The sequence below is a fragment of the Hoeflea algicola genome, from assembly GCF_026619415.1.
GTDB lineage: Bacteria > Pseudomonadota > Alphaproteobacteria > Rhizobiales > Rhizobiaceae > Hoeflea > Hoeflea algicola.
The window spans coordinates 3,163,315-3,278,657 of the sequence record NZ_JAOVZR010000001.1 but is presented as its reverse complement, the minus strand read 5'-3'; the positions used below and the strand labels follow the sequence as shown (position 1 = coordinate 3,278,657).

The 115,343-nt window shown below is 61.7% G+C and carries 94 protein-coding genes and 3 pseudogenes (2 of these 97 only partly in view); 31 read left to right on the top strand and 66 right to left on the bottom strand.

The features are described 5' to 3' along the window. The 8 genes and pseudogenes from OEG84_RS16040 to OEG84_RS16005 all read right to left on the bottom strand — a co-directional run. Positions 1 to 16: pseudogene (locus tag OEG84_RS16040) on the bottom strand (glycoside hydrolase family 43 protein); it reaches 1,597 nt to the left of the window's first position. Continuing rightward, entirely contained in the window at positions 13 to 1,056 is a 1,044-nt protein-coding gene (mgrA, locus tag OEG84_RS16035) for an L-glyceraldehyde 3-phosphate reductase (protein ID WP_267654679.1), read from the bottom strand. The pseudogene OEG84_RS16040 and the gene mgrA overlap by 4 nt, the downstream one beginning before the upstream one ends. 17 nt (positions 1,057 to 1,073) lie before the next feature. Further along, positions 1,074 to 2,219, bottom strand: a complete 1,146-nt coding sequence (locus tag OEG84_RS16030) for a Gfo/Idh/MocA family protein (RefSeq protein WP_267654678.1) — start codon at positions 2,217 to 2,219, stop codon at positions 1,074 to 1,076. Between the two features lie 5 nt (positions 2,220 to 2,224). After that, positions 2,225 to 2,977: a sugar phosphate isomerase/epimerase family protein gene (locus tag OEG84_RS16025; RefSeq protein ID WP_267654677.1), complete on the bottom strand. Its 753-nt coding sequence runs from the start codon at positions 2,975 to 2,977 to the stop codon at positions 2,225 to 2,227. A 61-nt stretch (positions 2,978 to 3,038) separates the two neighbouring features. After that, the gene (locus tag OEG84_RS16020) at positions 3,039 to 4,121 is read right to left on the bottom strand and encodes an ABC transporter ATP-binding protein (RefSeq protein WP_267654676.1); all 1,083 of its coding nucleotides are present in this window, start codon (positions 4,119 to 4,121) and stop codon (positions 3,039 to 3,041) included. A gap of 4 nt (positions 4,122 to 4,125) precedes the next feature. Next, a complete protein-coding gene (locus OEG84_RS16015) occupies positions 4,126 to 5,046 on the bottom strand; it encodes a carbohydrate ABC transporter permease (RefSeq protein ID WP_267654675.1) in 921 nt (306 codons plus the stop codon). Between the two features lie 13 nt (positions 5,047 to 5,059). Then, positions 5,060 to 5,956 (bottom strand): carbohydrate ABC transporter permease, encoded by an 897-nt coding sequence (locus OEG84_RS16010; protein ID WP_425602859.1) that lies wholly within the window; start codon positions 5,954 to 5,956, stop codon positions 5,060 to 5,062. Between the two features lie 110 nt (positions 5,957 to 6,066). Continuing rightward, positions 6,067 to 7,299: an ABC transporter substrate-binding protein gene (locus OEG84_RS16005; RefSeq protein WP_267654674.1), complete on the bottom strand. Its 1,233-nt coding sequence runs from the start codon at positions 7,297 to 7,299 to the stop codon at positions 6,067 to 6,069. Between the two features lie 220 nt (positions 7,300 to 7,519). On the opposite strand from OEG84_RS16005, the gene OEG84_RS16000 reads away from it, so the two are divergent. From OEG84_RS16000 to OEG84_RS15980, 5 genes and pseudogenes are all read left to right on the top strand, one after another. Then, on the top strand, positions 7,520 to 8,545 hold the full coding sequence (locus OEG84_RS16000; RefSeq protein ID WP_267654673.1) for a LacI family DNA-binding transcriptional regulator: 1,026 nt from the start codon (positions 7,520 to 7,522) through the stop codon (positions 8,543 to 8,545). 61 nt (positions 8,546 to 8,606) lie between these two features. Then, on the top strand, positions 8,607 to 8,933 hold the full coding sequence (locus tag OEG84_RS15995; RefSeq protein ID WP_267654672.1) for an ArsR/SmtB family transcription factor: 327 nt from the start codon (positions 8,607 to 8,609) through the stop codon (positions 8,931 to 8,933). A gap of 309 nt (positions 8,934 to 9,242) precedes the next feature. Then, positions 9,243 to 12,062, top strand: a pseudogene (locus OEG84_RS15990) (molybdopterin oxidoreductase family protein); the annotation flags it as partial. 16 nt (positions 12,063 to 12,078) lie between these two features. After that, on the top strand, positions 12,079 to 12,825 hold the full coding sequence (locus OEG84_RS15985; RefSeq protein WP_324288214.1) for a 4Fe-4S dicluster domain-containing protein: 747 nt from the start codon (positions 12,079 to 12,081) through the stop codon (positions 12,823 to 12,825). Positions 12,826 to 12,829: 4 nt separating this feature from the next. After that, a complete protein-coding gene (locus tag OEG84_RS15980; RefSeq protein WP_267654670.1) occupies positions 12,830 to 13,741 on the top strand; it encodes a dimethyl sulfoxide reductase anchor subunit family protein in 912 nt (303 codons plus the stop codon). A 13-nt stretch (positions 13,742 to 13,754) separates the two neighbouring features. Here OEG84_RS15980 and OEG84_RS15975 read toward each other — a convergent pair whose 3' ends face one another. The 5 genes from OEG84_RS15975 to OEG84_RS15955 all read right to left on the bottom strand — a co-directional run bounded on the left by OEG84_RS15975 (position 13,755) and on the right by OEG84_RS15955 (position 20,502). Continuing rightward, complete coding sequence (locus tag OEG84_RS15975; RefSeq protein WP_267654669.1) at positions 13,755 to 15,794, bottom strand: TRAP transporter permease; 2,040 nt, start codon at positions 15,792 to 15,794, stop codon at positions 13,755 to 13,757. Positions 15,795 to 15,987: 193 nt separating this feature from the next. Continuing rightward, positions 15,988 to 17,010, bottom strand: coding sequence for a TAXI family TRAP transporter solute-binding subunit (locus OEG84_RS15970; protein WP_267654668.1), 1,023 nt, complete (start codon positions 17,008 to 17,010; stop codon positions 15,988 to 15,990). Positions 17,011 to 17,283: 273 nt separating this feature from the next. Further along, positions 17,284 to 18,348, bottom strand: a complete 1,065-nt coding sequence (locus OEG84_RS15965) for a M14 family metallopeptidase (protein ID WP_267654667.1) — start codon at positions 18,346 to 18,348, stop codon at positions 17,284 to 17,286. Between the two features lie 79 nt (positions 18,349 to 18,427). Then, complete coding sequence (locus OEG84_RS15960; RefSeq protein WP_267654666.1) at positions 18,428 to 20,035, bottom strand: phytoene desaturase family protein; 1,608 nt, start codon at positions 20,033 to 20,035, stop codon at positions 18,428 to 18,430. 83 nt (positions 20,036 to 20,118) lie between these two features. Further along, complete coding sequence (locus tag OEG84_RS15955) at positions 20,119 to 20,502, bottom strand: PilZ domain-containing protein (protein WP_267654665.1); 384 nt, start codon at positions 20,500 to 20,502, stop codon at positions 20,119 to 20,121. Positions 20,503 to 20,679: 177 nt separating this feature from the next. On the opposite strand from OEG84_RS15955, the gene xseA reads away from it, so the two are divergent. Then, a complete protein-coding gene (xseA, locus tag OEG84_RS15950) occupies positions 20,680 to 22,263 on the top strand; it encodes an exodeoxyribonuclease VII large subunit (protein ID WP_267654664.1) in 1,584 nt (527 codons plus the stop codon). A gap of 97 nt (positions 22,264 to 22,360) precedes the next feature. Here xseA and OEG84_RS15945 read toward each other — a convergent pair whose 3' ends face one another. From OEG84_RS15945 to OEG84_RS15850, 20 genes are all read right to left on the bottom strand, one after another. Further along, entirely contained in the window at positions 22,361 to 23,614 is a 1,254-nt protein-coding gene (locus OEG84_RS15945) for an aminopeptidase (protein ID WP_267654663.1), read from the bottom strand. A gap of 90 nt (positions 23,615 to 23,704) precedes the next feature. Continuing rightward, entirely contained in the window at positions 23,705 to 24,178 is a 474-nt protein-coding gene (ybaK, locus tag OEG84_RS15940) for a Cys-tRNA(Pro) deacylase (protein ID WP_267654662.1), read from the bottom strand. 11 nt (positions 24,179 to 24,189) lie between these two features. Continuing rightward, a complete protein-coding gene (locus tag OEG84_RS15935; RefSeq protein WP_267654661.1) occupies positions 24,190 to 24,537 on the bottom strand; it encodes an ArsC family reductase in 348 nt (115 codons plus the stop codon). Positions 24,538 to 24,547: 10 nt separating this feature from the next. Next, on the bottom strand, positions 24,548 to 25,591 hold the full coding sequence (locus OEG84_RS15930; protein ID WP_267654660.1) for an NAD-dependent epimerase/dehydratase family protein: 1,044 nt from the start codon (positions 25,589 to 25,591) through the stop codon (positions 24,548 to 24,550). Positions 25,592 to 25,619: 28 nt separating this feature from the next. Next, positions 25,620 to 27,182: a glutamine-hydrolyzing GMP synthase gene (gene guaA / locus OEG84_RS15925; protein WP_473413765.1), complete on the bottom strand. Its 1,563-nt coding sequence runs from the start codon at positions 27,180 to 27,182 to the stop codon at positions 25,620 to 25,622. A gap of 18 nt (positions 27,183 to 27,200) precedes the next feature. After that, positions 27,201 to 27,833 (bottom strand): 5'-methylthioadenosine/S-adenosylhomocysteine nucleosidase, encoded by a 633-nt coding sequence (locus tag OEG84_RS15920; protein WP_267654658.1) that lies wholly within the window; start codon positions 27,831 to 27,833, stop codon positions 27,201 to 27,203. Continuing rightward, positions 27,830 to 28,279 (bottom strand): PaaI family thioesterase, encoded by a 450-nt coding sequence (locus OEG84_RS15915; protein ID WP_267654657.1) that lies wholly within the window; start codon positions 28,277 to 28,279, stop codon positions 27,830 to 27,832. The genes OEG84_RS15920 and OEG84_RS15915 overlap by 4 nt, the downstream gene beginning before the upstream one ends. 76 nt (positions 28,280 to 28,355) lie before the next feature. After that, positions 28,356 to 28,820, bottom strand: coding sequence for a TspO/MBR family protein (locus tag OEG84_RS15910; RefSeq protein WP_267654656.1), 465 nt, complete (start codon positions 28,818 to 28,820; stop codon positions 28,356 to 28,358). Positions 28,821 to 28,890: 70 nt separating this feature from the next. Next, complete coding sequence (locus tag OEG84_RS15905) at positions 28,891 to 30,183, bottom strand: RsmB/NOP family class I SAM-dependent RNA methyltransferase (protein WP_267654655.1); 1,293 nt, start codon at positions 30,181 to 30,183, stop codon at positions 28,891 to 28,893. Between the two features lie 71 nt (positions 30,184 to 30,254). Then, positions 30,255 to 31,001 carry an SDR family oxidoreductase gene (locus OEG84_RS15900; protein ID WP_267654654.1) on the bottom strand — a complete coding sequence of 249 codons (747 nt, stop codon included), beginning with the start codon at positions 30,999 to 31,001 and terminating at the stop codon, positions 30,255 to 30,257. A 19-nt stretch (positions 31,002 to 31,020) separates the two neighbouring features. Next, positions 31,021 to 32,487 carry an aldehyde dehydrogenase family protein gene (locus OEG84_RS15895; protein WP_267654653.1) on the bottom strand — a complete coding sequence of 489 codons (1,467 nt, stop codon included), beginning with the start codon at positions 32,485 to 32,487 and terminating at the stop codon, positions 31,021 to 31,023. A 38-nt stretch (positions 32,488 to 32,525) separates the two neighbouring features. Further along, positions 32,526 to 34,136: an ABC transporter ATP-binding protein gene (locus OEG84_RS15890; protein WP_267654652.1), complete on the bottom strand. Its 1,611-nt coding sequence runs from the start codon at positions 34,134 to 34,136 to the stop codon at positions 32,526 to 32,528. Beyond that, positions 34,133 to 34,993 (bottom strand): ABC transporter permease, encoded by an 861-nt coding sequence (locus OEG84_RS15885; protein WP_267654651.1) that lies wholly within the window; start codon positions 34,991 to 34,993, stop codon positions 34,133 to 34,135. Before OEG84_RS15885 ends, OEG84_RS15890 begins: the two co-directional genes overlap by 4 nt. Continuing rightward, complete coding sequence (locus OEG84_RS15880; RefSeq protein WP_267654650.1) at positions 34,990 to 35,940, bottom strand: ABC transporter permease; 951 nt, start codon at positions 35,938 to 35,940, stop codon at positions 34,990 to 34,992. The genes OEG84_RS15885 and OEG84_RS15880 overlap by 4 nt, the downstream gene beginning before the upstream one ends. Before the next feature lie 70 nt (positions 35,941 to 36,010). Next, complete coding sequence (locus OEG84_RS15875) at positions 36,011 to 37,501, bottom strand: ABC transporter substrate-binding protein (protein WP_267654649.1); 1,491 nt, start codon at positions 37,499 to 37,501, stop codon at positions 36,011 to 36,013. A 35-nt stretch (positions 37,502 to 37,536) separates the two neighbouring features. Beyond that, entirely contained in the window at positions 37,537 to 38,805 is a 1,269-nt protein-coding gene (locus tag OEG84_RS15870; protein WP_267654648.1) for an acetylornithine deacetylase/succinyl-diaminopimelate desuccinylase family protein, read from the bottom strand. A gap of 181 nt (positions 38,806 to 38,986) precedes the next feature. Beyond that, entirely contained in the window at positions 38,987 to 39,334 is a 348-nt protein-coding gene (locus tag OEG84_RS15865) for a septal ring lytic transglycosylase RlpA family protein (RefSeq protein ID WP_267656214.1), read from the bottom strand. A gap of 244 nt (positions 39,335 to 39,578) precedes the next feature. Then, positions 39,579 to 40,451, bottom strand: a complete 873-nt coding sequence (locus OEG84_RS15860) for an SDR family oxidoreductase (protein ID WP_267654647.1) — start codon at positions 40,449 to 40,451, stop codon at positions 39,579 to 39,581. Between the two features lie 19 nt (positions 40,452 to 40,470). Further along, positions 40,471 to 41,664: a tRNA epoxyqueuosine(34) reductase QueG gene (gene queG / locus OEG84_RS15855; RefSeq protein ID WP_425602858.1), complete on the bottom strand. Its 1,194-nt coding sequence runs from the start codon at positions 41,662 to 41,664 to the stop codon at positions 40,471 to 40,473. A 4-nt stretch (positions 41,665 to 41,668) separates the two neighbouring features. After that, positions 41,669 to 42,361: a glutathione S-transferase family protein gene (locus OEG84_RS15850; protein WP_267654646.1), complete on the bottom strand. Its 693-nt coding sequence runs from the start codon at positions 42,359 to 42,361 to the stop codon at positions 41,669 to 41,671. Positions 42,362 to 42,549: 188 nt separating this feature from the next. Here OEG84_RS15850 and OEG84_RS15845 point away from each other — a divergent pair, with 188 nt between their 5' ends. After that, a complete protein-coding gene (locus OEG84_RS15845; RefSeq protein ID WP_267654645.1) occupies positions 42,550 to 43,353 on the top strand; it encodes an undecaprenyl-diphosphate phosphatase in 804 nt (267 codons plus the stop codon). 71 nt (positions 43,354 to 43,424) lie between these two features. On the opposite strand, the gene OEG84_RS15840 is transcribed toward OEG84_RS15845, so the two are convergent. From OEG84_RS15840 to OEG84_RS15775, 14 genes are all read right to left on the bottom strand, one after another. Next, positions 43,425 to 43,571 (bottom strand): hypothetical protein, encoded by a 147-nt coding sequence (locus tag OEG84_RS15840; RefSeq protein ID WP_267654644.1) that lies wholly within the window; start codon positions 43,569 to 43,571, stop codon positions 43,425 to 43,427. A 232-nt stretch (positions 43,572 to 43,803) separates the two neighbouring features. Further along, complete coding sequence (locus OEG84_RS15835; RefSeq protein ID WP_267654643.1) at positions 43,804 to 44,514, bottom strand: sulfite exporter TauE/SafE family protein; 711 nt, start codon at positions 44,512 to 44,514, stop codon at positions 43,804 to 43,806. 71 nt (positions 44,515 to 44,585) lie between these two features. Next, complete coding sequence (locus tag OEG84_RS15830) at positions 44,586 to 45,566, bottom strand: complex I NDUFA9 subunit family protein (RefSeq protein WP_267654642.1); 981 nt, start codon at positions 45,564 to 45,566, stop codon at positions 44,586 to 44,588. Positions 45,567 to 45,777: 211 nt separating this feature from the next. Further along, positions 45,778 to 46,071 (bottom strand): DUF1330 domain-containing protein, encoded by a 294-nt coding sequence (locus OEG84_RS15825; RefSeq protein ID WP_267654641.1) that lies wholly within the window; start codon positions 46,069 to 46,071, stop codon positions 45,778 to 45,780. Positions 46,072 to 46,106: 35 nt separating this feature from the next. Next, positions 46,107 to 46,835, bottom strand: a complete 729-nt coding sequence (pyrF, locus tag OEG84_RS15820; RefSeq protein ID WP_267654640.1) for an orotidine-5'-phosphate decarboxylase — start codon at positions 46,833 to 46,835, stop codon at positions 46,107 to 46,109. Between the two features lie 203 nt (positions 46,836 to 47,038). After that, positions 47,039 to 47,620, bottom strand: coding sequence for an NADPH-dependent FMN reductase (locus tag OEG84_RS15815; protein WP_267654639.1), 582 nt, complete (start codon positions 47,618 to 47,620; stop codon positions 47,039 to 47,041). Between the two features lie 80 nt (positions 47,621 to 47,700). Beyond that, the gene (gene pmtA, locus OEG84_RS15810) at positions 47,701 to 48,237 is read right to left on the bottom strand and encodes a phospholipid N-methyltransferase PmtA (protein WP_267654638.1); all 537 of its coding nucleotides are present in this window, start codon (positions 48,235 to 48,237) and stop codon (positions 47,701 to 47,703) included. A 172-nt stretch (positions 48,238 to 48,409) separates the two neighbouring features. Beyond that, complete coding sequence (gene dnaJ, locus OEG84_RS15805) at positions 48,410 to 49,552, bottom strand: molecular chaperone DnaJ (protein WP_267654637.1); 1,143 nt, start codon at positions 49,550 to 49,552, stop codon at positions 48,410 to 48,412. Positions 49,553 to 49,648: 96 nt separating this feature from the next. Further along, positions 49,649 to 51,568 carry a molecular chaperone DnaK gene (gene dnaK / locus OEG84_RS15800; protein WP_267654636.1) on the bottom strand — a complete coding sequence of 640 codons (1,920 nt, stop codon included), beginning with the start codon at positions 51,566 to 51,568 and terminating at the stop codon, positions 49,649 to 49,651. A gap of 256 nt (positions 51,569 to 51,824) precedes the next feature. Then, a complete protein-coding gene (locus OEG84_RS15795) occupies positions 51,825 to 54,005 on the bottom strand; it encodes a transglycosylase domain-containing protein (protein WP_267654635.1) in 2,181 nt (726 codons plus the stop codon). Between the two features lie 236 nt (positions 54,006 to 54,241). Next, entirely contained in the window at positions 54,242 to 55,633 is a 1,392-nt protein-coding gene (locus OEG84_RS15790; RefSeq protein ID WP_267654634.1) for a dipeptidase, read from the bottom strand. Positions 55,634 to 55,873: 240 nt separating this feature from the next. Then, entirely contained in the window at positions 55,874 to 56,329 is a 456-nt protein-coding gene (locus tag OEG84_RS15785; protein ID WP_267654633.1) for a hypothetical protein, read from the bottom strand. Between the two features lie 15 nt (positions 56,330 to 56,344). Then, complete coding sequence (locus tag OEG84_RS15780; RefSeq protein WP_267656212.1) at positions 56,345 to 56,749, bottom strand: DUF1398 domain-containing protein; 405 nt, start codon at positions 56,747 to 56,749, stop codon at positions 56,345 to 56,347. A gap of 41 nt (positions 56,750 to 56,790) precedes the next feature. After that, a complete protein-coding gene (locus OEG84_RS15775; protein WP_267654632.1) occupies positions 56,791 to 57,252 on the bottom strand; it encodes a MarR family winged helix-turn-helix transcriptional regulator in 462 nt (153 codons plus the stop codon). Positions 57,253 to 57,601: 349 nt separating this feature from the next. Here OEG84_RS15775 and polA point away from each other — a divergent pair, with 349 nt between their 5' ends. The 7 genes from polA to OEG84_RS15740 all read left to right on the top strand — a co-directional run bounded on the left by polA (position 57,602) and on the right by OEG84_RS15740 (position 68,840). Further along, on the top strand, positions 57,602 to 60,544 hold the full coding sequence (gene polA / locus OEG84_RS15770) for a DNA polymerase I (protein WP_267654631.1): 2,943 nt from the start codon (positions 57,602 to 57,604) through the stop codon (positions 60,542 to 60,544). A 166-nt stretch (positions 60,545 to 60,710) separates the two neighbouring features. Further along, positions 60,711 to 61,943 (top strand): ABC transporter substrate-binding protein, encoded by a 1,233-nt coding sequence (locus OEG84_RS15765; protein WP_267654630.1) that lies wholly within the window; start codon positions 60,711 to 60,713, stop codon positions 61,941 to 61,943. Positions 61,944 to 61,980: 37 nt separating this feature from the next. After that, positions 61,981 to 63,669 (top strand): ABC transporter permease, encoded by a 1,689-nt coding sequence (locus tag OEG84_RS15760; RefSeq protein ID WP_267654629.1) that lies wholly within the window; start codon positions 61,981 to 61,983, stop codon positions 63,667 to 63,669. Positions 63,670 to 63,680: 11 nt separating this feature from the next. After that, positions 63,681 to 64,328, top strand: coding sequence for an ATP-binding cassette domain-containing protein (locus OEG84_RS15755; protein WP_267654628.1), 648 nt, complete (start codon positions 63,681 to 63,683; stop codon positions 64,326 to 64,328). After that, positions 64,325 to 66,790 carry an ATP-dependent helicase HrpB gene (gene hrpB / locus OEG84_RS15750; RefSeq protein WP_267654627.1) on the top strand — a complete coding sequence of 822 codons (2,466 nt, stop codon included), beginning with the start codon at positions 64,325 to 64,327 and terminating at the stop codon, positions 66,788 to 66,790. The genes OEG84_RS15755 and hrpB overlap by 4 nt, the downstream gene beginning before the upstream one ends. Before the next feature lie 58 nt (positions 66,791 to 66,848). Further along, positions 66,849 to 68,189 (top strand): ActS/PrrB/RegB family redox-sensitive histidine kinase, encoded by a 1,341-nt coding sequence (locus OEG84_RS15745; RefSeq protein WP_267656211.1) that lies wholly within the window; start codon positions 66,849 to 66,851, stop codon positions 68,187 to 68,189. Positions 68,190 to 68,270: 81 nt separating this feature from the next. Then, positions 68,271 to 68,840, top strand: coding sequence for an ActR/PrrA/RegA family redox response regulator transcription factor (locus OEG84_RS15740; protein ID WP_267654626.1), 570 nt, complete (start codon positions 68,271 to 68,273; stop codon positions 68,838 to 68,840). Here OEG84_RS15740 and OEG84_RS15735 read toward each other — a convergent pair. Further along, positions 68,837 to 69,307: an MmcB family DNA repair protein gene (locus OEG84_RS15735; protein ID WP_267654625.1), complete on the bottom strand. Its 471-nt coding sequence runs from the start codon at positions 69,305 to 69,307 to the stop codon at positions 68,837 to 68,839. The genes OEG84_RS15740 and OEG84_RS15735 overlap by 4 nt on opposite strands. Before the next feature lie 209 nt (positions 69,308 to 69,516). On the opposite strand from OEG84_RS15735, the pseudogene OEG84_RS15730 reads away from it, so the two are divergent. Then, a pseudogene (locus tag OEG84_RS15730) lies at positions 69,517 to 70,169 on the top strand (L,D-transpeptidase). 128 nt (positions 70,170 to 70,297) lie between these two features. Here the strand turns inward: OEG84_RS15730 and OEG84_RS15725 are convergent. From OEG84_RS15725 to OEG84_RS15715, 3 genes are all read right to left on the bottom strand, one after another. Then, a complete protein-coding gene (locus OEG84_RS15725; protein ID WP_267654624.1) occupies positions 70,298 to 72,448 on the bottom strand; it encodes a malate synthase G in 2,151 nt (716 codons plus the stop codon). A gap of 118 nt (positions 72,449 to 72,566) precedes the next feature. Beyond that, positions 72,567 to 74,570, bottom strand: a complete 2,004-nt coding sequence (locus OEG84_RS15720) for a hydantoinase/oxoprolinase family protein (protein WP_267654623.1) — start codon at positions 74,568 to 74,570, stop codon at positions 72,567 to 72,569. Positions 74,571 to 74,683: 113 nt separating this feature from the next. Next, complete coding sequence (locus OEG84_RS15715; protein ID WP_267654622.1) at positions 74,684 to 76,078, bottom strand: cytochrome P450; 1,395 nt, start codon at positions 76,076 to 76,078, stop codon at positions 74,684 to 74,686. 203 nt (positions 76,079 to 76,281) lie between these two features. Between OEG84_RS15715 and gyrB the strand changes: the two genes are divergently transcribed. Then, on the top strand, positions 76,282 to 78,717 hold the full coding sequence (gene gyrB / locus OEG84_RS15710) for a DNA topoisomerase (ATP-hydrolyzing) subunit B (RefSeq protein ID WP_267656210.1): 2,436 nt from the start codon (positions 76,282 to 76,284) through the stop codon (positions 78,715 to 78,717). Positions 78,718 to 78,804: 87 nt separating this feature from the next. Here gyrB and OEG84_RS15705 read toward each other — a convergent pair whose 3' ends face one another. Then, the gene (locus OEG84_RS15705) at positions 78,805 to 78,984 is read right to left on the bottom strand and encodes a hypothetical protein (RefSeq protein ID WP_267654621.1); all 180 of its coding nucleotides are present in this window, start codon (positions 78,982 to 78,984) and stop codon (positions 78,805 to 78,807) included. A 184-nt stretch (positions 78,985 to 79,168) separates the two neighbouring features. Here OEG84_RS15705 and OEG84_RS15700 point away from each other — a divergent pair, with 184 nt between their 5' ends. Both OEG84_RS15700 and pdxR read left to right on the top strand, forming a co-directional pair. Then, the gene (locus tag OEG84_RS15700) at positions 79,169 to 80,551 is read left to right on the top strand and encodes an aminotransferase family protein (RefSeq protein ID WP_267654620.1); all 1,383 of its coding nucleotides are present in this window, start codon (positions 79,169 to 79,171) and stop codon (positions 80,549 to 80,551) included. 104 nt (positions 80,552 to 80,655) lie between these two features. After that, a complete protein-coding gene (gene pdxR, locus OEG84_RS15695) occupies positions 80,656 to 82,128 on the top strand; it encodes a MocR-like pyridoxine biosynthesis transcription factor PdxR (protein WP_267654619.1) in 1,473 nt (490 codons plus the stop codon). A 35-nt stretch (positions 82,129 to 82,163) separates the two neighbouring features. On the opposite strand, the gene xsc is transcribed toward pdxR, so the two are convergent. Then, positions 82,164 to 83,948, bottom strand: a complete 1,785-nt coding sequence (xsc, locus tag OEG84_RS15690) for a sulfoacetaldehyde acetyltransferase (protein WP_267654618.1) — start codon at positions 83,946 to 83,948, stop codon at positions 82,164 to 82,166. Positions 83,949 to 84,392: 444 nt separating this feature from the next. On the opposite strand from xsc, the gene OEG84_RS15685 reads away from it, so the two are divergent. The 10 genes from OEG84_RS15685 (at position 84,393) to OEG84_RS15640 (ending at position 94,407) form a co-directional block, all read left to right on the top strand. Further along, complete coding sequence (locus OEG84_RS15685) at positions 84,393 to 85,154, top strand: IclR family transcriptional regulator (RefSeq protein ID WP_267654617.1); 762 nt, start codon at positions 84,393 to 84,395, stop codon at positions 85,152 to 85,154. Between the two features lie 547 nt (positions 85,155 to 85,701). After that, on the top strand, positions 85,702 to 86,985 hold the full coding sequence (locus OEG84_RS15680) for a polyhydroxyalkanoate depolymerase (protein WP_267656209.1): 1,284 nt from the start codon (positions 85,702 to 85,704) through the stop codon (positions 86,983 to 86,985). 161 nt (positions 86,986 to 87,146) lie between these two features. Continuing rightward, positions 87,147 to 87,578, top strand: coding sequence for a DUF2852 domain-containing protein (locus OEG84_RS15675; RefSeq protein WP_267654616.1), 432 nt, complete (start codon positions 87,147 to 87,149; stop codon positions 87,576 to 87,578). A gap of 166 nt (positions 87,579 to 87,744) precedes the next feature. Then, complete coding sequence (locus tag OEG84_RS15670) at positions 87,745 to 88,491, top strand: M48 family metallopeptidase (RefSeq protein WP_267654615.1); 747 nt, start codon at positions 87,745 to 87,747, stop codon at positions 88,489 to 88,491. A 110-nt stretch (positions 88,492 to 88,601) separates the two neighbouring features. Then, positions 88,602 to 89,276, top strand: coding sequence for a phosphoribosylanthranilate isomerase (locus tag OEG84_RS15665; protein WP_267654614.1), 675 nt, complete (start codon positions 88,602 to 88,604; stop codon positions 89,274 to 89,276). After that, complete coding sequence (gene trpB, locus OEG84_RS15660) at positions 89,273 to 90,493, top strand: tryptophan synthase subunit beta (protein WP_267654613.1); 1,221 nt, start codon at positions 89,273 to 89,275, stop codon at positions 90,491 to 90,493. Before OEG84_RS15665 ends, trpB begins: the two co-directional genes overlap by 4 nt. Positions 90,494 to 90,495: 2 nt before the next feature. Beyond that, complete coding sequence (locus OEG84_RS15655) at positions 90,496 to 91,206, top strand: flavodoxin family protein (protein ID WP_267654612.1); 711 nt, start codon at positions 90,496 to 90,498, stop codon at positions 91,204 to 91,206. Continuing rightward, the gene (gene trpA / locus OEG84_RS15650) at positions 91,203 to 92,042 is read left to right on the top strand and encodes a tryptophan synthase subunit alpha (RefSeq protein ID WP_267654611.1); all 840 of its coding nucleotides are present in this window, start codon (positions 91,203 to 91,205) and stop codon (positions 92,040 to 92,042) included. The genes OEG84_RS15655 and trpA overlap by 4 nt, the downstream gene beginning before the upstream one ends. Positions 92,043 to 92,078: 36 nt before the next feature. Then, positions 92,079 to 93,020 carry an acetyl-CoA carboxylase, carboxyltransferase subunit beta gene (gene accD / locus OEG84_RS15645; RefSeq protein ID WP_267654610.1) on the top strand — a complete coding sequence of 314 codons (942 nt, stop codon included), beginning with the start codon at positions 92,079 to 92,081 and terminating at the stop codon, positions 93,018 to 93,020. 40 nt (positions 93,021 to 93,060) lie between these two features. After that, the gene (locus tag OEG84_RS15640; protein ID WP_267654609.1) at positions 93,061 to 94,407 is read left to right on the top strand and encodes a bifunctional folylpolyglutamate synthase/dihydrofolate synthase; all 1,347 of its coding nucleotides are present in this window, start codon (positions 93,061 to 93,063) and stop codon (positions 94,405 to 94,407) included. An 82-nt stretch (positions 94,408 to 94,489) separates the two neighbouring features. Here OEG84_RS15640 and trxA read toward each other — a convergent pair whose 3' ends face one another. The 13 genes from trxA to OEG84_RS15575 form a co-directional block, all read right to left on the bottom strand. Then, positions 94,490 to 94,813, bottom strand: a complete 324-nt coding sequence (trxA, locus tag OEG84_RS15635) for a thioredoxin (protein ID WP_267654608.1) — start codon at positions 94,811 to 94,813, stop codon at positions 94,490 to 94,492. Between the two features lie 271 nt (positions 94,814 to 95,084). Next, positions 95,085 to 95,696 carry a PD-(D/E)XK nuclease family protein gene (locus OEG84_RS15630; protein WP_267654607.1) on the bottom strand — a complete coding sequence of 204 codons (612 nt, stop codon included), beginning with the start codon at positions 95,694 to 95,696 and terminating at the stop codon, positions 95,085 to 95,087. After that, positions 95,611 to 98,658, bottom strand: a complete 3,048-nt coding sequence (gene addA, locus OEG84_RS15625) for a double-strand break repair helicase AddA (protein ID WP_267654606.1) — start codon at positions 98,656 to 98,658, stop codon at positions 95,611 to 95,613. Before addA ends, OEG84_RS15630 begins: the two co-directional genes overlap by 86 nt. Further along, positions 98,651 to 101,848 (bottom strand): double-strand break repair protein AddB, encoded by a 3,198-nt coding sequence (addB, locus tag OEG84_RS15620; RefSeq protein WP_267654605.1) that lies wholly within the window; start codon positions 101,846 to 101,848, stop codon positions 98,651 to 98,653. Before addB ends, addA begins: the two co-directional genes overlap by 8 nt. Next, positions 101,845 to 102,579, bottom strand: a complete 735-nt coding sequence (locus OEG84_RS15615; protein WP_267654604.1) for a nucleotidyltransferase family protein — start codon at positions 102,577 to 102,579, stop codon at positions 101,845 to 101,847. Before OEG84_RS15615 ends, addB begins: the two co-directional genes overlap by 4 nt. 18 nt (positions 102,580 to 102,597) lie before the next feature. Continuing rightward, positions 102,598 to 104,103 carry a tRNA (adenosine(37)-N6)-threonylcarbamoyltransferase complex ATPase subunit type 1 TsaE gene (gene tsaE / locus OEG84_RS15610; RefSeq protein WP_267654603.1) on the bottom strand — a complete coding sequence of 502 codons (1,506 nt, stop codon included), beginning with the start codon at positions 104,101 to 104,103 and terminating at the stop codon, positions 102,598 to 102,600. A 12-nt stretch (positions 104,104 to 104,115) separates the two neighbouring features. Continuing rightward, a complete protein-coding gene (locus OEG84_RS15605; protein ID WP_267656208.1) occupies positions 104,116 to 106,587 on the bottom strand; it encodes a PAS domain-containing sensor histidine kinase in 2,472 nt (823 codons plus the stop codon). 249 nt (positions 106,588 to 106,836) lie between these two features. Beyond that, entirely contained in the window at positions 106,837 to 108,231 is a 1,395-nt protein-coding gene (gene ahcY / locus OEG84_RS15600) for an adenosylhomocysteinase (protein WP_267654602.1), read from the bottom strand. Positions 108,232 to 108,350: 119 nt separating this feature from the next. Continuing rightward, positions 108,351 to 108,638 (bottom strand): HPr family phosphocarrier protein, encoded by a 288-nt coding sequence (locus tag OEG84_RS15595; RefSeq protein WP_267654601.1) that lies wholly within the window; start codon positions 108,636 to 108,638, stop codon positions 108,351 to 108,353. Continuing rightward, on the bottom strand, positions 108,635 to 109,036 hold the full coding sequence (locus OEG84_RS15590) for a PTS sugar transporter subunit IIA (RefSeq protein WP_267654600.1): 402 nt from the start codon (positions 109,034 to 109,036) through the stop codon (positions 108,635 to 108,637). Before OEG84_RS15590 ends, OEG84_RS15595 begins: the two co-directional genes overlap by 4 nt. Positions 109,037 to 109,174: 138 nt before the next feature. After that, the gene (locus OEG84_RS15585; protein ID WP_267654599.1) at positions 109,175 to 109,660 is read right to left on the bottom strand and encodes an HPr kinase/phosphorylase; all 486 of its coding nucleotides are present in this window, start codon (positions 109,658 to 109,660) and stop codon (positions 109,175 to 109,177) included. Further along, complete coding sequence (locus OEG84_RS15580) at positions 109,657 to 111,441, bottom strand: sensor histidine kinase (protein ID WP_267654598.1); 1,785 nt, start codon at positions 111,439 to 111,441, stop codon at positions 109,657 to 109,659. Before OEG84_RS15580 ends, OEG84_RS15585 begins: the two co-directional genes overlap by 4 nt. A gap of 45 nt (positions 111,442 to 111,486) precedes the next feature. After that, entirely contained in the window at positions 111,487 to 112,203 is a 717-nt protein-coding gene (locus tag OEG84_RS15575; RefSeq protein ID WP_267656207.1) for a response regulator transcription factor, read from the bottom strand. A 350-nt stretch (positions 112,204 to 112,553) separates the two neighbouring features. Here OEG84_RS15575 and OEG84_RS15570 point away from each other — a divergent pair, with 350 nt between their 5' ends. The 3 genes from OEG84_RS15570 to arfB form a co-directional block, all read left to right on the top strand. After that, positions 112,554 to 114,164, top strand: a complete 1,611-nt coding sequence (locus OEG84_RS15570) for a phosphoenolpyruvate carboxykinase (protein ID WP_267656206.1) — start codon at positions 112,554 to 112,556, stop codon at positions 114,162 to 114,164. Positions 114,165 to 114,266: 102 nt separating this feature from the next. Further along, entirely contained in the window at positions 114,267 to 114,944 is a 678-nt protein-coding gene (locus OEG84_RS15565; RefSeq protein WP_267654597.1) for a nitroreductase family protein, read from the top strand. Next, positions 114,941 to 115,343: the 5' portion of an alternative ribosome rescue aminoacyl-tRNA hydrolase ArfB gene (arfB, locus tag OEG84_RS15560; RefSeq protein WP_267654596.1), read on the top strand. 32 nt of this gene lie beyond the right edge of the window; the window shows 403 of its 435 coding nt (coding positions 1-403); the start codon lies at positions 114,941 to 114,943; its stop codon lies beyond the right edge, outside the window. Before OEG84_RS15565 ends, arfB begins: the two co-directional genes overlap by 4 nt.

Below are 115,343 nucleotides of genomic sequence, written 5' to 3'. Positions count from 1 at the left end.
TCGGGTTGACGATCATTTCCGTGCGGGCCCGTCACGTTCAGCTGAGGCTGCCCACAGATTGATGTCGGCGTCACGCGCATATTGATCGATCTCGGCCAATTCGGCATCGCTGAAATCGGGTTTGTCGAGCGCACCGACGCAATCGATGATCTGCTGCGGACGGCTGGCGCCGATCAACGCCGTTGTCACCCGGCCACCACGCAACACCCAGGCAATCGCCATTTGCGCCAAGGTCTGACCCCGGCGTTCGGCGATGGCGTTGAGCGCGCGGATATTGTCGAGATTGCGCTCGTTGAGGAAACCGGCATTGAGCGACGAATTCTGCGCGGCGCGGCTGTCGTCCGGAATACCGTTGAGATATTTGCCGGTCAGCATGCCCTGCGCCAGCGGCGAAAAGACGATCGAGCCAATGCCCTCGTCATCGAGCGTATCGAGCAAACCGTCATCCTCGACCCAGCGGTTGATCATCGAATAGCTCGGCTGATGGATCAGGCAGGGCGTGCCGAGCTGCCTGAGAATATCGGCGGCTTCGCGGGTACGCTTGGAATTATAACTGGAAATCCCGGCATAGAGCGCACGGCCGGAGCGGACGATGTAATCGAGCGCCTGCATGGTCTCCTCAAGCGGCGTATCGGGATCGAAACGATGCGAATAGAAGATGTCGACATAATCGAGCCCCATGCGCTTGAGGCTCTGATCGCAGCTGGAAATGAGGTATTTGCGGCTTCCCCATTCGCCATAGGGACCAGGCCACATTCCATAGCCGGCTTTCGATGATATGATCATCTCGTCCCGGAGACCGTGAAAGTCGGTTTTCAGGATTTCACCAAAGGCGGTCTCGGCGGAGCCGGGAGGCGGGCCATAATTGTTGGCGAGGTCGAAATGGGTGATGCCCAGATCGAACGCGGTATGGCACAGTTCGCGCTTGAGATCGTGCGGCGTGTCGCCGCCAAAATTGTGCCACAGGCCAAGCGAAAGCGCCGGCAGCATCAGGCCGGACCGGCCGGTGCGCCGGTAACTCATCTTGCTGTAGCGGTCAGGTGCAGGTGTCCACATGGTGCTCTGCCTTTCTGTTATTGAGCGGTGGCGCAAAGCAGTGCGGCCGCCTGACTGGCGTCAAGCGGGGCGGGCTGCTCGCAGCTGGTGGTCAGCGTGACGAATGCGCCAGTCTCTCCGGAGTGGAGGATCGCTGTCATCACGTCAACCACGTGCAGCGCAAATTCCAGTGAACAGCGGTGCGGACGGCCCTCGGTAATGGCAACCGCCATCTCGGCAAGCCCGACGGCCCGGTAATTGGCCATCATGCCCTGTTCGTGCTGCTGATTGGGGACGCCCAGCGGATGCTCCCAGGTTGGTTTATCGGCTGCCGCGCCACCACCCTTGAGCAGTTCAACCTCGCCGCCGAAGAAATTCGGATCCGGAACGATCAGGCTGGCCTCTGTGCCGTAGAGTTCCATCGGGCGGTGACCGTGGGCCTTGACGTCCCAGCTGGCGCCGAGCGTGACCAGTGCGCCATTGGCAAATTCGAGCACCGCGTGCACCGTAGTCGGGGTTTCGACCTTGATCATTTCACCGTAGCGCGGCTTGGAGGTGATCTTGCGCTCGGGCGTGGGGACCGACGACATGGCGGTTACCCGCCGTACCGGCCCGATCAGTTGCACCAGATTGGAAATATAGTAGGGCCCGAGATCGAGCACCGGACCGCCGCCTGCCTGGAAGAAGAAGTCGGGGTTCGGGTGCCAGTGCTCCATGCCGGGGCTCAGCACATGGCAGGTGCCGCCGGTGACGCGGCCGATCTTGCCGGTATCGATCAGGTTGCGGGCAAGCTGATGCGCGCCGCCCAGAAAAGTGTCGGGCGCCGATCCCACTCTCAGGTTGCCCTTCTCGGCACGGGCGGCAAGGTCGCGCCCTTGCTCTACGGACAGCACAAAGGGTTTTTCCGAATAGACGTGCTTGCCCGCGTCAAGCACCTGAGCGGAAACCTCGTAATGGACGGCCGGGACCGTCAAATTGACGACAATATCGATGTCGTCGGCAGCCAGCAGCCCATCCACGGTTTCGGCGCGGATGTCATACTCCTTGGCGCGCGCCCTGGCCGCATCGGCGTTGATGTCGGCACAGGCCCGAATTTCAATGCCGTTGAACATCGGCGCGAGGCCGAGATAGGAAGTCGAGATATTGCCGCAGCCGATGAGGCCGACGCCTAAGGTCTTGCTCATAGTCATTACTCCGTGTTGCCGCGCGTCCATTCGATTGAGCGGGTTGCGAACCGCTTGGCATCGGACGGGTTGTCATGTTCCATGATGAAGAGCTTTGCCGGTGAGTGCGCCGCCAGTTGCTTGAACAACCCGAGCCAGTCGACCGTACCATGGCCGACATCGGCCCAGCCATCTTCATCCTCGGCTTCACCGTCAGGAGCGATGTCCTTGACGTGGACAGCGGTAATGCGGTCGCCATGACGGGAGATCCAGTCAATCGGGTCGGAGCCGCCACGAATGATCCAGGCGATATCGGCTTCCCATTCGATGTCGGGCGCGGCATCGAGCAGGATCTGCATCGGCAGAGTGCCGTCTGCGAGCGATGCAAATTCGAAATCGTGGTTGTGCCAACCGAATTTGAGGCCGGCGGCGCGGATTTTTGTACCCACGGCGCTCAGCCGTCGGGCGAAGGCTTCCCAGCCGGGGCGATCAGCGGGACGGTGTTCCGCAGCCAGATGGGGGCAGTAAATCCGTTTCATGCCAAGTGCGGCGGCTATGGCGAGCACCGATTCGGTATCGGACTCCAGCGCGTCCATGGAAAAGTGACCCGACGGCATGATCAGGCCGTGTTGGTCCAGTGCGCGGCGAAAGCCGGCGGGGTCTTCATAGACACCGCCAAAACCCTCTACCTGAGTGTAACCAACGGCGGCGATCATCGCCAGAACATCAGACCATGGCTGGAAATTGCGGGCGCTGTAGAGTTGGAATGAGAAATCCATCGTTTCGACCTTCCTGAGTATAGGCCGGCCTGAGGATAAGGCGGCCTGAGTGGACAAACAGCTAGAGCCTGAGCTCGGTTGATGCATCAAAGATTGAAGCGCGCGCCGGATCGAAGCCAACACGGACCTTGTCGCCGCTGCGATATTCGCTCTGACCATCAACCCGGAAGCGGAATTCGCATCCATCCAGCACGCCCCAGACAAGCGTGTCGGCGCCCATCGGCTCAACTACATCGACCTCGACTTCGGCCGAATAGCGCTCGGACGAAGCCGCATCGCCTGTAACAATGTGCTCGGGGCGGATACCGAATATGCCAGGGCCTGGTTTGGCCGGACCGGAGAACGGATAGCTCGCCAGATCAATGGTCTGCCCAGCGAAGCGGAACACGGGGCTGGCGCCAGCGTCGATATCACCCGGGATAAAATTCATCCCGGGCGATCCCATGAAACCGGCAACATAAAGATTGACTGGGCGATTGTAGATCTCGTGCGGGTTGCCGAGTTGCTGAATGGTGCCCGCGCGCATCACCGCGATGCGGTCGGCCAGCGTCAACGCCTCGATCTGGTCATGGGTGACATAGATCATCGTGTTCTGGAGCTTCTGGTGCAGTCGCTTGATCTCGACACGCAGTTCGGCACGCAATTTGGCGTCGAGGTTGGACAGCGGCTCGTCAAACAGGAACACCTCGACATCGCGCACCAAAGCGCGACCGATAGCGACGCGCTGGCGCTGACCACCGGAGAGTTGGGCCGGTTTGCGTTTGAGCAAAGGCTCGATCTGCAGCACTTCGGCAGCGCGGGTTATGCGGCTGACGATCTCGTCCTTGGGCATGCGGGCATTCTTCAGACCGAAGCCGAGATTGCCCTCCACCGTCATCTGCGGGTAGAGCGCGTAAGACTGGAACACCATGCCGATGCCGCGATTGCTCGGCTCTTCCCAGGTCACATTGCGTCCGGAAATGATGATCTGGCCGTCAGACACATCGAGTAGGCCGGCGATGCAGTTGAGCAAGGTCGACTTGCCGCAGCCCGACGGGCCAAGCAGCACCAGGAACTCGCCCTCGTCGATGTCGATGCTCAAGGACTTGAGAACTTCGAGGGCGCCGAACTTCAGGGTCAGGTCGCGGACCGATACACTAGTCATGTTGTCATCCCTTCACCGCACCGGCCGCGATGCCGCGCACAAACAGTTTTCCGGAAACGAAATAGACGAAAAGTGGCACAATACCGGTGAGGATCGTTGCCGCCATATTGACATTGTATTCCTTCACGCCCTGGGTCGAATTGACGATGTTGTTGAGTTGCACCGTCATTGGATAGAGGTCGGGCTTGGTGTAGATGACGCCGAACAGGAAGTCGTTCCAGATGCCCGTGACCTGCAGGATCATCGCAACCACGAAGATCGGCAGGCTCATCGGCAACATGATGCGGAAATAGATCGACCAGAAACCGGCGCCGTCAATGCGCGCAGCCCGGAACAATTCTTCGGGGATCGATGAGAAATAATTCCGGAACAGCAGCGTCAGGATCGGCATGCCGAAGACGGTGTGCACCAGCACCAGACCCGTGAGGCCACCATAGAGGCCCATCTCACGCAGGATAATGACGATCGGGTAAATCATCACTTGATAGGGAATGAAGGCCCCGACGATGAGGATGGCAAAGAAGGTCTCGGCGCCCTTGAAGCGCCAGTTGGCCATGGCATAGCCGTTCACCGAAGCAATGATGATCGACAGGATCACCGAGGGTATGAGAATGCGCACCGAGTTCCAGAAGCCGCGCGAGAGGCCTTCGCAATTGAGCCCCGTGCAGGCCTCCGACCAGGCCTTGACCCATGGCTGGAAGGTGATTTCCACCGGTGGTGAGAAGATATTTCCGAGCCGGATCTCCGGCATGCCCTTGAGTGAGGTGATGACCATCACGTAGAGCGGCAGCAAATAATACAGCGCCACCACGATCAGGGTGCTGTAGAGCATGATGTTGCGGCGCGTGAAGCGCTTGCGCGGCTTGCGGCCACGCGGCCCCTCGAGCGGAATCACTGATGGGCTGACGGGTTTGCCGGATGGCATGGTAAGGCTTGTTTCAGACACGACGTCCCTTGCCTCCGAATTCGAGATAAGCCCAGGGCACGACAACGATGACCACGGTGAGCAGCATCATGGTGGAGGCGGCAAAGCCCTGGCCGAGATTCTGCGACAGGAACATGGTGTCGTAGACATATTTGGCCGGCACTTCCGAGGCGATGCCGGGGCCGCCACCGGTCTGGGCGACGATCAGATCGTAGACCTTGATGATACCGGACGTGACCAGCACTAGCGCTGTGATGAAGATGCCGCGCATCATCGGAATGACCACGAAGAGGTAGGTTTTCCAGGTCGGAATGCCGTCGATGCGGCAAGCCTTCCAGATATCCTCATCAATGCCGCGCAGGCCGGCCAGCATCAGGCACATGATCAACCCCGTCTCATGCCAGAGCCCGGCAATCAGAACGCCGTAGATGACGATGTCGGAATTGTAGAGCGGGTCGAAGGCGAAACTGGTCCAGCCCAAAGACCGAACCACATTCTGGACGCCAAAATCAGGGTTGAGAATCCACTGCCAGGCAAGGCCGGTAACGATGAAGCTCAATGCGAAGGGATAGAGAAAGATGGTGCGAAAAGTGTTTTCAAAGCGGATCTTCTGATCCAGCAGCGCCGCCAGCAGAAAGCCGCCGATCATCACGAAGATCAGCGAAAGCACGCCGTAAATTGCCAGATTCTCGATCGAGATCAGCCATTTGCTGCTCGACCACAGCCGCTCGTACTGATCGAAGCCGACGAATTTTTCGCGTGGCAGCAATTTCGAATTGGTGAATGAATAAAGCACGGTCCAAAGCGTGCCGCCGACGAAAACCACCAAAACCGTCAAGACCATCGGGATTGCAGCGATCTTGGCATTGGCGTTGCGGAACCAGTTCGAAGGGCGTTTGTTTCGCGCCATCGCGTCCACTCTCCTGCTCATCAATGGGCCTGCTGATCAACGGAAACAGTATCGAGAAGCGCTGGTCCCGCCGAAACGGGACCAGACCTCAAGAAGGATCCGGTTATGGATCAGTCCGCTGAAGCGACGAGTTCGGCAAAGGTCTTCTGCGCGCCCTCGGCCGTGATGGACTTGTCGTTGAAGAACTGCACGAACAGATCATTGATCTGCTGCAGCGAATCCGGCGACATCAGCTGGTCAGGAGCCTGGATGATGTTGCCCTTGGCCAGGATATCAAGACCCTTCTTCATGCAGTCATTGGCAGCGGCCAGATCGACATCGCCGCGAACCGGCAGCGAGCCTTTCTTGAGATTGAAGGCGACCTGGGTTTCCGGCGACAACATCACCGAGGCGAGCACGGCCTGGGCTTCTGTCTGGGCTGCATCCTTGAGCTTGGGAAAGTAGAATGCATCACCACCGGTCTGGATCACTTCGTTGACGCCAAGGCCGGGCAGGCAGGTGTAGTCCTTGCCCGCTACCTGACCTGCAACCTGGAATTCACCCTGGGCCCAATCGCCCATGATCTGGCCGGCAGCCTTGCCGGTGATCACCAGATTGGTGGCCTGGTTCCAATCCTGCACATTCGAACCGGCCGACATGGCGCGGGCCTTGTCAGCAGCCTGGAATACCTTTGCCAGCTCAGGGCCTGCAGCCAGTTCGGCATCCTTTTCACCGAAGATTTTTGTGTAGGCGTCGGGACCGGCGAGGGCTACCAGCAGAACCTGGAAAGCCAGCGTTGTCTGCCAGGGTTGCTGGCCGACGGCGAGCGGAATGATGCCGGCAGCTTCCAGCTGCGGCGCAGCAGCGGCATATTCGTCCCAATTGGTGGGCACTGGCACGCCAGCCTTTTCAAAGGCGGCGTTGGACAACCACAGCCACTGTTGCGAGTGAATGTTGACCGGGACGCAATAGATACGGCCATCAAGGGTGCAGCTGTCGAGAAGGCTGGATGGGCGAATGACATCCTTCCAGTGTTCCTTTTCGGCCAGATCTGTGAGGTCGAGCATCAGGCCGGCTTCGACCAGTTCTTCGGCCTGGCGACCGTGGTTGAACTGGGTGGCACCCATCGGGTCGCCGCCGGTAATCCGGCTGATCATGATCGGCCGGGCGGTGCCGCCGGAACCGGCGATGGCGCCATCGACCCATTTGTTGCCGGTGGCATCAAACGCCTTGGCGAATTCGGCAACGGCCGCAGCTTCGCCGCCGGACGTCCACCAATGGGTGACTTCGAGGTCGGTCGCATTGACCGAGGTTGCCAACGCCAGCACGGACGCGCCAGCCAGAAAATGCTTGAATGCGCTCATCGATCTTCCTCCCAGAATTGATCTCCCTGCCGGCCAGGATGCGGATCGCAGCCACGCGGCAGTGTCGGTAACCCGACACTTTTTAAATCGATTACATCGCATCCTCCAATGCTCCACTGCAATCGATTACATCAAGGTTGACCGCGTTCAGAAAAAGAGTCAAGTGTAATTTAAATTGGACTTTTGACGCAGACTGGCAATACCGGAAATACCGCATTTCATGGAAAAACGAGCACCGAAAATCATCGATGTCGCGCGGCTTGCCGGCGTCTCCACCGCAACCGTGAGCCGGGCGCTCAGCAAGCCGGAAACAGTCGCTGAATCAACGCGCAATGCGGTGCTGGCCGCAGCAGAGGAGAGTGGCTACAGGGTCAATCTCTCGGCCCGCAACCTCAGGCGCCAGCGCACCGGCGCGATCGTTGTGCTGGTGCCCAACCTGGGCAATCCGTTTTTTTCCGAAATCCTCGCCGGGATCGAGTTGGCGCTGGCGAAAGCCGACTTCAACATGCTGGTGGTCGACACACGGCAGGTGCAAACCAAGCCGCAGTTGGTGTCGGAATATCTGCACGCCAGCCGCGCCGACGGCATCATTGCGCTTGACGGATCGCTGCCCGATGAAGTGCTGTCGGCGGCGCGGTCGGGCATCGGCGCGCCGCCGATCATTTTCGCCTGCGAATGGACCACGTCGGATCGTTTTCCATCCGTGCGCGCCGACAATGTGCATGGCGCCCGGCTGGCGATCGCGCATCTGCTCGATCTAGGCCACAGCCGGATCGGCATGGTTCTCGGGCCCGATGAAAATGTGCTGACAATGACCCGCAGCGAGGGTGCTGATCAGGAACTCAAGGCGCGCGGCCTGGCGTTTTCTGCGGCTCATCTGTTTGCAGGCGATTTCTCGATCGAAGCCGGGGTGCGCGCGGCCTCCGCCTGGCTCAGCCTTTCCGACCGCCCCAGCGCCGTATTCTGCCAGTCGGACCTGATGGCGTTCGGCTTCATCTCGGAACTGGCGCACAACGGGATTTCGACCCCGGCAGATGTCTCGGTGGTCGGCTTTGACGACATCGACATCGCCTGCCGCTTCATCCCGGCGCTGACCACCGTGCGGCAGCCACGCACCGCACTTGGCGTTTCGTCCGCAGAAATGCTGATCCGGCATGTCAAAGTACCATCGGCGCTGATGCTGGAAAAGACCGTCATGGATGTCGAACTGATCGCCCGTGACAGCACCCGCCGAGTGGGCGGTTGAAACCTCAATCCGGGCTGTTTATATAAGAGAAAATAAATGTTCACGGAACGGACTTTCGCCGATGCTGGATTCCCATGACATGCTGGAATTGGAACCGCGCCTGAGCGAAGCAGCGAAGCTGATGGAGATGCTGTCGCAACCGGTACGGTTGCGGATTCTGTGTATCCTGCTGGACGGCGAACAAAGCGTTCTCAGGCTCGCCGACATGGCGGGACTGTCACAACCGGCGATGTCGCATCATCTCCGCAAGCTCCGCGATGCCGATCTGGTCGCCACCCGGCGTGACGCGCAAACCATCTATTATTCGCTCAAGGGCGAGGAAGTTTCCGCCGTGCTTGAAGTGTTGCACGGGCTCTATTGCGCGCGCCGGAATGCGCTCGCGGGCTAGATCCGCATGAAACCTGAAAACTTTCCGCCGCAGACCCAGGGTGTCGATTGCCACCTGCCCGCTCGATTTCGGGCCGTCCGACCCTGATCCACGCCCGCGGGCTGAACGGCCTATCCTGCTGTTCGGCCCCTTTCAGCGCCAATCTGATCATACCGAAAGGCATTCTGGCTTTACCGCCCAGCCTTGACAATTGACTGGCCGCAATGCCCATTTGCGGTGCGGCGCCGATGCGCACGCTTGCAAGCCAGCGATGGCAGAAAAATGCCGTGCCGCCCCCGGGAGACGGGTTGCACGAAGGCGGGGGAGCGCATGAACCAGACCAGCCGGCCAGCCAAAGCCGCCGATGGCCAGAGCGAAATTCGCAAGACCACTTGCTACATGTGCGCCTGCCGCTGCGGCATCAATGTGCATATCAAGGGCAACAAGGTTCACTACATCGAAGGCAACCGTGACCACCCGATCAACAAGGGTGTGCTGTGCGCCAAGGGCTCGGCGGGGATCATGCAGCACTATTCGCCGGCGCGGCTGAAGAAGCCGCTGCTGAGGACCGGTGAACGCGGTGAGGGCAAATTCAAGGAAATCGAGTGGGACGAGGCGCTGACGCTAGCCACAGAATGGCTTGGCGAAGTGCGGCGGACCGATCCGCGCAAGCTGGCGTTTTTCACCGGGCGCGACCAGAGCCAGTCGATGACCGGCTGGTGGGCGCAGGCCTATGGCACGCCGAATTATGCAGCCCATGGCGGGTTCTGTTCGGTCAACATGGCGGCCGCCGGCATCTACACGATGGGCGGCGCTTTCTGGGAGTTCGGTGCGCCGGACTGGGAGAAAACGGAACTGTTCATGATTTTCGGCGTCGCCGAGGACCATGATTCCAACCCGATCAAGATGGGGCTGGGCAAGCTCAAGGAGCGCGGCGTCAAGGTGATCGGGGTCAACCCGGTGCGTACCGGCTACAACGCCATCGCCGACGAATGGCTGGGCATAACACCCGGCACCGACGGGCTGCTGATCCTGGCGCTGGTGCATGAATTGCTCCGCGCCGGCAAGATCGATGTCGACTATCTGTTGCGCTACACCAATGCTCCGTGGCTGGTGATTGACGATCCAGACGGCGCCGGGCACGGCCTGTTCGCGCGGACCGAGGATGGCACGCCGCTGGTGGCGAGCCGTGACAGCGGCGAGATCGCGGCATCGTCGGCGCCCGGCATCAAGGCAGCACTAAAAGGCCGGTTCACGCTGGCCGACGGGCGGTCGGCAACACCGGTGTTCGAGCTGCTGGCCGGCAAATACCTTGATCCGGACTATGCCCCGGCGGCGGTGGCGGAGCGCACCGGGATTTCGGTTGCAACCATTGCCCGCATCGCCGATGAAATCGCCGAGGCGGCATTCGAGCGCGAAGTCATCATCGACCAGCCCTGGACCGACATGAAGGGCAAACGCCACGAACAGATGATCGGGCGTCCGGTGGCGTTTCACGCCATGCGCGGGATTTCTGCCCATTCCAACGGATTCCAGACCTGCCGTGCGCTGCACCTGCTGCAGATCCTGGTCGGGTCGATCGACCGCCCCGGCGGGTTCCGCTTCAAGCCGCCCTATCCGCGCCCGGTCGCCGGTCAGCCGCGGCCGCATGGCGGAGCTTGTGCCGACACGCCACTCGCCGGTCCGCATCTGGGCTATCCGCGCGGGCCGGAAGATCTGCTGCTTGAAGCCGACGGCGAAACCGCCGAGCGGATCGACAAGGCATTTTCCTGGGATGCACCGCTGTCAGCCCACGGGATGATGCACATGGTGATTTCCAACGCCCATGCGCGCGATCCCTACGGCATTGATGTCTTGTTCATGTACATGGCCAACATGGCCTGGAATTCGTCGATGAACTCATCTTCGGTCATGGATATGCTGACCGACAAGGACGAGAATGGCGACTATGTGATCCCCAAGATCATCTATTCGGACGCCTATTCCTCGGAAATGGTGGCATTCGCCGATCTGATCCTCCCCGACACCACCTATCTCGAACGGCATGACTGCATTTCGCTGCTCGACAGGCCGATCAGCGAGCCTGAGGCGCTGTGCGATTCGATCCGCTGGCCGGTGGTCGGACCGGACCGGGATGTGCGCGGCTTCCAGAGCGTGCTGCTCGATCTCGGCGCTCGGCTGAAGCTGCCGGGCATGGTCGATGAACAGGGCACAGCCATTTACAAGGACTATGCCGATTATATCGTCCATCACCAGCGCAAGCCCGGCGTCGGTCCGCTGTCGGGCTGGCGCGGGGCGGACGGAACCAAGACCGGCCGCGGTGAACCCAATCCCGATCAACTCCAGCGCTACATCGACAATGGCGGTTTCTCGCAGGTGCATCTGCCGGCCGAAGCGCTCTACTTCAAACACGCCAACCGAGCCTGGAGCGACTGGGCGATCGAACATGGCCTGCAGGAAGGGCCGGTGGAGAACATTTTTCAGCTCTATCTCGAACCGCTGCGCAAGTTTCAGCTTTCTGCCGAGGGCAAGGCCAAGCCAGTTCCGCCGGAACATCACCGCGAGCGGATCCAGCGCTGCTTTGATCCGTTGCCGTGCTGGTATCCACCATTTGCCGACGACGGCTCTGAGGCAGACGGCTATCCGCTGCACGCCATCACCCAGCGGCCGGCGGCAATGTATCATTCCTGGGGCTCGCAGAATGCCTGGCTGCGGCAGATCCACGGCGAGAACGCGCTCTATGTGCCGGGCGCGGTGTGCGACCAGCAGGGTCTTGCCGACGATGACTGGGCGCTGGTCAGTTCGCCCTCGGGCGAGATCCGGGTTCGCATCCGGCGCATGGAGGCGGTCAACGGGTTAACCTTGTGGACCTGGAACGCCATTGGCAAGCGCGCCGGCGCCTGGGCGCTCGACAAAGACGCGCCGGAGGCAACCCGCGGGTTTCTGCTCAATCACCTGATCGACGAGCTGTTGCCACCAAAAGGCGACGGACGCCGCTGGGCCAATTCCGATCCGATCACCGGTCAGGCGGCCTGGTTTGACCTGCGCGTGGCGATCCGGCGCGATCCGGACCAGTCGGGCGAACGCAGCCTGCCGGCAACCGCAGCACAGACAAGCCCGGTTGGGCCTGCGCCGGACACGGTGGCTTTTAGCGGGGGAAAAAGCCATGACCAGTCTGCCGTCAACCACCAACAAGCGGCTCGGGCTGGTGATCGATCTCGATACCTGCGTGGGCTGTCATGCCTGTGCGGTCAGTTGCAAGGAATGGAACACAAGCGCCGGTGCTTCGCCCCTGAGCGATGTCGACGCCTATGGCGCCGATCCCTCCGGCGCCTGGCTCAACCGGATCCACACCTTCGAGGTCACGCCTGACGATGCCCCGGCGCAGATCGTGCATTTCCCGAAATCCTGTCTGCACTGCGATGATGCGCCATGCGTGACCGTGTGTCCGACCGGCGCCAGCTACAAGCGCAGCGAAGACGGCATCGTGCTGGTGGATGAAGACATGTGCATCGGCTGCGGCCTGTGCGCCTGGGCCTGCCCCTATGGCGCACGCGAGATGGACCCGGTCGAAAACGTGATGAAGAAATGCACCCTGTGTGTCGACCGAATCTACAGCGACACATTGGCTGAAGAAGACCGGATTCCGGCTTGCGTGCGCACCTGCCCCTCCAGCGCGCGGCACTTTGGCGATTTCAACGATCCGGATTCTCATGTGTCGCAGCTTGTGGCCGAACGTGGCGGCATCGAATTGATGCCGGAGATGGGCACACGCCCAGTCAACCGGTACCTGCCTCCACGGCCGAAAACCCGCCCGACGCCGGATGCAAAGCCAATGGCGGCCACCGCACCGATGCCGAAGGTCGACGGCTTCCTCGGCTGGCTCGACGCCGCGCTCGACAAACTCGGATAATCCCATGCACCCCGCTGTTTCCGTCATTTTCTTTACCGTCACGTCAGGCGCCGGGCTTGGCATGATCTTTCTCATCGGCCTCGGGTTTCCGGTCGAAGCCTCTGCTGAATGGGTGTTTTTCATCTCAGTTGTCGGTGGCGGGCTTGCGGTCGCGGGACTGCTGGCATCCACGTTCCATCTCGGCCATCCCGAGCGGGCCTGGCGGGCGCTGAGCCAATGGCGCTCGAGCTGGCTATCGCGCGAAGGCATCGCCGCAATCGCAACGCTGATCCTGTTCGGTATCTACGTGCTGATCTGGATGGCGACCGGATTGCGCTACCAGCTTCTGGGACTGTTGGCAGCATTTGGCGCGGCTGCAACGGTGTTCACCACCTCGATGATCTATGCCCAGCTCAAGACCGTGCCGCAATGGAACAGCCAGCTCACGCCTGTGGTCTATTGCGGTTTCGCGCTCGGCTCCGGCTGGCTGCTGGCTTCCGCCCTTGGCACACATGAAGCCCCCGAACTCTGGGGCATCGTGCTGGTGGTGCTGGCCTGGGGGGCGAAATGGCTGTGGTGGGCGCGGGCCAGCCGGTCGCGGCTGAGCGATACCGGCTCCTCGCCTGAAACGGCGACCGGACTCGGGTTCATCGGCAGAGTGCGGCTTCTGGAAACACCCCATACAGGCGACAATTACCTGACCCGGGAGATGGTCCACCGGATCGGCCGCAAACATGCGCGCAGCTTGCGCCGGCTGGCGCTCTTGCTCGGCTGCGTGGTGCCGGTGGCCATCTTGGCGCTGGTCTGGTTGAGCGACGCACCGGCGCTGGTCAACCTGATTGCCGTCCTGTCGATGCTGGCTGGACTGCTTGCCGAACGCTGGCTGTTCTTCGCCGAAGCTGAACACGTCGTGTCGCTCTATTACGGCAACCGCTGAACAGCAGCCACGCCTATCCCGCTCTGGCCTCGCGCCGGTGCTTGAGCCAGATGGCGCCCTGGCGCAGGAACACCGGCAGCGCCAGTACCACACCAATCACCATGGTGGTCAGCCCCGGCGCCACGAACAACAGCGCCACCAGCCCGAGCCAGATCCGCTCGATCCGGCTTAACGGTGCGACCACGAAGCCGGTGAAGGCGCCGGCCAGCATAACAATCCCTAGGGTGGCGCCGGTGAGCGTGATGAAGAACGCTTCCCAGGTGAAACCCTGGGCGACGATCAGCAGCGACGGCGAATAGACGAACACGAAAGGCACCAGCGCCTTGGCGATGCCGAGTCGGAAGGCCGTGTTGCCGGTCTGGAACGGGTTGGAACCGGCGATGCCGGCAGCCGCATAGGCCGCGAGCGCCACCGGTGGCGTGATATCGGCCAGCACACCGTAGTAGAACACGAAGAAATGCGACACCAGCGGCTCGACACCGAGCAGCGCCAGTGCCGGTGCTGCCACTGAAACCAGGATGATGTAGGTGGCCGTGGTGGGGATGCCTGCGCCCATCAGGATGCAGGCAAAGGCCGTAAACAGCAGGGTGAAGAACAGCGCCAGCGCATTCACGGTCACCAACCCCGCCGGCAACAGCGCGGTCAGCACGGTGCCGATATTGGCGGCGGTCTGGGTGATGATGAAGGACAGCCGGAAGGCCGTGCCGGTGAGCGTGACCACGCCCACGACAATACCGACAACGGCTGCCGCCGCGCCAACAGCAAGCGCGTATTTGGCGCCCAGTGTCAGAGCTTCGATCAGGTCCTTCACCGTCAGCCGGTTGTGCGGGGTGATGAAGCCAACAACGACGCAGGCGGTAATCCCCCACACAGCGGCGAAATCGGGGGTCTTGCCGGTCAGGATCAGCGCCATCAATACCAATAGCGGGATCACCGCCAGCCAGTTGTCGGTAAACACCTTGAGGATCTGCGGCATCTCGTCGGGGCGCAGGCCGCGCAGGCCCAGGCGCTTGGCTTCGAAATGAACCATGGCGAAAATGCCGACATAATGAAGCAGTGCCGGGAACATCGCCGCATAGACGATGTCACGGTAGGGAATTTCGAGAAACTCGACCATGATGAAGGCGGCAGCACCCATGATCGGCGGGGTGATCTGGCCTCCGGTCGAGGCCGTGGCCTCAACTGCTGCGGCGAAATGCGGGCGGTAGCCAACCTTTTTCATCGCCGGAATGGTGAGCGAACCGGTGGTCACCGTGTTGGCAATCGAGGAGCCGGATATGGTGCCGAGCAGCGCAGAGGAAAAGATCGCCACCTTGGCCGGACCGCCGGCATAGCGCCCGGCGATCGACGAGGCGGTATCGATGAACAGTTTGCCGAGCCCGATGCGCGTTGCCAGAACCCCGAACAGCACGAACAGGAAGACATATTTGGCAACCGCGCCGACGGCGATGCCGTAGATGCCCTGGTCGGTCATGTAGAGGTGATTGACGAGCGCGCTCCAGGACGCACCGGGGTGCCTGAACACGCCGGGCATGTATTGCCCGAACAGGCCGTAGCCCATGAAGGCCACGGCAATGGCGGTCAGCGTCCAGCCGATCGAGCGCCGCGACGCTTCCAGTGTCAAAAGGATCAGCGCTGTGCCCATGAACACGTCGAAGGCTGAGGGATTGCCGACCCGGACAGAGACCGCGCTGGCAGGCAACAGCGGCAGATAGAGCGCGGCAACGACGGCCAAGCCGCTGAACGCCCAATCCCAAAGGCCGATGCCGCCGGGACGCAGCAGGCTGGACGGATAGAGCGTGTCGTTTTCGCGGCGAGTTGCGCCAAATACGATGAAGATCAGGCCAAGCACGAAGGACACGTGGATGCCGCGATGAACCAGTTCGCGCACAAGACCGAAGCCAGCTGCATAATAATGATAGAGCGACATGGCGACCAGTGCGACGGTCACCAGCAGCGCCACGGCCTTGCCGGTGGGCCGGAAAGCCATCTCCGGATCATATTTGCGCTCGAGTTCGGCAAGGTCGATAACTGGATCGTCGGTCTGGCTCATGGAGTGTTCCCGGCTCTGGCACGTTTTACGGTCGGATTGATTGAATTCTGCATTTTCGCTGCCAGAGCGGGCGTCGGCTGGGCGGGAGCCCTAAGGCTCAACCGGCATGGCTCAGTCTGCCCATGCAGCGCTCTAGACAAATGTGGCCGCCCGGTTACCCGGACGGCCCTTGTTCAGTGGTGGCCGCTCGCCGCTATTTGATCAGGCCGGCTTCACGGTAGAACTTTTCGGCGCCGGCGTGCAGCGGGATGCCGATACCTTCGAGCGCGGTTTCGAGATTGACCGACTTGCCCTTGGCGTGGCCGACATCGAGCAGCTTGCGGGTGCTGTCGTTCCACAATGCCTTGGTGATCTCGTAGATCAGCTCATCCTTCTGTGTGGCGCTGGTTAGCCACTGGGCGCCCACGGCAACCGTGTCTGCTCCGGCAACGCCCTGATAGACGCCATCCGGAATCGGGTCCTTGGAGAAGAACGAGTAGGTTTCCAGCATCGAATCCACTTCCGGGCCGGAAATCGGAACCAACGTCACATCGGCGCTGGAGGCGAGTTCGACAAGCGTGCCTGCCGGATAGCCACCAACGAAGAACAGCGCATCAAGCTGGCCGTTGCGGATGGCGTCGGAGGCCGGGCCCGGCTTGAGGTTTTCGACCGTGATGTCGGCTTCTCTCAGGCCGAAGGCTTCGAGAATCAGCTGCGCATCGACATAGGTGCCCGAACCAGGCTCATCGAGCGAGACACGCTTGCCTTTGAGATCAGCCACGGACGTGATGCCCGATGCCTTGGAGGCGACCAGGTGAATATGCTCGGGATAAAGCGCTGCAATGGCGCGCAGGTCCTCCATCGGCTCCTGGCCTTCGAAAGTGCCGGTGCCGGAATAGGCCCAGAACGCAACATCGGACTGGGAAAAGCCGGAGCTGATGATGCCCGACTTGATGCCGTTGACATTGGCCACCGAGCCGCGCGAGGACTGTGCCACCGCGACCAGGCCGGGAACTCCACAGGAACCGCCTTCATCGCAGCCGCGTGAACCGGGCGGGTTGGAAATCGAGTTGGCGATGGCGCCACCAAGCGGGAAATAGGTACCGCCGGTACCGCCGGTGCCGATCGTGAAGAAATTCATTTCCTGGGCCTGAACACCGGCTGCCCCGACCACCAAGGTCGCGGCAAACAGCGCTGCGGTCGCTGCGCGCGACACCACTGAAGCTAGAACTCGCATAAGTCTCTCCCTGCTTTGGCGGCCGCCTTGCTGCGGCCTTCCTACAGCGCCGTGCATTCAACTGAATACGCAACGAACGCTGAATGTTTGAATCAACGCATGCACGTAATCGCTCAAAATAATCCATTTGAACACGGCATGCATTCGTGAACTCATTCTGCCTGGAACGGGTCCAGTTGCAGAAAGCCAGCGCACACCTATGCCGGTTTGAACGAGAAAGTCAAAGCCGGTTTTTGCTTGTTCTGCCCTTGACGGCGGAGTTGTTCACAGACCTCAGTCTTCGAGCGCACCTGTGCGCGACGCTACCGCCTGATTGTCGCCGATGATCTTGAGAAGATTGTCACCCATGCGAACGAAACGGCGGATGCGCCGGGTCAGGACATAGCCTGCCTGCGGTGCCGTGACCGCCACCGCGCCGCCGCTGCAACCCGGGTCAACGATGATTTCGGCGACCATCTGCCCGGCTTGAACCCGCTCGCCGGGGGCCACGTGAAACAGGATGGTACCGCCTGCCGGCGCTTCCACCATCTCGACATGGCGAATTTGCCTGGCGACAAAATCCGCGCGCAGATCAGGGGTGGCCGAATCATCGGCGGCGACAACGCCGCGCCCCTGCAAGAAGCGGTAGAGCCCTTCAGCATCCTTTCGGGCCAGGCCGGCGTCGACATCATTCTGGCCCCGCAGTTCGACCGTGGTGACGCAATGGCCCGATAGATTGCCGCCGCTTTCGCGGGCGCGTGCTGTCATCTGCTCAAATACCGCTTCCTCGAAAGCGCAATCCGACCCCGAATCCCACAACAGCGCGGCCTCGGCATCGAGACATGCGGCAAGATCGGCCATCTCCGGCCACAGCGGTTCGGGAACATAGAGATATTGCACGCTTTCATCATCGCAATGCAGGTCGAGCACGATCGGGCAATCGTCGGCGAGTTCCAGCAGGCGGCTCTTGAGCCGGCGCTCGGCAAACACCGGGGCAGTCGCTGTATCGAGAGCCCGGACCCCATCCTTGCCGGGCACGGGGAAATCACGGTTGAAATTGACCCGCGTACCCATCGAAAAACGGCCCATGTGATCGCCAAACAGATGCTGCGCCGCGCCGATCGGGTTGGCATGCGGCACCAGCGTGATCGAGCCGAGCAGGCGGCCTTCGGCCTCGGCCTGCTCGAGCATCGGGATGAGATAGTGCAGCGCCGCCACGCCGGGGCGTTCATCGGCATGGAGCCCGGCCTGGATATAGGTCCGGGGAGCGCCGGCATCTGAGCCGGTGAGCCGGTGGACGGTCAGCTGATAGGCGACACCGGGTGTTTCGCCGGCAATGGTTTCGATTTCTGTTTTCATTGTCTCTCACCTTGAACATGCAGGCCAAAGGGGGAAATTAGCCGGCGCGATTGCGAACGCGCCCATCTTGCAGCGACGATTACACCCGGCGGGCGCGGATGTCGTTGAGTATTTCCCGCGCCGCATTGTGCCCGGGAATGCCGGTGACCCCGCCACCCGGATGGGTTGACGAGCCGCACATGTAAAGCCCCGGTAGCGGCGCACGGTAGGCGCCGTGGCCGAGCACCGGCCGCGCCGAAAACAGCTGGTTGAGGCTGAGCTCGCCATGGAAGATATCGCCGCCAACAAGCGACAGCTTGCGCTCCAGATCCAGCGGTGAGAGCACCTGTCGGCCGAGCACGCTTTGGGCAAAGCCGGGGGCATGGCGGTCGATTGTGGCGATCATCAGATCAGCGACGGCCTCGCGGTGATCATCCCAGGAAGAGCCGCCGGGAAAATCGTCAGGCAGTTTCGGTGCCACATGCTGGCAAAACAGGCTGGCGACATGCTTGCCCTCGGGCGCCAGCATCGGGTCCAGTGTCGAGGGAATCAGCATCTCGATAATTGGCTGGCGCGACCAGCCATGATCGCGCGAATCGCGATAGGCACGGTCCATGTAGTCGAGCGAAGGGGCGATGACGATGCCCGAAGTCAGGTGGTCGCCGGGTTCAGGTCGCGCCGTGAACTCGGGCAGTCTGTCGAGCGCCAGATTCATCCGGAACGTGCCCGAGCCACTTTGCCAGTAACCGATGCGGCGGCGAAAATCGCCAGGCAGCGGCGCATCCGCAAGCAGCGTGCCGACCAGCAATTGCGGGTGAATGTTGGAGGCCACAAGATCTGCTTCGATACGCGTGCCATCCTCGGTGACAACCGCGCTGACGCGGCCGTCGCGGGTATCTATGCGGGCAACCGGTGCGCTGGTGCGGATGGTCACGCCCTTTTCCTCGCAAGCCTTCTGCATCGCCTGAGTGATGGCGCCCATGCCCCCGATGGCGTGGCCCCAGATGCCGCGCTTGCCGTTAACCTCGCCAAAATGATGGTGCAGCAGCACATAGGCGGTGCCGGGCGCTTCCGGGCTGGTCCAGTTGCCGACGATGCCATCAAAACCGAACAGCGCCTTGACCGGATCGCTCTCGAACCAGCGGTCAAGGATTTCGGAAGCGGAACAGGTAAAGAGATCCAGCACATCGCGGCGTGCTTCCAGCGATAACTCGGCAAACTGGCGGCCCAGCGATGCAGCCTTGAGAAGTTCGGGAACCGCTGAAATCCAGTTGCCCTTGGTGACATTGGGTGGCGTGCGCAGCAACAGATCCCGCAACACATTGGCGGCAGCGGCGAGCATCGCATCAAAGCCATCAAGCGCCTCGGCGTCGCGGGGTGAAAACTGCGCAACGGACGCCTTGGTCAGGCCGGGCCCGGCTTCGAGTGCGCTGCCATCATCCAGCGGAAAGAAATTGTTCATGCGCCGCTCGACAATCTCAAGCCCGTGACGGCCGAGCTCGAGATCGTTGATCACCTTGGGATTGAGCAGCGAGACGGTGTAGGAAGCCACCGAATTGCGAAAACCGGGATGAAACTCCTCGGTGATCGCCGCGCCACCGACAATTTCACGTTTTTCCAGAACGGTTACCTTGTGGCCAGCTTCAGCCAGATACCACGCACATACCAGCCCGTTATGGCCGCCGCCGATCACAACTGCATGCTTCATGTTGATCCACCTCGCGATTTCCGGCGCATCCTGCACCGGGATTTATCGCCGGTGCAACGGTGCTGACAAGCACGATGACAAACTCAGGAATCGCTGGTGGTTTTTCTTGGGGAGAATTTGGCGCGGGCAATCCGGTCGACGACTTCGGTTGTCATCTCGGCACTGAACTTGATGTGCAATCTGGATTCCGACCGGGCAATAACGGCGCAGGAAATTTTCGCGGGCAACCCGTCAAGCACCAGGTAAAGGTGTTCCGGCACCTGATCGCTCAACCCGACGGAGACCAGGCAGCCGCTTTCGGACAGATCGAGCATTTTGCACGGCTGCGACGTGTAGCCCCGCACACCGCGGCGCAGGTAATACACCTTGCCCGGCACGTTGGTCGCACGCCGGTGATGGGCGCGGCGCTCGGTGCCCCCCACGCGTGTGAGATAGTGTCCGTCCTTGCTCACTTCGGCCTCGATCATACCCCTTTAACACCCCATATCAGAGCGCGGTTAAGTCCCGGTATATTTATGGGTAGCCACAATCAGGGTGCAGTGCAGATGGACCAGCGGTGCGAATCAGCGCCACCTGCGCGATCTTCTTTCAGCAGAACCTGCCACCCAGCTTGACGCCGGGCGCGTGGACGTGCCGAATTGGCCATGGCTTCGCTTCTTGATGATTCGCCCACAAATGCCGCCGAATTTACGGTCAGTGAACTGTCGGGGTCGATCCGCCGCACCGTCGAAGACGCGTTCGGCCATGTGCGTGTGCGCGGCGAGATTTCCGGGTATCGCGGCCCGCATTCCTCCGGTCACGCCTATTTTTCACTGAAGGATGATCGCGCCCGCATCGAGGCGGTGATCTGGAAGGGCACGTTTTCCAAGCTCAAGCACCGCCCCGAAGAGGGGCTGGAGGTGATCGCCACCGGCAAGATCACCACCTATGCCGGCTCGTCCAAATACCAGATCGTGATCGACTCGATCGAACCGGCCGGCGCCGGCGCGCTGATGGCGCTGATCGAGGAGCGGCGGCGCAAGCTTGCCGCCGAGGGTCTGTTCGAGGACGCACGCAAGCAGCTGCTACCGTTCATGCCGAGGGTGATCGGCGTTGTCACCTCGCCCACCGGGGCGGTGATCCGCGATATCCTGCACCGGATCGAGGACCGTTTTCCAGTACACGTCATTGTCTGGCCGGTGCGGGTGCAGGGCGACACCTCGGGCGACGAGGTGGCGCGGGCAATCAACGGTTTCAATGCACTCGACCCGAATGGACCAATCAAGCGGCCGGACCTGATCATCGTCGCCCGTGGTGGCGGCAGCCTCGAAGATCTGTGGGGCTTCAACGACGAGGCGGTGGTGCGCGCGGCAGCCGCATCGGGGATCCCGCTGATATCGGCGGTCGGACACGAAACCGACTGGACCCTGATCGACCACGCCAGCGACCGCCGCGCACCGACACCAACCGGGGCAGCAGAGATGGCGGTTCCGGTGAAAGCCGATCTCGAGGCACAACTGGCCGCACTCGCAGCAAGGCTCAAATCCGCGCAATCGCGGATGCTCGACCGGCGTCGCGAGGCACTGCGCGGGCTGGCGCGGGCATTGCCGACGCTCGACAGCGTGCTGGCGCTGCCCCGGCAAAGGCTGGACCGCTCGGGCCAGGCGCTGGGCCGTGCGCTCGAACTCAACACCGCCAATCGCCGGCAGGGATTTGAACGGCAAGCCGCACGGGTGACGCCCTTTGCGCTGGTTTCGGCATTGCGCGAAAAGCGGCAACTGGTGGGCGAGAAGAGCGGCCGCGGCGACCGGGCGATGGACCGACGCCTGGAGGTGCTGCGCACCCGGCTGGACCGGCACGCGCTGGTGCTCTCAGCGGTACCGCGACGGATCGGCGAAGCGCAGGTACACGGTCGCGAACGGCTGACCGAACTCACCCGTCGCATTGATGCAGCACTCACGCAGATGCTCAGCCAGCATCGCCGCGGGCTGGCGGCGCAGACGCGGATGCTGCAGTCGCTGTCCTACCAGAGCGTGCTCGGGCGCGGCTTTGCGGTGATCCGCGATCAGGACCGGCAATTGCTGTCACGTGCGGCGCAGGTAAAAGCAGGCGCGGCGATTGCCATCGAGTTTGCCGATGGCGAGATTTCGGCACTGGTCAGCGGAACCGACCGGCCGGCCGCCAAAGCCGCAAAGCCGGCAAGGGCAAAGCCAGTCAAAACCAAGACCGACCAAGGGTCCTTGTTCTAGATCGTTTCGTATCCGGACTGAAATGGCCGATGCATAAACCTGCGATCCCGCAACAAAGCACAGGACGCAGTTTCCTTCGGATGCCTGGGTGTCTTGATCAGGCCCATTCGCCCTTGCGCATCACCGGCACCTTCTCGCCATCGGCGCGAATGCCGTCGATGTCGATCTGGTCGGAGCCGATCATCCAGTCGATGTGGATCAGGCTGGAATTGCCACCCTTGGCGGCAATCTGCTCGGGCGTCAGCGACGCACCATCGACAAAGCACTTGGAATAGCACTGGCCGAGCGCGATATGGCAGGAGGCATTCTCGTCAAACAGGGTGTTGTAGAACAGCACGCCGCTGGCCGAAATCGGCGAGGAATGCGGCACCAGCGCGACTTCGCCGATGCGGCGCGAGCCTTCGTCGGTGTCGAGCACCTTGAGCAACACATCTTCGCCCCTGGAGGCGCTGGCCTCGACAATCCGGCCTGCTTCAAACCGGACCTGGATCTCATCAATCAAGGTACCCTGGTAGGACAGCGGCTTGGTGCTGGAGACGGTGCCTTCGACCCGGTGCGCATGCGGCGTGGTGAAAACTTCCTCGGTGGGAATGTTGGGGTTGCAGGTCACTCCGTTCTTGGCGACGGAAGCGCCGCCATGCCATTCGTGATCATCGGCCAGGCCAATGGTGAGATCGGTGCCGGGACCGCTGTAGTGCAGCGCCGAAAAACGCTGGCCGTTGAGCCAGGCCGAGCGTTCGGCGAGCACGGCGTTGTGGCTGCGCCAGGCTTCGATCGGATCTTCGAGATTGACCCGCGAAGCGGCAAAGATCGCCTCTGCCAGCTTGCGCACGGCCTGGTCGATCGGCAGGTCGGGGAACACCTGCGCGGCCCAGGACGGGCTCGGATAGGCACAGATGTTCCAGTTGATGTCGAAGTTGGAGATATGCTCGAGCGCCGGTTTGTAGGCGATGGAATTGGCGGTGTTGGCGCGCGACACGCGGGCCGGGTCCTGGCTGGCAAGTAGCAGCGGGTTGTCGCCAGCGATGGCAAGCCGTGCGGCGCCATTCTCATAGGCCTTGGCCATGCCATCATAGAGCCAGCTCGGCGCCCGGTCGAAACTTGCGTCGGGCGCATGGCTGTAACGCGCCAGCGTCGCCTCCTCGTCGGAATAGAATGTGGTGACAAGACCGGCACCGGCCGCATAGGCGTGTTTGGTGATCAGCCGCGCCAGCGGCAAGGCGGCGATCGGCGCCGTCATCACCAGATCCTGCCCCACCTGCAATTGCAGACCGGTGTGGACGGCGACCTGTGCAAGTTTATCAAGCTGGACGGGATCTACGGGTTCGGCGGAAACGGAGAGATTGGTCATGAGGCGCCTGTCTGCAATGGAGTGGATGACCGAGACTTAATACCCCCGGCCGCGAATATGAAGGCCCAAGCGGGTTTTTGCCGCAGCGGTTCAGGCAACGATGGCCGCGGCGGTCGCCTGCAATGCTGCCTGCGCATCCTTGGGATCGAGCCGGAGCTGCAGCCCGCGCTGGCCGGCATTGATGAAGACATAGGGTTGATCGAGCGCTGCGGCTTCGATCACGGTCGGCACGTGTTTTTTCTGACCGAACGGGCTGATGCCGCCGACATGGTAACCGGTAAGGCGTTCGGCATCGGCAGGCTTCATCATCGCCGCCGATTTGCCGCCAAGGGCTGCCGCAAGTTTTTTCATGCTGACTTCCCGGTCCGACGGCAACACGGCGCAGACCGGCTTGCCGTCGAGTTCCGCCATCAGCGTCTTGAGCACCCGGGCCGGGTCCTCGCCCAGCGCATCGGCAGCCTGCAAGCCGATGCTGTGGGCGTCGGCATGATAGGCGTAGTCGTGAACCGTAAAGCCGATGCCGAGTTTGGCGAGCGCCTGGGTGGCGCGGGTGGTTTTGGCCATTTCAACCCTCCTTAAGCGAAGAACTGCTCATAGAGGTCAGGCTTGAAACCGATGATGATCCGGCTATCAGCCTCAAGCACCGGCCGTTTGATCATTGATGGCTGAGCCAGCATCAGGGCGATCGCCTTGTCGGTGTCGAGATCCTGCTTGTCGGCGTCATCGAGCTTGCGGAAAGTGGTTCCGGCGCGGTTGAGAACGGTTTCCCAGCCAGCTTCCTTGCACCAGCGCTCCAGATGGGTGCGGTCAACACCCATCTTCTTGTAATCATGAAACGCGGCCTCGACACCATGATCAGCGAGCCAGGCCCGAGCCTTCTTCATGGTGTCGCAGTTCTTGATGCCATAGATGATGACGGACATGCCTAACCTTTCAATTCCAGTATAATTTGGAATTCAGAAGCTTTTTCTCGATCAGATCGTTCAGCACCGACAATCGCACATATCCCGAATCACGAAAATTTTGCGGAATACCGGAGATTTGAGCAATCCCATCGACCAATTCCTTGACCGTATCCTCCAGTGAGCACTGCGGCTGGTGATGTGGGGCATGCTTCTTGTAGGATGTGAAATCAACCTTGTAGGATCGCTTGTCGGGCTGACCGGCGCTGTTGATTTTCACATTCACGTCCGGAATGATCTCGCCCACAGCCCTTGCGAGCTGCTTAATCTGATAGGTCCATTCGTCCGATCCGACGTTGACCGCCAGATAATGGCCGCCATTATCGGCCTTTCTCAGCAACGCCCATTCTATCGCCCGCGCCATGTCCTTGACCGCAATCAGTGGCCGCCAGGGCGTACCGTCGCTCAAGACTTCGATCTCGCCCTTGAGCATGGCAGAGGCTACGAAATCATTGAGAACCAGATCAAGACGCAGCCGATCGCTCATTCCGCACGCGGTCGAAAACCTCAGCGAGGTAATCACCGGCTTGTGGGCCGCCATATTCTCAAGTGCCTGTTCGACATCAACCTTGGACCGCGCATAGGCCGTCAGCGGGTTCAGCGTGTCGGTCTCTTTCCTTGGCTCATCGCCACCTGCGCCATACATGCTACAGCTTGAGGCAAACACGATGGTTTTTGACGACAGATCATCAATCTTCTCGATGACGTTGAGGCAGCCCTTGTGATTGATTTCATCGGTGACCTCGGCAAACTTCTCGCCCATCGGGTCATTGGAAATCGCCGCCAGCAGGACAATGCCATCGAACTGGGAAACAAATTCCCTAGTTATGTCGCGCAAATCTCCAAACACCTGTTGATCGCACATTGTGTCCGCCAGCCGATCGCTGGTGGTCAGGCAGTGGGAAAAATAGCCCGTGTCGTAGCCGACGATATAGGCATCCTTGATGGTTTCCCTGAGGTGACGGACCACGACTGGCCCCAGATAACCAAGATTGCCAGTAATCAGTATCTTCATTTTTCCCTGCCTTCAGCCGCCTAAAAACCTACTCCCACTCGATGGTGCCGGGCGGCTTGGAGGTGACATCGTAGACGACGCGGTTGATGCCCTTGACCTCGTTGATGATCCGGGTCGCGGTCTTGCCGAGGAAATCCATGTCGTAGGGGAAGAAATCCGCAGTCATGCCATCAACCGAGGTGACGGCGCGCAGCGCGCAGACGAACTCGTAAGTCCGTCCATCGCCCATCACGCCAACGGTCTGCACCGGCAGCAGCACGGCAAAAGCCTGCCAGATGGTGTCATACAGGCCGGCCTTGCGGATTTCGTCGAGATAGATCGCATCGGCCTGGCGCAGGATGTCGAGCTTTTCGCGGGAGATGCCGCCGGGGCAGCGGATTGCCAGGCCCGGTCCGGGGAACGGATGACGGCCGATAAAGCTGTCAGGCAGGCCGAGTTCGCGGCCCAGTGCCCGGACCTCGTCCTTGAACAATTCGCGCAAGGGTTCAACCAGTTGCATGTTCATGCGTTCAGGCAGGCCGCCGACATTGTGGTGCGACTTGATCGTCACCGAAGGACCGCCGGAGAACGAGACGCTTTCGATGACGTCGGGATAGAGCGTGCCTTGAGCAAGGAAATCGGCGCCGCCGATCTTCCTGGCTTCTTCCTCGAAGACCTCGATGAACAGCCGGCCAATGGTTTTGCGCTTGGTTTCGGGATCGGCTTCGCCCTCAAGCTGCGAAATGAACCGGTCAGACGCATCCACCATTTTCAGGTTGAGATTGTAGTGTTCGTGGAACATGGCAACGACATCGGCAGCCTCATTCATCCGCATCAGGCCGTGATCGACCAGGATGCAGCTCAGTTGGTCGCCGATGGCTTCATGGATCAAAAGCGCTGCAACGGAAGAATCCACGCCGCCGGACAATGCGCAGATGACCTTGCCGGAACCAACCTGGTCTCGGATCTTCTGAACCATCTCGGCGCGGTAGGCAGCCATCGACCAATCGGCTTTCAGGCCAACGATTTTGTGCACGAAATTGGATAGCAGCTTTGCGCCATCGGGCGTGTGCACCACTTCGGGATGGAACATGGTGGTGTAATAACGCTTGTCTTCATTGACCGAGATGGCAAACGGCGCGTTCGGTGAGGTGCCGATAACCTCGAAACCGTCCGGGAGCCGGGTGACGCGGTCGCCATGACTCATCCAGACCGGGTATTTCTTGCCGACTTCCCAGAAACCTTCAAACAGCGGCGAGGCTTTGAGTATCTCGACGTCGGCGCGGCCGAATTCGCGGTGATGACCGCCTTCGACGCTGCCGCCGATCTGTGTGCACAAGGTCTGCTGACCGTAGCAGATGGCAAGGATCGGAACGCCTGAATCAAACACCGCCTGCGGCGCGCGCGGTGAGCCTTCGCGGGTGACAGAATCGGGACCGCCCGAGAAGATCACGCCTTTCGGCTGCATCCGCTCAAAGCCTTCATCGGCGAGCTGGAACGGGACGATTTCGCAATACACGCCGGCTTCGCGCACCCGGCGGGCAATGAGCTGCGTCACCTGACTACCGAAATCGATAATCAGAATGGAATCGGGATGGGTGGTGTGGAGGATATCGTTCATGGCGAGCGATTAAGCCAAAGCCGCGCCGGATGCAATCGCCTGCTCTATGCGATCCACCGCTTGCGCCAGTTTTTCGTCAATCACATGCAGATATTCGGTCCAGTCGTCGACATGTGTGAGGTCTGCCTTTCCATCGGATATGCCGCGCAGGCCGATGACGGGGATATCAAACAGGCTTGCCGCCCGCAGCACCGCAAAAGTTTCCATGTCAACCATGTCGGCATCAATCAGGTCGTAGCCTGCGCCGGACACGATGTTGGCCCCGGTCGATAGCCGCGCTGTGGGGATCTCCTGTGCAAGCACCGGCAGGGCGAGCGTGGCGGGCAGATCCAGAAACGGGGTGCGACCCTTCTCAAAGCCGAGCGGGCTTGCATCCATGTCGCGGTAGCTCACCGAGGAAGCCTGGTAGATCGCGGTCTGCTCGAGCGTGCGGGAACCGGCGGAGCCCAGGCAGATCAGCCCGTCGACCGGCTCGCCGGCAAGACCCGCCAGACGTGCAGCCACTCTCATTGCCGCCTCGACCGGGCCAACGCCGGTCAAAAGCGGTTGAAAACGGGCCTTGAGATGCGGGCCATATTCGGGCGCGGCCGCCATCACATAGAGAATGCGGCGGTCTCCGACCTGCTTGATTTCGCCCTTCATCCAGCAATTCCCTCACGTCCACGCACCACCATCATGGTGCCGGTCATCGAGGCTATCAGCTTGGCCGGTCCGTCGCCGATGGCATAGGCGCGTCCGTCGCTGACAATGATGGTGCTGCCCGGCTTGGTGACCTCGCCGCGAAACAGAAAGCGCTCGCCCCTGCCCGGCGACATGAGGTTGATCTTGAATTCGATGGTCAGAACCGCGGCTTCCTCGGGCATCACCGAAAGTGCCGCGTAGCCGCAGGCCGAATCGAGCGCAGCCGACAGAATGCCAGCATGAAGAAAGCCATGTTGCTGGGTCAGGTCGTCGCGAAACGGCATTTCGATCTCGACAACGCCATATTCAACGCTGGTCAGCGCTGCGCCGATGGTGCGCATGGCGTTCTGACGGGCAAAGCTGTCGGTCACGCGTTGGCGGAAATTCTCGTCTGGCCTCTCATTCATGCGGCAATTCCTTTCGCAGGTGCGAAGGTGCCAAGCAGGCGGTCAAACGGCAAGCGAATTTTCGATGATGACCAGCTTAGAGCGGGTTTAGCCACCAGATTGCGCCGTTGAGCAGGCCGGCGAAGCTTACCCAAGCCGCATAGGGCAGAAACAGCAGTGCTGAAGGACGGTCGCGGGACCAGGCCATTGCGATAAAGGTCAGGATCGCCAGCAGCATGGCAACCAGTACCGCCAGCGCCAGATCCGGCCTGTGCAACGTAAAGAAAATCGGTGACCAGACGAGGTTCAGCGCCATCTGCAGGAACCAGATTTTGGGCAGCCAATTGCCGCGTTCGCGGATATAGACCCGCGCACCGGCGATGCCAATGAGTACGTAGAGTGCGGTCCAGACGGGTCCAAAGATCCAGTTCGGCGGATTGAAGGCCGGCTTTTGCAGGTCTTGGTACCAAGGGCCCGGAATTGATGAATATCCGACCAGGCTACCGGCGGCGACGGTCAGGACGACAAACAGGATCAGCGTCAGCGCATGCGATTTGGTCATAATTCCACCTTTTGTCGGTCAAGATCCATCATCTAGTGCGCTGCGCAGACCTCACCACCCCTGAAGGCTGTCAGATCTTGCGTCTGAAGCCGGCGAAATAAAATCCGTCTGTGCCGGTACGCCGTGGCGACAGCAACAGCCCCAGATTCTGGTCCGCATAGGGAACCGGCGCATCGGGATCCGCCGCCACGCTGCCCCAACGCTGCTTGAGGCTGATGGTTTCAAATTCGGGATGACGCTGCAAGAACGCCTTGACCCGATCGGTGTTTTCCTCAGGTAACAGCGAGCAGGTGACATAGGCCAGTTCTCCGCCGGGACGCACATAAACGGCGGCGGCATCAAGCACCTTGTCCTGATCGGCCATGCGATCAGCGATGTTCTTGTCGGAAATCCGCCACTTGGCATCGGGACGACGGCGCCAGGTGCCGGTTCCTGTGCAGGGCGCGTCAATCAGCACCCGGTCCATCTGCAACTCGAGCCCGGCCAGGTTTGACGGACGTTCCCGGATCTGGATGATCTCTGCACCGGCGCGGCGCATGCGCTCGACAATCGGCGCCAGCCGGCGGCGGTCGGCATCATAGGCGTTGATCTGCCCCTGGTTCTGCATGGCCGCGGCAAAGGCCAACGACTTGCCGCCACCGCCTGCGCAGTAATCAAGAATATCTTCGCCGGGTTCCGCGCCCACCAGCGCGGCCGCCAGTTGCGAGCCCTCGTCCTGAATTTCGAACCATCCGCGGGCAAAGCTGACTTCGCTGGTGGCAGCGATCTGGCGTTCGGGTCCTTTGCCGGATTCAATGCGCACGCCATGAGGTGCCAGACGGGTCGGGATCGCGCCCTGATCGGCAAAGGCTTCAAGCACCTGTTCGCGGCTCGTGCACAGGGTGTTGGCCCTCAGATCGAGCGGTGGACGGGCGGTCAGCGCCTGCGCCTCGGCGATCCAGTCTTCGCCAAAGGCGTTCTCGAACGAGGCTGCCAGCCATTCAGGAATATCGGCCTGCACATGCGCAGGCGCCGCCGAAAGATCCCGCGCCAGGCAGGCGTCGAGATGCTCCACACTCGGAATTTCGGGCGCGAAACGGTCACCATCAAGACTTGCGGCGAGCGCTTCCGGGGTGAGGTCCCATTGCCGCAGCAGGGTGGCGATGGCGAGATCAGCAGGCTGGTCGCCATCCATGATGAAACCATGCGAAAGCTTCATGCGAAGCGCGTCGTGGACCAGGTTGGAGATCGCCCCGCGGTCACCGGAACCGGCAAACCGGTGCGACAGTCCCCAATCCTTGAGGGCCTCAGGGACCGGTCGGTGCCGGGTGTCGATCTCCGACAGGACTTCAATGGCTGCTTGCAGGCGTCCGCCTAGGCGCATGGTCTGATCTCCAGGGTTGGCCCGTGCTAGCTTGTCAGGTGGCGCATAGCAAGCGATTCACCCGCAGTCGGCTAGACGCAACGGCCGCCATCAACCTCCATGGCAACCCCGGTTATCATCGCGGCCTCGTCTGAGCAGAGGAAACAGGCAGCGTTGCCCATGTCCTCGGGCGTCGAAAACCGGCCCAGCGGAATGGTCGAGAGGAACTTGGCGCGGATCTCGGGGGTGTCCTCGCCCATGAATGATTTGAGCAACGGCGTCTCGCCGGCCACCGGGTTGATGGCATTGACCCTGACGCCCGAGGGCGCGAGTTCGACGGCCATCGACTTGGTGGCGGTAATCATCCAGCCCTTGGAGCTGTTGTACCAGCTTAGCCGCGGCCGCGGGCTGACGCCGGCGGTGGAGGCGACGTTGAGAATGGCGCCCGCCCCCTTTTGTTTCATGGCCGGAACAAAGTGACGTGCGGTAAGGTATACCGACTTTACATTGACAGCCAACACGCGGTCGAAGTCATCCTCGGTGATGTCTTCCATGGCAGCGGGCAGATGGGTGATGCCGGCATTGTTGACCAGGATATCGAGGCCGCCGAAACGATCAAGAACGGTCTTTGCCATCGCCGCAACGCTGTCATTGCGGGATACGTCAACGGTGACGGCAAAGGCATTGTCGCCGAGGTCGGAGGCGAGTTGAGCAGCCGCGTCGGGATTGATATCGGCGATGGCGACGCGCGCGCCTTCACTGATGAATTTGCGGGTAATGCCCGCGCCGAACCCGGATGCGCCGCCGGTCACCAGCGCGGTCTTGCCTTCAAGTCTCATCGAATTCTCCCAAATTGTTTTATTGGCCATGCCAGACGGCGACGGTCTTCAGCACTGAAAATCCATACAGCGCCTCGAAACCCTTCTCGCGACCGTGACCGGACTTGCCGACGCCGCCAAAAGGCAATTCGACGCCGCCGCCGGCGCCGTAATTATTGACGAACACCTGGCCGGAGCGAATTGACCGGGCCAGCCGCATCTGGCGTCCGCCATCGCGGGTCCAGACCCCGGCGACGAGGCCGTAATCGGTGCCATTGGCGATAGCAACAGCCTCTTCCTCGTCGCGGAACGGGATGATCACCTGAACCGGGCCGAAGATCTCGTCACGCGCCAGGGCGTGGCTCGGATCGACGTCACCATACAGCGTCGGGCGCACGTAATGGCCGCCCATCGGCGCCGATTTCGGCATCTGGCCCTCGGCCACCGGCGCCAGGCCGTCCTCGTCGGCCTCGGCCAGAAAGCCCTGAACGATGTTCTTCTGCTTCTCCGAGATCAGCGGGCCAACAGACTTGTCCTCGATCGCCGCGCCAACCGTGAGCTCCTTGTAGCGTTCGCTCATCAGCCGAACCACATCCTTGTGGATCGAGGCTTCGACCAGGATACGCGAGGAGGCCGAGCAGGTCTGCCCGGCATTCTGAATGCCGGCATTGACCAGGAACGGCAAGGCCCGGTCGAGATCGGCGTCAGCAAAAACGATCTGTGGTGATTTTCCACCCAGTTCCAGCGTCACCGGGATCACGTTATAGGCAGCGGCCTGCTGGATCTTGCGGCCGGTCTCGAGCGAACCGGTAAAGGAAATATGGTTGACGCCGGGATGGGCGCAGAGCGCGGCGCCGGCTTCTTCACCAAGGCCGGGAACGACATTGAGCGCGCCATCGGGCAATCCGCAATCAGCGGCGATGCGGGCAAAGGCAAGTGCAGTCAGTGATGCTTCTTCAGCCGGCTTCAAAACCGCGGCGTTGCCCATGGTCAAGGCCGCGCCGACCGAACGCCCGAGGATCTGCATCGGGTAGTTCCAGGGAATGATGTGTCCGGTCACGCCATGCGGCTCGCGCAGGGTAAATACCGTGTAATCATTGAGATAGGGGATGGTTTCGCCGTGCAGCTTGTCGGCGGCGCCGCCATAGAATTCGAGATAGCGCGCCAGTGCCTTGGCGTCGGCACGGGCCTGGCTCAACGGCTTGCCGACATCGTGGGCCTCGAGCTTGGCCAGCCACTCGATGTTTTCTTCCACGGCGCGGCCGATCTTGGCGAGCAACCGGCCGTGTTCGGCAGCGGTCATGCGTCCCCATTCGCCGACAAGCGCTGCCTGGGCGGCGGTCACCGCGGCATCGATCTCGCTACGGCCGCCACGGGCGATGCGGCCGATCTCCAGACCGGTCGATGGGTCTTCGACAGTCAGGGTCTTGCCACCGCTGGCGCCAATCCAGCGGCCGCCAATCAGGCATTGGCTGGTGTCAAAGCCGGCGTCCAATTTGTCGCTCATGGCGAAATCCTTCTTCAATTCTCACTTGCCCGTGGTTTTCAGCTTGCGCGCGCCGCCAGCGCGGCCTGCAGCGATGGCGTCGAGGCCACCAGTTTTTGTGTATAGGGATGCTGCGGATTGCGAAAGACGGTTTCGGTCTCGCCCTGCTCGACAATCCGACCATCCTTCATCACCAGCACCCGATCGGTAATGGCGCGCACGACCGACAGATCATGCGAGATGAACAGGTAGGACAGGTCAAGCCGATCCGACAATGCCGCCAGCAGATCGAGGATCTGCGCCCGAATTGACACATCAAGCGCAGAGACGGCCTCGTCCAGCACGATCAACGCCGGCTCGATGATCAGCGCCCTGGCGATGGCAATACGCTGGCGCTGGCCGCCGGAAAATTCATGGATATATTTGTCAGCGTCCGATGATTTGAGACCCACCTCGGTCAGCGCCCGGTCGATCCGGCGCTCCAGCTCGGCGCCTTGTGGCGGCGATTTGACGAGATGGAACGGCTCCGTAACAAGCCGTCGGACTCGGTGACGCGGGTTGAAGGAATCATAGGGATCCTGAAACACCACCTGCATCCGCGCCCGCAGTTCGGGATGCGGGCCTTCGCCGGCACTTGAAAACGCATGGCCATTGAGGCGGATCTCGCCATCCTGCAGCGGATCCAGCGCCAGGATGGCGCGGGCCAGCGTCGATTTTCCACAGCCCGATTCGCCAACCAATCCAACATTTTCGCCATGCGAAATCTCGAAGCCGACATGATCGACGGCGCGAAACGGCGGCTGGCGAACGAACAGGTTGCGGCGCGGCTGTTCATAGTCGCGCACCACCTGCTTGACCGACAGCACCGGCGTGGCGGAGGGCTCCGGCTTGCGGCCACGATCGGGCACATGCGCTGAGGCCGAAAACAGCGCTCTTGTGTAGGGATGGCGCATGGCACGGAAGACCTCGCCGGTCGGCCCGGCCTCGACCACCGCGCCTTCCCTGAGAATGGCGATGCTATCGGCCAGACCCGCCACCACTGCCAGATCGTGGGTGATCAGCATCAGGCCCATATCCTCTTCCCGCACCAGTTGTTTGAGCAGGTCGAGGATCTGGGCCTGGGTGGTCACGTCCAGTGCCGTGGTCGGCTCGTCGGCAATCAGCAGCTTGGGCCTCAGCGCAATCGCCTGGGCGATCACCACCCGCTGGCGCTGGCCACCAGAGAGATCATGCGGAAACCGGTCGAGTGGAAACCGGTCTTCGGGCAAGCCGACGCGGTTGAGCATTTCACGGGCAATCACCAAGGCCCCGCGGCGGCTGGCGCCGGTATGGATCCGCACGGTTTCTGCGACCTGGTCACCGATGGTGCGGACCGGGTTGAGCGCGGTCATCGGCTCCTGGAAGATCATGCCGACATCGCGGCCGCGCATCTGGCACAGCGCCCGCTCGTCCATCGCCGCCAGATCGTTGCCGGCGACGTTGATGGCGCCCGACCAGTGGCTGCCGCGCGGAAGAAGCTGCATCACCGACAGCGCCGTCATTGATTTGCCGGAACCGGATTCGCCGACAACACCGAGGATCTGGCCGGGATCGAGCGTCAGATCGATGTCGTGCAGCACGGTAGAGCCGTGAATATCGACCTTCAGATCGGAAATCGAGAGCACACTCATGAGCGGCCATGCCTGAGCTTGGGATCGAACAGGTCGCGCAGCCCGTCGCCCATCAGGTTGAGGCCAAGCACGGTGATGATAATCGCAAAGCCTGGAAACAGCGCCATGTGCGGCGCCAGCGAGATCAACGTCTGGGCATCGGCCAGCATTCGGCCCCAGCTTGGCAGCGGCGGCTGCGCACCAAGCCCGACATAGGCAAGTGCTGCTTCGGCAAGAACCGCCAGCGAGAACTGGATGGTGCCCTGGACAATCATCAGATTGGCAATATTGGGCAGGATATGCTCGACCGAGATCCGCGCCTTGTTCTTGCCGGCAACCCGGGCGGCTAGAATGAAATCCCGGGTCCACAGCGACAACGCCGCGCCGCGGGCAAGTCTCGCGAACACCGGCACATTGAAAATACCGATGGCGATGATGGCATTGATGGCGCCGGGGCCGAACACCGCAGTGATCATGATTGCCAGCAGCAGCGACGGGAACGCAAACACCAGATCATTGCCGCGCATGATGATTTCGTCGATCAGGCTGCCGCGCCGGGACGCTGCATAGAGCCCCAGCGGCACCCCCAACACCATGCCGATGCCGACTGCGACAAAGGCCACGGCAATCGACACGCGGGCGCCGACCATGATCATCGAGAACATGTCACGCCCGAAATGATCTGTGCCGAACCAGTGAACCCACGACGGATTTTGGAGCTTGTTGGCGATATCGAGCTTGGTCGGATCGAACGGGGTCCAGACAAAGGACATCAGCGCGGCCACGATGAACACCGCCGACAGCACAAGGCCGATGACGAAGGCGGGATGGCCCAGCGCCATGCGCAACAGCGAGCGGTTGGAGACCGTACCGCTCATGGGCGCCGCCGGCGCAGGCGCGGGTCAGCTGCAGCATAGGCAAGATCAACCAGGAAGGTGACGACAATGACAGCAAAGACCAGAAGGATCACCACCGAGCGGACCACGATCAGGTCGCGCTGGGTGATGGCCTGAAACACCAGCCGGCCAAGGCCGGGCAGGTAGAACACGTTTTCGATGATGATGCCGCCGGCGAGCAGGAACGAGAACTGCAGGCCGATGATGGTCAGCACCGGGATCAGCGCGTTGCGCAGCGCGTGCCGCCACAATGCCTGGCTGCGGCTCAGCCCCTTGGCACGGGCTGTGCGCATGAAATCCTCGTCCAGCGTGTCGATCAGCGACGAGCGCATCACCCGCGCGAGAATCGATGCCTGCGGCAGCGCCAGCGCGATTGCCGGCAATGTCAGCGCCTTGATGGCCGGAAAGAAGCCTGATTCCCAACCGGGGAAACCGCCGGCGGAAAACCAGCGCAGATTGATTGCGAAGACCAGGACCAGGATCATCGCAAACCAGAAGTTCGGGATTGCCACGCCAAGCTGGCTGACGCCCATGACCGAAAAGTCAGTGGCCGAATTGCGGCGGGCGGCGGCAAGGATACCGGCGGGAAAGGCGATCAATGTCGACAACACCAGCGCATAGAGCGTCAGCGGCAGCGAGATCATCACCCGCTCGGAGATCAGCTCGGAAACCGGAACCCGGTAGGTGTAGGAGACGCCGAAATCACCGTGAAGCAAGCCCGCCACCCAGCTCAGATAGCGCAGCGGCAACGGACCATCGAGACCAAGCTGGCTGCGCAGTGCCGCCACCGCCGCCGGGTCGGCGTTCAGTCCCATCATGAACGTCGCCGGATCGCCGGGCACCATTTCCATCACCAGGAAGATGACCAGGCTTGCCGCAACCAGGCTGAGCGACAGCGACACGAATCGCCGCAGGAAATAGGCGGTCATCGGGCAGGATCCCCGGGCATCAGGGCGCGGGGGCCGGAAATCTGACCGGCCTCCGTGCTGGTCTCAGGTGTCACTTTTCCCAAAAGACGCCAGTCATGTCGTTGGCCTGGGTCGGCGAATTGGGCCACAACCCCTTGAGCTTGGCGTTGGCGACACCGGTACGGGGCAACTGGAACAGATAGGCGTTGACGTAGTCGTCAGCGATCTTCTTCTGCGCCGCCTGCATCAGTTCAGTGCGCTTGTCGGGGTCGGTGGCCTTGTCGAGATCGGCCATGATCGCCTTGAAGGCGGGGTCGCCATACTGGAAGTAATAGTCATCACGGGCGTAAATGCCGATGTCCATCGGTTCGGTATGGGAGACGATGGTCAGATCGAAATTCTTGGCCTTGAACACGTCGGAAAGCCATTGCGCCCATTCGACATTGGTGATGTCGACATTGATGCCGACCTCGCGCAATTGCGCGGCGATGATTTCGCCACCACGGCGGGCGTAGCTCGGCGGCGGCAGCTTCAGCGACAGGGTCAGATCTTTGACGCCGGCTTCAGCCAGCAGCGCCTTGGACTGTTCCGGATCGTAAGCCGACTGCGCGGTGAGATCGACATAGGCAGGGTTGTGCGGGGCGAAATGGGTGCCGATCGGCGTGCCGTAGCCGAACAGGGCGCCATCGATGATCGCCTTGCGGTCGATGGCATGGGCGATCGCCTTGCGCACCGTGATGTTGTCGAGCGGCGGCTTCTTGTTGTTCATCGCCAGAATGGTTTCGCCCTCGGACGAACCGATGATCACCGAAAAGCGCGGATCGGCCTCGAACTGGGTGAGGTTTTCCGGTGCAGGAAAGGCCGGGAAAGCATCAAGGTCGCCGGTCATCATCGCCGCGAAAGCAGCCGTCGGGTCGGAAATGAACTTGAACGTCACATGATCGAGCTTGACCGCCTCGCCCCAGTAATCGGGGTTGCGATCGAGTTCGACCCGGTCGCCCTTGACCCATTGAGCAAACATGAAAGGGCCGGTGCCGACCGGCTTGGCGGCGTTGCCGTCAGCGGATTCTGGCGCCACAATCACCGCGTCGCCCCAGGCCAGGTTGAACAGGAACGAGCCGTTCTGCTTTGACAGCGTCACCTTGACCGTGGCCGGATCGACCACATCCACCGAGGCGATGTCGGCAAACAGTGCCTTCTGGGCATTGGTCGAATCTTCGGCGCGGGCGCGGTCGAGCGAAAACTTGACGTCATCGGCGTTGAAATCGGTGCCGTCATGGAACTTGGCGCCTTCGCGCAGGCTGAAGGTGTAGACCAGGCCGTCATCAGAGATGGTCCAGCTCTTGGCCAGCGCCGGCAGGATCTCGCCATCGGGACCAAAACGGGTGAGGCCTTCGAACAGGTTGGCGTAGAGCACTTCGTCGATCGCCGCCGCGGCGCCACCGGTGGGGTCGAGGTTCGGCGGCTCGAGCTGCATGCCGATGGTGGCGTCCATCTTGGCAGCCATCGCCGGCGTGACGCCGAGCGCCAGCCCCAAGGTCAGGATCGAAACGGCAGCCGCCGCAATCGGGTTCTTTGTCATCAGGCTTTCCTCGCTCCCAGTGAGACGGCGGCGTTTTACGCGCGACCATGCAAAAGATCATCCAGTGCGAAGGCCATCACCTTCGCCGAATCGACCATGTCGTCAATCCCCACATATTCATCCGGCTGATGCGCCAGATCGAGAATGCCGGGCCCATACGCAATACAGTCTTTCAAGCGACCTATGCGGTCAATATGTTTCTGGTCATAGGTTCCGGGCGAAACCACATGCACCGGCTCGCAGGCAAGCGCCGAGCGGATGCCACGTTCAACGGCCTTGACCACCGGCGCATCGACCGAGGTCATAGTCGGGCTAACCTGCCAGAGTTCTTCGAAATCATAGCGGAACCCCGGCCGTTCCGATTTCACCCGCTCCAGCAGCGTGATGATTTCCTCGCGCACCTCGTCGGCCTGTTCCTCGATCAGATAGCGCCGGTCGATCACCATCCGCGCGGAATCGGGGACGCAGGCTGAAGGAAAGCCGGTGAAATCCGGCTCCGGCTCGGCCTGGCCGCCATGCAGCGAATTGATGTTCATGGTCGATTGCCGGGCGCCATCGGGAACCACCGGCATTGCCGTGTGCTTGCGCGCGAGAGCCGGAAACAGCGAGGTTTCCATTTCGGAAATCACCGCGCCCATGTGCCGAACCGCACAATCGCCCAGAAACGGCATCGACCCGTGGGCGATGCGGCCGTGGGTGCGAATTTCGGCCCACATCACGCCGCGATGACCCAGACAGATGCGGTCCTTGTTGAGCGGCTCGGGGATGATCACATGCTGGACCCGCTCGGGTGAAAAATAACCCTGCTCGGCAAGCCAGGCGACGCCGCCATAACCGCCGGTTTCCTCGTCCGCGGTGCCGGAAATCTCGATGGCGCCGGGATAATCGGGCCAGAGCGCAATGAAGGCTTCCGCGGCGATGATCGAGGCTGCCAGCCCGCCTTTCATGTCGCAGGCGCCACGGCCATAGATCTTGCCATCGGAAACCGTTCCGCCGAACGGATCGTATGTCCAGCCGGCACCGGTCTCGACCACGTCGATATGGGAATTGAAGTGCACGCAAGGGCCGGCACGACCGCCTTCACGGCGGCAGACGACATTCCAGCGCGGATGCCGCTCGCTGTCGCCGGGCGTGCCTTCGGCGCGCAGCAGCTTGATGTCAAAGCCGGATTTCTTGAGGCGCTGGGCCAGATATTCGCAGATGTCGCGGTAGCATTCGCCCGGCGGATTAAGGGTTGGAATGCGGATAAGTTCCTGGGTCAGCGCCACCAGATCATCGCGCCGGGCGGCAATTGCCGCCGCCATGGACGTTTGTCGTGTCGAAATTGCCGCACTGTCCATCATGTCCTGCCTCCGACCGCGCGGGGTCACTGTAACGCTTTGATTTACTGCATGGTATCAGCGCCCAAATAGTCGAATTCGGGCGCCCATGCATTCGTCGCAGCGCACAATAGCGTGACAAACCGGTCTGGCAAGATGGACAGGTTCAGGAAACGACGCGGAAGCAGACCTTGGCAACGCCCGACTTGATCATCCCGAGCTCACCAGCAGCCGCCTTGGAAACGTCGATGATGCGCCCCTTGACGAAGGGGCCACGGTCATTGATCCGCACCACCACCGACTTGCCGTTGCGCGGATTGACCACTTCAACCTTGGTGCCGAAGCGAAGCTTGGGATGAGCGGCCGTGAGCTTGGCCGGGTTCATGCGCTCACCCGACGCGGTGAGCGAGGTCAACGCATACCAAGACGCGCGCCCGCAAGAGGGCTGAGCGGCAGAAGCCGGAGAGATGACAGCGACGGTTGCTGCGGCGGCCAGGATGCCGGCAAGGAACATCTTGCCGATACGTGCGTTGGTTCTTGTTGAAGTCAATTTTCAATCCCTTTTGGTGATGCCTCGGGTGTTGCACACCGAACCGGGCCAAAAGAAGATCCCCAAAATCACTTGTTGTTGCGTTTTGTTGCAATGCAGCAAAACCAATTTGCCGCGCGCGCAGATGTATCCGCAAGGATCATTTCAACACTCGGATTTCATGCGTGGATATTTTCGCGCAAATGGGTCGATTTGAGCCCGACAGGCGTCAGCGCGCCCAACGTCCATCGCGCCATAGCGCGCCGAGGCCGGCAGCATAGTCCGGATAGAGAAACTGATAGCCGGCGGCCTTGATCGCCTTGTTGGAAACGCGTTTGTTTTCGCCATAGAACGAGCGCGCCATCGGCGTCAGTTCCGCTGTTTCAAAATCGGTCTCCGGCGGTGGTTCGATCCCCATCAGCGTGGCAGCATGGGCGACAACATCCTGCGGTGGCGCCGGTTTGTCGTCGGTAACGTTGAAAATCCCCTCGCCCCGGTTTTTGGCAAGCATCGCGGTGGCGCCGCCGATGTCTTCGACGTGGATCCGGTTGAACACCTGGCCCGGCTTGATCAGACGCCGGCCCTTGCCTGCATCAAGTGTTTTGAGCGCATTGCGGCCAGGTCCATAGATGCCTGACAGGCGGATGATGGCGAGCGCCACACCGGCGTCAGCGGTCAATTTGCTCCAGCCCTGCTCGGCCTCGAGCCGGGCGATCGAGCGCCGGGATACCGGGCGGCAGATGGACTGTTCATCGACCCAGGCCCCGCCATGGTCGCCATAGACCCCGACGGTCGAGAGATAGCCGATCCATTCGAGTTTCGGCATAGCTGCTGCTAGCCCGCCCTCAAATGCCGACAGAATCGGGTCGCCACCGGCATCCGGGGAAATCGACATCACAAGGTGGGTGGTTTGGGTCAACTCTCTTGCCAACTCCGCTTCGGGCACGCCGCCAGCGTAGACATAGGGCGCAAGTCCGGCGTTTGCCAATTCGGCAAAGCGAGTCTTGCTGCGTGTGGTGCCACCGGCAAATTCGCAGGTCGGCGCCAGCGCCCGGGCGATGGCGAGACCGGAAAAACCGGCGCCAAGGATCATCAATCGCATCGTTGTTCCACTTCTGCCCTCACACCTTGCCCTTCAAGGCGATGCGCCATTCATCCGCAACCCCGTCGTCAGGATCGGTCCCGAAGGAAGCAGCCAGGCTATGCATCTCTTCGGGGTCCAGCAACTGTGACAGCGCCCAGACCGCCGCGCCACGCACCAGTGGCGCGGCATCGCTCAGAAGCGCCTTGCAGGCCGGAACCAGTGTCTGGTCGGCGCTGTTGCCGGCAGCAATCAGCACATTGCGCATGAACCGGTCGCGGCCGATCCGCTTGACCGGGGAACCCGAGAAGAAGGTGCGAAAACTCGCGTCATCCATGGCCAGGAAATCAATCAGCGGCGGCGATTGCAGATCGTCGCGGGCAACCAGCTTCGCTTCGTGGGCGACCTGCGCATATTTGTTCCACGGGCACGCGGCCAGGCAATCGTCGCAGCCATAGATGCGGTTGCCGATTGCGGTACGGAATTCGTGCGGGATCGCGTCCTTGTTCTCGATGGTGAGATAGGAAATGCAGCGCCGCGCGTCGATCTGATAGGGCGCAGGAAAGGCGTTGGTCGGACAGGCGTCGAGACAGGCCCGGCAGGACCCACAGTGATCGACCTCGGCGGTGTCGGGGTCCAGAACAACGGTGGTAAAGATCGAGGCCAGAAACAGCCAGGAGCCATGGCTGCGGCTGACCAGATTGGTGTGTTTGCCGATCCAGCCGAGCCCGGCCGAGCGGGCCAGCGGCTTTTCCATCACCGGCGCGGTGTCGACAAATACCTTGACGTCGCCGCCCGAGCGGGAGGCGAATTTCCCCGCCAGTTCCTTCAGCTTGCCCTTGATCAGGTCATGATAATCGCGGTTGCGAGCATAGACCGAGATGTTGGCGCTGGATTTTTGCTCAAGATTGGCCATCGGGTTGGTGTCGGGGCCGTAATTCATCGCCAACATGATCACCGAGCCGACTTCGGGCCACAGGGTTTTCGGATCGGCGCGGCGGGCGCTGGTTTCCTCGAGCCACTGCATCGAGCCGTGGCGCTCAAGCTCGACAAAGCGTGCCAGCCGCTCGGCGACGTCGGGTCCCGGATCGGGCGCGGTTATCGCCAGCGCGCAGAAGCCGAGCCGCTCGGCCTCGGCGGCCAGAAAGGCCTTCAGGCGCTCAGCCTTGATGGCAGCCTTCTCCGCGGCCTTGTCGGTCATCGTGGCTGGTGCGGAGGGGTCAGCTGTCGTCATCGTTTTAGAAATCGAGATCGGCGTAGTGGGAGACCGGCGCCAGATTACGAATCCGGTCAGCCAGAATTGGCCGGAACGAGGGCCGCGACTTGACCCGCTGATACCAGTCCTTGGCCTGCGGGTTGGCATTCCAGTCGATCTCGCCGAGATAATCCATCATCGAGATGGCTGCTGCGGCAGCGAGGTCAGCGTAACTGAGCCTGTCTCCGGCTAGCCAGGCACGAGAACCGGCGAGCCAGGACAGATATTTCATATGCTGGCGGATATTGGCCCGCCCGGCGCGCAGCATCTTCGGATCGGGGGCGCCACCGCCCTTATCTGCCGGCATCATCAGTTTGAGAACGCGCTCGCGCACCAGCGGCCGCGCGACATCGTGCTCGAATTTGATCAGGAACCATTCCATCAACCGCCGGATTTCGGCGCGCCGGAACGGGTCCTCGGCCAGAAGCCGCCGATCTCGCTTGAACACGCCAAAGGATTCATCGAGCCATTCGGCGATGATGTGCGGCCCGCACAGCGCGTGATTATTGTCAGTCATGCAGACCGGCAGGGTGCCGGCCGGATTGATCTTGAGAAACTCCGGACGCTTTTCCCAGACATTTTCTTCCACAAGCTCGGCCTCGAAATCGACTTCACCGAAGCACACACGAATGAAGCGGGACGCTGTAGAGGCTTTATGATGATACAAAATTGGCATGATGAAGCTGGACGTGATTGTGTTGGCGCCGGGGCGCAGGACTGGTCAGATTCTGGAAAATAGAGCTATAGGGTTTGACACGCGGCAAGACAAGCGAATCACTGATCCGGCTATGCCGGCGCTGTTTCGCCCTTGGCGCCTGGATAAACGCCAATGACGGCCACAAAGCGACACGGGGACGGCTCCGAATGAATGAAACGACACTCGTGGGCGCGGCCCTGCTTGGCCTGATCGAAGGCCTGACCGAATTCATTCCGGTATCCTCGACCGCGCATCTGTTGCTGGTGGGCCATTTTCTCGGATTCAAATCGCCCGGCAACAGCTTCGAGGTGCTGATCCAGTTGGGAGCGATCGGGGCAATCCTGTCGGTGTATTTCGCCCGACTGTGGAAACTTGCCACCGACCTGCCGTCAAGCCCGAAGGCGCGGCATTTTGTCGGCGCCATCCTGCTGGCTTTTCTGCCGGCAGCGGTGATTGGCGCAATGGCGCACGGGTTCATCAAGTCGGTGTTGTTCGAATCAACCGCGCTGATCTGCTGGGTGCTGATTGCCGGCGGTATCGTGCTGCTGGTTGTCGACCGGATGAAGCTGACACCGAAATACACCAATGTGATGGACTATCCGCTGTCGATGGCCTTCAAGATCGGGCTGTGCCAGACCTTGGCGATGATTCCGGGCACGTCGCGCTCCGGCGCCACCATTGTCGGCGCGCTGCTGCTCGGGGCGGACAAGCGATCGGCGGCGGAATTTTCGTTCTTCCTGGCGATGCCGACCATGGCCGGCGCCTTCACGCTCGATCTCTACAAGAATTACGATTTGCTGGCCGCCGATGATGTCGCGGCCATCGTCGTCGGCTTCGTGATGGCGTTTATTGCCGGAGTGGTGGTCGTGCGCAGCCTGCTGGACTTCGTGTCACGGCGCGGGTTCACGCTGTTTGGCTGGTGGCGGATCGTGGTTGGCACACTCGGCCTGGTCGGGCTGTGGCTTCTCTGACACTTTGATCTGATGCATATAAAATCGCGCTCAAATGAGACCATTCGAGCGCGGCATGCATGAGGCGGTGATTATTCGCTGAGTTGGGCGAGGCAGGGATCGACGCCGTAGGCCGGAGCGCAGCCCTTGGAATCAGCAACACTGCGGGGCGCAAAGGCAGACGCGGAGAGAATCACAACAACCGCGAAGGCGAATGCAGATATGACGGTTTTGCCCATGACTTTACTTCCTTGATCCATTTCATGCCCAATGCTGCGCACATTCGGTCGGTTCCCGCTTCTGCAGGATAATTAAATATTTCACCAAGACCCGTAAGGGACGGTGACGGCGTCTGGCGCGCGGCAATTGCCGGCTCAGCCAAAGGCAGGGGCGATCTACCCGGACCGGCAGGTCCAGGCAAGTGGCAAACCGCTGGCGGGGCCAATAAAGCCGAGGAAACTTAAATCATTCCTAACCATGCGCCATTCCGACAACACCACGCCGGATCATGTCGAGCGCAAGCACGGTGAGACAGACGCGGAAAGCCATCCGGAACCGCTCCTCAGGCATTTTCTGCAGAAAATTGGCGCCGACCCACGTTCCGGCGAATCCGGTCACAATCATCGCCGCAATCAACGGCAGCCAGGGGGTAAAGGCAAAGCCTGCAAGCGCAAAAGCAACCGTCTTGACCAGATGCTGCAGGCTCATCACCGCCGCCGTGGTCGCCTGCAAGCGCAAACGGTCGGGAAAGGTCTTCGAAAGCACCATAGCATTGAAGGGGCCCGTGGCGCCGAAGATCATCGTCAGGAAGGTGGTGATGGCGCCGGTGAGCGCGAAGCCGCGCGGCCCGATGGCAGCCAGTCGGGGCAGCTTGAGCCAGGTAATGAGCAAGATGAAACCGCCGAGCAGCGCCTTGAGCGTCGGATCGGCCAGCGCGCCGACCGCCAGCCCGCCGGCCCAGGCGCCGGGTATGGCGCCGGCCAGGAAGGCGGCGAGGCAGATCCAGGCGATGTGGCTGCGCAGAATCGAGCTGCGACTGAGATTGGAGCCCAACTGCACCGCGCCGTGCAGCGGGATGATGGCCGCAACCGGAACCAGATAGCCCATCAGTGCAAGCATGGCGACGCCGCCACCAATGCCGACCGAGACGGTCAGCGCCGAGGTGAAGAAACTCGCAATCACGAGCGACGCCGCAACCCAGAAGTCGAGCCCTTGCGGCACAAGGGCTGCGACAGTCTCGTAAAACTGAGCGCTCAGGCTTCGTTGCCGGTGCCGCTATACTGGCCTTGCGGCCGGTAGCGGGTGAGGTAGGACGGCAGGACCGCCTCGATCGTGGCAAGCTGCATGCCGAGGCTGGCGAGCGTACGGTTCTCGCGCACAGCTTCAGCGGAGACGACGTTGTCGGTCTTCAGCAGGGTTACCTGATCGCCAGTCAGAGGCGGCTCGATCAACGGAATCAGCGATGCGACCTTGCCGATCAGCGAGGCCAGGCTCCATGGCAGCGGCACCAGCACACGCTTGCGCTGGATGACGTCGAGCATTTCCTCAAGACATTGCTTGAAGCTCAAGACCCGCGGACCGCCAAGTTCGTAAATGGTGCCGGGGACAAGCAGGCCATCAACACTGCGCGCCACGGCCTCGGCGACGTCGCCGACAAAGACCGGCTGGAATTTGGTCTCGCCGCCGCCGATCAGCGGCAGGAACGGTGAAAACCGGGCCATTTCTGCGAACTTGTTGAAGAAGTCGTCTTCCGGGCCGAAAATGATCGACGGGCGCAAGATCACCGCATCGGGCAGAATCTTGGCGATCGCGGCTTCAGCACACCCCTTGGTGCGGGCGTAATCGGATTCGGCTTCGGTATCCGCGCCGATGGCGGAGATGTGGGTCAGGCTGGCGCCCGCGGCACGGGTAGCCTCGGCAACCGCGCGGGCGCCGAAATCCTGGACCGCATCGAAGGTGTTGCGTCCGGATTGGAAAAGAATGCCGACACAGTTGATCACATGATCCGATCCGGCCACGGCGCGGTTGACGGACTCACGGTTGCGCAAATTGGCCTGAATGGCGACGATCTGGCCGACCCCGCCGAGCGGCTGCAGGTGACCGGCAAGATCGGGACGGCGCACGGCAACGCGAATGCGGTAGCCGCGGCGAGCGAGCGCGCGCACCACATGGCGGCCAACAAAGCCGGAGCCGCCAAATACCGTGACGAGCTTGGGTTGGTTCAGCGATGACATTCATGCACTCCCTGACAGGATCATTTAAGCCGCCCGGCCTGAGCAGACGGATTGGGCCGTGGACGCATTCCAGCCACGCTCATAATCAAAAATCACCGCAAGGTGAAGAGCCTGAGGATGCGTCCCATCGTCTATCTTCGCCTTTATCGGCACCGCGCCGCCCCGAAGATCCTTGGATGATCACGGAGCAGCGGCGGCGGATTTTGTCGGATCAGGCGTCGTAGCCGTCGACGACGATCAGTTCGCCCTCGGAATATTGCTGCCGGATGGCGCGGGCCTTCTGGTAGGTCTCGGAATTGTAGCACGCCAGTGCGGCGGCACGACTGGGGAACTCGATGACCACATTGCGGGCGCGGGCGGTGCCTTCGAGAGAGTCGAGTTCGCCACCGCGAACCAGAAATTTCGCATTGTGTTCGATGAAAGCCGGCTTCGCGGTTTCCACATAGGCCTTGTAGCCCTCGGGGTCGCGCACATCGATGCGTCCGATCCAGTATCCCTTGGCCATATTCTCATCCTTCTATTGCTTGGTGTTTGATCTTTTCAGGCGTTTGACATTTCGGTGCGGATGGCGCGGACGGCGGCAGCCGGATCGGATGCGGCCGAAATCGGTCGGCCCACCACCAGATGGGTTGCACCGGCAGTCAGCGCGTCAGCCGGCGTCATCACCCGCTTCTGGTCGCCATGATCGGCACCCGAGGGCCGGATACCCGGCGTCACGATCGCCATACCCGGGCCGACAACGGCGCGCACGGCGGCGGCCTCCGCGGCGGCGCAGACGATGCCGCCCATGTTAGCCTCGCGCGCCTGCGCTGCGCGGCGCAAAACCAGTTGTTCGGGCGTGAATGCATAGCCGGCGTCGGATAGGTCGGCGGCGTCCATCGAGGTCAACACGGTGACGCCCAACAGGCACAGGCCGCTGCCGCTGGCGGCTTCAACAGCAGCCTTCATCGCTTTCGGGTAGGCATGGAGTGTCAGCATGTCGACGCCCATCCGGGCGACATTCTCGACGCCCTTGGCGACGGTGTTGTCGATGTCGAGGAGTTTCATGTCCAGAAACACCTTGCGGCCAGCGGCCTTGAGCTCGCGCGCCAGCGGCAGGCCGCCGGCAAAGGCCAGCTGGTAGCCGATCTTGAAGAACACCGCTTCGTCACCGATCCGCTCCACCAGCGCTTCGGCTTCGGCAACCGTCGGCACGTCGAGAGCGACGATGAGACGGGGATCGGCAATTGCCCGTGTTGAATTGTCGAGGTGTATCGCGGCGTTGGCCATGACGCTGTTCTCCCAAGCGCCGGGCGTTCGCAGCAACGCTTGATCGACGCTTTTTTCGCTTGAAACCAGGCAAGCCGGTTTCGTCGCCGTGAGGCGCTGGAAACCTTCATGCAGTCATTATCGGTCCTCGCATGAAGAGCCAGCGTTCGCAAGACCTGTCGCAACGATAAGCCCTCGCCTGCCGTTGCTACAGGCGGCCAAGCTCAGCGGCTGTTCATCATGGTGCAATGGGCAATCAAGGAGGTGCAAGTGCTGGCCATCATTGCTGCCGTCCGCTCGTCCTTTAGCCGCCCGTCAGCGTCGAAGGCATTGGCCGCACCGCCGACCGAGCATTGCTCGCTGATTACCTGGGTTCCGACATTCATCATCACCGAGCGGACATGGTAGAGACCGCGAATACCCGCGAACCGGCCATTGGAAGCTGATCCCAGCGCCACAAAACGGCCCTTCCAGGGCTTGAACGGCTTGTCGCCATCCCTGGCGATCAGACTGACCCAGTCGATCATGTTCTTGAGCAAGGGCGGAATTGACGAATTGTATTCGGGGCAACACAGGAAGACGCCATCCTGAGCGGCAATCAACCGGCCCAGCTTCAGGGCATTGTCGGGAATGCCCGACTGGTTCTTCAAATCCTCATCGACTAGCGGCAACGGATAATCGACGAGCGAAATCCGGGTGACGTCGGCGCCCTGGTGGGCGAGTTCGACCGATACGGCGGCAGCCAGGGAGGCATTGAAGGAACCGCTCCGGTTGGAGCCGGGGATGACGAGGATATTGGGAATCATGAATTACTCCGCTGGATAATTTGCCGCCTGCGGGACGGCGCAATGGCACTGGGCAAGGGCGGGGACAAGGCGCAAAGGCCTCAGGCGATAATTGCCTTGCGGCGATAGAGCCATAGCCGCGCCGGCGGCACATTGCGCATGACAAAATCGTGACGGATCACGTCGAAACTGCCGCTGCGCGGTGGCACCGGCGAGGCCGGCCCATAGGAAAACTGCACCACCGGCCGTCCACAGGGCAAGCGGTCGAGCAGATCTTCAATCAGCGCAACCCGGTCTGCGACAGGGAAATTCAGCAATGGGATGCCCGATATTGCGCAGTCGAAACGCTGTTCATTGAGCGCGCCGAGCGTCGTTTCAAGTTCGAAGGCATTGCCGTGAATGAACCGGACTTCGGGGAAATCGAGTTTCAGCCGAGTGTAGAACTGATGCGAGAATTCTACCGAGACAAGCTGGACCGGCGCCACACCGCGGGCAAGAATGGCACGGGTGATGACACCGGTACCGGGCCCGAGTTCGAGCACCGGCAAACCGGAGCCGGGATTGACGACGGATGCCATTGAACGGGCAGCGATCGATGACGTGGGCATGATCGCGCCAATATTACGAGGTCCATCCATCCAGACCCTGAAGAAACGGATTTCCTCGTCGAAACGCGCGGCGATCTCGCTTGGGAAAATTCATGCTCACTCCCCGCGCCACCCGCTGGCGCCCCACCCTTCCGCCATCTGGCGACATCATGCCGCCAGACACCGCGCTGCAGAAAGTTCAAATCGGCCCGGGTGCGGCAGATCAGTCCGTCAGCGTGTCAAAGAAACCCTTCATCCGCGAGAAGAAGCCGGAGGATTCCGGGCTGTTCTCCTTGGACGAAAGTTCCTGAAATTCCATCAACAGTTCGCGCTGGCGCTTGGACAGCTTCTGCGGCGTCTCGATCGAAATCCGGATATACAGATCACCCAACTGGGCCGAGCGAAGCACCGGCATGCCCTTGCCGCGCAGCCGGAGTTCCTTGCCGGGCTGAGTGCCTTCGGGAACACTGACGCGTGAGCGTGCCCCGTCCATGGTGGTAATGTCGAACTTGCCGCCAAGTGCGGCCGTGGTCATCGAAATCGGCACGGTGCAGAACAGATCCGCGCCTTCGCGTTGAAACACTGCGTGCGGGCGCACGGAAAGGAAAATGTAGAGATCACCGGAGGGACCGCCGCGCATACCGGCTTCGCCCTCACCGGAGAGCCTAATGCGGGTACCATCCTCGATGCCGGCCGGAATATTGACCGACAGCGAGCGTTCTTCGGTGACACGGCCCTGGCCACCGCATTTGGTGCAGGGGTCAGTGATGGTCTGGCCGCGACCGTGGCAGGTCGGGCAGGTACGCTCAATCGAAAAGAAACCCTGGGCGGCGCGAACCCGGCCTGCACCGCCACAGGTGGCGCAAGTGGTTGGCTGACTGCCGGGCTTGGCTCCTGATCCGGTACAGACATCGCAGGTGATCGAGGTCGGAACCCTGATCTGCGCGGTCTTGCCCTCATAGGCTTCCTCGAGCGAAATTTCCATGTTGTAGCGCAGGTCGGCACCGCGTTCGCGGCCGCCCGATGACCGCCGCCCGCCACCACGGCCGCCGCCCATCATCTCGCCGAAGATGTCTTCGAAAATATCCGAAAAACCGCCGCCGCCACCCATGCCGCCGCCCATACCGCCTGGGCCGCCCTGTTCGAAGGCGGCGTGACCAAACCGGTCATAGGCTGCGCGCTTCTGTGGATCTTTCAGGAACTCGTAAGCCTCGTTGATTTCCTTGAACTTGCGTTCTGCATCGGAATCATCGGGGTTCTTGTCCGGGTGAAACTTCATGGCCAGCTTGCGGAAGGCGCCCTTGAGCTCCTTCTCGTCCGCGCCACGCGCCACACCGAGTGTTTCGTAAAAATCCGCCTTGGCCATGATGCTCCGTCGACGTCCTGATTGCTGTCATCGCTTCCGGCATAGCCGGACGAAAACACGGGAACCGTAGTTCCCGGGTTTTGTTACATCCGCCTATCAGGCCGACTTCTTCTGGTCGTCATCGTCGTCCTTGACTTCCTCGAAGTCGGCATCAACGACCTTTTCGTCGCCTTCAGCCTGCGCATCGTCTTCGCCAGTCTCGGTCTGGGCCTGCTCATACATCGCCTGACCCAGTTTCATGGAGACTTCCATCAGCGTCTGGCTCTTGGCCTGGATGTCTTCGGCATCAGGTTCTTCAGCCTCGACCGCCGCCTTGAGTGCTGCAATCGCGTCGGCAATCGCCGTGCGATCTTCCTCGGAGACCTTGTCGCCATAATCCTTCAGCGACTGTTCCGAAGAATGGACGAGGCTCTCGCCCTGATTCTTGGCTTCCACCACAGCGCGGCGCTTCTTGTCGGCGTCGGCATTGGTTTCGGCTTCCTTGATCATCGCGTCAATGTCGGCGTCGGAGAGGCCGCCAGATGCCTGGATGCGGATCTGGTGTTCCTTGCCGGTGCCCTTGTCCTTGGCCGAGACGTTGACGATGCCGTTGGCGTCGATGTCGAAGGTGACCTCGATCTGCGGCACGCCACGCGGCGCCGGGGGAATGCCGACGAGATCGAACTGGCCGAGAACCTTGTTGTCGGCGGCCATTTCACGCTCGCCCTGGAAGACTCGGATCGTCACCGCATTCTGATTGTCCTCAGCGGTGGAGAAGACCTGGCTCTTCTTGGTCGGGATCGTGGTGTTGCGGTCGATCAGACGGGTGAACACGCCACCCAGCGTCTCGATGCCGAGCGACAGCGGGGTCACGTCGAGCAGCAGCACGTCCTTGACGTCGCCCTGCAAAACGCCGGCCTGAATGGCAGCGCCCATGGCGACCACTTCGTCCGGGTTGACGCCCTTGTGCGGCTCCTTGCCGAAGAACTTCTTCACCACTTCCTGGATCTTGGGCATGCGGGTCATGCCGCCGACCAGAACCACTTCGTCGATCTCGGCTGCCTGAAGGCCAGCATCCTTGAGCGCGGCCTTGCAGGGCGCGATCGTGCGCTGGACGAAATCATCGACCAGGCTTTCGAACTTGGAGCGGCTGAGCTTCATGGTCAGGTGCTTCGGGCCCGACGCATCGGCAGTGATGAACGGCAGGTTGATTTCGGTCTGGGACGCAGACGAAAGCTCGATCTTGGCCTTCTCGGCGGCTTCCTTGAGGCGCTGCAGCGCGAGCTTGTCCTTTTTCAGGTCAATGCCCTGCTCTTTCTTGAACTCGTCGGCCAGGTAGGAGACCAGACGCATGTCAAAGTCTTCGCCACCAAGGAAGGTGTCACCATTGGTCGACTTGACCTCGAACACGCCGTCGCCGATTTCGAGAACCGAAACGTCGAAAGTGCCGCCGCCAAGGTCATAGACGGCGATGGTCTTGCCTTCGGTCTTGTCGAGGCCATAAGCCAGCGCCGCTGCGGTGGGTTCGTTGATGATACGCAGCACTTCAAGGCCGGCGATCTTGCCTGCGTCCTTGGTAGCCTGGCGCTGGGCGTCGTTGAAATAGGCCGGAACCGTGATGACGGCCTTCTCGACCTTTTCGCCGAGGTAGGATTCAGCGGTTTCCTTCATCTTCTGAAGGATCATCGCGGAGATCTGAGCCGGGGAATAGCTTTCGCCATTGGCTTCGACCCAGGCGTCGCCATTGTCGCCGCGTGTAATCTTGAACGGGACAAGATCCTTGTCCTTGGTCACGGCCTTGTCTTCATAACGACGGCCGATCAGCCGCTTGACTGCAAACAGGGTATTTTCAGGGTTGGTGACAGCCTGACGCTTGGCCGGCTGGCCAACCAGACGCTCGCCATCTTCGCTAAAGGCCACCATCGACGGCGTGGTGCGCGCACCTTCCGCATTTTCGATCACGCGGGCGTCCTTGCCATCCATAACTGCAACGCAGGAATTGGTGGTTCCGAGGTCGATACCGATTACTTTCGCCATATTACTTTCTCCTTGAAGCGAGCTGCCGGGACCCGGTCAGGCGTTCCATACGACAGCCCCTAACGGGACATTGTTAAAAACCGGATGACATGCGCCGTCCGGTCCCTTCGCCCCCCTGTCGTCCGCCGGTTGTTGCGGTCATCGTCAGGGGCGTTGTCGGGTATATAAGAATGTCGCTTGAAGACTGCAAGCGCCGCGAACAGTACTGATTGCCGGTGGGCAGCGGTTTTTGTGCAGAAAACGAGCCGCTTGCAGGCTAATTTCCCATTAAAATGTCGAGCAGGGTGGTGCGTCGGCCTTGCGCGTCGGCCGGAGGCGGGGCGCCGATCTCGGCCGGCGGTGTCGGTCCACCGGTGGTGGGGGCGCCGGTGGCGTCGCGGGAAACAGGAATCGGGGCTAGATCGCGAACAAGTTCCGCCATCGGATCGGCGGCCGATGCCGGACCTTCAATCGCCACCGGCGGCAGCGGTCCGCCGAGCGGCAGGCCCGCCGGCTTGAGGCCTGCATGGGCGGCCTGCATATAGGTTTTCCAGGTTTCGGCGGGCAGCCCGCCGCCGGTGACTTTTTTCATCGGCGCACCATCATCATTGCCAAACCAGACACCGGTGGCCAAATTGGCGGTGTAGCCGACAAACAGCGCATCGCGGAACGACTGGCTGGTGCCGGTCTTGCCCGCAACCTGCCAGCCATCAAGCCTGGCCTTGCGACCGGTGCCCTGTTCGACGACACGGACCATCATCCGGTTCATCATCGCCGCAACTCCGGCGTCAAGCACCCGTGGCGGGTTGTTGTAGGTGTTTTCATAAAGCACCTTGCCGCTATGGGTAGTGATGCGGCGAATGACGTGCGGCGTCGCCTTGTAACCGCCATTCATGAACGGCGCATAGGCTGCGGTCAGCTCCAGCAGTGTGACCTCGGATGTGCCCAGTGCGATTGACGCATTGGCCTGCATCTTGGCCTCGATGCCGAGCCGATGCGCAGTCTTGACCACGGTTTTCGGGCCCACTTCCATGACCAGCTGTGCGGCGATGGTGTTGAGCGAAAAGGTCAATGCATCCGACAGTGTTACCTCGCCGCGGTATTTGCCGTCGTAATTTTCGGGCGTCCACTTGCCGATCTTGACCGGCGCATCATTGCGCACCGATTGCGGTGTCCGGCCCTGCTCGAGTGCTGCGGCATAGACAAAAGGCTTGAAGGCAGAGCCGGGTTGGCGTTTGGCTTCGGTCGCGCGGTCAAACTGGCTGGTGGCGTATTCACGACCGCCAATCAGCGCCCGCACCGCACCGGTGCCATCCAGTGATACCAGCGCACCCTGACCGACACGGAATTTGGCGCCCTTGGCGTCGAGACTGGCCTTGAGCGCCTTCTCGGCTTCGCGCTGAAGCTGGAAATCAATCGTCGTGTCGACCACCAGGTCCTGGGTGACCGGGCCGACAAGATCGGTGATCCGGTCCATCACCAGGTCGGCGACATAATTTTCCGAGCCGCTCCAGTAACTCTTGGCCCGCACCTGCGGGCTGGTCAGCGCGGTGGCGGTTTCGCTATCGGAGACAACACCCTGGTCCCGCATCGCAGCCAACACCACCTGGGCGCGGGCTTCGGCACCCTTGGGATTGCGCGCCGGCGACAGCCGTGACGGCGCCTTGAGCAGGCCTGCGAGCAACGCAGCCTGGGCCAACGTGACATCACGGGCGGGTTTGCGGAAATAGCGCCGCGAAGCCGCCTCGACACCATAGGCGCCGGAACCGAAGAACACCCGGTTGAGATACATTTCCAGTATCTGGTCCTTGGTGAACTTGTGCTCGAGCCACAACGCCAGCAGCACTTCCTGGACCTTGCGCTCAATCGTGCGTTCGGGTGAGAGAAACAGGTTCTTGGCCAGTTGCTGAGTCAGCGTCGAGCCGCCCTGGACCATGCGCCCGGCCATCGCATTGGCCAGCATGGCGCGGGCCAGGCCAATCGGATCGACCCCAAAATGCGAATAGAATCGCCGGTCCTCGATGGCGACCACCGCTTCTGGAATGTAAGGCGACATGTCTCCCAGCAACAGCGCCTCGCCGCCGGTGGCGCCGCGGTTGGCCATAATCTCGCCCTTGACCGACATGATCTTGACGTTGGGCGGACGATCGGGAATCGACCAGGTGGCGGCGCTCGGCATGCGCGCGCCGTAGAAGGCGACGATCCCGGCGATGCCGATGCCGCCCCAGATGGCAAATACGAAACTCCAGTAGACCAGCCCACGCAGCGCCCGCACCAGGCGGCCGCGCGAGGTCCTTGCCTTGGCTTGTCTCGCCTTCGGAGCGGCTTTCTTGCGGCGTTTGGCCGGCGGCTTCTTGCCCGCAACCCGTTCATCGGCAACGGTCCGGCCGGCAGCTTTCGGCTTGCCGCGCTCAAAGGACGGTTCGATGCGGCTTCGGGGAGTTGTCTTGCGCGCCATGAAGGGTCCGGATGCTCTCTGGTCCCGGGAGCGGCTTGGCGTCAACTCATCATGGCGCGAAGCAATCCGGGTTTTCGGTTCGACGCAGATCGGAAACGAACCCTGATTGACTCAGTCCGTCGCCGCGTTGCGATCGTGAGACACCCTAAATGCGACGATTTAAGGGGTGGTTAAGGAAACCACCCCTTGCAACGCAGTGCATCCAATTGGATGCGTAAAACATCGTTTAACCCAGGTTACGGCTTCGACAGAGCCTGCAGAATCCGCACCCAGGAGCGGATTCCCTTAGAAAACGATGTCAGGTCGTATTTCTCGTTGGGCGAGTGAATCCGGTCATCGGTCAATCCGAAACCGCACAGCACCGACTGCAGACCGAGAATGTTCTGGAAATCGCCGACAATCGGAATCGAGCCGCCCATGCCGATCATCACCGCCGGCTTCGGCCATTCATCGGTGAGCGCGTTGCGGGCCTTGGTGACCATCGGCGAATCAAACGGCAACTGGATCGCCGGCGATCCGCCATGCGGGGAGAAGCTGGCGCTGCAATCTTCCGGCAACCGCGCTTCGACATGGGCGCGGAACGCGGCGCGGATCTGGTCGGGATCCTGCTTGCCGACCAGACGGAAAGACACCTTGGCGGCGGCTTGCGCGGCAATCACGGTCTTGAAACCTTCGCCAGTATAGCCACCCCACATGCCATTGATCTCGGCGGTCGGGCGCGCCCAGGTGAGTTCGAGCACCGAGCGGCCCTTTTCACCGGCAGGAACCGAAAGGCCTACCTCACCCAGGAAACTCTCGGCGGTCTTGCCCAGATTGTTCCAGCTCTCGAGCACCTGTGCCGGGGTATGCTCGACACCGTCATAAAAGCCTTCGAGTGTGACACGTCCGGTTTCATCATGCAGATCCGCGAGAATTTTTGACAGGATCTGCAGCGGGTTGGCGGCAGCCCCGCCAAACAGGCCCGAATGCAGGTCACGGTCGGCGGCATGAATGGTCACTTCCTCCCCGACCAGGCCGCGCAACCCGACCGAGATTGCCGGCGTTTCCGTGTCCCACATGCCGGTGTCGCAAACCAGCGCGCATTCGGCCGTGAGTTCCTCGGCATTGGCCTTGAGGAACGGCTTGAGTGATGGCGAACCGGATTCCTCCTCGCCTTCAAACAGGATGGTGATGCGGCACGGCAGCGATCCGGACGCTGCCTTCCAGGCGCGGCAAGCTTCGACGAAGGTCATCAGCTGACCCTTGTCATCGGCGGCGCCGCGGCCGGTGATCGCCTTGCGACCCGGCGCGATCTCCTTGATTTCCGGCTCGAATGGCGGGCTGGTCCATAATTCCAGCGGATCGACCGGCTGAACATCATAGTGGCCGTAAAACAGGAAATGCGGCGCATCCGGCGTCGCACCGTCATGATGGGCGACCACCATCGGGTGGCCGGGCGTGTCGCGCAGGCTGGCGTCAAAGCCAAGACCGATGAGTTCATCAACCAGCCACTGGCCAGCACGGCGGCAATCGGCAGCAAAGGCGGGATCGGTGGAGATGGAAGGAATCCGCAACAGCCCGAACAAGCGCTCGAGGCTCTCGTCAAACTGGGCATCGGCAGCGGATAGGGCGGCGGTCAGATCGGTCATGGCAAGCTCCGGAAGGGAATCAGAAGCGGGCAGACTAGAACATCCGGCGATCAGGCGGAATCATCGAGCCGCAGATTAGATGGACTCCTGTTCCACGCATCCAATCGGTGGTACGCCACTTTCGCGCAAGGGGTGGGAAGCCGGGATCGGACAAAAGAAAAAACCGCCATGGCCGGAGGGGAGGCCATGGCGGCGTATTGGTCGGACAAGGACCGATTGAGGGGCGGGGCGGCCCTTGTCCTAAGTCTGGATGCGGCGGGGGACGAGCCGGAGGTCCAGACGTCGGCTTTTTATGTGCCGGTAATGATAATTTGGTAAGCTATTATGGCTTTTCAAGGACACGAACTGCGCGCAAAGATTACAATTTGGTAACCATTGTGTGATCGTGGAGCGGCGCATCACCGCTACCCAGGCCTTGCAGGCCGACGTCCGATAGCGGATCGCCCGGTTGCGCGTGTGAATCCATGACGGCCGGAGCGTTTGGCCTCCTGGGCAGCGAATCGTGTCGCTGGCCTCGTCAAAGATAAACCGGACCGGGCGGAAATGCTCGGAGTTCATCGCGCTGTGCTTGATAGGCGCGGCCACTTCTATGTCGTCACGTTCATAGTGGGCTATTTCCTCGGCATTCGAATAGCCGCCATCGGACAGCATCTGAAGCCGTTCGACCTTCAACACTTCCTTCGTCCCCATCGTCATGGGGCGGCTCGTCGCCTATTGATTTGGAAAGTGCTCAACGTGGGTTTCGGCGGTGCGCCCGAGGTACAAAGCGCGGCGGCCGGAGAACGACACGATATAGCCGGCGCAGCCCGCCACAAGCGCCTTCTCGCAGAAGCCCCTGTAGGTGTAGCCGGGGACCTGCTGTTGTGCTTCCCGGATCGCCGCCTGCATGCGCGCTGTATCGAATGCCGGTGCGATCGACGCATCGACCCGGTGCGCCGGTAGTTCGACGCTCTCGCCGTTGGGCAGGTAGTAGGTTGCGGTTGCCCGCCGAAAGTCAATCGCGTAGCTTTCGAAGCCCGCTTCCATTAACATTCCCACGATGTGTGGAAAGGCCATGGTGTTTCCCTCGGCTGCCTCAAGACAGGTCCGGGCAATGGCTTTCTGGTGTTCGTCCATTGTGATTTCTCCGTGGTATCCGTGGTAGGGCTGGATGACGTTCATTCGATCGGGATTGCAGTCATGTGGCGGCGTTGGGCCAGGCTCTTCAGGAGTCGCCCCAGTGTTTCCCGCTCAGCCCTGGTGAGACATTCGAAGAATTCGGCATCGTTGCAGTCGGCAAGCGCGGCCAGATCCGGCACGAGGGCACTGCCGCGATCCGTCAGCGCGAGTGTCTGCGCGCGGCCGTCGTCCGCGCTGGCCTCGCGCATGACCAGCGACTTCGCGATCAATCGGTCGGCGAGCTTAGTGATCGCTCCCCTTGACATACCCATATCGTCGGCAAGCCGGCTGGGCAGCATCGGCTCCTTACCATAGAGCGCGCGCATCAGGCTCCATTCGGCTACAGTCACCTCCTTGTCAGCCAGCTTGGCCGCGAAGGCGTGGGACACGTGGTTGGACACCATGCGCAGCCAGAAGCCGATGTGAGCAGTGAGGTCCGAAACAGGCTGGGTGGAAGACATTGCAACCTCATTAGTTGACTAGGAAACTATATCATTATGATTTCCTAGTTAACTAAATATGTCGCGGAGCTGCACATCGGCAACGGGCAATTTTCGCACAGCCTGTACCGCAAGCCACCTTGCGAAGCGCGATACCAGATAAACGATGTGGTTTCTATCACTTGCACCGGGTCAAATCGCTATGGATGCCGTCGACCGCTTGCGGATACGAATGGAGCAATTTTGCGCATGGCCGTGTCTGCGTCGTTTGCGCCGGCGATGGCCGGTAAACGGCGTGCCTGTGCATTTTGCATGCTCATAGGCCGCAAAGCGGATGGACCTTGGCGGCACCCCGCGCTAATCCTGCGCCATGAAAAAAGGTGATCATCTCTTCCTCGTTGACGGCTCCGGCTATATTTTCCGCGCCTATCACGCCTTGCCGCCGCTGACGCGCAAGTCCGACGGCCTCCCGGTCGGGGCCGTGGCCGGTTTCTGCAACATGCTGTGGAAGCTAATGGTGGACACCCGCGACACCTCGGTGGGGGTGACGCCGACCCATTTCGCGGTAATTTTCGACTATTCATCGAAAACCTTCCGCAACGAGCTCTATCCCGAATACAAGGCCAACCGCTCGGCGCCGCCTGAAGATCTGGTGCCGCAATTTGCCGTTATCCGTGAGGCGACACGGGCCTTCGACCTTCCCTGTATCGAGATGGAAGGCTTTGAGGCCGACGATCTGATCGCCACCTATGCGCGGCTGGCGCGCGAAGCCGGCGCCGATGTCACGGTGATCTCGTCGGACAAGGACCTGATGCAGCTGGTCGGCCCGCAGGTGTCGATGTACGATTCGATGAAGGACCGGCAGATCGGCGTGCAGGAAGTCATCGACAAATGGGGCGTGCCGCCCGAAAAAATGATCGACCTGCAGGCGTTGACCGGTGATTCGGTTGATAACGTGCCGGGCATCCCCGGCATCGGGCCGAAGACCGCGGCACAGCTGATCGGCGAGTTCGGCGATCTCGACACGCTGCTCGAGCGGGCCGGCGAGATCAAGCAGAACAAGCGGCGCGAAAACATCATCGAATTTGCCGATAAGGCGCGGATTTCACGCGAGCTGGTGCGGCTTCGCGACGATGTCGAGGTCACCGAAAAGCTTGACGAGCTGGTGCTCAACCCGCTCGACGGGCCGAAGCTGGTGGCTTTCCTCAAGGGCATGGAATTTACCTCGCTGACAAGGCGGGTGGCCGAGGCCACCGATACCGACGCAGCTGCAGTCGACGCCGCCGAGATCGCGGTTGACGCGGCTGCGGAACTGCGCGGACCCGATCTCGATCCGGGCCAATCTGCAGCGGCTAAAAACTCAACAGGATCTGGCGGCGACGACACGCCGCAGGATCTTGCAAAACGGCGCGCGGAAGCTGCGGTGGCGGCCAAGATCGACACCAGCGGGTACGAAACGCTGCGCGACATCGAGCAGCTGAAGCTGTGGCGCGCAATGGCGCGCGAAACCGGAGTGGTGGCGTTTGATACTGAAACCACCTCGCTTGACGCGATGCAGGCGGAACTGGTCGGCTTTTCGCTGGCGGTTCCCGAAACCGCACCCGATACCGGTGAGCTGAAGGTAAAGGCCTGTTATGCGCCGCTGATCCATTCCAACGGCGCCGGCGACCTGCTTGGCGGCGGCGGGTTGCAACCGGGACAGATGCCGGTGCGCGAAGCACTCGACGAGATCAAGGCGCTGCTGGAAGACCCGTCGGTGCTCAAAATCGGCCAGAACCTCAAATACGACATGCTGGTGCTCGCCCGCCACAACATCTCGATCGTCAGCTTTGACGACACCATGCTACTGTCTTACGTGCTCGACGCCGGCCGGGGCGGCCATGGCATGGATGCACTGGCCGAACGCTTGCTCGGCCACACAACCATCTCTTACAAGGATGTCGCCGGATCCGGCAAAAGCTCGATCCCGTTTGCCGAAGTGATGATCGACAAGGCCACCGCCTATGCGGCGGAAGATGCCGACGTGACATTGCGGCTCTGGCATGTGCTCAAGCCACGGCTGGTGGCCGAGGGCATGGCCACGGTCTACGAGCGGCTGGAGCGGCCGCTGGCGCCGGTGCTGATGCGCATGGAAGAACGCGGCATCCGCGTCGACCGGCAAATCCTGTCGCGGCTTTCAGGCGAACTGGCGCAGGGTGCTGCGGCGCTGGAAGCCGAAATCCAGGAACTGGCCGGCGAGAATTTCAATGTCGGATCGCCCAAGCAGCTGGGCGAGATTCTGTTCGGCAAGATGAGCCTTCCCGGCGGATCGAAGACCAAGTCCGGGCAATGGTCGACCTCGGCGCAGGTGCTCGAAGACCTTGCCGCGACTGGCCATGAACTGCCGCGCAAGATCGTCGACTGGCGGCAGCTGACCAAGCTGAAATCGACCTATACCGACGCGCTTCCGGGCTTCATCAATCCGGAAACCAAACGGGTGCACACCTCGTTTGCGATGGCTGCGACCACCACCGGCCGACTGTCGTCGTCCGATCCCAACATCCAGAACATCCCGGTGCGCACCGCCGAGGGCCGCAAGATCCGCACTGCCTTCATCGCCGAGCCCGGCAATGTGCTGATCTCGGCAGATTACAGCCAGATCGAACTCAGGGTGCTGGCGCATGTCGCCGACATTCCACAGCTCAAGCAGGCTTTCGCCGATGGCATCGACATTCACGCCATGACTGCGTCGGAAATGTTCGGCGTGCCGGTGGAAGGCATGCCGTCGGAAGTGCGGCGGCGCGCCAAGGCAATCAATTTCGGCATCATCTACGGCATTTCGGCGTTCGGGCTGGCCAACCAGCTCAGCATCGAACGTTCGGAGGCGGGCGAATATATCCGCAAGTATTTCGAGCGGTTCCCCGGCATCAAGGACTACATGGACGCCACCAAGGCGGAAGCTCGCGAGAACGGGTTTGTGACGACAATCTTCGGCCGCCGGGCGCATTACCCCGAAATCAAGTCACCGAACGCGCAAGTGCGCGCCTTCAACGAGCGCGCCGCCATCAATGCACCGATTCAGGGCTCCGCCGCCGACATCACCCGCCGCGCCATGGTGCGGATGGAGCCGGCGCTCGACGCCGCCGGTCTGAAGGCGCGGATGCTGTTGCAGGTGCACGACGAACTGATCTTCGAAGCAGCGGAAACTGACGCGGAAAAGATCATTCCAACCATTGTCGAGGTGATGGAAAACGCAGCCATGCCGGCCATCGACATGGCTGTGCCGCTGAAAGTCGACGCCCGCGCCGCGCTCAACTGGGATGAAGCACACTAACACGCGCCCTCCGGTCGACGGCATGCCCATCAAAAACGCTGCGATCAGCGACAGCGATACACGCGCGAATCACCAAATTGTGACGCTGCGGCAAGGTCGCTTCGATTGACGGCAACGGGGCCGTGTGGTGTCTGACTTCAACACCAGCCGACTGATGAGGGACACGATGTTCAAATTGCCATTTGTTTTCGCTGGCGCGCTTGCCGCCGCGCTGGCGCTCGCCCCCTCCGCCAATGCCGTCGATCCGGATCCGCATGACTGGGATGCGGTGCTGGAGGCTGCGCGCGGTCAAACCGTCTATTTCAACGCCTGGGGCGGCTCGGAAAACATCAATTCCTACATCGACTGGGCCGGACAGACGCTGAAACAGCGCTATGGCGTTACCGTCACCCACGTCAAGCTGGACGATACCGCCAATGCGGTGGCCAAGGTTCTGGCCGAAAAGGCTGCCGGCAAGGATGAAGGCGGGTCAGTTGATCTGATCTGGATCAACGGCGAGAACTTTGCCTCGATGAAGCGTCAGGGCCTGCTGATGGCGCCGGACTGGACCACGGCTCTGCCGAACTGGGCCTATGTCGATCACGAGAACAAGCCGACCATCCTGACCGATTTCACCATTCCCACCGACGGGCTCGAAAGCCCCTGGGGCGGGGCCAAGCTGGTGTTCTTCCACGACAGCGCCCGCACTCCAGCCGAGGAAATGCCTAAATCATCAGCGCAACTGATCGAATGGGTGCAGGCAAATCCGGGGCGCTTTTCCTACCCGCAGCCGCCGGATTTCATCGGCTCGTCGTTTCTCAAGCAGGTGCTTTCCGAAACTATCGTCGACAAGACCAAGCTTTCTCAACCGGTGACCGAGGCCAGTTTCAGCCAGGATACGGCGCCGCTGTTTGATTATCTCGACCAGCTTCACCCCAATTTGTGGCGCGGTGGCAAGGCCTATCCGCAGAACTACCCGGACATGAAACAGAAGCTCGCCGATGGCGAACTCGACATCATTTTCGCGTTCAATCCGTCGGAAGCCTCGGCTGGAATTGCGGCCGGCGAACTGCCCGATACCGTGCGCTCGTTCACCTATCCCGGCGGCACCCTCGGCAACACCCATTTTGTCGCCATTCCCTACAACGCGGCTTCCAAGGCCGGGGCGCTGGTGCTGGCCAATTTCCTGATTTCGCCGGAAGCGCAGGCGCGCAAGCAGGATCCGTCGATCTGGGGCGACCCGACCGTGCTGGCGATGGACAAGTTGTCTGAAGCCGACCGCTCAGCCTTCGCGGCACTTGATCTCGGCGTCGCCACGTTGAAGCCCGATGAACTGGGCCCGGCACTGGACGAGCCACATCCCGACTGGATGGAACAGATCGAGGGCGAATGGCTGAGGCGTTATGGCGCTGCCAATTGAGCTGCGGCAGGATTATTGCTGATAAGGCGGCGGTGCGATGACCAGTGGCGTGCGTCTGGCCCGGCTGGCGCCCCCGCTGACACTCATCATCCTGCTCGGCCCACTCGCCTTCGGGTTGGCCGGAACCGCGCTGCCGGCCTTTGGCTACCTGCCTGAACTGGGCGGCGACCGGCTGACCACCGACCATTTTGTAGCGCTTGACGCGGTGCCGGGGATTTATCGCTCGGCGCTGTTGTCGATCATTGTCGGCCTCGGCTCGACACTGGCGGCGCTGATCGCTGTGGCGGCGTTTGTCGCCAGCGATCTCGGTACGCCAGTGTTTGCGCGGATGCGGCGGATGATTTCGCCGCTTCTTTCGGTGCCGCATGCAGCCGCCGCCTTCGGGCTGGCATTCCTGATTGCGCCATCGGGGATGATCATGCGGCTCATTTCGCCGTGGCTGACAGGGCTCGACCGACCGCCGGACCTGCTGATCGTCAACGATCCGCTGGCGCTGTCGATGATGGCCGGGCTGATCGTCAAGGAAATCCCGTTCCTGTTCCTGGTCACGCTGGCCGCGCTGCCACAAACCCGGCATGTCGAGACCATCCGGCTGGGCCGTTCGCTCGGCTACGGAAGGGTTGCCGCGTTCACGCTGCTGTTGTGGCCGTCGCTGTACCGGCAGATCCGGCTCGCAGTCTTTGCCGTGGTCGCCTATGCCACCTCAGTTGTGGATGTGGCGCTGATCCTCGGCCCGCATCTGCCGCCGACCCTGCCGGTACGGCTGCTCGACTGGATGAACGATCCGGAGCTCGAAACCCGGTTCCTGGCCTCGGCCGGCGCAGTGATGCAGCTCGGCGTCACCCTGGCGGCGCTGATCGCCTGGGTCGGGCTCGAGCGCGCCGGCACGATGATGGTCTGCATCATTCGCGATGCCGGCAGCCGCTGGCGGCGCGACGCACTGCTGCGTGTCTGCGCCCGGACGGTGATGGTGTCCTCGGCGGTGATCGTGTTTGGCGGCATCGCCGTGCTGGCACTGTGGTCGGTCTCCGGGTTGTGGCAGTTTCCCGATGCGCTGCCGTCCGGTTTTACGCTGAGATCGTGGGTGCAGGCATTGCCGCGCATGGCCGGGCCGCTGGCAACGACGCTTTCCGTCGCCGCGCTTTCGACGCTGATCGCTCTGGTGCTGACAATCCTGTGCCTGGAGCGCGAATACGAGACTGGCCGCGGTCGCGACGCTTTGCTGTTGATCTATCTGCCGCTGATCGTGCCGCAGATCTCGTTCATGTTCGGCTTGCAGGTACTTTCGATCTGGCTCGGCGTTGACGCCAGTTTCGGCGCACTGGTGCTGGCGCATCTGGTGTTCGTGCTTCCCTATGTGTTTCTTTCGATGAGCGATCCCTGGCGCGCCCACGACCGCCGCCATGACCTGATTTCCGCGGGCCTCGGGATGAGCCGCACCCGAACATTGATCCGGATCCGGCTGCCGATGCTCACACGCGCGATCCTGACTGCTGCAGCTGTGGGGTTTTCGGTCTCGGTCGGGCAATATCTGCCGACCGTCTTGATCGGCGCCGGGCGGCTGCCCACGGTGACCACCGAAGCGGTGGCGCTGGCAGCGGGCGGCAACCGCCGGGTGATCGGCGTCTATGCCTTCATGCAGATTGTGCTGCCGTTTCTCGCCTTCGCCCTTGCAACCGGATTGCCGGGCTTGGTATTCCGCAACCGGCGCGGCTTGCGGGTGTGACATTGAACAAGATGACCGATAATCAGGGCCTGGTCCTGGATGATGTGAAGATCCAGCTTGGCGACCGTCTGCTGGTGGCGCTCAGCGCGCGGGTGCGGCGGGGCGAAACGCTAACCGTGATGGGCCCGTCAGGTTCCGGCAAATCCACCCTTCTTGCCTATCTCGGCGGCTTTCTCGATCCGGCGTTTACGGCCAGCGGCAGCGTTCGCGTCGACGGCGTCGAACTGACCGGGTTGCCGGCTGAAAACCGCCATGCCGGAATCCTGTTTCAGGATCCGCTGCTGTTTCCCCATCTCAGCGTCGTCGACAACATCGCGATCGCCATTCCCGAGACCGTGCGCGGGCGCAAGCAGCGCCGGTTGCTGGCAAATGCGGCGCTGGAAGACGCAGGCCTCGCCGGGTTTGGCAACCGTGATCCCGATACGCTGTCAGGCGGGCAAAAGGCGCGGGTGGCGCTGCAGCGGGTGCTGCTGTCACAACCCTGCCTGCTATTGCTGGATGAACCGTTTTCCAAGCTCGATGCCGATTTGCGCGACCAGACCCGCAAGATGGTATTTGGCAAGGCGCGACAGGTGGGGTTGCCGGTGGTTCTGGTGACCCATGACGAAGACGATGCGCGTGCCGCCAACGGCCAGGTTCACAAGGTCGGCCAGCCGTGAGCGACATCGCAGCTCGGCATGCCGAGCTGCCGGTTTCCGACGCGCTGCCGGCTTTGTGTGCGGCGCTCGAGGCGGCGCCCAACGCAGTACTTGCGGCGCCACCGGGTGCCGGCAAGACCACGCTGGTGCCGCTGGTGTTGCTCGATCAACCCTGGCTCGGCGGCAAGATCATCCTGGTCGAGCCACGGCGACTGGCGGCGCGGGCGGCAGCGCGGCGAATGGCGTCGATGCTCGGCGAAGAGGTTGGCGCAACCGTGGGCTACCGGATGCGGCTCGACACCCGGGTTTCGGCCCAAACCCGTATCGAGGTGGTGACCGAAGGCGTGTTTACCCGCATGGCGCTGGCATCCGCCGATCTGGCGGGCATTGATTGCGTGATCTTCGACGAGTTTCACGAACGCGCGCTGGAGGCAGATTTCGGCCTGGCGCTGGCGCTCGATATCCAGTCTGGTCTGCGCGAGGATTTGCGCATTCTGGTGATGTCGGCGACGCTCGACACCGAGCGGGTGGCAAAGTTGCTGGATGGTTGTTCGGTGATCGAAAGCCAGGGCCGCAGCCATACTGTCGAAATCAGGCATACCGACCGGCCTGCGGGCGAACGGATTGAAATCACCATGGCGCGGGCGATCGAGACGCTGCATAGCTCGGAAGCCGGCTCGATACTCGCATTTCTGCCCGGCCAGGGCGAAATCAGGCAGGTGGCGAAGCGGCTTGAAGACAGGCTTGGCGCGGATACAGATATCCAGCCGCTCTATGGCGGTTTGAGCTCGGCCGAGCAGGACGCGGCGATCAAGCCGGCAGCCAAGGGCCGCCGCAAGGTGGTGCTGTCGACGCCGGTGGCCGAAAGCTCGATCACCATTGACGGCGTGCGCATCGCCATCGACAGCGGGCTGGTTCGGCAACCGGTCTATGAACCTGCAACCGGCATTACCAGGCTGGAAACCATTCGCGCCTCACGCGCCTCCACCGATCAGCGCGCCGGGCGCGCCGGGCGTACCGGGCCGGGCATTGCCGTGCGGCTATGGCGAGCCGAACAGAGCAAGGCTTTGCCGGCTTTTTCGGTTCCGCAGATTCTGGCGAGTGACCTGTCGGCGATGCTGCTCGACTGTGTCGCATGGGGAGTTCGCGATCCGCGCACCCTGCGCTTCATCGACCCGCCGCCGGAACCGGCGCTGGAAGAGGCGCGACGTCTCTTGAGCGACCTCGGCGCGCTCGACGCCAATGGCGCCTTGACCAAACGCGGCGAACGCATGCGCGCACAGGCACTGCCGCCGCGGCTGGCGGCGATGGTGGTGGCCGGCCAGAATGAGGGGTTTGGCCAGGACGCTGCCGAGCTTGCCGTGGTGCTCACCGAGCAGGGCCTCGGCGGGCTGGACATCGACCTTGACACCAGATTGTCCCGCTTCCGGAATGATCGTGGCGCTCGGGCAACCGCCGCACGAGGACTGGCGGCGCGATTGGCCGGGGGCAAGGCCGCCAAGTCGCATGGCGGCCCGATTTCCGCGGCGACACTGCTGGCCACCGCCTTTCCTGACCGGATCGCCAAACAGCGCGGCGGGCGCGGGCGGTTTGTCATGGCCAACGGGCGCGGTGCAGTGATGGATGTTGCCGAAAGGCTGGCTGGCGCCGAATTCCTGGTGATCGCCGATCTCAGCGGCAAAGCCGCGGCGGCGCGGATTCTGGCGGCAGCGGAACTGTCGGGCGAGGCGCTCGCGGAAATACTGGAACAGCGCTCGACAGCCGGCGAAGAATACCTGTTTGACAGCGATGCCGGCGCGGTGCGGGCCCGGCGCGTGACCCGGCTGGGCGCCATCGTGCTGGCCGAAGCGCCGCTGCCCGCTGTCGCCGGTGCGGAGGCGATGGCGGCGCTGTGCGCCGGAATTCGCAAGCTCGGATTCAAGGCGCTGCCATTTTCCGCCGCCGGGCAACAATTGCGCGACCGGGTTGGTTTTCTGCACCGCAGCCTTGGAGCACCTTGGCCGGATGTGTCCGACCAGGCGCTGCTCGACAGTCTGGAGAGCTGGTTCGCACCGTTTCAGCCCGGAGTGATGTCGCTCAAGACGATTGACCGCGACGGGCTCAACCAGGGTCTGCTGGCATTGTGCGGCGGGGCCGCGCAGAGCGAGATTGCGCGGCTGGCGCCAACCCACTACGAGGCGCCGACCGGGTCGCGGATTCCGATCCGCTACGATCAGGCTGCACCCGTGCTGGCAATCCGCGTGCAGGAGCTTTTTGGCGAAACCCGCCATCCTGCCATTGCGGGCGGCCGGTTGCCGCTGACACTGGAATTACTCTCGCCGGCGCATCGACCGATTCAGACGACCCGGGATCTGCCGGGGTTCTGGGCCGGCTCGTGGGCTGATGTCCGCTCCGAGATGCGCGGCCGCTATCCCCGCCATCCCTGGCCCGAAAACCCGGCGCTGGCCGATCCAACCCGGCGCACCAAGCCCAGAGGCAGCTAGAACGACAACGACTTAATGCCGATTGGCGACCGATGCCGCGATGGGGTAGATCATGACCATGAACACATTTCCTCCCTTCATCGAGGATCGCTCGCTGCGGCACCGGCTGCGGCTGCAAACCCTGACCCGGCTTCGCTGGCTGGCCGTCGCCGGCCAGACCGCCGCGGTGGTGATCGTCGCCCAGGGCTACGGGTTCGTGTTTCCCGAACTGCTGTGCTTTACGCTGATAGCGTGCTCGGCCTGGCTCAACATCTTTCTCACGGTGCGGTTTCCCACCGCACACCGGCTACCACCGGTTGGCGCCATGGGCGTGCTGTCGTTCGATGTGCTGCAATTGTCCGGATTGTTGTTCATGACCGGCGGGCTGGCCAATCCGTTTTCGGTGCTGCTGTGCGTTCCGGTGATCATTTCATCAGCGTCACAACCGGTGCCGCACACGGTTGGGCTGGGCGCCTTGTCGGTGACAGCGGTGACGCTGCTGGCATTCTATTCGCTGCCGTTGCCCTGGTATGCCGACAGCTCTTACGAGGTTCCGTTTCTGCTGATTGCCGGGGGCTGGATCGCCATTGTCTCGACCACCGCGTTTGCAGCATTTTATGCCTACCAGGTGTCGGCGGAGGCCAACCAGCTGGCTGACGCGCTGGCAGCAACCGAACTGGTGCTGCAGCGTGAGCAGCATATTTCGGCGCTGGACGGGCTAGCGGCGGCGGCGGCACACGAACTTGGCACGCCGCTAGCGACGATCTCGGTGGTGGCCCGCGAAATGGAGAAGGCACTGGCGTCGGATCCGCGGTTTACCGACGATCTGATGCTGCTGCGCAGCCAGACCGAGCGCTGTCGCGACATCCTGCGCCGGCTGACGACGCTGTCGGCGGAAGACGAGGCGCACATGGTGCGGCTGCCGCTGGGGTCGCTGATCGAAGAAATCATCGCGCCGCACCGTGAATTCGGAATCGCCATCAAGGTGGTGGAAGGCAAAAGCAGCGGCCGCGAGCCAATCGGCCGCCGCAACCCAGGCATCCTGTTTGGCCTGGGGAACCTGGTCGAGAACGCGGTCGATTTCGCCGATGCCGAGGTGACGGTCGCGGTCGGGCATGACCAGGACTATGTAGTCATTGTGATTAGCGACGATGGCCCGGGATTCGCCCCCGATGTATTGACCCAGATCGGCGTTCCGTTCATGAACAGACGTAACCGTCTGGTTCGGGAGAAGGCTGGCGGTCTGGGACTTGGATTGTTCATTGCCAAGACCCTGCTCGAGCGTTCCGGCGCCCAGCTGCATTTTTCCAACCGGTTGGCGCCTGAGACAGGCGCCCGGGTCCAAATAACCTGGCCGAGGGATAAAATGGACCTTTTTGGAAGTGAACCGCCCCGATCAACAGTGGTTGGAGCTGGATAAAACGCAAAGAGGCATTAGAACTGCGGTGCTGGCAAAATTCTTGATGCTGACACCCGCTGGCCGCACCCGAGAGGTGAAATCATGACAGGCGAAGACGCCCATTCAACTGAAACAGTATCCATCGGACCTGATGCGACCTTGCTGCTGGTCGATGATGACGGTCCGTTTCTGCGCCGGCTCGCGCGCGCCATGGAAGCCCGCGGTTTCGAGGTGGAAATTGCCGAGAGCGTGGCAGAAGGCCTTGCCAGGGCGCGGCAGCGAACTCCGAAATTTGCCGTAATCGACATGCGGCTGCAGGACGGCAACGGACTCGACGTGATCGAAGCGATCCGCGAACGCCGCGACGACACCCGCATCGTCGTGCTGACCGGCTACGGAAATATTGCCACCGCGGTTACCGCGGTAAAGCTCGGCGCCATCGATTATCTCGCCAAACCGGCAGATGCCGACGAAGTGTTTGCCGCACTCACCCGCAAGCCCGGTGAACGCGCAGAAGTTCCGGAAAATCCGATGTCGGCGGACCGGGTCCGCTGGGAGCATATCCAGCGGGTCTACGAGATGTGCGAGCGCAATGTATCGGAAACCGCCCGGCGCCTGAACATGCACCGGCGGACCTTGCAGCGGATTCTGGCCAAACGGGCGCCGCGCTAGCAGGCCGACAATTCGGCCTGCAGCAACCGATTGGCGGCGGCGCGGGCAAAACGCAGCAGCATCGCCTTGCGGGTGGCCGCAGCAAGACGATGCTCGGGCGCATCGCGCAACATGTGGCCCGACCAGCCATCGGCAATGATCAGCCCGCACTCGACCGGAAACAGCTCCGCCGGCACCTCGGAGTGGGTGGCGAAAAACAGCCGGTCGCAATGCTGGCGGTAATCCGGCCATTTGTGATCGGCCCGGAAATCTTCAACCGAAGACTTGATTTCGACTATCCAGATTTCGCCGCTCTCGCTGAGCGCGACAAGGTCGGCGCGACGCCCCGAGGCCAGCGCCAGTTCCGGCACCATCGCCAACCGCAAGTCCGCAAACAGACGCTGTACGCCGCGGCGCACCATCAGCGCCCGGTCGGACTGGCGACCGTCAATCAGCGGATTGTCAGCGTGCGGCGATATGATCGGCATGCATCCTAGGTGCCACGACTTGGCCGGCATCGCAACGCAGCCGAGCGGTTTTGTTGCGCAAAAGCAATGATGGTCGTCAAAGCGCAAGCCATTCGCAAATTTTTCGCAAATGATGGTTGCATAGGTAAGGTTTGTTTAAAATAACCAGTGCCATGTTGGGCCCGATTCCCACCCGACGCAATCGCCCTGTTCCCCCCGGAAGATTTCAGATGAAACCACGTTTATCGCTTACCATTGCCGGACTTATCGCCGCCTTCGCGCTGGCCGGTTGCACCACCTCGGAAAACGGCACCTCCGGCGCCACCTCGCAGATCTTTACCTCGGAATACGGCACCGTCACCGATGCCGGATACTCGATTCCGGCGGTGCCGATCAGCAAGGTCGATAAGCGGTTCCACCGCCAGATCATCAGCTACGCCACCAAGGAAAAGCCGGGCACCATCATTGTCGATACGCCCAACCGCTTCCTCTATTTCATCCTGCCGGGCAAAAAGGCCGTGCGCTATGGTATTGGCGTCGGCAAGGCGGGTTTTGCCTGGGAAGGCGAAGCCTACATCGCCTGGAAGCAGCAATGGCCGACATGGACGCCGCCGCGGAAATGATCCAGCGCAAGCCGGAACTGGCTCGCTATGGCGACGGCGGCATGAAGCCGGGCCTGAAAAACCCGCTTGGCGCGCGTGCGCTCTATCTGTTCAATCAGAAGGGCGAAGATACGCTGTTCCGCCTGCACGGCACGCCGGAATGGAATTCCATCGGCACCGCCGCCTCGTCCGGCTGTATCCGGCTGATGAATCAGGACATCATGGATCTTTATGACCGTGTTCGGCCGGGCAAGGGCGCCCGGGTGATCGTCAAGCAGTAACGATCCAGACATTGCCAACAGACAAGAGCCCGCCCGGGCAGTAACCGGGCGGGCTTTTTTGTTCTGGGGTTTGTTTTTCAGGTGCCGGAGCGTTTCATGGTTGAATTGAAGCGCTCCGGCAGATTGTCTCAGGCCTTGGCCTTGAGCTCCCGGCGGCGGCGGTGCAGCACCGGTTCGGTATAGCCATTGGGCTGCTCACGGCCGGCCAGAACCAGTTCGACGGCGGCCTGGAACGCCACCGAGCCTTCATAATCGGGCGCCATCGGACGGTAGGCTGGATCGCCGGCATTCTGGCCGTCGACGACGGCGGCCATCCGCTTCATGGTCTCGACGATCTGTTCCCTGCTGACCACGCCGTGGTGCAGCCAATTGGCCATGTGCTGGGCGGAAATCCGCAAGGTGGCGCGGTCTTCCATCAGCCCGACATTGTTGATGTCCGGCACCTTGGAGCAGCCGACCCCCTGGTCGACCCAGCGCACCACGTAGCCAAGTATGCCCTGGGCATTGTTGTCGATCTCGCGCTGGATTTCCTCAGGCGTCCAGTTCGGATTGCGGGCCACCGGCACCGACAGGATATCGTCAAGGCTGGCGCGGCCACGGTTTCGCAACCCGGCCTGAACATCGGCAACATTGACCTTGTGATAATGAGTGGCGTGCAGGGTCGCTGCCGTCGGTGACGGCACCCAGGCGGTGTTGGCGCCGGCTTTCGGGTGACCGATCTTCTGTTCCAGCATCGCCGCCATCATATCAGGCATGGCCCACATGCCCTTGCCGATCTGGGCATGGCCGGAGAGACCGCATTCAAGCCCTATATCGACATTCCAGTTCTCATAGGCAGCAATCCACGCCGCCTGCTTCATGTCGCCCTTGCGGATCATCGGCCCGGCTTCCATCGAGGTATGGATCTCGTCGCCGGTGCGGTCGAGGAAGCCGGTGTTGATGAACACCACTCGTTCGGCGGCCGCGCGGATGCATTCCTTGAGATTGACGGTGGTACGCCGTTCCTCGTCCATTATGCCCATCTTGATGGTGTTGGGCGCCATGCCAAGTGCGGCTTCCGCGCGTGCAAAGATCTCGACGGCGAAGGCCACTTCTTCCGGGCCGTGCATTTTCGGCTTGACCACATACATCGAGCCGGTCGCAGAGTTGGCGCGACGACCCTCAGGGCCGATGTCGTGCAGGGCGATCAGTCCGGTCAGGAAGGCGTCCATGATGCCTTCCGGGATCTCGTTGCCGTCGCGGTCGAGGATCGCCGGATTGGTCATCAGGTGGCCGACATTGCGGATCAGCATCAGCGAGCGGGTCTTGACCACGAGCGGCGATCCGTCGGGAGCGGTAAACGTGAAATCGTCATGCATCCGGCGGGTAACGGTCTTGCCACCCTTCTCGAAGGTCTCCTCGAGATCGCCCTTCATCAGGCCGAGCCAGTTGCGGTAGACGACAACCTTGTCCTCGGCATCGACGGCGGCGATCGAATCCTCGCAATCCATGATGGTGGTCAGCGCCGCTTCGAGATTGACCGTGACAATGCCGGCCGGGTCGGTCTTGCCGGGGCCAACCTGCGGGTTGATCAGGATCTCGATGCCGAGACCATTGTTCTTCAAGAGCACGTGGTTCCAGCCGCCCTCGCTCTGCGCGTGACCGGCATAGTGGCTTTCGTCGGCCAGCGTGACCGGGCCGTTGGCAGTTGCAAGCTCAAGCTTCGCGCCGGCTTCGATGCTGGTGACATCGGCCCATTTGGCGTTTGCCAGCGGTACGCTGTCATCGAGGAAAGCCTTGGCCCAGGCGATCACCCGGCCGCCACGTTCCTCGTCATAGCCGCCCGGCTTGGGCAGGTCGCCGAGCGCGTCGGTGCCATACAGCGCGTCATAGAGAGAGCCCCAGCGGGCGTTGGCGGCGTTGAGGGCAAAACGGGCATTGGTCACCGGAACCACCAACTGCGGACCGGCGATTGCGGCGATTTCGGGGTCGACATTCTGGGTCGATACCTGCACCGGCCCGCCTTCGGGCAGCAGGTAGCCGATGGATGCCAGGAAATCCTTGTAAACCTGCATGTCGACCGGGGCGCCGTGCTCACGATGCCAGGCGTCGATCCTGGCCTGCAGGTCATCGCGCTTGGAAAGCAGCGCCTTGTTCTTCGGCGCCAGATCATGAACCGCTTCGGCAAAGGCCTGGAAAAAGCCTTCGGCCTCGACGCCGGTCCCCGGCAATGCCTCGTTGACAATGAAATCATGCAGGTCGGCGCTGATTTGCAGGCAGTTGGTCTCAATTCTATTCACACTGGATCTCCGCTATACAGACGTTTGCGTTGCCGCTCAAAATTTGGCCGGACCCTGCCGCGCGCAGCATTGCCTGTCAATTCTTCTAATGTGCAAATGGCTTCCGGCGGGCAAAAGGTCAACCGCCAGCGATGCGCGGACGCCCCGAAGCCGCGGCCGTGAAGCGCGCCTCGATCAGTTTTTCAATGCCCTCGATCACCGGCATGTCGATTTGCTCGGAAAGCTCAACCACCGGGTGGTCGGTGCCGCTGCGGATCGCCGCCTGGCGCGCGTGGGTTTCCGCCAACTGCCGCGCCAGTGCAAAGGCAGCGTCGCGGTCCTCCAGGAACTGGCTGTCGCCGACGCCGTTGACCGCAAACCCGCCGACGTCTGGTTCGGTGACAAAGACCGTCACCGTCTCGCGCACCTGGCCGACCACAGCGCCAACTGCATTGGCGACGCCCGCGTGCACCGGAATGAAACTTTCGACATCGAGCATTTCGGCAATCGCCGGATAATGCACGGGCGCGGAAGCGCCGAGCGCCACCAGTGGCCGGTCGAGTTTGACGCCGAAGCAGACCAAGCCCCGCGTCCGGCTCAGGGCGCGGTCGATCAGGGTGGATTTGGTCGGGTCAATGCCGGTGATTTCCTCGTCAGCGAGCAGCGCCGTCAGCACCGCCTCGCTGCTCTGGCGGGTAAGCCGGGCAGATACCAGGTTTGCAAGATCGACCGGGGTTTGGGCCACCACCTTGCCCGACCCGGCCTTGCGGCGTGCGAAAATTTCGGCGCCGTGCAGCGCCGCCATGGCGTTCCATTGGTCCTGCCGGCCCAGCACATGCATGGCGTCAGAAGGTGTGAAGCCGGCGGTCAGGACCAGGCCCCGCGACATCAGCCGGTCCAGCGTGGCGCGTTGCCAGGTACCGGACAAGAGCTCGCTAAGCGGCACCGGCTCCAGTCCGATGCGTTCGTAAAGGGAAGCCTCCTGACCCGTCAGGCCGGCGGTCAGTGCATCGGGAAGGCCGGTGCGTAGTGCAAATCGACCATCCATCCTTCCGGGGTAAGGCGCGCGCAATTGCCGCTCCAGGATCGGCAGAACCGCGTCGGGCCAAAGGTGAGCCGCCAGGCTCAGCGGCATCAACCGGCGCGGGCCGAGCGTCATCTCGGCGATCAGGCCACCTTCGTCGAGCCGGACCTCGGAATCGCCGCCAAGCCCGAATGTATGCATGGCGACTGCCTCGACCATGGTCCGGTAGCGGCCAACGGTTGCGCCTTCGCGGTCGAGCCGCGGGCGGCCGTTGTCGAGCACGGCGATGTCGGTGGTGGTGCCGCCGATATCGGAGATCACCGCGTTGTCGAGACCGGTGAGATGGCGCGCACCGACCAAGCTAGCAGCCGGGCCGGAAAGAATCGTCTCGATCGGCCTGAGTAGCGCCTCGGCGGCGGAAATCAACGCGCCGTCGCCGCGCACGACCATCAATGGCGCATGAATGCCACGCCTTTCAAGAAACCCGCTGGTGGCGGAGATCAGCCGGGCCACCATCGAAATCAGCCGGGCATTCAACAATGTGGTCAGCGCCCGGCGCGGGCCACCTAGCCGGGAAGACAGATCATGGCTGCAGGTGACCGGCAGCGAGGTGTGCTGGCGCAGCAAATCGCGCACCGCAATTTCATGGGATGGATTGCGCACGGCAAAATAGCCGGCAATGGCAACCGCCGACACCTCGCCGGCAAGCGATGACAGCCGGTCTTCGAGCGGCCCGAGTTCAAGCGGGGTTTCACGGCCATGGACGTCGTGTCCTCCGGCCAGATGTATCACCGGGTCGCTGCCGAGCGCTTCGGCCAATCCGTCGCGGGTCATATCCTTGGGTGCAAAACCGATCATCACAAGCCCGGCGCGACCGCCCTGGCCCTCGACAAGCGCATTGGTAGCAAGCGTTGTCGACAGCGATACCAGCCTTATGCGCTCCGTCGCGCCGCCGATTTCCGAAAGCACCGACTCCACCGCGCCGGCTACGCCGATGGCCAGATCGTGGCGGGTGGTCAAGGCCTTGGCCGAGGCCAGCACGCCTTCGCTTTCGCTGTAGAGCACGGCATCGGTGTAGGTACCACCGGTGTCGATGCCCAGAAAAAGAGGTGATGTCATTGCTGTCGTATGCTCCCCAGACGGCCCTGATAGGCGGCCGCGTCACTGCGTATTAGGCCGGATTGTTAATCCGCGCCATTGCCTTGTTCCGACGGATATCCGCCGCAAGCAGGCTAACGCCGGTTGATCCGCATGGGCAATCCGCCTTCCGGCTGAGTGGTGAGCTTCTGCACCGGCCAGGGATTGGTCTCGGCAACACAGTCGAACCGGTATCTCGACATCAGCACTCCGAGCGCGATCACCGCCTCCTGCAGCGCGAAGGTGGCGCCGATGCAGATGCGCGGCCCGACACCAAAGGGCAGATACTGGTAGCGGTCGATCTTGCCGCGGTTCTCGGGCAGAAAACGGGACGGGATATAGGCGTTTGGCTGATCCCACAGTTTGGTATGGCGGTGCAGGGTCCAGGGCATCACCAGCACCGTGGTGCCGGCCTCGATGGTAACTGTTTCACCCTCGCCGTCTTCCCACCGGTCGTCGGCGATGGCAGCCCGGTTGATCGAGGGCGCCGGTGGATAGAGCCGCATCGCCTCCTCGAAAGCGGCCCGCGTCCACGGCATCATCTCGAGCCATTTGACCGGATCTGGCTCATGCGCCAGCACATGATCGATCTCGGTCTCGACCTTCTGCCGGTCGGACGGCGAATTGGCCAGGCAATAGAGCGTCCAGCCCAGCGCCCGCGCGGTGGTCTCGTGACCGGCACCGATGAAGGTGATGATATTGTCCTCGATCTCGTCGAGGGTGAGGCCATCGGGCCCCTGTTGTCGGATCAAGAGGGTGAGAAAATCCTCGGGCACGGCATCGGGGTTGGTGCGTATCAGAAGCTGCCGGTCGGCCATGGTCTGCTTGACGATGTTCCTGAACTTGGCCAGCACCTTGCGGCCTAAAACCCGGCGCAGACGCGGCACAAACGACGGCGCCTTGAGCAGGTCCATCGGGTCGACCCTTCCCATGGTCGACAACAGCCGCTCGATATCGCCGGCAAATTCGGCCTCGCTGCCGGCGACCTGGCCGGAAAACAGCGTGGCTGAAAGAATGTCGAAGGTCAGTTCGGTCATGTCGACAGCAATGTCGCGAACCTCGCTGTTTGCTGCCGCCACCTCGTAGCGGATGGTGAAGGCGCGTGACTGGGCCAGCATCTTCTCGGCAAAGCCCTGAGCGTGGCGCGGCGTAAACACCGGCGCCATGGCCTTGCGCGACCGGCGCCAGGTTTCACCCTCCGCGGTCAACAGTCCGTCGCGCAGGATCGGTCGCAGGATCAACTGCCTGATCACCGCCATCTTGTAGTTGCGGGCGTTATCGACGAGCACGTGACGCACCAGGCCGGGGTGGTTGGCAATCAGCGTCCGTTCGTTGAAGAACTTCACCTTCATCCATTGCAGACGGAATGACGGCTCGCCCCACAGTTCCAGCGGATTGCGCATCACGGTGCGAATGATCTCGAACCGCGAGGGTGGCCTGGTGCGGGGGACCGGCGCTGGCGGCACAAACGGGGCGAGCGGGGAAGACATTCGCGTTTCCTTTGGTTTCGGTCTTTGGTCTGGCGGGGCCATGCCCCATATATGCAGAGTAAAACCCACAATTCCATGGCCTCGACGATTTGGTTTTCGCCCTCCCGACGCCTATAGTGGCGTGCTATACGCGTGGTGATTCGCCGCCGCGATTTTTGACGTTTCCGCCGGCAGACCCGGCTTGGACTGAAAGACCCTGCATGATGAATGATACGCCCGAGACAATCCCGACCGTGGAGGCCGAATACGGCGCCGAATCGATCAAGGTTCTCAAGGGCCTGGATGCCGTTCGCAAGCGGCCGGGCATGTATATCGGCGATACCGACGACGGTTCCGGCCTGCACCACATGGTCTATGAGGTGGTCGATAATGCCATCGACGAGGCCCTCGCCGGACATGCCGACCGCGTCACCGTGACGCTTAACCCGGACGGATCGGTGACGGTGACCGACAACGGCCGCGGGATTCCAACCGATATTCACAGCGGCGAAGGTATTTCGGCGGCCGAAGTGATCATGACGCAGCTGCACGCTGGCGGCAAGTTCGACCAGAACTCCTACAAGGTCTCGGGCGGCTTGCACGGGGTTGGCGTTTCCGTGGTCAACGCGCTTTCAGTCTGGTTGAAGCTGGTGGTCCGGCGCAAGGGCAAGATCCACCAGATCCGGTTCACGCACGGTGTGGCTGATGCGCCACTTGAAGTTCTCGGCGATTGCGGCGACGAGACCGGCACCGAAGTCACCTTCATGCCAAGCACCGAAACCTTCACCATGACCGAATTCGATTTCGGCACACTGGAACACCGGCTGCGGGAACTGGCGTTCCTCAATTCCGGCGTGCGCATTCTGCTGGCAGACCGGCGGCATTCGGATGCGAAGGAACTGGAGCTTTTCTACGAGGGCGGGCTCGAGGCCTTTGTCCGCTATCTCGACCGTTCCAAGAAGCCGCTGGTCAATGACCCGGTGACCCTGCTGGGCGAAAAGGACGGCATCGTTGTCGAACTCGCCATGTGGTGGAACGATAGCTACCACGAGAATGTACTGTGTTTTACCAACAACATTCCCCAGCGCGACGGCGGCACCCACATGGCCGGTTTCCGTGCAGCGCTTACCCGGCAGATGGTGTCTTATGCCGACAGTTCGGGCTTGACCAAGAAGGAAAAGGTTTCGCTCACCGGCGATGATTGCCGTGAAGGCCTCACCGCGGTGCTGTCGGTCAAGGCGCCGGATCCAAAATTCTCGTCGCAGACCAAGGACAAGCTGGTGTCATCAGAAGTCCGGCCGGTGGTCGAGAACCTGGTGAATTCGACGTTGAGCGCCTGGCTTGAAGAACACCCGGCCGAATCGAAGATCCTCGTCGGCAAGGTGATCGAAGCCGCTTCTGCGCGCGAAGCCGCCCGCAAGGCGCGCGAATTGACCCGCCGCAAGGGCGTGCTCGACATCTCCTCGCTGCCCGGCAAGCTTGCCGACTGTTCGGAAAAGGACCCCGCCAAGTCGGAACTGTTCCTGGTGGAGGGTGATTCGGCTGGCGGATCGGCCAAGCAGGGCCGGTCCCGCGAAAACCAGGCGATTCTGCCGCTCAGGGGCAAGATCCTCAATGTCGAGCGGGCCCGGTTCGACAAGATGCTGTCGAGCCAGGAAATCGGCACATTGATCATGGCGCTCGGCACCGGCATCGGTAAGGACGAGTTCAACGCCGACAAGCTGCGCTACCACAAGATCATCATCATGACCGATGCTGATGTTGACGGCGCCCATATTCGCACCTTGCTGCTGACGTTCTTTTTCCGGCAGATGCCCGAACTGATCGAGCGGGGGCACCTCTATATTGCCCAGCCGCCGCTCTACAAGGTGGCGCGCGGCAAATCGAGCCAGTACCTCAAGGACGAAAAGGCCATGGAGGAATACCTGGTCACGACCGGTCTGGACGAGGCGGCGCTGGAACTGTCGAGCGGTGAAGTGCGCACCGGCGCCGACCTGAAGGACACCATCACCGACGCGCTGAGAATGCGGGCGCTGCTCGAGGGCCTGCATTCGCGTTATGACCATTCGGTTGTCGAACAGGCGGCAATTGCCGGCGCGTTCAACCCGGAACGGGCGACCAATGCGGACGAAGAGAACGCCATGGTCGCTGAAGTTGCGCGACGGCTCGACATGATCTCCGAGGAATCCGAACGCGGGTGGACCGGCGCCACCACTGAAAAAGGCGGGCTGGAATTTGAGCGCGTGGTGCGCGGCGTCAAGGAATCGGTGCTTCTGGACGCTGGACTGATCGGCAGCCAGGACGCGCGCATGATCGACCAGATGAACGCCAAGCTGCGCGATGTCTACAGCGCGCCGCCGGTGTTGCGCCGCAAGGAAGGCGGACAGCAGATTTCCGGACCGCGCGAATTGCTCGACGCGGTGTTCGCGGTGGGCCGCAAGGGTCTGACGCTGCAACGCTACAAGGGTCTGGGCGAAATGAACGCCGAGCAATTGTGGGAGACGACGCTGGATCCGCATGCCCGCTCGCTGCTGCAGGTTCGGGTCAATGACGCAGTCCATGCCGACAGCCTGTTCTCACGGCTGATGGGCGACGAAGTCGAGCCGCGGCGCGAATTCATCCAGGACAATGCCCTGTCGGTTGCCAATCTCGACACCTAAGGCGACCACCGTTGCAGACATAAAAATAACGCCGCCGCCCCGATCTGGAGCGGCGGCTTTTTTATATCGCCAACACTTGTTTTCTGCTCAACCGCGGCCCTTCCACGGCAGCAGCCACCTTTCAGCCATCCACATCAGGATATCGATACCGTAGCCGATGATGCCGAGGAACTGCCATTTCGACGCGTTATTCGTGTCTATTTCGCGTTCTTTTGCTTCGATATTGCGCGAATAGGATGGTTTCGAACAAATCAGCTTTCGAGCCATAGCGCCAATTTGGCAACGAATACTGTACCAGTTTCGAATGCTGCCCTCAGGCCTTTGGTTTTATTCAGATTTTCTGGACATATAACAGATACGGCTCTGGCCCTATTCTCCTGGCAAGGACTTCGGCGATGGTTTTGCGGCCAGAGGTTTGTCGAAACCTGTAATTTCCGGGAGGAGCCCGATCATGAACCTGTCCATCCAAGCCAATGACATCCAGGCCGTCATCGACGCCGACCGGGCCCATGTCTGGCATCATTTGATCCAGCACAAACCGTTCGAGGCGATCGATCCCAGAATCATGGTCGAGGGGCGCGGCATGCGGGTCTGGGACGCCACCGGCAAGGAACACCTCGACGCGGTATCGGGTGGGGTCTGGACGGTCAATGTCGGCTATGGCCGCGAGAGCATCGCCAACGCGGTGCGCGACCAGCTGATCAAGATGAATTATTTCGCCAACAGCGCCGGCTCGATTCCCGGCGCGCTGTTCGCCAAGAAACTCATCGAAAAAATGCCGGGCATGAGCCGGGTCTATTACTCGAACTCCGGATCAGAGGCCAACGAGAAGGCCTTCAAGATGATCCGGCAGATCTCGCATCGGCATCATGGCGGCAAGAAATACAAGATCCTCTACCGTGACCGGGATTATCACGGCACCACGCTGGCCGCGCTGTCGGCCGGTGGGCAGCCACAACGGGTGGAACAATACGGACCCCTGGCGCCCGGTTTCGTGATGGTGCCGCATTGTCTTGAATACCGCAGCCAGTACCCGGACGCCGAAAGCTATGGCGAGGCCGCAGCCAACGCGATCGAGGAGGTGATCCTGCGCGAAGGCCCCGATACCGTAGGCGGCTTGTGTCTGGAGCCGATCACCGCCGGTGGCGGCGTCATCACTCCGCCCGCCGGCTACTGGGAGCGGGTGCAGGAGATCTGCCGCAAATACAATATTCTGCTGCATATCGATGAAGTGGTCTGCGGTGTCGGCCGCACCGGCGCCTGGTTCGGCTATCAGCATTACGGCATCAAGCCCGATTTCGTGACCATGGCCAAGGGCGTCGCCTCGGGCTATGCGGCGATTTCCTGTACAGTGACGACGGAAGCGGTGTTCGAGCAGTTCAAGGACGACGCGGGCGACCCGATGTCCTATTTCCGCGATATCTCGACCTTCGGCGGCTGCGCGGCCGGACCGGCGGCGGCGCTGGAAAATATGCGCATCATCGAAGACGAGAAGCTGATCGACAACACCCAGGCGATGGGCCATCGGCTGTTTGACAACCTGCTGGCGCTTCAGGAAAAGCACGCGGTAATCGGCGAGGTTCGCGGCAAGGGGCTGTTTGTCGGCGCCGAACTGGTCGAGGACCGCCACAGTCGCACGCCGGCGGAGGAGAAAAGAGTTCAGGCAGTGGTGGCCGATTGCATGGCGCAAGGTGTCATCATCGGCGCCACCAACCGGTCACTGCCTGGCTTCAACAACACCTTGTGCCTGAGCCCGGCGCTGATCGCCACGGCATCCGACATTGACCAGATCACCGACAGCATCGATCAGGCACTCACACGGGTGTTCGGATAGTTGCAGGAATGATCGGAAAGAAGGGACGGCACCCGACGAGCGTGCCGTCCCTTCCTATCCGTCCACGCTACCGATATGCTGGCCCGAACTGGCCAGATATCCAAATGTCGATTCCGATAGACACATTTTTCCTCGATCCGAAATTCGAGGGGACACTGCAACAGAAAATCCAGAGGATGATCAGCGAGGGTGTGCTGTCCGCGCGCTTTCCGCCCGGCGCCAAACTGCCGTCAAGCCGCAAGCTGGCGGCGCACCTCGGGGTCAGCCGGATTACGGTGACGCTGGCCTATAGCGAACTTGTCTCCGACGACTATCTGATCGCCAAGGGACGGTCAGGTTACTACGTCTCGCCGACCGCGCCGCAGCGCACCCGGTTCGACCTGCCAAAGACGGCGGGCAGGGATTCGGTCGACTGGAACCGGGCAATCGGGCAGCGCTATTCCAATCAAATAATGCCGGAAAAGCCAGTCGACTGGCGCACCTACCCTTACCCGTTCATCTACGGTCAGGCAGACGAGAAAATTTTTGACCACAGCAACTGGCGGCAATGCGCCATGCAGGCGCTGGGCAAGCGCGAATTTTCCATCGTTACCGCCGACAGTTACGAGCGCGACGACCCGGAACTGGTCAAATATATTGCGCTCAACACGCTGCCGCGACGCGGCATTCACGCCCGGCCGGAACAGATCCTGATCACCATGGGCGCGCAGAACGCGCTGTGGCTTAGCGCCCAGGTGCTGCTCAATCAACGGCGCACGGCGGCGATGGAAAACCCCGGTTATCCCGGGCTTCGGGTGGCGCTCAACCTGGCGCGCTGCAATGTCGTGTCGGTGCCGGTCGACAAGGACGGTATGCAGCTTGACGCGCTGCCGGGGGAAACCGACGTTGTTTTCACCGCACCAAGCCATCATTGCCCCACCAATGTCACCATGCCGCTGGAACGGCGGCACGCGCTCCTGGAGATGGCGGCACGGCATGATTTCCTGATCGTCGAGGACGACTATGAATTCGAGATGTCGTTTCTCAATCCGCCGGAGCCGGCGCTCAAGTCACTCGATGAGGAAGGCCGGGTGATCTATGTCGGCTCGTTCTCGAAGTCGCTGTTTCCGGGGTTGCGACTTGGCTACATGGTCGGATCGGAAACCTTCATCCACGAAGCAAGGGCATTGCGCGCGGCGATCCTCAGACATCCGCCAGGCCATCTGCAGCGAACCACCGCCAATTTTTTGTCGCTTGGCCATTACGACGCGCTGGTGGCGCGCATGGGCCAGGTCTACCGCCAGCGCCGCGAGGTCATGCAGACGGCGATTGCTCGCTGTGGCCTGCAGACCGCCGGCGTCGACGTTTCGGGCGGCTCCAGCTTCTGGATGAAGACCCCGGCGCCTATCGACGCGCAAGATCTGGCGGCGGCACTCAAGCAGCGCGGCGTGCTGATCGAGCCCGGCCATGTATTCTTCGAATACCCAGAAGACGGAAGCCGCTATTATCGCATCGCTTATTCGTCAATCGAAAGCGCCAAGATAGATGCCGGCATCACCATCATCGCCGAGACGATTGACGGTTTCCGGCATACCTGACCAAGCATGGTCCCGCCGACTTACGCCTCGAGCTTTTATGACGCGCCCGGTTGTGGCTGCATGTCATCGCGGCTGATGCCGGCCACCACATTCGGCTTCTTCATTGCGTCACGGCGGAACGGCTCGCCGAGTTCCTGGTTGAGCAGAACCTCGATGAAGGTGGTTTCCCCATCTTTCATCTGCAGCTCCACCGCCTTCTGCAGTTCTTCAGTCAGGCCCTGCTGGTCGCTGACGACGACACCGCGGGCGCCGCAGGCCTCGGCGATCGCCGCATAGGAAGTGTCGCGGTCAAGTTCGGTGCCGACGAAATTGTCGGCATACCACAGCGTCGTATTGCGCTTTTCCGCGCCCCACTGGTAATTGCGGAAGATCACCATGGTGATTGCCGGCCACGCGTCGCGGCCGCAGGCGGTCATCTCGTTCATGGAAATCCCGAAAGCCCCGTCGCCGGAAAAGCCCACGACCGGAACATCGGGTTGGCCGATCTTGGCGCCGAGGATCGACGGAAACCCGTAACCGCAGGGGCCGAACAGGCCGGGCGCAAGGTATTTGCGCCCCTGTTCAAAAGTCGGATAGGCGTTGCCAATGGCGCAATTATTGCCGATGTCGGACGAAATGATCGCATCGCGCGGCAGTGCCGACTGGATCGCCCGCCAGGCTTGGCGCGGCGACATCAGATCGGCGTCACGGGCACGGGCCTCCTCGTTCCAGACCGTGCCGGGATCGTCATCCTCGTGATCGAGCGAGGAGAGTTCCTGGGCCCAACGGGACTTGGTCAGCGATACCAGATTGCGGCGGTCTTCGCGGCCGGAATCTCCGGCATTGTCGGCAAGCTGGTCGAGAATGGAACGAGCGACCTTGGCGGCATCACCTTCAATGCCGACGCTGACCTTCTTGGTCAGTCCGATGCGGTCGGCGTTGATGTCCACCTGGATCACTTCGGCGTCTTTTGGCCAGTAATCGATACCATAGCCCGGCAAGGTCGAGAACGGGTTGAGCCTGGTGCCGAGCGCCAGCACCACATCTGCCCTCGCAATCAGTTCCATCGCCGCCTTCGAGCCATTGTAGCCCAGCGGTCCGACGGCAAGCGGGTGCGAGCCGGGAAAGCTGTCATTGTGCTGGTAATTCGAGCAGACCGGCGCATCAAGGCGGTCGGCCAGTGCGACAACGTGAGGGATGGCGCCAGACAGCACCACGCCGGCGCCCGAAAGAATCACGGGAAATTTGGCTTTCGAGAGCAGTTCAGCGGCCTGGGCAATGGCCCGTTCACCGCCGGAGGGGCGTTCGAAGCGGACCACCTGCGGCAGTTCGACATCGATAACTTGCGTCCACATGTCGCGTGGCACATTCATCTGCGCCGGGGCCGAACCGCGCGAGGCCTTCATGATTACCCGGTTGAGCACTTCGGGCATGCGCGACGGGTCACGCACTTCTTCCTGGTAGCAGACGCAATCGGCAAACAGCCGCATCTGCTCCATTTCCTGAAAGCCGCCCTGACCGATGGTCTTGTTGGCCGCCTGTGGGGTAATCAGCAGCATCGGCGTGTGATTCCAGTAGGCGGTCTTGACCGGGGTGACAAAGCCGGTGACACCGGGTCCGTTCTGGGCAATCGCCATCGCCATCTTGCCGGTGGAACGGATGAAACCATCGCACATCAGCCCGGCATTGGTTTCATGAGCGCAGTCCCAGAAGGTGATTCCGGCCTGCGGGAAGAGATCCGACACCGGCATCATGGCCGAGCCGATGATGCCGAATGCATGTTCGATTCCATGCATCTGCAGAACTTTGACGAACGCTTCCTCGGTGGTCATCTTGGGCATGAGACATTCCTCCTTGTTGCGATCCAGAAACCACAACTGGCCCGATGTGCTCTAGAGCCAGTTTGGCTGCGTCACAGCGCCAGATTCGAGCCCGGCCGGATCGCCCACCGGGAAATCCCTGCCGGGTTTGCCAATGCGGGATGCACCAGCCGGTGGTTTGCTGCGCATACCGGCCGGGGGTGGCAATCTGCAACCAGGGCTCCTACATGCAGTTCCCGATTGCCCGAGCAAGTGATTCGGCATCCGGATTGTTTGACCCGACTGTTCGAGTGGCCCGCGCACAAGTAACAGTGCCAAACGCCTCGGCATCGGGAAAGCTGGCCGACACAGAAGGCATACCAACCGTTCAAGACGACATATTATCGTATTCATGCCGCACTCTATATCGCATACCGCGATAGGCCTTGCAGATGCTGTAAGTGAACTTCTGACCTCGGAGACAACGTGCCTAATTCCGAAGATCGCATTGCTACAAATCTGCGTACGCTGCTCATTCTGGAAGCCATCGGCAAGGCTGCCGAACCTTTGACACCGACCGAAATAAACCAGTCGATCGGGCTTCCCAAGCAGACCATCCATCGGCTTTGCGCGACCATGGTTGCGGAAGGATTTCTGCTCTACGAACCCGGTGGCAAGCGGTTGCGGCCGGCACGGCGGTCCCGGACAATCGGCGCCGGGCTGTTGCATTCCTCGCGTGACCACATTCTGCGCCGGCAGATCCTTCTGGAGCTGGCGTCGAAAATCCGGGAGACCGTCAATTATGTCGTCCCCGAAGACGATGGCATGAATTATCTCGACCGGGTCGAGACCGACTGGGCGTTCCGTGTGCTGTTGCCAATCGGCACGCATGTGCCGTTCCATTGCACGGCCAGCGGCAAGGTGTTTCTGGCGAGCCTGGATGCCCGCAAGCGCAAGGCCTATGCCCAGGCGCTGACACTTGATCGCAAGACGGCGAACACCATCACCGATCCCGACGATCTGCTGCGCGAGCTTTCATTGGTGAGCAAGCGCGGATTCGCCTTCGATGATGAGGAATTCATGGACGGCATGATCGCCATTGCCGTTCCGGTGCTCGACAGCGAAGGGCGGTTCCTGGCGGCACTCGCCTGTCATGGGCCGACCGTGCGGATGACGCTGGAGATGCTGGAAAGCTTCGTTCCGGAGTTTGATGCCGCGGTCAAGAAAATGCAGATCATGCTGTGCTGATAGCGGCCACATTCCCGAACTTTGTCGATTGATCAGAATACACTCCGCAGCGTGAACTCGTTTGCGCAATGGGCGATGATCACAGCCCGATGGCGGCAATCCTCGGAAGAAAAAGAGAGCCAGTGTCGTTTGCGCTTCCAATCGGATGCGCGGCGCGGAAGCCGGGCCTTGCGTCGGATATCAAGGCCAGTTTTGCCGCGCCAATAGGTGGCAGGCAGACGCGGCCGCAGCGGCCGCAATCGGCAGGTTCATCACTCAAACAGTCAAACTTGACCCCGTTTTACCGCACCGCACGCGTTGCTGAGCGCCGTAAACGTGTTTTCTGCCGCATTGCGGCAGAGCGTAAACCCATGAAACGATGAACCTATCTCATCCATTGGTCGAATGGGCTGACGGTTTACCACGGGGGCGTTGTTGCCATGCAGCAAAACCGTGCTACGCTCCGCCCCTGCTTTCGCGGTGCACCACGCCAGACTGCCGCAAGCTAAAGCAACGTAAGATGGCAAGCGCCCACAGCCGGGTCGGCCAGCAAAAGGGACAACACTTCATGTTCTACCAGATGTACGAGCTCAACCATGCGGCTCTGGCGCCGATGCGAGCTTACGCCGATGCGATGCGGATGACTTTCCGCAACCCCGTCAACCCGATGTCGCACACCTCCTTTGGACGCTCCGTGGCCGCCGGTTTCGAAATGTTCGAACGAACCACGCGCCGTTACGGCAAGCCCGAATTCGGCCTTGAACAGACCACGCTGAAATCCGGCCCGGTCTCTGTGCATGAGAAAATCGTCTGGTCGAAACCGTTCTGCAACCTCATTCACTTCGAACGCTGCCTGCCCGCCAACCACCCGCAAGACCCTAAGATTTTGGTCGTAGCGCCGATGTCGGGCCATTACGCGACATTGTTGCGCGGTACGGTGGAAACATTGCTGCCCGATGCCGAGGTCTATGTCACCGACTGGACCGACGCACGCATGGTACCCGTCAGCGACGGTCGCTTCGACCTCGACGATTATGTCGATTACATCATCGAGATGCTGCATGAACTTGGGCCCGAAACCCATGTGATCGCCGTCTGCCAGCCATCGGTTCCGGTTCTGGCTGCCGTGGCATTGATGGAAGAAGACGGCGACAAGTTCGCGCCTTCATCAATGACGCTGATGGGCGGACCGATCGACACCCGCATCAATCCGACCGGCGTCAACGAACTGGCGCAGGCCAAGCCGCTGGAATGGTTTGCCGACAATGTGATCATGCAGATCCCGTGGCCGCTGCCGGCCTTTACCCGCTCGGTTTATCCGGGGTTCCTGCAATTGTCGGGCTTCATGACCATGAATCTTGACCGCCACATGATCGCGCAGAAGGATTTCTACCTGCACCTGGTCAAGGATGACGGCGATTCGGCCGAGCGGCATCGCGATTTTTACGACGAATATCTCGCGGTGATGGATCTGACCGCCGAATTCTATCTACAGACCGTCGATACGGTGTTCATCAAGCATTCGCTGCCCAAGGGCGAAATGATGCACCGCGGTCGCAAGATCGACACTACGGCGATCCGTTCGGTAGCGCTGCAGACGGTCGAAGGCGAGAACGACGATATTTCCGGACTTGGCCAGACCGAAGCGGCACAGACCATCTGCCCCAACATTCCCGACGCCATGCGGCAGCATTACGTGCAGCCGAAGGTCGGTCATTACGGCGTGTTCAACGGCTCGCGCTTCCGTGCCGAGATCGCCCCGCGAATCATCGAATTCGCCCGCGCCAACGCCCGTGCGGACCGTAGTTCGAAGACTGCGCCGAAGCTCGTCAAGGGTGGCCGCAGCCACTGAAAATGAAAATCAACCGCATTTTAGTTATCCGATAATCTTGTTTTATACCAACAGGTTATCGGATTACTGCGGGCATTTTCTTGAATCGGCGGTCGACCCATACCACATCATTTACACAGGAAAACGCCCCCGCTTTCCTTCAAATGATGAGGTTTTCACCGATGACACAGACCGCAATGATCCGCCCGGCGTGGACGCCGGCAACCATCGCCCTGATGATCCTGGGGTTCATGGTTTTCTGGCCGCTGGGTCTGGCCATGCTGGCTTACATCCTGTTTGGTGACCGGCTTGATACGTTCAAGTCCGATGTCAACCGCGCCGCAGACGGCTTCGCCTGCTCGTTCCGCAGGAGCACCCATGCGCCGCGCACGAGCACCGGCAACGTGGCTTTTGACGAATGGCGCGACGCCGAGATGGCGCGGCTTGATGAAGAACGCAAGAAGCTCGATGAAATGCGCCAGGAATTCGACCAGCACATGCGCGACCTTCGCATGGCCCGTGACCGCACCGAGTTCGAGCAGTTCATGGCCGACCGCAAGGCCAGCCAGAACAAGGCCAAGAAGGGCCGCTCGGTCCCTGAAATCGACGGCTGAACGGCCGCAACATGACCTCCCTGGAGGGCGGCGCCCATCGCGCCGCCCTTTTTGATTCAATGCTATTTGGCCGGTACACTATCATGCAAGCCGTGGCTGCTGCAGCCCGGACGCTTTGCCGTGCTAATTGTCGCTCTCAAAACGCTCGAATCGGTTATGAGAAACCATGTTCGGATTAGGCCGCCCCACCCGCAGATCGCCCGCGCCACGGCCACAAGCCGTGAGCGTCAATGGCCGTGAGTTACCGCTGACGATCCGTGAACACGCCCGCGCCACCCGCATGACACTGCGGATAGAGCCCGGCGGGCATGCCTTGAAGCTGACCATTCCGCCCGGTTTGCCAAGCCCCGAGATTGACGCGTTCCTGACCCGCCATCACGGCTGGCTGATGACGCGGCTTGCCCGGGTTCCTGATACCGGACCGCTCGCCGAGATCGGCAAGATCACCATTCGCGGGGTCGTGCACCGGATCGAAATGACAGGCAAATTGCGCGGGCTGGCAGAAGTAACCGAGATCGACGGCGAGCCGGTACTGCTGGTTTCGGGCAACCCGGAACATGCCGGCCGGCGTGTGTCGGATCACCTCAAGCGGGTGGCACGGGCCGAGCTCGAGGTTCTGGTGGCCGGCCATGCGGCAGATCTTGGCAAGAAGGTGCGGTCGATTTCCTACAAGGATACCAAGAGCCGCTGGGGATCGTGCACGTCGGAGGGCAACCTGTCGTTTTCCTGGCGGATCGCCATGGCGCCGGACTTCGTCATCGATTATCTGGCCGCCCACGAGGTGGCGCATCTGGCGGAAATGAACCACGGACCCAATTTCTGGGCGACCTGCAAAAGGCTCTGCCCGCGCACCGATGAGGGCAAGCGCTGGCTCAAGCAGAATGGTTCGCGCCTGTTTGCGGTGAAGTTCTAATCCGGCGGCAGTTTTGCAGGCTGAATGTTTCCGTTGCCGGAGCGGTCTTGGTCGCGGCTTTGATGCATGCCCGTCTCGACTCCGCCATGGTTTTGTGCGAGTTCAGCCGCATGAAAGCGATGATCAAGATTTGCGGCCTGAGCACGCCCGAAGCGGTGGATCGCGCGGCCGAATTGGGCGCTGATATGGCGGGTTTCATTTTCTTCGAAAAGAGCCCGCGCCATGTCACCGTCTCCACCGCCGCCGGCCTTGCCCAGCAGGCACGGCGCCGGGGCCTGAAAACGGTCGCGGTCACAGTCGACATGGACGATTCCGGCCTTGACGAGATCGTCGCGCAAATGAAGCCCGACTGGCTGCAACTGCATGGTGGCGAAAGCCCCGAGCGCGCCGCGGAACTGAAAGCGCGGTTCGGCCTGCCGGTGATGAAGGCATTTGCCATCCGCGAGGCCGCAGACCTTGCGCGGATCGCTCCCTACCAGGGCATTGCCGACCGGTTTTTATTCGACGCCAAGCCGCCGAAGGGATCCGATCTGCCCGGCGGCAACGGCGTCAGCTTCGACTGGCGTCTGCTTGCCAAGCTTGACGAGGCCGCTAGTTACATGCTTTCCGGTGGGCTGACAAAAGACAATATTGGCGAGGCGCTGGCGATCAGCGGCGCGCCGGGCGTCGATGTTTCGTCGGGCGTTGAAAGCGCACCGGGCATCAAGGATCTCTCTATGATGGACGGCTTCGTCCAGGCGGTTCGCGATGCGGACAAAATTCGGTCTCAGGAGTACGTGAAGTGAACCAGCCAACCACCCCGAATTCATTCCGCACCGGCCCTGATGAACAGGGCATGTTCGGTATTTTTGGCGGTCGTTTCGTTGCCGAAACACTGATGCCGCTGATCCTCGAACTGGAAGAGGAATGGGCCAAGGCAAAAGCTGACCCGGCCTTCCGCGCCGAGCTCGACTATCTCAACTCCCATTATGTCGGACGGCCCTCGCCGCTGTATTTTGCCGAGCGGCTGACCGAGCATCTGGGCGGCGCCAAGATCTATTTCAAGCGCGACGAGCTCAACCACACCGGCTCGCACAAGATCAACAATTGCATCGGCCAGATCCTGTTGGCCAAACGCATGGGCAAGACTCGGATCATCGCCGAAACCGGCGCCGGCCAGCACGGTGTCGCCACAGCCACTGTGGCGGCACGTTTCGGCTATCCGTGCGAAGTCTATATGGGCGCCACCGATGTACAGCGGCAGGCGCCCAACGTGTTCCGGATGAAACTGCTTGGCGCCAAGGTCCATTCGGTTACATCCGGCCATGGCACGCTGAAAGATTCGATGAACGAGGCGCTTCGCGACTGGGTCACCAATGTCGACGACACCTATTACCTGATCGGCACCGCGGCGGGCCCGCACCCCTATCCGGAAATGGTGCGCACCTTCCAGTCGGTGATCGGCGAGGAAACCCGTGAACAGATGATGTCTGCCGAAGGCCGGTTGCCGGACATGCTGGTTGCAGCTGTCGGCGGCGGCTCCAACGCGATCGGCCTGTTTCACCCGTTCCTTGACGACAAGGATGTGCAGATTGTCGGCGTCGAGGCTGGCGGCAAGGGGCTGAACGGCGAAGAACATTGCGCCTCGCTTACCCTCGGCTCACCAGGCGTGCTGCATGGCAACCGCACCTATCTGCTGCAGGATGGCGACGGCCAGATCAAGGAAGGCCACTCGATCTCGGCCGGCCTCGATTATCCCGGCATCGGGCCCGAGCATTCATGGCTGAAGGAAGCCGGCCGGGTCGATTATGTGCCGATCATGGATACCGAGGCGCTTGAAGCGTTTCAGCTGTTGACCCGGCTTGAAGGCATCATCCCAGCACTGGAGCCCGCGCACGCGCTGGCCGAGGTGATCAAGCGCGCTCCGAAAATGGGCAAGGATCAGATCATCGTCATGAATCTGTGCGGCCGCGGCGACAAGGACATCTTCACCGTCGGCAAGATCCTCGGAATGGAGCTCTGAGCATGGTTGAATATTCCGATCTGAAGGCACTTTTCATCAACACCACGCTGAAGAGCACCGCGCAGGGCGAAAGCCACACCGAACGGCTGATGCGCAATTCGATGGCGATCATGCAAACCAATGGCGTGCAGGTCGACTATTTGCGTGCCGCGGACCATCATATCGCTTTCGGCGTGCAGCCCGACATGCGCGAGCACGGAGCTGACCGCGACGACTGGCCGGAGATTTTCTGGCCGAAAGTGCGCGATGCCGACATTCTGGTGGTCGGCACACCGTTGTGGCTGGGCGAGGAATCCTCGCTGTGCCGGGTGATCATCGAACGGCTCTATGCCCATTCCGGCCAGCGTAATGACCGCGGCCAGTATATCTATTACGGCAAGACCGGCGGCTGCGTGATCACCGGCAACGAGGACGGCGTCAAGCATGCCTCGATGACCTGCCTGTATGCCATGCAGCATGTCGGCTACACGATTCCGCCGCAGGCCGATTGCGGCTGGATCGGTGAAGTCGGGCCGGGCAAGTCCTATGGCGACGATGGCGCCGGCTATGACAACGACTTTACCAAGCGCAACACCACCTTCATGACCTGGAACCTGATGCATATGGCCCGTATGCTCAAGGACGCGGGCGGCATTCCGCGGCACGGCAACGACGTCAACGCCTGGAATGACGGCGCGCGCTTCGACCACCCCAAGATCGGACAAGCTGAATGACCACTCGCATCGACACCCGTTTTGAAAAACTCAAGGCCGAGGATCGGCCGGCGCTGGTGACCTATTTCATGGGCGGAGATCCGGATTACGACACATCGCTGAAGATTATGCAGGCGCTGCCGGGTGCGGGCTCCGATGTGATCGAGCTGGGGATGCCGTTCTCCGACCCGATGGCCGACGGGCCGGCAATCCAGATGGCCGGACAGCGGGCGCTCAAGGCCGGGCAGTCACTGAAGCGGACGCTGGATCTGGCGCGCGATTTCCGCAAGACCGACAACGAAACGCCAATCGTGCTGATGGGCTATTACAACCCGATCTATATCTATGGCGTCGAGAAATTCCTGGTTGATGCACGTGAGGCCGGTATCGACGGGCTTATCGTGGTCGACCTGCCGCCGGAAATGGACGAGGAACTGTGCCTGCCGGCGCTCAAGGCCGGGCTCAACTTCATCCGGCTGGCGACACCAACCACCGATGACAAGCGGTTGCCACGGGTGCTGAGCAACACCTCGGGCTTTGTCTATTATGTCTCGATGACCGGGATCACCGGATCGGCGATCGCCGATACGTCCAAAGTCAACCTTGCGGTCGAACGGATCAAGAGCCATACCGACCTGCCGGTCTGTGTCGGTTTCGGCGTCAAAACCGCCGAGCAGGCACGTGTCATCGGCCAGTCGGCTGATGGCGTGGTGGTCGGCACTGCCATCGTCAACCAGATCGCCAACACACTTGACGCCAACGGTGCGGCCACCGCCGATACCGTCGAAAGCGTCGCCACCATGGTCCGCGGACTGGCGACCGGCGTGCGTGCCGCACGTCTTGCGCCGGCGCAATAGCACCCCCACATTGGTGGAGAATTCGGAGATGACCCCGTGAACTGGATCACAAATTACGTCAGGCCAAAGATCAACTCGATGCTCGGCCGCCGCGAGGTGCCGGAGAATCTGTGGATCAAGTGCCCCGAAACCGGGGAAATGGTGTTTCACAGCGATCTGGAAGAAAACCATTTCGTCATTCCCGCCTCCGGCTACCACATGAAAATGTCGGCCGAAGCGCGGCTGAGACACATTTTTGGCGGCAGCCAATACGAGGTACTGCCATCACCGAAAGTGCCGCAGGATCCGCTGAAATTCCGGGATTCGAAGAAATATGCCGACCGTCTGAAAGACAGCCGCACCAAGACCGGGCTCGAGGATTCAGTGGTTGCCGCCCATGGCGCGGTGCGCGGGGTCGATATCGTCGCCTGCGTGCATGATTTTGCCTTCATGGGCGGTTCGCTCGGCATCGCCGCCGGCGAAGCCATCATCCAGGCGTTCGAAGCAGCCATAGCCCGCAACTGCCCCTTGGTGATGTTCCCGGCCTCGGGCGGCGCGCGGATGCAGGAAGGCATCCTGTCGCTGATGCAATTGCCGCGCACCACGGTGGCGGTGGAGATGCTCAAGGAAGCCGGGCTGCCCTATATCGTGGTGCTGACCAACCCGACCACCGGCGGCGTTTCAGCCTCCTATGCGATGCTCGGCGACGTGCATCTGGCCGAACCCGGCGCGGAAATCTGCTTTGCCGGCAAACGGGTGATCGAACAGACCATTCGTGAAAAGCTGCCCGAAGGCTTCCAGACGTCGGAATACCTGCTCGACCACGGCATGATCGACATGGTGGTGCACCGTCACGACCTGCCGGAAATGATTTCACGGCTGCTGCGGATTTTCCTGAAGATGGACGCTCCCGCACCGGTGGAACTTCCCGCTCAACCGGACGACGAAGCGGCAACAGCCGAGATCGCCGCCGACGAACCTGCGGAAGCCGCACAATAGGGCTGACGCTCAAAGGCGGCGGCAACAGGAATACGCCACAATGACAACACGAGAACCGGTGACGTCGGCGGCCGAACGGGAAATCAACGCACTGCTGGCGCTGCATCCGAAGGGCTTCGACCTGTCGCTCGGGCGGATCACGCGGCTGCTCGAGCGGCTCGGCAATCCGCACCACAGGCTGCCACCGATCATCCACATTGCCGGCACCAACGGCAAGGGTTCAACCAGCGCATTCTGCCGGGCAATCCTGGAGGCGCAGGGGCTGAAGGTGCATGTCCATACCTCGCCACACTTGGTCAACTGGCACGAGCGGTTTCGCCTCGGCGCAGAGGGTGGCGGCCGGCTTGCCGATGACGAAGTACTGGCCGATGCGGTGCGGCGGGTGGCAGTCGCCAATCAGGGCGAAATGATCACCGTGTTCGAGATCCTGACGGCGGTGATGTTCGTGCTGTTTTCCGAACACCCTGCGGATGCCGCCATCATCGAGGTGGGCCTCGGCGGCCGGTTTGACGCCACCAATGTGATCGAACGGCCGGCAGTGGCGGTGATCATGTCGATTTCGCTCGATCACCAGGCCTATCTGGGCGACCGGGTGGAACTGATCGCCGCTGAAAAGGCCGGCATTCTCAAGCCCGCGGTGCCGGTGGTGATCGGCGCACAACCGGAAGAGGCAGCGCGCGAGGTGCTGACCGGTATCGCCGCACGGCTTCGCTGTCCGCTCAATCTGTTTGGGCAGGATTTCTTCGCGCATGAGGAAAACGGCCGGCTGGTCTATCAGGATGAGGAGGAACTCATCGACCTGCCGCTACCGAGACTTGCCGGCCGGCACCAGCAGGCCAATGCAGCGGCGGCGATCCGCGCGTTGAAGGCGGCCGGCTTTGTCCTAGATGAACAGGCGATTGCCGCAGGGCTGACCAATGTCACCTGGCCGGGACGGTTGGAACGGCTGGCTCCGGGGCTGATTGCCCAGGACGCCATGGACGGGCTCGAAATCTGGATCGACGGCGGCCACAACCCCGGCGCCGGGCGGGTCATCGCCGAAGCCATGGCCAATCTCGAGGAACGTGACCCCCGGCCGCTGTATTTGATCACCGGAATGATCAACACCAAGGATCCAATTGGCTATTTCCACGCCTTCGCCGGCATGGTCCGGCACGTGTTTACGATTCCTGTGCCGGATTCAGAAGCTGGACTTGACCCGGAAGTTCTGGCCGACATCGCCGACGAGGCCGGACTGACCGCGGAAGCTGCCGATGACGTGGAAACCGCGATTTCCGCCATCTGCACCACCACCAATCGGCTGGAACCACCGCCGCGGATCCTGATCGGTGGCTCGCTCTATTTGCTGGGCGACGTTCTGAGACAAAACGGCACCCCGCCGGATTGAGAATTACATCCGTATCCCGCGCATAAAAAACCCGCCCGGTTGCCCGGGCGGGTTTTGACATAATTATTGTGGCGCGAAGAATTTACGCGACGGCGCTGGAAATCCAGTTCGACAGCGCGGTCTTCGGCGAAGCGCCAACCTTGATGTCGGCGACTGCACCGCCCTTGAACATTGCCAGCGTCGGGATTGAGCGGACGCCGAACTGCGAAGCAAGCTCAGGATTCTCGTCGATGTTGAGCTTGACGACCTTTACCTTGTCGCCCATTTCGTTGGAAATTTCCTCAAGGCTGGGCGCGATCATCTTGCACGGGCCGCACCATTCGGCCCAGAAGTCGACGACAACCGGAACAGTGGATTCGAGCACTTCGCTCTGAAAATTGGTGGCGTCTACTTTCATGGTTGCCATGCTGGGCACTCCTTTGGTGACTGCTTCAGGGCGCTGCGCATCGAACCAGATGCAAACAGGCAGCTCTTGCGTGTTAAATCTGCGCATCAGGCTTTCCGGATAACCGACTCGGTCGTTCCGTCCAATGCTGTGGCTGGCCATAATGTGATGATTCGGCCATGGGTATTCAAGGCTTTTCGCGCGCCATCACCGAGCCGTGATCATAGGGCGCGGGGGCTCTATCTGCGACAGACCCCATGAATGGGGTAAATTTGACCATTCAGCACAGAATCTAGACCTGTTTTGCAGAGCCACCCGGTTGCCAGCCCTGCAGCCGGGCCATCGCGGCATCGAGCGTTGCGGCCTCGATTTCGACCAGACGCGGAGCCGAGACATAGACCAGTGCAGCGTCAATCCGCCGATCCGGATAAAGCGGCGCCAGAAGCGCGCGATAGATCGCCAATTGCGCCACGTGCCCCTGCGGTGCTGGCTCACCGGGCGCAGGCGCCAGACCGGTCTTGTAGTCAATGATCAGCACCCGGTCATCGCTCACCGCGATACGGTCGATGCGGCCGGAGACCGCGCGGTCCTCGCCGCCGATGCGCAGGGTACCCATCACCGAGACCTCGGCTTCGCCCGGTGCATCGAACACCGGGGAAAAACGCGGGTCGCCAATCACGGCCAGAATCTGGGCTTCGATCAGACCGGCCTCCGTGCGATCCGGGCCCGGCAATGCGCGGGCAAGATAGCGTCTGAGCGCAGCCTGTCGTTCATCGGCCGCAATCGACGGCAACACCTGCAAGAGACGGTGGATCAGGCTACCGCGCGCCAGCGCCAGGCCAGAATGGGCGGGTTGGTCGGCAAACGGTGACCGCGTCGTCACCTCGGCGCTGTCTTCGAGCACGGCGCTGACGCCCGATGGCGCCAATGGCCGGGGCAGGCGCAACGGTGGCGGCAAGGGCGTAGATGGAATCTCCAGCACCGGCGCGAGGGGCTTTGCCTGATCCTGCTCGGGACTTGCTTCGGCGGCGTCCCCGGTCCGGTTTTTGCAACCTGAGGACTGAAAAAGGCCCGCTATCGGTCTGGCGCTCGACTTCCGAGACGACAAAATCACCATCATCAGTATGAGCCAGCCCTTCGGCGACCATCGAATGCCAGGTCGCGGTCTTGACCTCGCGCAGGCCGCGATAGCCGCACACCACCAGCCGGTCGGCGGCGCGGGTGAGCCCGACATACATCAGCCGCCGGTATTCCTCCTCGGCCTGCGCGCGAAGAGCGGCGCGTACCGGTTCGGTGGCCTCGCTCTCGTGGGTCTTGTCGGGCAACCACACCGGAACCGCCGGAGCGGAAGCGCCCGCTTGCGCCGGAAGCAGGCACAGCCGCGGCTGGTGGCTGTGCTGAAACGCCTCGCCACCGGAATCGACCAGAAACACTACCGGCGCCTCCAGCCCCTTGGCGGCGTGCACCGTCATGATTCGCACCGCGCCGGACTGGCCGTCCATTTCGCGCTTAATCTCCGGCGCATCATTTTCCAGCATCGCCAGAAACGCCTGCAGGCCCGGCAGCCCGGCCAGTTCGTGATCGAGCGCAAGACCCAGAAACTCGTCGAGCACGTCGCCAACCTCGTGGCCGAGCCTTGAGAGATAGGCGCGGCGGCCGCCATCGGGTCCGAGCACGGCGGCGTAAAAATCATGCGGCGGCAGCTGCGAAGCGGCAACAACCCAGTGATCAAGCCTGTCGCGGGCAGTAGTAAACCGCGGGTCAGACCCGGCCAGTTGCCTGAGCCGTGCCGATACCGACATGGTCTTGGGCCGGTCGGCGGTCAATTCATACAGGGCGTCTTCATCGAGCCCCAGCAACGGGCTCTTGATCAGGGCTGCGAGCGAGAGATCATCATCGGCCAGCAGCGTATACCGACCAAGCGCGATCAGATCCTGCACGGCGATATGATCTGTCAGCCGCAGGCGGTCGGCGCCGGCCACCGGAATATCGGTGCTGGCCTTGAGCGTGCGCAGCAGGGTGGGCACAAAACCGTCACGCTTGCGCACCAGCACCAGAATGTCGCCCGGCGTGATCAGCCGCAATTTCCCGGTCTTCTGATCCTCGATCATCTCGCGGCCGACCCATTGGTCGAGCACCGATGTGATGCGGCGCGCCAGTTGCGCCGACGGGGCGGTTTCGGGCACCTCGTCGAATGCCGCAGTCCAGTCCTCGTCGCTGTCCGATGGCTCTCGGGCGATCATCGGCCATAATTCGACCAGACCGGGGGCGCGGCCACGGGCGGTTTCGTGGATCACCGGCTCATCCGGATCCCCCATGCCGCGTTTGGCGTCGGCATGGGCAAACACATGATCAACCAGCTTGAGCACTTCGTTGCAGGACCGGAACGAGACCCGGAGGGCCACCTGCTCAAAATCGATGGCGGCGGAGCGTGCCCGATCCGCGACGCGCTTGCGCTCCTGGGCAAAGCGTTCGGGCCGCGCGCCCTGGAACGAATAGATCGACTGCTTTTCGTCGCCCACGGCAAACAGCGTACGCGTTGCCGGGCGCGCTCCCTCGCCGGCGAAGAATTCCTCGGACAATTGGCCGATCACATTCCACTGCAAGGGTGCAGTGTCCTGTGCCTCGTCGACCAGCACGTGGTCGATACCCTGATCAAGCTTGTAGTGAACCCATGCGCTGGCACCGCTTTTTGACAGCAGCGCCTCGGTCGCAGCGATCAGATCGTCATAATCAAGCAAGGCCTGCCGGGTCTTGAGCGCCTCGAACCCGCCAATATAGCGCCGCGCCAACCGATAGGCGGTCAGCGACGCCGTCAGCGCCTTGAGCCGCGCCAGACGGTCGATCACGGTGATCACCTGCGCCTGTGCCTCAACCACCCGGTCAGCCAGATCAGGGAAGCTGCCCGCGACCGACGCCGTCATCACGGTGCCGAGTTTGGCGGGTGCCCCGGCCTTGGTCAGAAACACCTGCTTGAGCAGATCAAGTCGCGCAGCCGGATCAGGTTCGGAGCCGGCTGTGAGCAGGCCATAGGCGAGATTATAGGCTTTTGTCGCCGATTCTGCGGTTTCGGCGAAATCCGACAATGCCCGGACATAATCGATCGGCAACGCCGCAAGCGGCCAGGCCTTGCTAATGACCGCGGCTTCATCCTCATCCGGCGCCAACCCGAGCGCCGATCTAATCAGGATTTCGGCACCAGTGACATCACCGGCGACAGCATCAAAGGCCAGATAATCGCGGCGGCGATCATAAAGCCCTGCCAGCAGCTTGTCGAAGCCGGCTTCACCGCCGATATCAAGCGCCGCCATGACCGCTCCGGCGAGATCGGGATCCTCATCGAAAGCGCGCGCCGACATCAGTTGCCGCCGCGCCTCGGCCAGCAATTCGGCCGCCTTCTGGTCGTCGAGAACGCTGAAATGACCGGCAATATTGGCCTCCAGCGGAAACCGGTGAAGCACCGCTTCGCAGAATGCATGAATGGTCTGGATCTTGAGACCGCCCGGCGTTTCCAACGCGGTGGCGAACAACCGCCGGGCCTGCATCAATTGCCCGGCTTGGGCTTCTACGCCTTCCAGCTCGGCAATTTTTGCGGCCAGCGCCACATCATCAAGCCGCACCCAATCGGCCAGTGTCTTGAACACCCGGTTCGACATCTCGGCGGCAGCGGCCTTGGTGTAGGTTAGACACAGGATCGACGACGGACGCGCTCCGCGCAGCAACAGCCGGATCACCCGGCGCGCCAGCACATGGGTCTTGCCGGAACCGGCATTGGCCGACACCCAAGCCGACAGCGTCGGCGTTGCCGCCCGGTTCTGCCTGAGCGTGGTTTCGGATACGGCGTTGTTGTCACCGGCGTCAGCCATCGCCATCGCCTCCTTCCGCCTCTACTACGGTCTGCCATTCGGCCACCCGGGCGAGATGATCGTAGTCGCCGCCATATTCGCGTGCGCTTCTGGGGATGGCGCGGGAGAGAAAGCCGCGCTTGCCCGAGCGCAACAACACCACCAGCCGGGTCAATTCCGCAACCGCACTGCCAGCTAGGTCTTCGGCGGTCAGCGGTTCGGTCTTGCCCGTCTTGCCGGGGTCGTCATCGATGCGTTCAACAAACGGATCCTTGCCGGTCAGCCGCAGATAGAGCAGCGCCGATGGCGAAACCGCCTCGAGACCGGCAAAACCGCCATGGCTCAAGGCATGGGCTTCGAGCGCCAGTTGCGGATCAAGCAGAATCCGGGCTTCCTTGCGCGAGGGCGTGCCGCCGGTCTTGTAGTCAATGAGCCAGGCGCTGCCATCGGTGCGCAGATCGATACGGTCGGCCATGCCGGTGAGTTTGACGCCGGCGTCGGGCAGTTCGAGACTGGCGCGAACCTCGACCAGCGAACGAACCAGATCAGTGCCAGTTTCGGCTTCCCACGCCACCACCGCCGCGGCCGCCTTGTCGAACCGCATGCGCCAGACCAGCGCAATCGGATAGGGCAGTTGTGCTGCGGCAAAATGGGTTTCGGCAATCTGGCTCAGCGTTTCCAGTGTGCGGTCGCCGGGTTCACACGACGAGATGAAGGCTTCGAGAATCGCATGGTAGAGCGTGCCGCGTTCGCGCGGACCGGGATCGGCCAGGAACGGATCGAGCGGATCGAGCCCGAGCACCCGGCGAGCATAGATCGCGTAGGGATCGCGGCGCAGCCGGCCAACCTCGGAGAAGGAATAGCTTGACGGTTGAACCGAAGCCGGCGGGCACGGTTCGGGCCGGGTGGCCGGTGGAGTCGTGGGGCCGTGGTCGAGATCGCGGGCATGGGCAAGCAAGGCGTTACCACGGGCGCGAAGTTCTGCCGAGGGCTCCGGGCCAAGCACCGCCAGAAGCCGCTGCAGCCAACGCGAAGCCACCGTCGGCGCCTTGCCGGCGCGGAACGAGCGCGACAGCACCACCTGCGGCGCGCCCATCGCCATCTGGAAATCATGGGCAGCCTGGCCGATGCGCCGCTCCGGCGGTTCCAAGCCGATGGCTGCCTTCATCGAGCGGGAAAGGAACGGGTCCTCCTGCCCGGTCTGCGGCCAGACACCTTCGTTGAGCCCACCCAGCAGCAACGTGTCGACATGCTGGAGCCGGGCTTCGAGCGCGCCCCAGATGAACGCCCGGGGATGGCCGCCGGCATGCGGCTTGACCATGCGGCCGCCCATCAATGCATTGAGCGCGCCGATCCACTCGCGGCCGGTCATGGCGAGAGTCGAGCCGCTGTCCCTGGTTTCGAGCAGCAGGCTGGCGAGATCCGCACCTGCCTCGTCTCCCCACAGGCTTTCCAGCGAACCCTGATCATCGGCACATATACGTTCCAGCGCCTGCGCCGTCCGCCCGGCCAGATCACCGATCGGCATCATTCCGGATGCGTCGGATTCCGGCAGCACCGAAGTCAGCGGCGACAGCGCATTGGCAACGCGGCGAGCAAATTCGCGCGCCTGCTCGGCCTGCTGGTCACTAATACGGGCGAGCCAGCGCGGGGCGTGGCGCTCAGTGCGCGCTTGATCGCGTGCGCTCAGCAAAACCTCGAGGCGGCTGATATCTGCCTGGCCGCTGCCGCCGCGAAGGGCGATGCTTTCAACCAGACCCGCCCCGGTGATCGATGCCTGACGGTCAAGCCCGAAGCGCGCCAGCGGATGCTTGATCAGGGCGGCAATCGCCACCGCATCGCCGGGCGCTAGGGCTGCCTGGAGCGCCAGCCGCGCCAACCCGCCCTGGGGGCTGCTGATCAGCGGCGCGCCGCCCGAATCATTGGCGTCGATGCCGTAGCGGCCAAGCTCAGTGACCACCCGGCGGGCAAGATTGCGATCCGGCGTCACCAGCGCGACAGTGGGTTCGGGATTATCAGTGCGCGGTTCCAGCGCACGGCGCATTGCCACCGCCAACGCGGTGGCTTCCTCGCGCTCATTGCCGGCCTCGATCAGGCTGACATCGGCAAAGGCCGGCAGCAGCGCCGGCGCCTCGGGCAAGAAGCCGCTTTCGCCCCAGGCCTCGGTGGCGAGGGCGGGCAGCAATGCGGCGGAGACGGCAATGCGACGCATCGCCATGTCGTCATCAAGGGCACCGATCTCCGGAATGCTTTCGAGCTGATCGACACCCAGACCACAGCTCTCGACCAGCTTGAGCAGGCCATATTGCGGGTGACTGCGGACGGCCACATCGAACGCGCCCAAGCCATCGGCCGTGCGGATTGTCGCGACTGCAGTGGCAAGCCGCTGCCAGTGCTCGGGTCGCATGGCGTGATCAAGCCCGGGAAGGACGACGGCGCCCTGCGGCAAGCGCGCCACCATGGCGATCAACCGCGCGGTGGACGGCCGGGTACCGGTTGAACCGGCAACAATCACCGGCCGGTCCGCGGCGTTTGCGGCGAGCGCCTTGGTGAACACGCCGATCATCGCGTTATGATGTTGCGCGGGGCTCGAGCGCGAGATTTCAGCAAGCAGCGCCGGCCAATAAGACCGGGCAATCAACAGAAACTCGCGTGTCAGCTGCCACCATTGCTGCAGATCATCGGCAACGACGCCGTCAAGATCGGCGAAATTGCACTCCTCGGTTTCCACCGCCTGGATCAGATCGAACAGGCTGCGCCCGAGCCAGATCGCGTCGGCCGGATTGGCCGGCGCCACCAGCGGTGCACCGTCGAGGTGATCGCGGACGGCGGCCGGCAATGCCTGTTTCCAGGCCAGCACCAGATCGGCCAGCCGCAGCATCGCAGCAGTCTGCGGAATCGGCGGATCAAACGCCAGTGTCTCGGGTTCGGTGGAATCGAGGAAGCCCGCGTCCTCATCAGTTTCGCCCAGCGCCCGGATCGCGGGCAGGATGGCCGAACCGGCACCGATCCGGTCAGTAAGCTCCGAACGGAGTACCCGCGCCGCGCGTCGGGTCGGCACGAACACGGTGGCACGGGCCAGCGACAACGGCTCATCAGCGCTGTAGGCAAGGCCCGGCACCAGACCGCCGGAGAGGATCTGCTCGGCCAGCACCGACAGGAATGGCGCGCCCGGCGCAATCGTCACGATCCGGGGCGGCGATGCTGTCATGAGGGTTGCCCATCGAGATACTCGCGCATCGCAGTTTCGGCTTCGCCGATCGCCTCGGGCGTCCCGACGGTGAGCCAATGCCCGCGCATTGGTGCGCCGTACAGACGACCAGCTTCAATCGCTGAATCAAAGCAGCGATTGAGCGAAAACCGGGGCTCGGTAATGCTTGCGAATACGCGTGGATGAAGCACCAGCACACCGGCATAGATCACTGGCTCACCGGTGCCGCGGTAGCGCGCCAGACGACCATCGGCATCGATCATGAAATCACCCGCGCCGGTGTGTCCGGTGGCCTGGTCAGGCCGCGCCGTCATCACCAAGATATCCATCACGTGCGGATCGAACTGCCGGGTCAGCGTGGCGAGATTGTCGTCGCGGGCACCGGGCTCTTCGAGCCAGAAAGTATCGGCATTGAGAATCAGGAAGGGTTCGCCGCCTAGCAACGGCAAGGCCTTGACGATGCCGCCACCGGAATCGAGCAAGGCATCGGTTTCATCGGAGATGGCGATATCAGCTTCGGGCCAGGCCTTGAGCCAATCAACCATCATTGGCGCGAGATAATGGACATTGCAGACAATGCGGGTGACGCCGAGCCCTCCCAGCGCCTCAAGCCCGTAGGCGATCAGCGGCTTGCCCGCCACCTCGACCAGCGGCTTGGGCCGGGTATCGGTAATCGGACGCATGCGCGTGCCGAGCCCGGCGGCTAGGATCATGGCGGCATTGATGGTCATCGTCTGGGGCGCCCCGGTTCATGATTCGGTCAGGCCGATACCAGCCTTTGCGAACCACGAGCGCAAGGGGTGCAGGATCGGATGCGCCAGCGATTTGGCGATGTAGGCCTCCATTCGCGGCAAATGCCGCAAATAACCCGGTTTGCCGTCGCGCACATTGAGGCGAACGAAGATACCGAGAATCTTGGCCGCGCGCTGAGCCGCCATGATCGCGTAGGCTTCACGGAAGCCTGCCTCGACGAAATCCTGATTTGCGGCCCGGCGCGCCGCGACATATCGGTCGAGCAATTCCTCGGCCATATCCGGCTCGACAGTAACCCGCGCATCCTGACACAGCGACGCCACATCGTAGGCCGAGGGGCCGATCATGGCGTCCTGAAAATCGATAATGCCGAGCCGATCGAACCCGGAGCGTTCGTCGCGCCAGATCAGATTGGGCGAATGATAATCCCGCAACACCAGCGATTTTTCCGATTTTTCGAGACCCTTGATCAGGTCGCCCCAGAGATCGAGATATTGCTGCCGCTGCGGCTCGGTCACCGGACCGTCACTGTACTCCGGCAGATACCAGGCGGTCAGCAACTCGACCTCGATCAGCATTGCCCGGGAATCGTAAGCCGGCACCAGATGCAACTGGTGGCCAACCGGCAGGCCCGCGTCAGGCGGAGCCTTTGTGTGCAGCCGCGCCAGGCAATCGATGGCAAAACCATAGCGTTCAGGATCAGGACAGCCCTGATCATCAAGGATGCCTTCGCTGCCAAGGTTTTCAATAAGCAAAAAGCCCTGATCCAGATCTTCTGCAAGAATTTCCGGCGCTGCAAACCCTTCGGCGCGGAGCCAGCGGGCAATGGCGACAAAGGGAATGACGTCTTCGGCCAGATGGGCAATCTGCGAATAGGGCAGGCCATCGCGAATTGGCGGACCATCGGGCTGGCGCGGCGCGTTCATCAGGATCAATGGCGCACCTTGCACTGGGCGGATGCTCTCATAGGTGCGGGTCGAAGCGTCGCCTTGCAGATGCCGCCGCGCCGCCAATTCCAGATCGGCCTGTTCGAGAAACCGTCGGGCGGCGCGGGACCGCTCAAGCCGAGCCATAAATTCTTCCGGACCCGAAACGGTGACAGTGCGGCTATCGCCAACCCCATCAAGCCGAACCGTAATGCGATTGCGGGGAAGTCGGTCGAGCGCCTTTTCGGGCCACTCGACCAGCGCCACACCATCGTTCAGCGCATCGTCCAGGCCAAGTTCATCGAGTTCATCGGCGGCACCGATGCGGTAGAGATCGAGATGGGCAATCGGCAGGCGCAGCTGGTAACTCTGCACAAGCGTGAAGGTAGGGCTCGGCGCTTCAAGGTCCGGATCATCGGCCACGGCACGAATCAGCGCCCGCGCAAAGGTTGATTTGCCGGCGCCGAGGTCTCCGGACAGACACAGGCAATCGCCGACCTTCAGCGCCAGCGAGACATCCTCGGCAAAGCGGGCGGTGGCCGCCAGATCCGTCAATTCAATGGTCGTGGACGCCACCGGAGCGGATCCTTACTGAGCCGCTTGCCGGGCCAGCGGCCGATCAGTGGGAAAACGGCAGACAATTGTCGTGCCGTCGGTCTCTCCGCCCTCGATGGCGACGGTTCCGTGGTGCAGACCGACAAAGCTCTGGACGATCGACAGGCCGAGACCGGCGCCGCGGCGGCGACCACCCTGGCCGTGGGTCTCGAAACGGGCAAACACATCCTTACGGGCTTCCTCGGGAATGCCGGGGCCGGAATCTGACACGGAAAAGACGATGGAATTACCATCCTGGGCGCAGCCGAGCCGCACCACCGAGCCATCGGGGGCGAAGTTGGCGGCATTCATCAGCAGCTTGAACAGGATCTGCTTGAGCCGCTGATAGTCGCCAACCATTTCCGCAGGTGCGTGGGTGGTGTCGATTTCGAGCCGCAGGCTGTTTTCCTTCAGGCGGTCGGAGATCTGGTCCGCCGCCTCGGCGAACAGTCTCCCAATGTCCACGGTACCCGCGTCGAGCCGCATGATGCCGGCGTCGACGGTGGCAAGGTCGAGGATATCGTTGACGATTGTCAGCAGCACGGAAGAGGAGGTCGAGATATGATCGAGATATTCCGCCTGGCGCTCGTTGAGGTCGCCGGTGCCAGGAGTCTTGAGCAAATCGGTAAAGCCGATGATGTTGGTCAACGGTGTCCGCAGCTCATAGGAGACATGCTGGACGAATTCGTTCTTCAGTGCGTCGGCCTTGCGCAGCGCCTCGTTCTTTTCGGTCAGCATGCGCTCGGCGCCGACACTGTCGGTAACGTTGACGAAAGCGATCATGGTCTGCCCGTTCGGCAGCGGAACCATGGCGTAATCGAGGATCAGCCCGGTGGCCAGCTCGATACGGCCTTCGCGCGACCGGCGCTCTTCCTCGAAACCAGTTATTTCGCCGGCGAAAAATTTCCATCCCTCGGGGCCATGATAGGACGGCTCGCAGGCCTGGGCAATCTTGCGGATATGAGTTCCAGGCGTGACTTCCTGCTCGGTGAGGCCCCAAAGCGCCCGGAATGACGGATTCGAGAGGCGAATCTTGCCATCGGGGCCAAACACGGCAACGCCTTCGGCGAGCTGGTCGATGGTCTCGCCCTGAACCTGCAGCAAAGTGTTGTATTTGGTTTGCAGATCGACCTTTTCGGTCAGGTTCTCGAACACCCAGGTGACGCCGCCCTGAGGATGGGCATTGGCAAAGACATTGAGGGTCTGGCCGTCGGGCAGATGCCACAGATGCGGCGTCGTCTCGACTGCGCGGTAGACCGAAAGCACCTCTTCCTTCCAGTCGCGCCAGGAATGCGGTTCCGGCAATTTGCCGTCGACGCGGAGGCGTTCGAGGAATTCGCCATTGTCGGGCCGGCTGGCCAAAAACGGCGTGTCGAGTTCCCAGAGCTGCTGAAATGCCTGATTGTTGAACTGAAGTCGCTGGTCGCGATCGAAAATGGCCACCGGTGTGGCCAGATGATCGAGCGTTTCGGCGTGGCTGCGAAGGGTGCGCTTGAGCTCTTCGCGCAGTTCTTCGGCGATCGAGATGTCGAGTGCCAGTCCGGCATTGCCGACCGGGGTCTTGACATCGGCAACCTCGAGGAAGCGGCGATGACCGTGGATGACGGTCGACAGCTTGTCGAGAAACGGCCGTTCCGGGGTCACGCTGGCGCGCACCCGCTCGCGTGCCGCGGTCCCCAAAAGTTCCATGCTGCCATCGAGCACTTGCTGACGATCGCTGCCTTCAACGGCGTGGACATAAGCATTGTTGACCCAGAGCAGTTGCGAGTCGACGCCGCGAAGCCAGACCGGCATATCGATAACATCGAGAAGCGCCTGGAAGGTATCGAGCGAGGCCAGCAAGCGATCACGCTCGCTGCTGAGCGTGGCCAGTTCGGCCCGGACATTGGATAGCGCGACGAAACGGACAAAGGCCCGGCCGCCTGATACCCGGCCCTGGGCTTCGATGACATGGCCGCGGACGGTCTCGACAATCAGGTCGAAATGCGCAGCCTGGGTGCGCAAGGTGTCGATCGCCTCGTCAAGACTGGCAGCCGAGCGCGGCTCAAGCCAGCGGCCAAAGGCCAGAAAATCGCTTGGCTTTTGCGGGGCGCCGGTCTCGGGAGAGAGGTTTCCCAGCACTTCGGCCGGCATTCCGACGCCGTCCCAGACCACAATCTGCCGGTCGCGGTCGACGATCAGCGCCTGGTAGCGCGACAATTTTGCATTGGTATCAGCCAGTGCTGCGCGCAGGCCGACATTTTCGTTGTCGATCTTGCCGCGTTCGCGAATCAGCCATATCGCGGAAATCATCGCCGCCGAGATGGCGCCGATGACCATGGCGAAATTGACCACTTCGAGCGTCGAGAGACTGACCTTGCCTGAAGACTGTGCCAACGCCTGGCCTGCAGACGCACTTAGGCCACCGCTGACCAGCGCAGTTCCGGTCAGCAGAGTGCGCCAGATGCGCTTGATACCGTCTGCCATGGCCCGCTTGTGACCGGACGCCTGCTTGCGTCCGAGTGAATCGGTATTCCCCGGCATGTCCCCGTCCCCTCGTGGCTGTTTGACAAGACATCGCCGATCCGCCGTCCGCGCCGCCGCAACGCCAAGCGAATCATCTTCCCAAACATAGCTGCTTCGCGAATCACGGTGAAGGGCAACGGGCGCAAAAAGAAACCGCACCCTTGTTGTCAAGGATGCGGTTTCAATATCTTGTGGGTAGTGATTAAAAAATCAGTACCGGTAGTGTTCAGGCTTGAAAGGACCTTCGACCGGCACACCGATGTAATCGGCCTGTTCGGACTTGAGCTCGGTCAGGCGGGCACCGATCTTCTCGAGATGCAGGCGCGCGACCTTCTCGTCAAGATGCTTGGGCAGCACATAGACCTGGTTTTCATACTGGTCGCCGCGGGTCCAAAGCTCGATCTGCGCCAGCACCTGGTTGGTGAAGGAAGCCGACATGACGAAGCTCGGGTGACCCGTGGCATTGCCGAGGTTGAGCAAACGGCCCTGGCTCAAGAGGATCATGCGATTGCCCGAGGGCATTTCGATCATGTCCACCTGATCCTTGATGTTGGTCCATTTGTGGTTCTTCAGAGCGGCGACCTGAATTTCATTGTCGAAATGGCCGATATTGCCAACGATGGCCATGTCCTTCATCTCGCGCATATGCTCGATCCGGATCACGTCCTTGTTGCCGGTGGTGGTGACGAAGATGTCAGCCGACTTGACCACATCTTCGAGGAGAACCACTTCGAAGCCATCCATTGCCGCCTGCAGAGCACAGATCGGGTCAACTTCGGTGACTTTCACGCGGGCGCCGGCACCGCGCAGCGAAGCTGCCGAACCCTTGCCGACATCACCGTAACCGCAGACGACGGCAACCTTGCCGGCCATCATGGTGTCGGTAGCGCGGCGAATACCGTCAACAAGGCTTTCCTTGCAACCGTACTTGTTGTCGAACTTCGACTTGGTGACCGAATCGTTGACATTGAAGGCCGGGAACGGGAGCAGGCCCTTCTTCTGCAGGTCATAAAGGCGGTGCACACCGGTGGTGGTTTCTTCCGAAACACCCTTGATCGCCCCAAGTGTCTTTGTGAACCAGCCGGGGCTTTGCTTCATGCGCTTCTTGATCTGGGCAAAAATCGCTTCTTCTTCTTCCGAGGTCGGAACCTCGATCAGATTGGTCTCGCCGGCTTCGACGCGCGCGCCAAGCAGCACGTAGAGCGTGGCGTCGCCGCCATCATCGAGGATCATGTTCGCGCCTTCGGGGAACATGAACGAGCGGTCGAGATAATCCCAATGCTCTACAAGGGTCTGTCCCTTGATCGCAAACACCGGAACGCCGCTCTTGGCGATGGCCGCAGCTGCGTGATCCTGGGTCGAGAAAATGTTGCACGATGCCCAGCGGACGTCGGCACCCAACGCCGTGAGGGTTTCGATCAACACCGCGGTCTGAATCGTCATGTGCAGCGAGCCGACAATCCGCGCGCCCTTCAAAGGCTTGGCAGCGCCGTATTCTTCGCGCAGAGACATCAGGCCCGGCATTTCGGTTTCAGCAATATCGAGTTCCTTGCGGCCAAATTCGGCCAGCGCGATATCTGCGACTTTGTAATCTGTAGCTGTCATGTTTGTTTCCCAGGGGTTTTTCCGGTCCCGACGGGGCCGGCCAGAATGCATTGGCGGTGCCTTAGCAGGAATCGCGCAAGCTGGCAACGGGACATAAAGATGTCTTTATGTGAATTGGATCAGGATTCTTCGCCAAATCGATCATCGACCAGTGCCTGCAGGGCGTCGAGCACTTCGACGGCCTGGCAGCCTTCGGCTTCAACCAGGATCGCGCAACCGGGGCTCGCCGCCAGCATCATCAGACCCATGATCGAGGTGCCACCGACGGTCGATCCTTCGCGGGTGACCCGTACGGTCGCGTCATATCCCTCAACCGTCTGCACGAATCGCGCAGAAGCGCGGGCGTGCAGGCCACGTTTGTTGATGATTTTCAGAGACCGAGACTGGGTAGGCGTCAATGTCGTCATTTCCCGGTCAGCAGACGGCTTGCAACGTTGATGTATTTGCGGCCTGCGTCCTGGGCATCGGCCAGCGCCTTCTGCATGTCGTTGCCGCCGCGCACGCCGGCAAGCTTGATCAACATCGGCAGGTTGACGCCGGCAATCACCTCGATGCGGCCCGAATCCATCACCGAGATCGACAGGTTGGAGGGGGTACCACCAAACATGTCGGTAAGGATGATCACACCATTGCCGCTTTCGACGCGTGAAACCGCGCCAACGATATCCAGCCGACGTTGGTCCATGTCGTCTTCAGGCCCAATGCAGACTGTTTCAAGCGCGGTTTGCGGTCCAACCACATGCTCGAGCGCATGCTGGAACTCTTCAGCGAGCTTGCCATGGGTGACAAGCACCAATCCGATCATTTTGCCTCCAACAGCATGCGGTGCTCCGAAATGAAGCCAAGACACGCCGATTGCTTCGCAGCCGCGAAATGTTTCAGTTTTCATCTTGGACAGAAGAGGACGAAGTTCAAGCCAAAAATCGCCACAATCGGAGCAATCTTATCCCGCAGGCGGATCAAAAGCCAAAAATAACGCTGGCTGAAGCGCGCAGAGCATCGAAAGTGGATCCGCGGCACCATCGCGCCATAAACGCAAAAGTGGTGTTGAAACACCATTGCACGCAAAGGTTTCGTCATCTGGCGGCAAACGGGTTGCAGCCGAGGCCTCGCCCGGAGCTACTGCCAGGTGCATGACCGCCTGGTCCCTTTGGCGCAGACGGACGATGCCGCTGCCGCGAATTTCAAGCAAACCGCTGATCGGCTTCGGGCAGGACGCAATCAGGCGGCCGCCGGCAACGGTGAGACAGGTCCTGTCATCGGCGATTAGAGCCGCGTTCCAGCCGCGGCGAAGGGCTGCTTGCAGGCAGGCAAACGCCATCCCGCTTTTTCCTGCGCCGGAGGAGCCGACAAACAGCAACCCGGTATGCGCCACCACGATCGCGGTGGCGTGCACGGTTTCGCTGACGCCGTCTCGTGCATCTCTCATTGAGGTTCGACCGGAAGCTCGATGGTAAAGCGTGCGCCGGCCCATTCACCTTCTTTGCGGCCCGGCATGTTCTCGGCGGTCAGCGTGCCGCCATGGGCCTCGATGATTTGTCGGCTGATCGACAGGCCGAGGCCGGAATTCTGGCCAAAATCCTCGCCATCGGGGCGATCTGTGTAGAATCGTTCGAACACCCGTTCGATCACCTCGGCGCGGATCCCCGGGCCATTGTCCTCGACCAGCACCTGAACAGAATTGCGGCGGCGCTTGAGTCGGACAGTGATACGTCCACCGGTTTCAGGCACAAAGGAGCGCGCATTCTCGATCAGATTGGTAACCACCTGCCCGAGCCTGAGATCATGGCCCAACACGAGGAAGCCGTACCTGCCTGAATTGCCGGGCTCGATCTTCAGATCGATGGTGACCTGCTTGCTGCCGGCGCGGACCTGGCGGGCGATGTCGACCAGATCCGTAAGCAATTGCCGCATGTCGACCTTGGCGCCGTCCTGGCGGGCGAGCTCCGCGTCGAGCCGGGAAGCGTCGGAAATGTCGCTGATCAACCGGTCCATCCGACGCACGTCATGCTGGATCACATCCATCAGCCGTTGCTTGGAGTGCTCGTTGCGGGCCAGCGGCAGGGTTTCCACAGCGCTGCGCAGCGATGTCAGCGGGTTCTTGAGCTCGTGACTGACATCGGCGGCAAAACTTTCGATTGCGGCAATCCGGTCATAGAGCGCGTTGGTCATGTCACGCAGCGCCACCGAAAGATTACCTATTTCATCCTGACGCGCGGAAAAATCAGGGATTTCCTCGCGCGCCTTGGCGCCGCGGCGAACCCTGACGGCGGCAGCCGACAGGCGCCTGAGAGGCGTTGCAATGGTCGAGGCAAGCAGCAACGACAGCACGATATTGACCATCGCGGCGACGCCAAACACCCGGAAGATCGCCATTCGTTCGGCATGCACGATCTTGTCGATATCGCCGGCCTGGGTAGACAGCAACAACACACCGAGCACCGCCCGAAACCGCTGAACCGGAACCGCCACCGAAACAATCAGTTCACCCGCTTCGGTGACCCGCACCACGGCGCCGCGACCACCGGTGAGTGCGTTCATCACCTCGGGATAGATGGTGCCGTCGGAACCGGGCGGCTCGCGGTAGAGCGGCAGATCCCTGCGCTGGAAAAGCCGGTTGAACCAGGCCGTAGCCATATCAGTCAAGCTGAGCGGTTTGGACTCGGCCGGAGGCAGATCGTAGCGCAACACCTGGCCGCTCGAATATAGATAGCGCGAATCCAGAATCAGGCTGGCATCGTCATCATAGATCCGGGCGCGGGTTCTGGTCGGCGAAATCAGCCGCCTGAGTACCGGGGCTACCCGTTCCGGATTGATCGGAAAATCCAGGTTCTCGTTGGAATTGGTGGGCGAGATGGTTTGCCCGGCTTGCAGTTCAAGCAGTTTTTCCGGGTCGATTGTGATCGAGTTGGTGTCAACGCTGGCCGAAGCGGCAACCGCGCCGGCAATGATTTCGCCCTGGGTCAGCAGGCTTTCAACGCGGGCGTCGATCAGGCCTTCGCGGAACTGGTTGAGATACATGATCCCCGACACCAGCACGATCAATGCTGCGAGATTGAGAAACAGAATCCGCCGGGTCAGGCTGGAAAAGATCAGATGGCCGAAGATCCGGCGCACCAGCGTGACCGGATTGATCCATTTGCGTGCGCGTTTGCGCCCGGACGAGGCCTCGCCCTTGCCGCTCACACTATCTTCGGTTTCAATCGCCATATCGCCTATGCCACACGCGGCGGCCTGTTTAAAGCAGGATGCCGGTCATGCCGCTTCGCGAAAGCGGTAGCCGACGCCATACAGGGTTTCGATCATGTCGAAATCATCGTCGACCATCTTGAACTTCTTGCGCAACCGCTTGATGTGGCTGTCGATGGTTCGATCGTCAACATAGACCTGCTCGTCATAGGCGGCGTCCATCAAGGCGTCGCGGCTTTTGACCACGCCGGGGCGTTGCGCCAACGACTGCAGGATGAGAAACTCGGTGACCGTCAGGGTTACCGGCTCGTTCTTCCAGGTGCAGGTATGACGCTCCTGGTCCATCACCAGGTTGCCGCGCTCGAGCGACTTGGTCGGCGTCGACGCGGTGCGGCCGGGCGTGGCCACGGCAGCATCGCGGCTGGCGGCGCGGCGCATGACCGCCTTGACGCGCTCGACCAGCAGACGCTGGGAGAACGGCTTGGTGATGAAATCATCGGCGCCCATCTTGAGGCCGAACAATTCGTCGATCTCTTCATCCTTGGATGTCAGGAAGATCACCGGAATATCGGATTTCTGGCGCAGCCTGCGCAACAGCTCCATGCCGTCCATGCGAGGCATCTTGATATCGAAAATCGCCAGTTGGGGCGGCCGGGCCAGCAACCCATCCAGTGCGGAGGCGCCATCGGTGTAGGTCTCAACACGATACCCTTCAGCTTCGAGCGCGATCGAAACCGAGGTAAGGATGTTGCGGTCGTCGTCAACGAGCGCGATTGTCTGCATGATTGTCGTCTCCGTCATGGTCTAGCACACCTCTGGAATATGCCCCCGCATCAACCCGGTTCTTGCGCCTGTTGGCGTTGCCGCCGGGTTCCACCGTCATGTCCATGAGGATAAAGTGAGAACAAAATGTGGCACAGTTCACTGATGGTGTCATTCTCTCATTCCCGTACCAGTCTGCTCGCTCGCGTCAATTGAACCGATTTAAACCGTTCGCTAATTTTTTAAATCGATTAATACTTTGATTTCATTAATGATTTCTGAGATTTCGTGTTGTTTTTTAAATTTCGCGACCCTATGGTCCGGCGAAATTCGAACCTGTCCTGCGCCTGAACAACAAGAGGAATCCAATGATCGAGGATCTGGGAGTGTGTAACCCGTCGGCCGGTTTGGCCCTGTGTGGCCTGACCACCACCGGCCCGGTGCGTTACAATACTGGCGAGGCCGAACTGGTCGAACTCGCCGTGGCGCGGGGCGAGGCAACGCTGACGGCGCATGGCGCGCTCAGGGCGCTGACCGGCCAGCATACCGGCCGCTCCGCCAAGGATAAATATGTGGTGCGCGATGCTGCCACCACCGACCAGATCTGGTGGGACAACAACAAGGAAATGTCGGTCGACGCCTTTGACGTTCTTCACGCCGATATGGCAGCCCACGCCAAGGAGCGTGAGTTGTTCGTCCAGGACCTGATTGGCGGCGCCGACAGCGCCAATGCACTCAACTCGCGGATCATCACCGAATTTGCCTGGCACGCGCTGTTCATCCGCAACCTGCTGATCCGCCCCGAGCGCGCGACGCTTGAAAGCTACCTGCCGGAACTGACGATCATCAACCTGCCGTCATTCCGCGCCGACCCGGCGCGCCATGGCTGCCGCAGCGAGACGGTGATCGCGGTCAATCTGAGCAAGGGTCTGGTGCTGATCGGCGGCACCTCCTACGCCGGCGAAATGAAGAAATCGGTGTTTACGGCGCTCAACTACCTGCTACCGGCCAAGGGCGTGATGCCGATGCACTGCTCCGCCAATGTCGGCCCGAAGGGAGACACGGCAGTGTTTTTTGGCCTGTCAGGTACCGGCAAGACGACGCTTTCAGCCGATCCCAAGCGCACCCTGATTGGCGATGACGAGCATGGCTGGGGCGAGGACGGCGTGTTCAATTTTGAAGGCGGCTGCTACGCCAAGACCATCCGGCTGTCGCGCGAAGCCGAGCCGGAAATCTTCGGCACCACCGAACGGTTCGGCACGGTGCTGGAAAATGTGGTGCTCAACGAACACCGGATTCCCGATTTCGACGACGCCTCGCTGACCGAAAACACCCGCTGCGCCTATCCGCTGCATTACATCCCCAATGCCAGCGCCAGCGGCCGGTCGGGTCATCCGCACAACATCATCATGCTGACCGCCGATGCCTTTGGCGTGATGCCGCCGATCGCCCGGCTGTCGCCGGAACAGGCGATGTATCACTTCCTGTCAGGCTACACCGCCAAGGTGGCCGGCACGGAAAAAGGCGTCACCGAACCCGAAGCGACGTTTTCTACCTGCTTTGGCGCCCCGTTCATGCCGCGCCATCCATCCGAATATGGCGATCTGCTGCGCAAGCTGATCAATGACCATCAGGTCAGTTGCTGGCTGGTCAATACCGGCTGGACCGGCGGCGCCTATGGTCAGGGTCAACGGATGCCGATCAAGGCCACCAGGGCGCTGCTCAGTGCGGCGCTCGACGGCACGCTGGAAGGTGCTGACTATCGGGTTGATCCGAATTTCGGGTTTTCGGTGCCAATTGCCGTCGAAGGCGTCGACAGCGCCATTCTCGATCCGCGCTCGACCTGGGCCGACAAGGCCGCCTACGATGCTTCGGCACAGCGACTGGTCGGCATGTTCATCGACAATTTCGAGAAATTCGCCGCCCATGTCGATGGCTCGGTGCTCAATGCGGCGCCCGGCCTGAAGGCTGCCGCCGAGTAAGCCCGGCCATTACCAGGAACGAACTTTGATCGGCCCCGTTGACCCAACGGGGCCGGTCGCGCATTTTCTGCCAGCGCGCCACCGTCGCAGGAGATCCGTTTCATGGCCAAGACCGCCAAGACCATTGCGCTGACGCTGCCGCGCAAGAGCGACGCGGAGATGCGCGCCGATGCGCAAGTCTTTTTCGAGCAGATGCAATCGCGCCGGACGGTGCGGGATTTTTCCGCCGACCCGGTGGATCCGGAGATCATCAGGCTGGCTGTCCGCACCGCCGGCACAGCGCCATCGGGCGCCAATCAGCAACCCTGGTGTTTTGTCGCCATCAGCGATCCCGAGACCAAGCGCGCCATAAGGCAGGCCGCGGAAGAGGAAGAGCGCGCGTTTTACAATGGCCGTGCAGGCGAGGAATGGCTCGACGCACTGGCCGCACTCGGTACCGATCCCGACAAGCCGTTTCTGGAAACCGCGCCGTGGCTGATCGCGATCTTCGCGCAGCGCTGGGGCGTTGACGCCGATGGTCGCAAGTTCAAGCACTATTATGTGCCCGAATCGGTCTCCATCGCCATCGGCCTGCTGATCGCCAGCCTGCATTCGGCAGGACTTGCCACGCTGACCCATACGCCATCGCCGATGGGCTTTCTCAACCAGATCTGCGGCCGGCCGGACAACGAAAAGGCGCTCATTCTGCTGGTTGTCGGTCACCCCGCCAAAGACGCCCGAGTGCCGGCAATCAGCCGCAAAGGTATCGACGAAATCCTGTTTTGGAAGACCGCACCATGAGCGCCGATCCGCTGCATGGCGCGCGCGGCATCGTCATTGCCGGCTGGGAGCTCAGTGAAAGCTTCATCCGGGCGTCGGGCCCGGGCGGCCAGAACGTCAACAAGGTGGCGACTGCGGTGCAGTTGCGTTTTGACATTGGCAATTCGCCCTCTTTGCCGGAACGGGTCAAGAAGAACGCGCTGAAACTTGGCGGCAGCCGTGTTTCCAAGGATGGGGTGATCATCATCGAGGCCAATCGCTTCCGCACCCAGGAGCGCAACCGCGCCGACGCGCGCGCGCGGCTGATCGAACTGATCGACCAGGCTTCGGAGCCACCACCGCCGCCGCGGCGGAAAACCCGACCGACCAGAGGCTCGGTGGAGCGGCGCCTGGCAGCAAAATCCGGCCGCTCACAGATCA

Excerpts from the sequence above, each read along its gene's own strand:
- OEG84_RS15790 (WP_267654634.1), bottom strand. The coding sequence starts at position 55,633 with ATGACCGATCTGACCGCCGCCCTATCCGCTGCCGATGCCCAGTTTGAC.
- ahcY (WP_267654602.1), bottom strand. The coding sequence starts at position 108,231 with ATGACAGCTACAGATTACAAAGTCGCAGATATCGCGCTGGCCGAATTT.
- OEG84_RS15755 (WP_267654628.1), top strand. The coding sequence starts at position 63,681 with ATGACCGATAATCAGGGCCTGGTCCTGGATGATGTGAAGATCCAGCTT.
- OEG84_RS15880 (WP_267654650.1), bottom strand. The coding sequence starts at position 35,940 with ATGACCGCCTATTTCCTGCGGCGATTCGTGTCGCTGTCGCTCAGCCTG.
- OEG84_RS15670 (WP_267654615.1), top strand. The coding sequence starts at position 87,745 with ATGTTCGGATTAGGCCGCCCCACCCGCAGATCGCCCGCGCCACGGCCA.
- OEG84_RS15965 (WP_267654667.1), bottom strand. The coding sequence starts at position 18,348 with ATGAAAACAGAAATCGAAACCATTGCCGGCGAAACACCCGGTGTCGCC.
- xseA (WP_267654664.1), top strand. The coding sequence starts at position 20,680 with ATGGCTTCGCTTCTTGATGATTCGCCCACAAATGCCGCCGAATTTACG.
- OEG84_RS15765 (WP_267654630.1), top strand. The coding sequence starts at position 60,711 with ATGTTCAAATTGCCATTTGTTTTCGCTGGCGCGCTTGCCGCCGCGCTG.
- OEG84_RS15775 (WP_267654632.1), bottom strand. The coding sequence starts at position 57,252 with ATGTCTTCCACCCAGCCTGTTTCGGACCTCACTGCTCACATCGGCTTC.
- pmtA (WP_267654638.1), bottom strand. The coding sequence starts at position 48,237 with ATGGATGGACCTCGTAATATTGGCGCGATCATGCCCACGTCATCGATC.
- OEG84_RS15680 (WP_267656209.1), top strand. The coding sequence starts at position 85,702 with ATGTTCTACCAGATGTACGAGCTCAACCATGCGGCTCTGGCGCCGATG.
- OEG84_RS16020 (WP_267654676.1), bottom strand. The coding sequence starts at position 4,121 with ATGACTAGTGTATCGGTCCGCGACCTGACCCTGAAGTTCGGCGCCCTC.
- OEG84_RS15655 (WP_267654612.1), top strand. The coding sequence starts at position 90,496 with ATGGTTGAATATTCCGATCTGAAGGCACTTTTCATCAACACCACGCTG.
- OEG84_RS15915 (WP_267654657.1), bottom strand. The coding sequence starts at position 28,279 with ATGAATGAGAGGCCAGACGAGAATTTCCGCCAACGCGTGACCGACAGC.
- OEG84_RS16000 (WP_267654673.1), top strand. The coding sequence starts at position 7,520 with ATGGAAAAACGAGCACCGAAAATCATCGATGTCGCGCGGCTTGCCGGC.
- OEG84_RS15975 (WP_267654669.1), bottom strand. The coding sequence starts at position 15,794 with ATGAGCCAGACCGACGATCCAGTTATCGACCTTGCCGAACTCGAGCGC.
- OEG84_RS15740 (WP_267654626.1), top strand. The coding sequence starts at position 68,271 with ATGACAGGCGAAGACGCCCATTCAACTGAAACAGTATCCATCGGACCT.
- OEG84_RS15955 (WP_267654665.1), bottom strand. The coding sequence starts at position 20,502 with ATGATCGAGGCCGAAGTGAGCAAGGACGGACACTATCTCACACGCGTG.
- OEG84_RS15615 (WP_267654604.1), bottom strand. The coding sequence starts at position 102,579 with ATGACCATCAATGCCGCCATGATCCTAGCCGCCGGGCTCGGCACGCGC.
- OEG84_RS16030 (WP_267654678.1), bottom strand. The coding sequence starts at position 2,219 with ATGAGCAAGACCTTAGGCGTCGGCCTCATCGGCTGCGGCAATATCTCG.
- OEG84_RS15890 (WP_267654652.1), bottom strand. The coding sequence starts at position 34,136 with ATGAGTGTGCTCTCGATTTCCGATCTGAAGGTCGATATTCACGGCTCT.
- OEG84_RS15875 (WP_267654649.1), bottom strand. The coding sequence starts at position 37,501 with ATGACAAAGAACCCGATTGCGGCGGCTGCCGTTTCGATCCTGACCTTG.
- OEG84_RS15760 (WP_267654629.1), top strand. The coding sequence starts at position 61,981 with ATGACCAGTGGCGTGCGTCTGGCCCGGCTGGCGCCCCCGCTGACACTC.
- trpA (WP_267654611.1), top strand. The coding sequence starts at position 91,203 with ATGACCACTCGCATCGACACCCGTTTTGAAAAACTCAAGGCCGAGGAT.
- OEG84_RS15675 (WP_267654616.1), top strand. The coding sequence starts at position 87,147 with ATGACACAGACCGCAATGATCCGCCCGGCGTGGACGCCGGCAACCATC.
- OEG84_RS15900 (WP_267654654.1), bottom strand. The coding sequence starts at position 31,001 with ATGAGACTTGAAGGCAAGACCGCGCTGGTGACCGGCGGCGCATCCGGG.
- OEG84_RS15780 (WP_267656212.1), bottom strand. The coding sequence starts at position 56,749 with ATGGACGAACACCAGAAAGCCATTGCCCGGACCTGTCTTGAGGCAGCC.
- OEG84_RS15590 (WP_267654600.1), bottom strand. The coding sequence starts at position 109,036 with ATGATCGGATTGGTGCTTGTCACCCATGGCAAGCTCGCTGAAGAGTTC.
- OEG84_RS15995 (WP_267654672.1), top strand. The coding sequence starts at position 8,607 with ATGCTGGATTCCCATGACATGCTGGAATTGGAACCGCGCCTGAGCGAA.
- pdxR (WP_267654619.1), top strand. The coding sequence starts at position 80,656 with ATGTCGATTCCGATAGACACATTTTTCCTCGATCCGAAATTCGAGGGG.
- OEG84_RS15595 (WP_267654601.1), bottom strand. The coding sequence starts at position 108,638 with ATGACGACATTGACGCCTACCCAGTCTCGGTCTCTGAAAATCATCAAC.
- OEG84_RS15860 (WP_267654647.1), bottom strand. The coding sequence starts at position 40,451 with ATGCGATTGATGATCCTTGGCGCCGGTTTTTCCGGTCTCGCCATCGCC.
- OEG84_RS15980 (WP_267654670.1), top strand. The coding sequence starts at position 12,830 with ATGCACCCCGCTGTTTCCGTCATTTTCTTTACCGTCACGTCAGGCGCC.
- mgrA (WP_267654679.1), bottom strand. The coding sequence starts at position 1,056 with ATGTGGACACCTGCACCTGACCGCTACAGCAAGATGAGTTACCGGCGC.
- OEG84_RS15885 (WP_267654651.1), bottom strand. The coding sequence starts at position 34,993 with ATGAGCGGTACGGTCTCCAACCGCTCGCTGTTGCGCATGGCGCTGGGC.
- OEG84_RS15585 (WP_267654599.1), bottom strand. The coding sequence starts at position 109,660 with ATGAGAGATGCACGAGACGGCGTCAGCGAAACCGTGCACGCCACCGCG.
- ybaK (WP_267654662.1), bottom strand. The coding sequence starts at position 24,178 with ATGGCCAAAACCACCCGCGCCACCCAGGCGCTCGCCAAACTCGGCATC.
- OEG84_RS15605 (WP_267656208.1), bottom strand. The coding sequence starts at position 106,587 with ATGGCAGACGGTATCAAGCGCATCTGGCGCACTCTGCTGACCGGAACT.
- OEG84_RS15910 (WP_267654656.1), bottom strand. The coding sequence starts at position 28,820 with ATGACCAAATCGCATGCGCTGACGCTGATCCTGTTTGTCGTCCTGACC.
- OEG84_RS15865 (WP_267656214.1), bottom strand. The coding sequence starts at position 39,334 with ATGTTCCTTGCCGGCATCCTGGCCGCCGCAGCAACCGTCGCTGTCATC.
- OEG84_RS15945 (WP_267654663.1), bottom strand. The coding sequence starts at position 23,614 with ATGACCAATCTCTCCGTTTCCGCCGAACCCGTAGATCCCGTCCAGCTT.
- gyrB (WP_267656210.1), top strand. The coding sequence starts at position 76,282 with ATGAATGATACGCCCGAGACAATCCCGACCGTGGAGGCCGAATACGGC.
- OEG84_RS15700 (WP_267654620.1), top strand. The coding sequence starts at position 79,169 with ATGAACCTGTCCATCCAAGCCAATGACATCCAGGCCGTCATCGACGCC.
- OEG84_RS15930 (WP_267654660.1), bottom strand. The coding sequence starts at position 25,591 with ATGAAGATACTGATTACTGGCAATCTTGGTTATCTGGGGCCAGTCGTG.
- OEG84_RS15795 (WP_267654635.1), bottom strand. The coding sequence starts at position 54,005 with ATGGCGCGCAAGACAACTCCCCGAAGCCGCATCGAACCGTCCTTTGAG.
- addA (WP_267654606.1), bottom strand. The coding sequence starts at position 98,658 with ATGGCTGACGCCGGTGACAACAACGCCGTATCCGAAACCACGCTCAGG.
- OEG84_RS16010 (WP_425602859.1), bottom strand. The coding sequence starts at position 5,956 with ATGGCGCGAAACAAACGCCCTTCGAACTGGTTCCGCAACGCCAATGCC.
- OEG84_RS15830 (WP_267654642.1), bottom strand. The coding sequence starts at position 45,566 with ATGTCATCGCTGAACCAACCCAAGCTCGTCACGGTATTTGGCGGCTCC.
- OEG84_RS15665 (WP_267654614.1), top strand. The coding sequence starts at position 88,602 with ATGAAAGCGATGATCAAGATTTGCGGCCTGAGCACGCCCGAAGCGGTG.
- OEG84_RS15705 (WP_267654621.1), bottom strand. The coding sequence starts at position 78,984 with ATGGCTCGAAAGCTGATTTGTTCGAAACCATCCTATTCGCGCAATATC.
- queG (WP_425602858.1), bottom strand. The coding sequence starts at position 41,664 with ATGACGACAGCTGACCCCTCCGCACCAGCCACGATGACCGACAAGGCC.
- OEG84_RS15850 (WP_267654646.1), bottom strand. The coding sequence starts at position 42,361 with ATGCCAATTTTGTATCATCATAAAGCCTCTACAGCGTCCCGCTTCATT.
- OEG84_RS15745 (WP_267656211.1), top strand. The coding sequence starts at position 66,849 with ATGAACACATTTCCTCCCTTCATCGAGGATCGCTCGCTGCGGCACCGG.
- OEG84_RS15870 (WP_267654648.1), bottom strand. The coding sequence starts at position 38,805 with ATGGCGGCGGCAATTGCCGCCCGGCGCGATGATCTGGTGGCGCTGACC.
- OEG84_RS15935 (WP_267654661.1), bottom strand. The coding sequence starts at position 24,537 with ATGTCCGTCATCATCTATGGCATCAAGAACTGCGACACCATGAAGAAG.
- dnaK (WP_267654636.1), bottom strand. The coding sequence starts at position 51,568 with ATGGCGAAAGTAATCGGTATCGACCTCGGAACCACCAATTCCTGCGTT.
- OEG84_RS15905 (WP_267654655.1), bottom strand. The coding sequence starts at position 30,183 with ATGCGCCTAGGCGGACGCCTGCAAGCAGCCATTGAAGTCCTGTCGGAG.
- OEG84_RS15970 (WP_267654668.1), bottom strand. The coding sequence starts at position 17,010 with ATGCGAGTTCTAGCTTCAGTGGTGTCGCGCGCAGCGACCGCAGCGCTG.
- OEG84_RS15785 (WP_267654633.1), bottom strand. The coding sequence starts at position 56,329 with ATGACGATGGGGACGAAGGAAGTGTTGAAGGTCGAACGGCTTCAGATG.
- OEG84_RS16005 (WP_267654674.1), bottom strand. The coding sequence starts at position 7,299 with ATGAGCGCATTCAAGCATTTTCTGGCTGGCGCGTCCGTGCTGGCGTTG.
- OEG84_RS15895 (WP_267654653.1), bottom strand. The coding sequence starts at position 32,487 with ATGAGCGACAAATTGGACGCCGGCTTTGACACCAGCCAATGCCTGATT.
- OEG84_RS15920 (WP_267654658.1), bottom strand. The coding sequence starts at position 27,833 with ATGAAGGGCGAAATCAAGCAGGTCGGAGACCGCCGCATTCTCTATGTG.
- addB (WP_267654605.1), bottom strand. The coding sequence starts at position 101,848 with ATGACAGCATCGCCGCCCCGGATCGTGACGATTGCGCCGGGCGCGCCA.
- OEG84_RS15565 (WP_267654597.1), top strand. The coding sequence starts at position 114,267 with ATGGCCAAGACCGCCAAGACCATTGCGCTGACGCTGCCGCGCAAGAGC.
- OEG84_RS16015 (WP_267654675.1), bottom strand. The coding sequence starts at position 5,046 with ATGCCATCCGGCAAACCCGTCAGCCCATCAGTGATTCCGCTCGAGGGG.
- polA (WP_267654631.1), top strand. The coding sequence starts at position 57,602 with ATGAAAAAAGGTGATCATCTCTTCCTCGTTGACGGCTCCGGCTATATT.
- OEG84_RS15720 (WP_267654623.1), bottom strand. The coding sequence starts at position 74,570 with ATGACATCACCTCTTTTTCTGGGCATCGACACCGGTGGTACCTACACC.
- OEG84_RS15575 (WP_267656207.1), bottom strand. The coding sequence starts at position 112,203 with ATGCAGACAATCGCGCTCGTTGACGACGACCGCAACATCCTTACCTCG.
- trxA (WP_267654608.1), bottom strand. The coding sequence starts at position 94,813 with ATGGCAACCATGAAAGTAGACGCCACCAATTTTCAGAGCGAAGTGCTC.
- dnaJ (WP_267654637.1), bottom strand. The coding sequence starts at position 49,552 with ATGGCCAAGGCGGATTTTTACGAAACACTCGGTGTGGCGCGTGGCGCG.
- OEG84_RS15815 (WP_267654639.1), bottom strand. The coding sequence starts at position 47,620 with ATGATTCCCAATATCCTCGTCATCCCCGGCTCCAACCGGAGCGGTTCC.
- OEG84_RS15640 (WP_267654609.1), top strand. The coding sequence starts at position 93,061 with ATGACAACACGAGAACCGGTGACGTCGGCGGCCGAACGGGAAATCAAC.
- OEG84_RS15845 (WP_267654645.1), top strand. The coding sequence starts at position 42,550 with ATGAATGAAACGACACTCGTGGGCGCGGCCCTGCTTGGCCTGATCGAA.
- OEG84_RS15825 (WP_267654641.1), bottom strand. The coding sequence starts at position 46,071 with ATGGCCAAGGGATACTGGATCGGACGCATCGATGTGCGCGACCCCGAG.
- OEG84_RS15840 (WP_267654644.1), bottom strand. The coding sequence starts at position 43,571 with ATGGGCAAAACCGTCATATCTGCATTCGCCTTCGCGGTTGTTGTGATT.
- OEG84_RS15580 (WP_267654598.1), bottom strand. The coding sequence starts at position 111,441 with ATGGCGATTGAAACCGAAGATAGTGTGAGCGGCAAGGGCGAGGCCTCG.
- OEG84_RS15985 (WP_324288214.1), top strand. The coding sequence starts at position 12,079 with ATGACCAGTCTGCCGTCAACCACCAACAAGCGGCTCGGGCTGGTGATC.
- pyrF (WP_267654640.1), bottom strand. The coding sequence starts at position 46,835 with ATGGCCAACGCCGCGATACACCTCGACAATTCAACACGGGCAATTGCC.
- OEG84_RS15715 (WP_267654622.1), bottom strand. The coding sequence starts at position 76,078 with ATGTCTTCCCCGCTCGCCCCGTTTGTGCCGCCAGCGCCGGTCCCCCGC.
- OEG84_RS15960 (WP_267654666.1), bottom strand. The coding sequence starts at position 20,035 with ATGAAGCATGCAGTTGTGATCGGCGGCGGCCATAACGGGCTGGTATGT.
- xsc (WP_267654618.1), bottom strand. The coding sequence starts at position 83,948 with ATGCCCAAGATGACCACCGAGGAAGCGTTCGTCAAAGTTCTGCAGATG.
- OEG84_RS15735 (WP_267654625.1), bottom strand. The coding sequence starts at position 69,307 with ATGCCGATCATATCGCCGCACGCTGACAATCCGCTGATTGACGGTCGC.
- OEG84_RS16025 (WP_267654677.1), bottom strand. The coding sequence starts at position 2,977 with ATGGATTTCTCATTCCAACTCTACAGCGCCCGCAATTTCCAGCCATGG.